Below are 115,343 nucleotides of genomic sequence, written 5' to 3' on the forward strand. Positions count from 1 at the left end.
GCAAAAGGAAGCAGGTATACGCATATACCTGCTTCCTTCCATTTATTTTCTCTGTGTCACAAGATAAAAAATTGGAAATCAGAAACCAAGACGCGCATGCAAATAAACTGTATCTCTTCTCATGAAGCATCTACAGCAACAAGATTTCATCATATGATTCATGTTCCACTTGCAGCTCGTTTTCATATCTTTTCTTTTTCTCCTTATCCATACTTAACCTATATGTTTAATATACTATTGTCTTGCCTATTTGTCAATCTTTTTTTATCAACCCCAAATTTGCATTGAAAAAACCACAAGAAAAGACTAACCTAATACAGATTAGTCTCAATACTTGATTATTATTTAAAAATCACATGTTATTATAATGAAACTGCCGTATCTTCGTCTACAGGCGCATCATACAAATTCACATCAAGTTCCGCTGTCATTCTTGCGGTTACAAGGCCAGCCAGCATGGCATCATTCACATTCAAAGCGGTCCGCCCCATGTCAATTAAAGGCTCCACTGATATTAACAGTCCGGCCAGGCCCACAGGTAAATTCATAGCGGATAAAACCATCAAAGCGGCAAATGTCGCACCCCCGCCGACACCGGCAATGCCAAAGGAGCTGATTGTAACGATAATAGACAGTTTTGCAATGAAACCAATACTCATAGGGTTAATACCGACAACAGGGGCGATCATTACAGCCAGCATCGCGGGATAAACGCCTGCGCAGCCATTCTGGCCGATTGTTGTTCCGAAAGATGCCGCAAAGTTAGCAATACCGTCAGGAATACCAAGCTTCTTTGTTTGTGTTTCAATCGTTAATGGCAGCGTTCCTGCACTGGATCTTGATGTAAATGCAATGGTAAGCGTTGGGAATGTCTTCTTGATATACGTTACAGGATTCAATTTCATCAGCAGGATAATCAAAAGATGTATGGCAAACATGACAATCAATGCGACATAGTTTGCAATGACAAACTTTGACAGGGCAATAATACCTGCTGTGTTCGTTGTTGCGATTGTCTTTGTCATAAGCGCCAGAATTCCATAGGGCGTCAATCTCAGTATAAGAGTTACCATCCGCATAACTACGGCATAGAGGGAATTAATGAGTTTCCGGAAAGTTTCCGCTTCTTCCGGCTTTTTCTTTTGTATTCCCAACGCGGATATGCCAAGAAACGCGGAAAAGATAACCACAGCTATGGTAGAGGTGGTTCTGCCGCCGGTCATATCCTGGAATGGATTTTGTGGGATAAAACTCAAAATCTGCTGCGGTATGGTCTGATCCTGTACGGTTGAAACTTTTCCTTCCAGATACTCGGCCCGGTCTGATTCTGCCTGGCCCACGGTTATTTCTTCCGCCGTCAGATGAAAGATATTTGCGGTTGCAATACCGACCAAAGCGGAAATGAACACAGTCAGCAGTAATGTCGCCAGCACATATGTACTGATTTTCCCCAAGCTTGTATGTGATTTCAGGTTAACCGTGGCCGATATAATGGAGACCATAATAAGAGGGATAACAATCATTTTCAAAAGATTCACATAGCCCGTACCGATAATGGATATCCAATCCAGCGAAGTTGCAAGTATTGGGCCGTCTGATGCAAAAACAAGCTGCAGTATACTGCCTGCTACAATTCCCATAAGCAGGGCAGAAAATACCCTCTTTGCAAATGATATGTGCTTCTTCTGCATATAGTAAAGAATACCGGCGAGCACAAGTATAACGGCTATTGTAACCAAAGTCCATAACAAATCCATAATACCCTCCTTAAGAACCACACATATTGTACGCTGCAATATCAGAAATTCATTTTTCCAAACACCTCCGGATTGTTAAAGTATATTCACAAAGAACAACCTTAATGATACTGTTTTTTGAAAGAGCTATTATTGCATATATGTAAACATTCATTTAATGTGAATCCGGGAAAGGAGGACCAATGAAACCATCCTTGATAAAGAATTCAGTTTTGCTTTCGTACACCTTCCGCCCGTCAAAGCGCTCCGGCTCTCTTAAAGTTACATCTTCATGATCCGGACAAACAGTTGGGCAATTTCCGGGTCATACCTTTGTCCGGAGCCCATTAATATGGCCTGAAGCGCCCTTTCTGTTCCCCTTTTCCGGTCCTTTTCCCGGTTTAAGATCCGCTCATATGCTTCTGCAACAGACAGGATCCGTGAAAAAAGCGGGATCTCCTCTCCCTTTAAGCCTTTGGGGTAGCCGGAACCATCCCAGCGTTCGTGATGGCCGTACACTCCGTTGGCAAGGTCTAAGGTCTCCTGGGACAGATTAAGGATACGGTATCCAATGGCCGGATGCTGCCTTATCATCTCATGTTCAACTTCGGTCAGTTGTTCCGGAGTTTTCTCCAGAATGGATTCGCTTAGAGTGATCTTACCGATATCATGGAGATATGCCCCGTCCCGCAGCTTTTTAATCTCTGTTTCAGGAAGCCCCATGGCAATTCCCATCTTCTCGCACAGCTTGCTGACTTCTTCCGAATGCTTTTTCTCCCACGGACTTTTCATATGAAGAGAGGTGATGATGCCGTTGATGGCATGAATTCCAAAGTTTATGGAAGAAGTGCTCTTTTCCTTATACATCTCGTTTTCTGCCGTTTCCAGTATCCGTTCGATCTTCTGCCATTGCATGGCCTTTGTGGCAGTTCCCACTGCAACGCTGCATGACACCATGTTTACCTTTTCTCCTGAAACCTGGTTTCTTATCCTTACAGCAATGGCCTCCGCCTCTTCCCTGGAAGTATTTGGCAGTAAAACCGTAAATTCATCCCCGCCTATCCGGGCGGCAACATCCCCTTCCTGACAGTTTCTTTTTAAGACCTCAGCCACCTTAATAATGAATTCATCCCCCGCCGTATGGCCAAAGGTGTCATTAATGAGTTTTAATCCGTTTAAGTCAAGAAAAATCAGGGAAACCGGATGATTCTGGAGCGTATCCACCTGCTTCATCTCCTGCTCAAAGCACCTTCGGTTTACCAAACCCGTAAGGGGATCATGATAGCTTAAAAGGCGGATCCTTTCCTCTCCCTTCTTCCGTTCGGTAATATCGGCAAAGGTTATGACGTATCCAACGTGCTTCCCATCCTTTAACTGGGGCAGAGCGCGGTACTCCGCCTCAAAGAAAGTACCGTCAGCCCGTTTCAGCACGCCGGTCATTTCCTCTTCCTCCTTTTCCCGGAAAAGATAATCGGTAAAAAACCGCCCCCCGTTTAAATCTGCCGTCTCTTTGTTCTCATGGCCGCCCAGGGCCGCCTGCATATCAATCCCCAGCAGCTCCTCAGGCTTTGAATATCCCAGAAGGCGAAGGCAGCTTTTGTTGCAGAATGTACACCTTCCCTTTAAGTCCGTACCAAATATGGCTTCCGCCGCAGTATCCAGGATCAGGTGAAGCTGGGACTGGTTCTCCTTTAATATTTCATTTGCCTTATTAAGCTCCTGGGTCCGCATTTCAACAATGCATTCCAGATGCTTGACCATATCAAGCAGATTATCCGCCAGCCGGTTAAATACGTTGGATATCCTTCCGATTTCGTCATTCCTTACGATCTCCACCCTTTGCTCTAAATTTCCTGCGGAAATGCCCTCTGCAACGGTCAGCAGTCCATTAATGGGTTTATAAAGCTTTCGGATGACCAGAAAAAAGATCCCTATGGAAAGAATGGCGGCAATGACAGCCAGCTCTGCCGAAATCTTTATATTCCGGTTCAGCTCCCCAGCCAAGAGGTTTTCCGGAATCACGGAAATAATGAGCCAGTCAAGGCCTGCCTTCCGGTACTCCTGTATGTCCGCATACCAGGTGTCTTCCCCTATTTTCAGCGAAAATTCTGCCTCATGGGATTTAAGATATTTCTCATAACTGCTTTTTATGGCGGAAAGAGAAAGGCCGTCAATGGTATTCCTTTTCAACGAACCGTCGTCAGCCATGTCATAATTATTTTCTCCCATGGAATTTGCAATCAAATACCGGGTACCTTCCTCTATGACAGACACATAGCCCTTGGAACCTGCCGCCTGGTTTTTCAGATAATCACCGATTTCGGAAAGGAGCATATGGGCACTTAAAACACCCTTAAGCCTTCCTTCCCCATCATACACCGGGGACGAAACAGATACTGCCAGGTCATCCACAATGAAATCTCTGTATACAGGGGAAAAGACAAGATCTCCTTCTTTTTCAGCCGCCTGATACCATTCCTGCATCCGGGGATCAAAGGCGCCTGCGCTCCCTATAAACACCCCTGCAGTAAGATCCTCATGGACAGAGTAACGCCAGCATTCTCCCTCTGTTTCATCATTGTTCTTTATGAGTTCAAAATCTCCCTCTTTATTTCTCAGGGCGCTATAATATTCCCCATCAACTGCTGCATAAGCAAAGCTGTAAAGCTCTGTCTCGTAAGTTTTTAAAATGCCAAGAAAAAAAGAGTTGCGGCTCTTTTCATCAAAAAAATCAATGGTTTTATTTTCAATCAGTTTTTTCCCTATTTCATCTGCCATAACTGGAACCTTGAAAAATGAATTCACATTTTCCATTACATCCTTGTTCATCTTTTCAGACATTCCGGCAGTTTCTCTGGTTATGGAAGATTGCCAATTGTTTAATACAAGTTTTTCAATACCCACCAGGGATAAAAGGAACAGACAGATAAAGGTGACTATTGTCACATTTTGAATCGACATACATTTTCGTGGTCTTCGTAATCTCATCTTCCTGATCGCTTCGGTTAAATATACCCTTTCCTGCATGGCTCATTCCTTTTATTACAGGCTGGCCCCGCATGAACTAAGTATAACTATTTCTTTTATAAAGTTCAACCTGAAATTAATTGCAAAAAAATAATCCAGATCCGCTGTAACGTATTACAACAGGATCTGGATTATTTCAAACGGTTAATTAATATGTAAATAACTGTACCCAGTACTGGGTTCCGGAACCGTTCTGAGTATTACCTACTCCAATATGTGTATAGCTTTTATTCATGATGTTTGCACGGTGGCCCGCACTGTTCATCCAGGCAGTTACCACTTCCTGAGGAGTTTTCTGTCCCCATGCAATGTTCTCTCCTGCACCGCGGTAGTTTACACTCTGCTCTTTTAAAGCAGAAGAAAATGAGCTGCCATCCGGGCGGACATGGTCAAACTTTGACTGGATCTCATTGGCTCTTACTGTTGCGGCCTTCTCTACAGCCGGATCAATGGTAAGAGGGGCAAGTCCTTCTTTTGCTCTCTCTGCATTTACAAGATCTACAACCTGCTGGGTATAAGTCTTATTGGTTGTATTGTCGGTGTTTCCAGTATTGCCAGTGTTTCCAGTATTGCCAGTGTTTCCAGTATTGCCGTTATTTCCAGTATTACCGGTATTACCGGTATTACCGGTATTGCCGGTATTTCCAGTATTGCAGTTATTTCCGCCATTGACGATCTTAGACCAGTCCACATTATTTCCGTCAACCCCGAACTGCTTCAATTTAGCCTTTAAATCCTCTAAATTACAGTTCCCGCTCACAGTCACAATGCTTCTTCCGCTGTTGCACTGACTGTAAGGTCTGCTCACCGCTGCATTGGCTGTCAATGGTATCATACTCGTTAAAGTAAGTGTAATCATTCCAAGTGCTGTTAGTTTTCTCAATTCATTTGCCTCCTTTGAAATTGTTACATTTATATTACGTTTCTGTTACAAACATATGATAACACTATTGTTTCCATTTTTCCAGTGGGAATAATTGGGAATGTTCTGGATGTAAAAGAAAGGGCGCGGAGGATATCCGATGCCCTTTCACTGAAACAGTTTTAATAAATCAACTCTTTATATAATATAATCGTCCGTATAACCGCTTTTGGGAACCAGATCAGCGATGGTTATCCCGTCAAAATAATCATTGATCAGCTTATTTAAGCCTTCCCACATGGGAAGCGTCTGGCAACGAGAAGCCCTTGCGCAGTCATTGGTCTCTCCTTCCAGACAGGAGACAGGAGCAAGAGGCCCTTCCGTAAGCCTTAATATAGTGCCAACCGTATAATCCTCCGGTTTCTTTGCCAGCTTATAACCTCCGCCTTTTCCCCTCAGGGAAATGAGCAGATTGCTCTTACTGAGAACCGAAACAATGGATTCTAAGTACTTTTCCGATATTTCCTGCCTTTTGGCAATATCCATAAGAGGAATGTATTCCCCATGGTTATGTTCCGCCAGGTCTATCATGAGTCTGACCGCATAGCGGCCTTTTGTTGAAATCTTCATAAAACACGGCCTCCAGATCCGTTATTATGTGTCCAGATCATAACCCTCAAGGAAATGGTGTGTTGTCCCTTTTTCCTTATAAGCGATTATGGTATTTAAGTTCACATTTTCCACGCTCTTAAAAATATTGCTTTCAATGTATGGGTTGGTTTCCTTTAACTGCCTGATCAGATTCTTTATCTCCACCCTCTTTGACCCTGTGCTGCCATCGGTCCTGCAGGTTGTACAGGTATCGGTAAACCGGCATGCACACTGGATGAAGTGAAGGCCGTTGTAATCCCTCCAGCCTTTAATGTCATCTTCCCTGATAAGATACATGGGACGGATGAGTTCCATGCCTTCAAAGTTGGTGCTGTGGAGCTTAGGCATCATGGTCTGTATCTGCGCACCGTACATCATCCCCATTAAAATCGTCTCAATGACATCATCGTAATGATGTCCCAGGGCGATCTTATTACATCCCAGCTCTTTTGCTTTATTGTACAAATATCCCCGCCTCATCCTGGCGCACAAATAGCATGGGGATTTTTCCACGTCATAGACTGCGTCAAAGATCTGAGTCTCAAATATTGTAATGGGAATATTTAAAAGCCTTGCATTGTTTTCAATCACCTGCCGGTTGGTTTCATTGTAGCCCGGGTCCATGACAAGAAAAACCAGTTCAAAAGAAAATTTATTGTGCCGTCTTAACTCCTGAAACAGCTTTGCCATGAGCATGGAATCCTTGCCTCCTGAAATGCAGACAGCGATCCTGTCGTTTTCCTTTACCAGCTCATACTCATTAATGGCCTTGGCAAACCTGCTGAACAGCTCTTTATGGAATTTCTTCCGGATGCTCTTTTCTATATTTTCCAGGCGGTCGTCACCCTTGTCCTCTTTTTCCATAGTACAAAGGAGCCATTCCCCATAGCCGCCCCGGAGATTATATGCCTCATATCCTTTTTCTGCCAGATGCCTTGCCGCCTCTTCACTGATAATTCCCTTTAAACAATACAGGATGACCTTCTTATCCTTAGAAAGGGTGCTGTCCCCGTTTAACAATGCATCTTTTTCAATATTTATGGCTCCCGGTATAAATCCATGGTTGTATGACGTCTGATCCCTGACGTCTACAAGCACATACTCCTCCGGGCGCATTTGCTTCATTTGTTCCAATGATAAATCCTGCTTACGGAAGATACCGCCATCAAGCATATGATCACCTCCTAATCCATCCATTTCCGTCATTCCTTCCGTGCCAGATCCTTGATTACTTCTCCGGCTATGATAAGTCCTGCCACCGAAGGAACAAAGGCCACACTTCCCGGAATATCTCTCCGTTCCGTACATTTATGCTTGGCTCCCGGCGGGCAGATGCAGTTTGTCCTGCAGCTAATGGACATGTCTTCCAAAGGCCTTGTAGGCTTTTCTGTGGAGTAGACCACTTTAAGCTTTTTTACGCCTCTTTTCTTTAACTCTCTCCGCATGACTTTTGCAAGAGGACACATGGTGGTCTTATAAATGTCCGCCACCTGGAATTTTGTAGGGTCCAGCTTATTGCCTGCGCCCATACAGCTAATGACCGGCACGCCTGCTTCTTTTGCACGCATGATCAGCTCCAGCTTTGCGGTTACGGTATCCACTGCATCCACTACATAATCATAATTCCTAAAATCAAAATCATCCGCGTTTTCCGGTAAATAGAAGCACTGATGGGTTTCCACCTGTGCGTCTGGATTGATCTCCAATATCCTGTCCTTCATTACTTCCACTTTATATTTGCCTACCGTTTTTCTGGTAGCTATGATCTGCCTGTTTAAATTGGTAAGACAAACCTTGTCATCATCAACAAGCACAAAGGAACGGACCCCGCTTCTCACCAAAGCCTCTACCACATATCCGCCCACACCGCCGATACCAAAAACAGCGACCTTTGCATCCAATAATTTTTCCATGGCATCTTCACCCAATAATAGCTGGGTTCTTGAAAACTGGTTCAACAACTGATTGTACCTCTTTCTTTATTTTTCTATCTATTTAGTAGGAATAAAAATACACTTCAAATTATTATACTTCGAAATGGTTATTTGGGCAATTGGTTTTTACATGCCCATGAAGAAAAGCCCCTGGGCAGGGGCCTTTCTTCCTTATTTTACCAGACGGTATAAACCGCTTTCTTTTGTATGTGTCTGCAACAGACGGGACGGCCTGTTTCCCCTCAGGCCGTCCCGTCACTGTTACCTTATCTTTTCGCGGATCCAGGTTTCGTACTTGTCCTGTACGCCTTGATCCTTTGCCTGTCTTTCAAAGGAATCTGTTTCCTCATCCACTGCCTTTAACTTATCCTCTGAAAGTGCACGGACTGCAAATGCATAAGCAGCCTCATCCTCTTTGTCAATGTGGCGCTTTAATAATGCGCCATAGCCCACCCCATTGGAGATAATATCCAGCTTCGGTTCTGTTCCCGGATGCTTCTCATATTCATCTATGGCCGTTTCCAGTTCGGAAAGATAAAGTCTTCCTAAGTCATGTTCCACAAGCATGCCGTTTCTTATGAGCTTTTCCGCAACAGGACCCATGTTTTCCATCATGATCCGGAACAGGATCTTTTCTTCCTTTCCGTGATGATGCTTGTCTGCATAATTCCTTGCAAAGTCAAGGCATTCCCGCAGCAGGGGCGCATCCACCGGCTTTCCCTCCAGGATATCAAAGCAGATGCTTCTTAAAAATCCGGTGAAAGCCAGAATGTTTTCATGCTCTTTCATTAAAATGTCTATTCCGTACATAAGCGTCTCCTTAATTCGTATACCTGATCCTCGATCTGATGGAATTCTATTCCGGTTTCATCAAACATCCCTTCTACCAGTGATTCTCTTAAGGTATAATAATGGTTCACATTTCCATGGATCATGGCCCAGTAAGCGCCATGGATATCCTGTGTCTGTCTCCATACCAGCCTGTCTTCTGTTTCCTGAACCAGCTCATTCACCCGGTCACAGGGCATGCCGTTTAGCAGGGTACTTTCCAGATATTCATAGGCTTTCCTGACCGTCACATCCTTATCCCCGGAATTTTTCTTTCCAAATTCCCGGACAGCGGTAAGGATCTCAGACAGCCGTTCCTGATCCGTCTCTAAAAGCTCCGTGACCACATAAGCCAGCCGGTTCTCTACCAGGCTCACTTTTTCCTGCAGCCAGCCATGGATATTGCCCGTGTCGATCATATCCTCTAAATTTCCCTTTTCAAGCTCTCCATACCTGCTGCCGGCCCTGGTTCTAAGCTCTTTGCTGTAACCTTTTTCCTCTGCAAGGTCCAGAATCCTGTCAACCATTGCATCCTGAAATTTTATTTTGTTATATAACCAAGTGTGGATCGGTCCTAAAAAAGCGCTCATCCTGTACCTCTTTTCTCTATTGATTCAGCTTGTCCAGAACTGTATCTGCATCAAGCCCGTGAACCATACATGCATCTTCTAAGGATTCCATCTGGGATGAAGGACATCCCAGACAGTGCATACCGCAGCCCATTAAAATCTCCGCTGCCTTTGGATTGCTTCTTAAAATTTCTCCAATATACATTTCTTTCGTTATCATATAATATTCCTCCTGATTTATTATTCGTTATTTATATTATCCAAGAATTTTCTTTAAATCCTCTTCCGGTGTGCTGATGGGTGATATTCCGTAGTTTTCAACAAGGAATGTTAATACATTCGGTGATAAGAATGCAGGCAAGGATGGTCCCAGGTAAATGTTCTTAATTCCAAGGTGAAGCAAGGTAAGAAGAATGCATACCGCCTTCTGCTCATACCAGGATAATACCATGGACAATGGGAGGTCATTGACCCCGCATCCAAAGGCTTCTGCCAGGGTAACCGCTACCTTAATGGCGCTGAATGCATCATTGCACTGTCCCATATCCATGATTCTTGGAAGCCCTCCGATGGTTCCAAGGTCAAGGTCGTTGAAACGGTACTTTCCGCAGGCAAGGGTCAGGATGATGGAATCCTTTGGAGTCTGCTTTACAAATTCGGTATAATAATTTCTTCCTGTCTTTGCGCCGTCACAGCCTCCTACAAGGAAGAAATGGCTGATGGCTCCCTGCTTTACTGCGTCAATGACCTGATCCGCCACTCCCAGCACGGTTCCATGGGAAAATCCTGTCATGACTTCTTTGCCGCCGTTAATTCCGGTCATTTCACGGTCTTCCTCATATCCCCCAAGCTCCAGGGCCTTTTCAATAACAGGAGTAAAATCTTTGTCATCTCCAATGTGGACCATTTCCGGATAGGAAACCACTTCCGTAGTGAATACCCGGTCTGCATAGCTTTTCTTCACAGGCATCAGGCAGTTTGTGGTAAAGAGGATTGGTGCGGGGAGATCATCAAACTCCTTTTGCTGGTTCTGCCATGCGGTTCCGAAATTCCCTTTTAAATGGGTATACTTCTTTAATTCCGGATAGCCGTGGGCAGGAAGCATCTCTCCGTGGGTATAGATATTGATCCCTTTATCCTTTGTCTGCTCAAGGAGCTGCTTTAAATCATATAAATCATGTCCGGTGATGACGATAAAGGGGCCTTTTTCAACCATAAGGGGCACGCTGGTGGGCTTTGGAGTTCCAAATGTGGTGGTATTTGCCTTATCCAGAAGTTCCATGCATTTTAAATTGATCTCTCCCACTTCAAGAACCACCGGAAGAAGCTGCTCCATGGACATGTCATAGCTGATGATGGACAGGGCTTTATAGAAGAAATCATTGACAGCCTCATCCTCATATCCAAGGACCATGGCATGATAGGCATAAGCCGCAACGCCTCTCAGTCCGAATAAAATCAGAGACTTTAAGGAACGGATATCTTCGTCTCCATCCCAGAGGTACTTCATACGGTAATCGGAAGTATTTCCGCAGACAGAGGTGCATTTGCTGCAATCCGGCACGATCCTTTCCTTTTCTTCCTGTACCCTTGCGATCATCTCTATTAATACTTCATCATTGAAATTTACATTTGTGATCGTTGTGAACAGGCCTTCCACAAGGAGTCTTGTAGTAGTCTCCAAACGGGGATTATTGCCGCAGGCCTTTGCCAGGCCAATAAGGGCTCCGGTCAGTTCATCCTGTAAATTTGCGGTGCTTGCGGACTTGCCGCATACTCCTGCGCTGCCTGTGCAGCCGCTGCAGCCTGCCGTCTGCTCGCACTGAAAGCAAAACATCTTGCTATCCATATCTTTATCCAACCTTTCTATTCTGCTGTTTTCATTCTTCCCGGTTAAAAGACCACCACAAGCACCATCTTAAACCGCTCTTCCCCATAAACCGCGTGAGGCTTTTTAGCCGGCATGATAAGAGTCTCTCCTGCATGTAACAGATAGTCCTTTCCATCTACCGTAAATTTTCCGGTTCCCTCCAATACGGTCACCATGGCATCTCCGTTGGATTCGTGGGTACTGATCTCTTCCCCTTTATCAAAGGCAAACACGGTAATGCTGAGAGCTTCATTCTGGGCAAGGGTCTTGCTGACGATCTGTCCTTCCTGTGCGTTAACCAGCTCAGATAACACTACGATTTCCTCGTGCTTTATATTTTTAATGAGTTTTTCTGACATTTGACTTCCTCCTTGTTTTTCTCTTGCTTTTATAAGCAGATTATAATATAATAATCCCATCATTTCTGTTGTAATTACAACAAAATAAAAATAATTTTAAAGGAGGCAGAAAATGGAAGAATATCTGTCCGTATTAAAAAAATCATATCTGTTTTACGGAGTCAGCTCAGAAGAGATAAGCGCCATGTTAAAATGCTTATCGGCGCGGCTTAAACATTATAAAAAAGAAGAATTTATAATAAGAAGCGGAGATTACATTCGTTCCGTTGGAATGATGCTTTCTGGAACCGCACTCATTATACAGGAAGATTTCTGGGGCAAGCGGACCATTATTTCTGAGGTCCTTCCCGGCACCATTTTTGCGGAAACCTATGCCTGCATCCCCTCTCTCCCCATTGAAATGAGCGTCATCTCCGATTCCGAGTGCGATGTGCTGTTTTTAGACTTTAACAAGATACTGAACGTGTGCACCTCAGCGTGCACCTTCCACACACGGCTGATACAGAATTTTTTATCCTCCATTGCCCGAAGGAATTTAACTCTCACAAAAAAGATGCAGCATATGTCCAAAAAGACCATCAGGGAAAAGCTCCTGTCCTACCTTTCCGCCGAATCCTTAAAAAGCAATTCCTCCACCTTTGACATTCCCTTTAACAGGCAGCAGTTGGCTGATTATCTGTCCATTGACCGCAGCGCCCTGTCCAATGAGATGAGCAAATTACAGGATGAAGGAATCCTGACCTATAAAAAGAACCTGTTCACGCTAAAAGAAGATTTCCACGAAGGGTGACCTGTTTTTGCATTTATAAAATGTTCCCATCCACGGAGATGGTAACTACCTCACATGGAATTTCTTTTCCGCTGTCCTCAAGGGCTCTCAATGCCGCATGTTCCAGACCGCCGCAGCAAGGCACCTCCATCCGGACCAGGGTAATGCTTTGAATCTGGTTATTTCTTATGATCTCCGTCAGCTTTTCGCTGTAATCCACCTGATCCAGTTTCGGGCAGCCTACAAGAACCACCTTTCCCTTAAGGAACTTCTGATGGAAATCTCCATAAGCGTAGGCACTGCAGTCCGCTGCGATCAATAAATCTGCCTGATCAAAGTAAGGCGCCTTCACAGGAACCAGCTTGATCTGCACCGGCCACTGCCTTAACTGGGACTCTATGGGAGCCACAGCCGTATTTTTCCTTTCGGCCATGGGCTGGATCACCATAGCCCGGCTTCCCGGGCATCCGCCAAAGGCTGGGTGTCCCTTTGCTTTTGCCTTTTTCATATTCTGCGCCACTGCCTCTTCGTCATAGGCGGCTGCCTCCCGCTCTACGAATGTGATGGCTCCCGTGGGACATGTGGGAAGGCAGTCCCCTAATCCATCGCAGTAGTCATCTTTAATAAGCTCCGCTTTTCCATTGACCATTCCGATTGCCCCCTCATGACATGCTGCTGCACAAAGACCACACCCATTGCATTTTTCTTTATCTATCTGAATAATTCTACGAACCATTCTTAATAACCTCCTCTTGTTTGCTTTCTGGAGTCATCATACTATGGGCATAAGATTCTGTCCGTTGGAATTACAACAAAATTTCAAAAAAGTGTTTACCTCTTTATTTTTCACACATACTACCCTTCATAGGAGGTATTCCATGTTTCCAGATAAAATTTTTTATGAGCCCGAATCCCTTGAATATGAGCTGGGCCGCTATTTGAAAGAAAAATACAGCGGTCTCCCATGGATTCCCATTACAAGCCACAACAAAATAGATGAACTTCGTACCCGCCCCAACAAAGATTTTTCCGCCATGAAGCGGCATCTTATTATAGGGATCCGTAAAACCCACAACTTTGTACCTAATCACAAGGTATCGGATTTTCTCGTTCCTTATACCTCATCCGGCTGCACTGCCATGTGCCATTACTGCTATCTGGTATGCAACTATAATAAATGCGCCTATTTAAGGCTGTTTGTAAACCGGGAGAAGATGCTGAAAAAAATTATGGATCACGGAGCCCGTTTTGAAAAGGATTATACCTACGAGATCGGAAGCAACAGTGATCTGGTTCTTGAAAATACCATAACCGGGAACCTGGCATGGACCATTGAGAACTTCAGCAAAAGCAAATATGGGTTTCTCACATTTCCAACGAAATTCAATAAAGTAGAGCCTCTTCTCGGCATCAATCACGGCGGCAGGGTCATCATGCGGATGAGTGTTAACCCCCAGTCCATTATCACCCGTTTTGAACCAGGCACCTCCGGCTTAAATGCCAGAATTTCCGCCTTAAACAGCATGTGTGACGCCGGATACCGGGTAGGACTTTTGATGGCTCCCATCATCATCACCGAAGACTGGAAAAATCTGTATTCTGAGCTGATCACCATCCTTTCAGACCGGCTTTCCCAAAAAGTGAAAAAGCAGGCTCCCATTGAAATCATCTTTATGACCTACAGCTACGTCCAGAACGCCATCAATACAGAGGCCTTCCCCCAGGCAGACCGCCTCTATGACAAAGAACTCATGACCGGCCGGGGAAAGGGAAAATACTGTTACCGGGAGGACATAAGAAAAGACGGGGAACTGTTTTTAAGGCAGCAGCTTGAAGAAAAGCTGAAAGAAATGACTGTTTTATATGTTGTATAGGAAAACGGCCAGAATGGTTGGAGCCGGCAGTTTCCCTGCCGGCTCCTTCTGCTGCCAATGATTCATAATTGCAGCCATTCTTTTAAAATAATAAGACTTTGCTATTATCTTTTGTCGTTCTATGTCGAAGATATAAACGTTATACAGGGGGCAGAAACATGACACAAACCAGTCTTTAAACAAGAAAGGAGGTTCTTCTCATTTACCATCGTATAGTTCTACTGCATGGCATGCAGTATATTTTTTATACAGGTACTGGTAAATCTTTCCAATTTCTGCGCCGGGGGAATATATTTTTACCCATCATTAATCAAAGGGAGTATAATACAATATGAAGAACATGAAAAAGCTGAAGTTCAACAATTTAAAACTTGCTGCAAAAACTTCCATTACTACGGGAATCATCCTGGCGGCAAGCCTGACATTGTTGATCACAATTTCTGCGGTACAGTCAAGCAAAGCGGTTTCAAAGGCAATCAACGGGGAATTCACCGGAATCTCCGCCCAGAACGGCCTTATGGTACAGGCCGTGATCAATGATGCTTCCGGAACTGCCCAAAATCTGCAGGATTACTTAAACCGTGCATATAACGACAGGGAAGCTGCCGGTGACTGGAAAAACACCGACCGAAAGAGCAAGGTATACAACGTTGAACTAAAGGAAGTTCATTATGCAATTGAAGACTATATCTTAAATTCCGCCTGGTCCACCGTGGGCAATAATCCTGATATCTGCGGGATCGGCGCATTTTTTGAGCCTGACAAGTTTGATCCTGCCGTCAAAGATTATTCCCTTTATGTGGACAAAGAGGATGCCAAGAACAAGACTGCTCAGTCCCTTGGCGCATACAGCGAGTATTCCTCACAGGATTATTACCGTATTGCAAAGGAAACAAAGGCTTCCTATATTACCGATCCTTATACTTACAACGGCATTATGATGAGTACCATTACCTTCCCCATTATAAAGGGAGACGAGGTGATCGGGGTCATTCTGGCAGATATTAATGTATCAAACTTTTCCAAGATAAAAACTTCGGATTCCAAATATCTCACCATGTATGTTGATATCTTTACGGAAGAAAATATGATCGCTTTTGACAGCCGGTCCGCCGACAACATCGGGAAACACTTAGAAGAAATGATTCCTGCTTCAGAGTATGGAAAAATCACAGCCTTACAGCAGGCAAAGACCGAATTCCATATTGATACCAAACGATCCGACGGAACCGTAGAATCCAGACATTATTACCCCATCACCTGCGGATCACAAACCTGGTGGGCCTCCAGTTGCCTGGAAAAGAAAGATCTCACCAAGGATGTGACGGCGATCATCGCATTAATGATCCTTCTTGCAGCCCTTGCCCTGATCTTTATTAATGTAGTTATCATGATTTTCTTAAAAAAGACCCTCCGTCCCATTGACGGCGTAGTTGCCGCTGCCACCAGCATCGCATCAGGTGATCTGGATATCCGGATGGAGATCAAGTCCAACGACGAAATCGGGATCCTGTCAAAAACCTTTATGGAAATGGCCGGAAACCTGGATTTTATCATACAGGATATCAGCCATGTTCTGGGAGAAATGAGCAAAGGCAACTTCAAGGTAACCACCGAAAACGAGGAGAAATACACCGGAGCATACCGGTTCATCCTGGATGCCATGGGGAATATCCGACTCACCTTAAACAATACGCTTTCAGAGATCGAACAGGCTTCCGGGCAGGTTTCCACCGGTGCCTCCCAGGTATCCGACGCTTCCCAGTCCCTCAGCCAGGGAGCCGCGGAGCAGGCCTCTTCCATTGAAGAGCTGTCCGCAGTCATTACCGAAGTTTCAGAACGGGTGAAGGAAAACGCATCCAATGCCCTGGAAGCCAATACCTTGTCCATGGAAGCCTGCGAAGGCATGCTGGCAGGGGATCAGAAGATGAAGGACATGATTCAGGCAATGAATGAGATCGCAAATACCTCCAGCGAAATAAGCAAGATCATCAAAACCATAGACGACATTGCTTTCCAGACCAATATTCTGGCGCTGAATGCGGCAGTAGAAGCCGCAAGAGCCGGTTCCGCCGGAAAGGGGTTTGCAGTGGTAGCCGACGAAGTCCGCAATCTGGCCGGCAAGTCAGCAGAGGCCGCCCAAAATACCACCTCCCTTATTGAAAACGCCATCTCAGCCATTGGAAAGGGAACAAAAATCGCAGGCGAAACAGCAGACGCCCTGCGGCTGGTCGTTGAGAAATCCAACATTTCTGCCGTCAGAGTGGCAGAAATTGCCGAAGCCTCTGCCGCTCAGTCCGATGCCCTGACCCAGATCACAACCGGCATTGACCAGATATCCGCCGTTGTACAAACCACCTCAGCAACATCGGAAGAAAGTGCAGCAACATCGGAAGAGCTGTCCGCCCAGGCGTTCCATTTAAAATCCCTGGTGGAAAGATTCCAGCTCATAGATCAAAAGCCTTCCATAAACAGCCAGTCACCGGCCCCATACCAGGCCCCTGTTAAGGAAGAAACTTATAGCAAGTATTAATATTTTCAGGAGTCTGATCTTCTGTCAAAAGGCCATAAAAGGCTGGGGGTGTTAAACGCCCCCAGCCTTTTCCTGTATTGCCATGCCTGTTTGAATAAAACGGAACATCCGAAGGGCTCCGCCGTAATATAAGTCTTCGGCATTTTCCAGTGCCTTATCCAGCTCCATGACTCCGTTGACCGTTGTCATCATGGAGCAGATCCCAAAGTCAAAGATCTTTTCCCCTCCTTCTCCCATAGCTCCCACCAGGGCAACCGCTGGAATGCCTTTTCTTTTGCACCTCATTCCAATGCCCTGCATCACCTTTCCAAAGCAGGACTGCCAGTCTGTCCGCCCCTCTCCTGTCACCACCAGGGACACATCTTCTAAGCGGGAATCAAAGTCGATCAAGTCCAGGACCGTTTCGATTCCGGATTTTAGCTCCGCCTGGAGAAACACCAGGAGGGCTGCCCCCAGACCTCCTGCCGCCCCGGAACCAGGCATTTTATCCGGATTGATCCCAAATTCTTCCAGGATCACATTCCGATAGTTCTCCATTCCTCTCTCCAGTTCATCAAGGACCTGAGGGGAGCCGCCCTTCTGCTTTCCAAAGGTATAGGTGGCTCCGTCTTTCCCGCATAAGGGGTTATTGACGTCACACATAGCGGTCAGCTTCACCTGGCCAATCCGGGGATGAAGGCCGGAAATATCCATATGGGCAACCCGCTCCAAATCCTTTCCCGTTCCTTCCAGCTCTTTTCCCTCTGAATCCAGGAATTTTACCCCTAATGCCCTCATACATCCCATTCCGCCGTCATTGGTGGCGGAACCGCCGATTGCAATGGAAATATCCGTAAATCCCCGGTCCAGAGCATCCTTTATCAGCTCCCCGGTCCCATAGGTTGTGGTGTTCCTTGGGTCCCTTAAATGTCTGGGAATCAAGGGAAGCCCCGATGCCGCCGCCATCTCAAGGACCGCCCGTTTCTCATCCAGCTTTCCATAATATGCGTTTACAGGCTCTAAAAGCGGCCCGCAGACGGTGACCGGGATCTTTTCTCCCTGAATGGCTGCAATCACCGCGTCCGTGGTTCCTTCTCCCCCGTCTGCCACAGGGATCCCGGTGCATTCCACCTTGCCAAACACTTCTGCTGCAGCCTTTTTAAGCAGTTCTATGGTCTGTTCACTGGATAGAGTCCCCTTAAACGAGTCGGATGCAAACAATAATTTCATATACAAAGTCCTCCTTTTGCCAGTGAATATTCATTCTCTTTTTTCATTAATGCAGGATCAAAGACAGGATAAAGATTTCCAGGATTCCTGCGATCCCTAAAATCAACGTTGCCATTGTCTGGGTTTTATACCCTTTTTCCGGAGTCATGGCTCCAAAGTTCGTTACCACCCAGAAATAAGAATCATTTGCATGGGAAACTGTCATAGCGCCTGCGCCGATAGCCATACAGGCCAGAGTCACCCTGACTGGGCTTTCCAGGCCCAGCATTGGAAGCAGAGGAGCCACAATGCCTGCGGTGGTTGTCAGAGCCACGGTAGAAGAACCCTGGGCGCTCTTTAAGATCGCCGCCAAAAAGAACGGGAAGAAAATTCCCATGGTGCTGAGTACGGAAGCGTGATCCTTAATATAATTCACCATATCCGTGGAAGAAATCACCTTGCCCAGCACGCCGCCGGCAGCCGTCACAAACAGAATCGGACCTACGGTCTTTAACGTATCATTGGTAATCTCATAAAATTCTTCCATCTTACCGGCTCCTTTTAACTGAAGGATACCGCACAAGGTTCCTACTGCCAGAGCTATGATGGGAGTTCCTAAAAATTTAATGACATCAACTCCAAAACCACCCATGCCGGCCATGGCTGCAATGGAAGAAAGAGCCATAAGAAGGATGGGAACAATAATGGGAGCCAGGGCGTTGACACCGCCTGGGAGTCTGCCGAATTCGGCTACAAGCTCGTCATAGGTTTTTGCAATCTCACCCATATCTGCTTCATCCTCAGACCGTACCTTTCCTCCAATGTATTTTGCATAGAAAAATCCGGCAATCAACGGAAAGATGGAACATAAGGCGCCCATTCCCATGACAAGAAGAAGATTTTCCCCAATGCCAAGGGTAGATGCCGCTGCAATGGGACCTGGCGTAGGAGGAATAAATACGTGGGAAATGTAGAGTCCTGAAGAAAGTCCCACTGTCATGGCTACGGATGATGCGGCGGTTCTGTTCACCAGGGCTTTCCGGATTGGATTTAAAATAACGAAACCGGAATCACAAAATACCGGAATGGATACCACCCAGCCCATCATCTCTATGGCAAGGACCGGATTGTTTTTTCCAACAAGCCGGATTACCATGTCGGCCAGCTTAAGGGCTGCGCCTGTTTTCTCCAATATGGTACCGATCAGCGCCCCAAGGATGATAACGATGCCGATGCTGGAGAATGTGCCGGAAAATCCGGCTCCGATTACGTTTGCAAGGCCGCTTACTTTGGTCCCGTCCTCCAAGGTCTTATCCACCAGGGGTATCCCTGCAATAAGCCCCAAAAGCAGAGAGATACTCATGATGGCAATAAACGGATGGATCTTAAACTTGGAAATTGCAATGATCATCAGGATAATTGCCAGTACAAAAACAAAAATCAGTGGTAAACCTGTCATAAAATGACCCCCTTTTTTAACATTTGCAACAGTTTCTGCTGTTTCATGGGTATCATATCACCATTAAACCAAGACTTCTACAGCCGTGAGTATCAATATGACCATTGATTTTTGTACTGTCGATACAAAACTAGTGTTCTTTTCTTAAAAAAGTATAAAAGGCTTCCAGAAAAAAACGGTCTGCCGAAGATTCCAGGGGATTGATGTTAAGGATATCCTTTATCTTATTATAACGGTACAGAAGCGTGTTCTTGTGTACAAAAAGCTCCTTTGACGCGGTCACCAGATTATAATTTGTCTTTATGAGAACTCCGGCAATTTCCATAAATGACTTTTTAAAATCACTGCCCAGCTCTTTTTCATAAACATTGAACATCCATTGCAGCTCATTCACCGGCACAATGGAGCGGACATAATTTCCCGTATAATCGTAAAAAAAGGCGGCGGAGCCAGTATCCACGTTTTCCTCCAGCCACTTGCAGTGGCGGTAGGCATTGTAGTACTGGGTGAAATTCTCCTGGAAAGAGCCGATGTAAAATTTACACCTTTTCTCCTGCTCCCGAAGCCATTTTAAAGCGGTGCTTAAATATTCCGCAATGATGTATTTGTAATCTGCGAATACCTTGCGCGCCTGTTCCGGCATGGTTTTAAATATAAGGATATGGCTGCTGTCCAGGATAATGCTGACATCCTCCGCCCCGTGTCTGGGGCTGCTTTTGATCATGTCCAGTAACGGCTCCGGCCTCATGTCCTCCAGCTTGCACAAAATAGGGATCCGGATGATGTTTTCCGAATAATTAAGCTGCTTTGCAACGCTCCGAAGCTCTCCCGGGTCCGGATATTCCACATGGATCAGAAGATGGGTAAAATGCTCCTTCCGGCTCCTCCTTCGCCTCAGTTCTTCCTGCTGCTTCTCGTATTTCAGCATGGCTTCAATGGCCATTTTGGTGATCAGGGCCACAGGCTTTATCTCTCCCGGATTTCCGGTGATCCCTACCACTCCCTCCCGCCTGCCGTCAATGTTTATGACCATGTTGATCCCAGGCTTTACGCCGGGGTAATCCTCTTCGTTGGAGGTGACCACAATGTCCTCGCTTCCGGTCACAATATAGTAGGCAACCTCATGAAACGATCCCACCCGTTTGGGATCCCTGCTGGCGATGATAACCCCCTGCTCATTCATAATGTTGATATTGTATTCCGTATATTGTGTGACCTGTTCAATGAATTTCTTTGCCAATTCCGTTTCTATCATCTGCGGCCTCCCAGAGCTTGTATTTTGTCTTACGAAATCACCGGATATTCCGGCATCTTAAAGGGAAGTCCCTTCCATTTCCATCTCTCCTGCACCATGACTTTTCTCATCATTTTAAGAAACAGCTTACCATACTTTGCTTTTTGCTTCAATAGCAGAGAAATCTGTCCTTTCTCTGGCGGACTCCATTCTTCATTGCCACGGTTTCAGGCGCTAAATATATATTTTACTTTTTTCATGATTTGTGGTAAATTATTTTTTATCAAAACGTTTTCAGGCTTTTCATTAACTATGGTTGAAAAAGGAGAATTTTATGCTGGAAGAAGATTTTATCATGCGTGTGATCCATGAAATGGTGGCAACTTTGCTGAAGTTGATTTTTCACATTGATTTAGGGAAAAATGAAGAACTGAATTTTAAGGATCAGGAGACGGCAGACGCATACCAGGAGCTTTTAGGTCTCATCCAGGATGGAAAGATCAATGAAGCGGAAAACAAATTGCTGGATGAGCTGGATTCCCAGGATATGGATCATTACAAAATGGCACTTATGTTTTATGAACATTTAAATCAAAAAAATTATAAGTTTCTTGAAGAACATGAGTTTTCCAAAGGCGAAATTATTGACGGATTAAAATACGTATCATCGATTTACGGCTATGAAGCCATGGCGGAAGCGCTTCTTGGAAGAGGCACTGATTAAAAGACCGCTGCTGCAGTAAAAAAAAGAAGGCATCTTCATATCTTAAGACACCTTCCTTTTTTCATTTATGGAACCATTACTTTGACATATGGGCGTTTAACTTATCAAGAAGTTCCTGCACCGGAACGCCGTGGACCATGCAGGCCTCTTCTAAGCTTTCCCCGGCAGAAGCCGGACAGCCCAGGCAATGCATTCCCATTTCAAAAAAGAAGGGAGCAGTGGTTTGGTCCGCTTGTAAGACCTCTCCGATTAACGTATCCTTTGTCACTGACATCATCATTTAAATTACCTCTTTTCTTTCCATATTTTTGTGTGGTGTAATTGATCCTTCTGAAAATAATCCGTTCCCTCCCTTTTGGAGAAATACATGTTCGATTCTGGGAAGGAAAATCCCCAGGGACTCTTTTAGTACATCCTCTACGGTTTCTACAGGTAGGATGGTAAGCTGGTTTTTCACCTCTTCCGGTACATCCTTTAAATCACTTACATTATCTTTTGGAATTAAAACCCTGGTGATTCCGGCCCTTTGGGCTCCCAACAGCTTTTCTTTTAAGCCACCAATGGGCAGTACAGCTCCCCGCAGGGTAATTTCTCCTGTCATTGCAAGCCTGGAATCCACCTTATTACCTGTAACCAGAGAAGCCAGGGCGGTGAATAATGCGATACCGGCCGACGGGCCATCCTTTGGAACCGCTCCTGAGGGAACATGGATATGAAGATCCCTTTCTTTAAAGTTAAAGGCGTTAAAAGGCAGTCTGGACTTTAACAGGCTTAAGGAAATTTTAGCAGATTCCTTCATCACATCTCCCAGCTTTCCGGTCAATGTGACCGCTCCGCTTCCCGGCATATCCGTCGCCTCTATGAAGAGTATCTCTCCTCCCACCGGAGTCCATGCAAGACCTGTGACAACTCCCGGAGGATTGTCGGGCTGTGCCTTGTCATGACGGGAAACCTGCCTGCCAAGGTACTCCTCCAGATCCTCTGCCTTGATATTAAAAGGCAGCTCTGCTTTTTTCGATACGATTTTTTCCGTTGTGATCCTGGCCAGGCCGGACAACTGCTTTTTCAGTCCCCGCACTCCGGCTTCCAGGGTATAGTCGCTGATGATCCTCTGGAGCACCTCATCTTCCAGCACCAACTGATCCGGATTTAGCCCATGTTCTTTTAAGACCGCCGGGATCAGATGATCCTTTCCAATGTGGAATTTTTCATCCAGGGTATAGCTGGATATGTGAATGACCTCCATACGGTCCAGCAGCGGGCCTGGGATGCTTTCCAGGGAATTGGCCGTTGCCACGAAAAATACATCGGACAGATCATAAGGAAGATCCATATAATGATCCGTAAAACTGTTGTTCTGTTCCGGATCAAGGACCTCCAAAAGCGCGCTGGCAGGGTCTCCGCTAAAGCCGCCGGACATAATCTTGTCCACTTCATCTAACACCATGACCGGGTTGGTCTTTCCTGCCTTCCGGATGCTTTGGATGATCCTTCCAGGCATAGCGCCCACGTAGGTCCTCCGGTGGCCTCTGATCTCCGATTCATCCCGGATGCCTCCCAGGCTTATCCTGATATATTTTCTGCCAAGGGCCTCTGCAATGCTTTTTCCAAGGCTTGTCTTACCGGTTCCCGGAGGCCCCACAAGGAGCAGGATGGAACCCTTTTTATCCTTGTTTAACTCCATGACCGCCAGGTGCTGGATGATCCTTTCCTTTACCTTTTTCAGTCCGTAATGCTGGTCATCCAGAATCCGTCTCGCCTCGTCAAGGTTGATATCCTTTGCTTCCTCCTTCTTCCAGGGAAGCTGGACCAGAAGATCCAGATAATTGCGTATTACGCTGTAATCCAGTTTATTAGGCCCCTGATCCTCCAGCTTTTTCAATTCTTCAAGAGCGGCTTCTTTTATCTCAGGCGGCATTCCTGCCTCTTCAATCTTGCTTAAATAATCCGGCTCCTTTTTCCCCTCATCCTCCTTGCCTTCATTCAGCTCTTCCTGAATGGCCTTTAACTGTTCCCTGAGCACGGATTCCCTGTAATACCGGTTGGCTTTTTCAGAGAATTTCTCAGAAATCTGCATCTGCAGTTCAATCATTTCCTTTTGCTTCAGCAAATAATCCAGGAAACGAAGACTTCTTTCTTTTAAGGACCGGATTTCCAGCAGTTCATATCTTTCCTCATTTGGAATCTGAAGAAATTGGGATAAATACACCATAATGGAATTTAAATCATTAAACTCATTGACGACCTTCTGGTACTGTTCTCCGCCTGAAAATTTGGTGCTTATTTCATTGGTAATATTTTTGATGTAGACGAGCATTTCTTCCCGGCTCTTTTCATTCAAATCCTCATGATCCGGACTGCGCTCGTATTGGGCATATAGAATGCCGTTTTCTGCCTGCAGTTCCTTGATATCGACCCGGTCCCTCAGCTTAACGGAAAGCATAACTCCTTTTTCCGTCTGATCCAGTTCCGTGACTTCAAAAATCACGCCTGTCCGGTAAAAATCCTCTTCCGTCTTAGGGTTTTTACCAGAATTCTGTTTCAGGGGCAAAGCTATTTTTACAGCTTCCTGGTTTTCCAGATACGTCATCTGCGCTTCGCCAAGAGCTTCCAAACGAACCGTGGTTACGACGTCCGGCAATAAAACTTTGTTGGATATTGGGAAAATGATTCCTATGTGATCATTATAATTATTTATCATAGTTTTATCCTTTCTGTGCGTAGTCCTAAAGTGAATGTTCATTTAATATAGTATCTTTTTTTGCGAGACTCCTTTGTAAAATAATTTCACAAAATAATCCCGCTAATAAAAACTTATTGCAGTATTGCATCCTGTATGATTTGAATCATCTCCTGAAGCAAATCCTCTTTCTGTGCTTCGTCTTTGCGATTATCTACAGCAATCGCCTTGACCGGCTGAAAGATGATGGCCAGCAGATTATCTTCCCTGTAATTCTTTATGAGGTTGCTCCTCTTCATCTCCGACATCAGGCTGTAAATATTACAGATGCCCTTTTTCCCGGAACAGTTGTTGGCTAATGAGGGGCAATTGGAAAACTGCTCCACAAAGCTGAAGATTTCCTGGTTCTCTAATATATAAGTATAGTAGCTTCGGATGAGCACCTCGATCTGCTGCCGTCCCTCCATATCCCGTTTTATGCTGTCTAATAAATAATCGTAAATTTCTTCCGAGTATTCCAGGTAGATATCGTGCAGCATATCTTCTTTGTTCTCAAAGTAGATATATACGGTTGCCGGCGAAACCCCTGCCATCTTTGCGATTTTAGAGACAGAAGTGCCGTGAAAGCCCTCCTGCAGGATCAGCTTGATTACTGCTTCTTTTATGCTTCTCACTTTTTCGTCGTCTTTTTTTCTCATGCCATCACCTCTATGCCTTTATAATAAATGATCGTTCACTTATTGTCAACTATTTTTTAAACCTGGTCTGTATTTTTTCTAAAATTCTTCTGACTGAACCCATACATGAATTTATAATAGCTTTTCCTTTAGAAAAGCCTTGGCCCCGGAATAAATGGCATTGCCAGGCACGATTCGGCTTGTTGCACCTGTTATTACCGCTGTTTTCCTGATCAATGGTCAGGAAAACAGCGGCCTGTTCAATCTCTTATTTATTCTCTGCTCCTATCATAACACTCCCCTTGTCATTGAAGCAGATTGGAAAACCAGCTTATGCAGCCACTTTCTTTAACTCTTTTAGATAAGCATTTAAAGCCTTCATGCCTCCAAGCTGATATTGCTTTATAAATTCAGTACCTATGATGGCGCCGTCAGCACCATTCTTCATGACTTCCTTTACATCCTCGGCAGATTTTATGCCAAAGCCTACGTAGGCCGGTATTTTTGAAACAGATTTCACTTTCTTCACAACCTCCACATATTCCTCAGGAAGCTTGTTAAAGGAACCTGTCTTTCCTTCTCCAGAAACAACATAGGCAAACAGTTCATTATGCTTCAAAGCCTTTGCTATGCCCTCACGGTCAAGAGACTGTCCCAAAACAGCGATCTGGTTGGGAAAGGATCCAGCTTGATATTCCCCATCAACACATAGAAAACCATCGTATAGATTCTTTGGCACATGGGAAAGGCAAAAATGTTCAACGCCTTCCTTATAAGTCATTAATACGACTTTAAAGGTAAAACGCTTACGGATCTCCTCCAGGGTATGTATCACTTCCCTTTTTGTTAAGCCTTTCTCCAAAACCTCCTTGTGGGTCTGCCGGATCACCCCTCCATCTATATAAGGATCGGAAACAGGGATACCGATTTCAACATAACCCGCCTTTTCCTTATCCAATAACTCCAGGATCTGAAAAAAGGTTTCCTTATCCGGATAATGCAGCGTAAGATAAAACACCAGATTCTTCATCAGACGCCTCCGAACAGCTTAAGGATCCATCCTAAGATGGGACCGTAGAAGGAATAATCCGTTTCGCTTAAAATACGCATAATCGGCGCATAGGTCCCAATCATGGGAAGCAGCAGGGCCTGTCCGAAAATAAGGATCAAGCCATTTACAAAAGAGCCGATGATGGCACCCCTGCGTCCGCCGTGGGCATTTCCGAAAATAGCTGTAACTGCTCCGGTGAAAAAGGTAGGGATCAGGGCCGGAAATACTACGACCGGATAATTGACAAGTCCCAGGATCATCATACCCATCAGCCCGGCGATCAGGCTGGTCAGAAAGCCCACGATCACAGAATTAGGATAATTAGGGAAAAGCAAAGGAATATCCAGTCCAGGTATTGAATTAGGTATGATCTTGTTGGCAAATCCGTGGAATGCGGAAATGATCTCGGAAAGCATCATTCTCACTCCTGTTATAATAACTGTGATCCACATACCAAAGGACAATCCTCTTAAAAAGCTGAATACAACGATATCCTGTCCGCCTGTTATATTTTCACGCACCCAGGCCGGGCCGGAAATAAGGCTTAAGATTAAAAAGAGAACCGTCATAACAATGGTAAGGGAAATGGTCATCTCCCTTAAGAAATTAAGCTTCTTGGGAACATTTAAGTTTTCAAGGTCATTTTCCTTATTTCCAAAGGTCTTTGCAAGGAGAGAGGAAACCAGGATTCCAATGGAACTGGAATGGGCAAGGGTAAAGCCCTCTCCTCCCTTTACCTCCTTCATAAATACCGCCACATAGGCGCAGGAAAAGGTCATATAAAGACCTAATAAAACGGAACCGGTGATCACCAACGGCACAAAAGCCAGGTTTGTTCCGAATTTTAACAGCGCCGCAATTAAACCGGCATAAAAGAAGGATACGTGAGCTGACAAATGTACATATTTAAAGCGCGTAAACCTTGCAAGCAAAAGGTTTACAAGAAAGCCCAGTGCAAAGATCAATGCCATTTCCGTACCGATCCCGGAAAGGCTTTCGCTTTGGGCTGCTCCGATATCCACGGAAACAGCCGGCATTTGGAATATCCTGGAAATCATTCCCTGCAAAGGCAGCAGAGACATACCAAGGGTCTGCCCTCCTACGTTGATCATGGTAAAGCCGATCATGGTCTTGATCACGCTGGGAAGGATCTGATCCCAGGTTTTCTTCTGGGCCGCCATACCGACGATCACAACAATTCCAATAATAAAAACAGCCTGGCTGAAAACATTATTAATCAAATACATTACTACTCCCATTTTTTCTCCCTTCTAAGGCTGCCCTCAGCCTTATCATTATCTCTTGTTTATGGCTTCAAGAAGCTGCTCTTTTAAATACTGCTTATCCATCATATTGTCGATGCGGATTATGTGAGCCTTGGAATCTCTTAAAACATCGGCAAAATCTGAGGTGGTGATCAGAATATCATAAAAATCCGGGCTTACAGAACCGATATCCGAAGCATCCACCGTTGCGTCAATCTTTTCAGCTTCAAGGATCTGTTGGGTAAATAAACGAAGCATCATGGAGCTTCCCACACCTGCACCGCACACTGTAACAATTTTTATCATAATGAATCCCCCTTTATAATTTGTAATATTTGCTCTGCAGAATCTGCATTTGTTATTTCTTCTACCTTTTTTGCATCCATTAAAATGTCCGCAAGCTCGGTAAGGGCTTTTAAATGAGATTGGTGGTCAATGGCACAAAGGCCTACCACGATCTTAACCGGGTCGTTTTTCGGATGTCCGAATACAACAGGTTCTTTTAATGTCACAACGCTGAGGCCGATATCCAGGGCGCCTTCCTCCGGTCTGGCATGGGGCATGGCGATTCCCGGTGAAATCACGATATAGGTCCCGTTTACTTCAACATTTTTAAGCATTGCCTGGATATAGGCCTCATCAGCCAACCCCTTATCCACAAGGAGCCTGCCGCTTTCCTTTACGGCTTCATCCCGGCTTGCTGCCTCAAATTTTGCTTTGATTAAATCTGCGGTCAGAATTTCTTTTAACATCGGTTGATAAATTCCTTTCTTTTGTTCCAAATTTTCTGTAATTCCTAAATATACACTCAATTCATTTTTTAAAGGTTCCAGCTTATGATTTTCGATCTCCACGTATTTGCCGATAATGTTCATCACCTCAGCCAAATGGATCCTGGCAGTGAGAAAGGACATCTGGCTCTGTATCTCCTTTATATCATAATCCGATAAATAAGGGCTTACCTTCAGTACCTTTGTGTCCTTCCACTGAAAGGGTACCGTGGAGATGATTAAGTCAGGAACATGCTCCATGAGCCACAGCGCAGCATTTCTCACGCTGAACGTTCCCAGGATGTTCACATGGAAAATGGCCTGGAGCCTGCTTTTTAATATCTCCGAGGTGCTGATGCCAGCATTGCATACAATGATGACGTTTGGCGTCCTGCGGATCTGTTTTTCATTTCTCTCTATTACAGAAGCAAAAAACAATGTGAAATAGGATATCTCATGTTCATTAAAGTGCACCTTGAGCTTTTCCTCCAGCACCTTAACGCCTTTTGCCACTGCTTTGTTAAGCTGGGAGAAATGTTCAAGAACATAGCTCAATAAAGGATTTTCCGCCCACTCTCCTGCCAGGGCCCGCTTATAGGCAGGGCGCAGATGATTCAGCAGTCCCTCGTAAAGCTTGGAATCTGTCCGAAAAGCTTCAAATGGATATTCCTTTGCAACGGCGTCAATAAACTGATTGGTTACCAGATTAAAGGGCAGCCATTTTTCAGACAATTGCTCCTCGGATTTGACCACAGAAGCTTCTGCCAGCTTATTGGCCAGATAAAAGCAGTCATCAAGGGATACCTCCCGGCCAAAGATTGCCTCGATCTCCCTGTGGCGCTCTACAAAAGCCTTTTCTTCTCTTGTCAAAATATCCTTGGAGCCCTGGGTAAAGGCTTTTCCTATGGAAATCCTTGCATAAGTGACATAAAAGGCAATCAGCATACGGTTAAAGGATACATCGCTCAGCTCTATATTAAGCTGCCTGGCTACATCGTCGAGAAAATTTTCACAAGAATACAGAATCTGCAAATTTCTTTTGCCCGTCCTATCTTCAAAAAACAGGAGATCTTCACTGATGGAAAGGATCAAAAGATTCCTGATGTTCCGTTCCTTTCCTGAAATCCCATACCCCTTAAAGGGCGTGGCCTCTACTGCGATGGAATGAAAGCTGAGCATTTCCTTAACTTCTTTTAAATCACCGATAAGGGTATTTCTTGAAATATCAAGCTCTTTTAGTAAGTCATCTACCGTAAACTGATCTCCCGATAAAAGGATGGACTCAATGATCCGCAAACGCCGGATTCTGGGATTCCATAAAACATAGTCCGAAGTGGAATGGATCAGGCTCTCAAATTCAATCACCAGAGGGGACTTATAAAACATCTTCCCCTTATCTGCATTGATTTCACTATAGCCGGAAGCCTCCAGCAATTCATTTAATTTTTTAATATCGCTGTAAATCGTCCTGGTGCTTACAGAAAACTGTTGTGCCAGCTCCGGGACAGTAAACTCCTGTTTGCTCTGGCAGACAAGACGGAAAATTTCAGGAAGTCGGTTATCCATGGTTTCCTCCTTTATGTGTTGAGTATAGCATTCCAATGAAACCGCCTGCAAATCCAATTTGCTTCACTTTTTTTGAATGGATGAGGATATGGCGGTTTACTGTACATTGGAAACTTCATATTGCCCGCTAATAGTTTTTTTGCTAATATGATATTACAATAAGAAATTTATTTTAACATCAAAATAATTTATGGATATCATGGAGGGCGGCTATGAGAATAGAGGAAATTACGTATGTATCTAAAAATGGCAAAAAAGTTGTTTTAAGAAGTTCTGAGATATCCGACTCCAATGCATTGCTTGAAAATCTGGTGAGATGCGCCAGGGAAACGGATTATTTAGGAAGATATCCTGAAGAAATCAACAGAACCATTGAGGAAGAAAACGCTTATATTTGCAAGCTGCTGGAAAATGAAAAAGGCTTTGATATTTCAGCCTTTGTAGATAATAAGCTGGTAGCTAATGGGACGATCTCCTGTATCAGGGAAAATATAAAAACAAGACACAGGGCCGGATATGGGATTTGCGTGTCAAAAGATTACTGGAATATGGGAATCGGTGATATGCTGACAAAATGCTGCCTTGATCATGCAAAAAAGTTGGGCTACGAACAGGTGGAACTTGAGGTCGTTGCTGATAATAAAAGAGCGGTCCATGTTTATGAACAAAATGGATTTAAGGTATGCGGGACCATTGAAAATGGGGATAAATTAAAGGATGGTACATCTCGGGATTTACTTATGATGATTTGTAAATTATAGGTTGACAGGTTGGAACACTAATATTTTGGTGGAGTAACTACTACTACTAACGAATTAAAATTTGTACCATTGGAAAAAATGCAGCCCTATCACTGGACAACTAGCTTATTCAAAAGAACAATTAGAACATTTCTCTGAATAGGATCATGCGCATTTTTCGCAGTACGCTTTTCTGCTGCACTGTAAATCTGCCAAATTAGTATTTGACGTACTTTGAAAACTTAATATTGATAGTTTAGAAGAATTTCTTGTATTATTAAATAAAGAAAATCGGATTTTACCGACGATGGAGGTTTTATATGAATCCTGAAATATATGAATTTGATGCAATGATTCACAAGGTTCCTGACATAGACGGCGCATATGTGGAAATCCCATTTGACGTAAGGGAGGAATTCAGCAAGGGGCGTGTACTTGTTCACGCTACGTTTGACGGCGAGCCGTATGACGGACAGGTGGTGCGAATGGGTACACCATGCCATATTATTGGATTGCGCAAAGATATCCGGGCGAAAATTGCGAAACAGCCGGGTGATATGGTTCATGTAACTTTGCAGGAGCGGGAGAAAAATTAAAAAGTCAAATTACAAGGGGTAATCCATTAAACTCCAATTTAATAATAATCAGGAACTACTTTTACAGATTGGAGGAGGATTGTGAAATTAAGATACGTAAAAGCCGAAAAGAAAGATGCAGATTTATTAGTAAATATTTATAACAAAGCATTCCATGGGGATTATGTGAAATATGGCGAGTGCCCTGCTTACGGCAAAACAAAAGAAGAAATGGCGGCATCCATTGAAAAATTTCTGAAACTGATTATTTTTTATGAAGACGCTCCCATTGGGGCGATTTCAGTTGATGACAGAGGAAATGGAATATATTATCTGGGCTGCCTATGTGTAATACCTGAATACCAGGGCAGGGGAATTGGTACACAGACATTTCATTATATGCTGGACCTTTATAATAATTGGAAAGAATTAACGCTGGTAACCCCTGCAGATAAAGCGGAAAATATAAAATTTTATACGGAAAAATGCGGTTTTATAATAGACCGCCTAGAAATGGATGGAAAGGTTCAAGTGGCGCACTTTTTATTAAAGAAGTGAATTTCAATCTTTTCCATGAAGTTTTTATACGAAAAACTTTGAAATTCACTTAAAAATCAGAAACTTTATATTGCATATATCTTCTATCACATTTTCGTAAATTTTAATTCAGGCAAGATAATTAAAACTTGAGTATACGAAACAATCACAGAAGGTGCTACTTTACTAAATCATTATATTCAGGGTGTTTTTCAAACCATTTTATTGCATAGGAGCATGTCAGAACGGCTTTTTTACCTTGGGAACGTAATTGTTTTGCGGCAGCTTCCATCAGTTGTCCTGCCACCCCCTGGCCTCTAAGGGAATCATCTACATAAGTATGGTTGATATTGACGGTATTCTGGTCAACTGCCGGAAAGGTGACCTCAGCAAGCAGATTGTCATCAGAATGATAAATTGCGATCTGATCTGGTTTGTAAGTAAAATTCATGAGTGTTACCTCCTTTTTCATAATAAAGAGATTATATCACCTGCAATATGTGACATCAAGGAGTGATTAAAAGATTGTTTTGCCCAGGGGGCCATAAAATTACAGACCATAGTGGAAATCAGGGTTTAATATATTGCTGCTGCTGGAAACTTCATATTGATAGTTGGTCGGATACGTAGTATTCTATTCATAAAGATAACTTGAACGTGTGAAGGGAGAATCTAATTGGATATCAATAACACAGATAAATTACCTGGACAATATATTTGGAAAGACACTGTCGGTCTGATTACAAAGTCGTTGGGAGAAGCCGCAGGAAGCAAAAAAATTTATGTAAACATTGATTATGTCCCACCAAAAACATACAGCACAAAATATCATAGTCATTCACAGCAGGAAGAATTTTTTATGATCCTTTCAGGAACGGGAACTTTACGCTTAAACGATGAGGAAAAAATCATCAGACAGGGGGATTTCATAGCAAAACCGGCTGGGCAAAAAATCGCCCACACATTCTATAATTCCAGTGACGAGATCCTAACCATTTTGGATGTAGGAACCAAGGAAAGTGAGGATACCTGCTATTATCCTGATGAGGATATGTATATGCAAAAGTCCAATGGATCAAGGCGGATTTTTAGCGGCACTGATTTAAATACTTCATGGTTTCCAGACCCGAATCCTAAAAAATAAGGTTAATTCCAATCAAACAAATGAAATAGGAACAGTAAAGCTACTAACTCCAAAATTAAGTTAGTAGTTTGTTTGTGCAATAATTTAATCAAGAAAACCGATATTTACTTTTTAATTCTAAGAGGCAGACATTTATGTCTTTACCTCTGATACTTTATCCATGAACAAGCATTCCGCATTCTTCACAATATAACCAAGTCGATTTATTACGAATTCTATCAGGTGTTTTAATCCTTCTGGCATTGGCATTATTGTATCCACATATAGGACATACAAATTTTGTTTCACCATACCAGCCTATTTTTTCTAATGCATTTAATCCAGATTCAATAAAAACGAAACACTCATCTTTTTTTGTTTGTTTTTCCATCGTAATCACTCCTTATATATCTTTTCAAATGTAGTATAACATATTCAGAAACAAAAATCAAACATATGTTCGATATCAGTCTGTATTTTCCAGTTGAAGCACTTAGAAAATGCAGTGATTTAACCTCATCAAGCAAGTCCCCCACTTCAATGCCGGAAAAGCATAAATGGTAGGTGGGGACTTACTTGTGTCAAACAAAGAAATTAGAAAAAGGATTTAGAACGTTTGAAAAAACTGTAAGCAAATTAGGCAAAATAACGTGTGACATAAAGGAGTATTGTCCAAATGCTATGCCTGTTACATTCCCTGCAAGTTTCCGGACCTGATAATTCAATGTATATATGGGATATGGCAATCGATGATTTAGATATGTAAAATATTTATTTACCAAACACAGAAGTAATTTGAATAATGAGAAAAATAATGTTGCAGAAATAATTCATAAACTAAATAACTAAATACCCTGAAGAAATGAGTTCCCGGAGCTTCGGACATAAAATAAACCTCCAAACTGATCAATTTTATGAACCGACCTCCAATTGTTAGATTTTTAGGTCTAACATTTGGGGATCGGTTCATTATTTTACATCAGCTTGGAGATTTACACAAACTTTAAGATCTCCTCTCCTGGAAGACAGCAAGTCTGGTTTTCCTTATGCAAACCTTCAAAGATTTTTCCCGTTTCCCTTAAATATCTGGTGGCACCGGACCTATAGTCCCTGCTAAAATGTCACATGATCACAACTGGCTGTAATTGATCAATTCCACCGAATATTTCTCCAGCATATCTTTTGTTTTGCTGCTAACAAGGAAATCCAGTTCTGCAAGGCGCTGCAGATTGTATGAAGAGGATTGGAGCAGATAAGAATCCACATATGCGGGATGGCTCATCAGTTCCACATATGGCCTGGAAGAGATATCGTCCATATGATCGTATACATAAGACAGCCCCGGTTCCCCGTGGTACGTGCGGAATTGTATAAAATCCACGTGGGGAAAGCCCGATATGTCGTGATTTCTCAGCGGCAGCCGGTATTTTTCAGCGAGTGTCCTGGCCGCGGCAGCCATAACAGGGTTGCTGTCTGTTGTGAATAAGTGGGAGTCCAGATGGGTCGGCTTTTTCCCCATTACCTCTACAAACATCTGGTATTGAGCCTCCAGCTCTGTCTGAATATCTTCCGGCAGATAAATATGAAAAGAAGATAGACTTCCCGGCTTAATAAAAGCTCCGTCTTCTCCGGTCAGGGTGGTTCCTTTGGTAAGAGGCTGCCCAAGGGCGATGTTTAAATGCAGGCCGACTCCCAGAAGGGGGCATTTTTCAGCCAGGGAGGCAGCGTGCCGGAAGCCTGGAGTATTGGTTAAAAGTGTTGTGGAGGTGAGCACTCCATGGAGATGAGCATCCATGATCCCGTAATTAACAGCCCGGCAATAGCCGAAGTCATCTGCATTTATAATCATTTTACACATAAATACGGTCCTTTCTGTCAGGCCAGCCTGGGCCAGTAGCCTTTGTTTTCTTCAATCAGGCGGTCCAGAATCTTTCTCGCTTTCTTGGCATCTGTAACAGTGCGGTTTAACGTCAGTGCCTGCAGTGCCTTTGTGTAGCTGCCTTCAAAATAGGCTTCGCAGGTCAGGCGTTCATAGGCGTACTGGTTTTCCAGTAACGCTTTATAAAAAACAGAGACAGGTCCGGTGTGGAATGGCTTCGGCCCGCGGCTGCCCAGCAGGCAGGTCACTTCCACAACTGCATCATCCGGAAGGTTCTCAATGATCCCTTCATTTTTAACCATAACAATATAGTATGCATTTTTATTTAAGTAGATGGCTTCCGCTATGGAAAGGATCATATCACCGTGAGCTTCGTTTTTTACTACATGGATTCCATCCAGACTGTTTTGACTGACTGCACGGCGGCATTGGGAAAACACCTGTTTTTCACGGCCATCCATGACTTCATTCGCTCTGGTATAATCCGGGTTTAGCTTGGAAGCCTTGTATTCGGGATAGATATAGTATTGGAGGTAGGTGGAAGGTATATATTCATCAAAATCATGAACCATATCCTGCACCAATGCATAAGTATCCAGCCAGGAAGGGTCTCGCTCGGCAGCATCGGCAGGCAGAAACCCCTTATCTTTTATCCGTTCCTTCAGTTGAGGAAGCAGATCCTGGCCGTCCTGATTGTAAAGATGGGTAAACCATCCGAAATGATTGAGCCCGAAATAGGTGGGTTCCAGGGATTCGGCGGGCACATCAAGCAGCTTGGAGAAAGAATGAATCAGGTTGATCGGCTGGTCACAGATATTGAGAATCCTTTTGTCATCAGGGAACTCACACTGGAGACCGTAGGCTACGATAGCGGCTGGATTGGTGTAATTTAAGATCCAGGCATTTTGACTGTGTTTACGCACATCCTTTACAATTTCTATCATGTCTTTTAAGGAACGAATCCCATAGGCAAATCCACCGGGGCCGCAGGTTTCCTGACCCAGCACTCCATATTCCATGGGGATCTTTTCATCCTTTTCCCGCATGTGATATCCGCCTGTACGGATCTGAACCATAACAAAATCCACGGAGTCATAGGCAGTGTCTTTGTTTGTTGTATAAATGACTTTTACTTTGGGAGCGTGCAGGCGAAACAGCAACTGCGCATATTCTCCGATAGGGGTCTGGCGTTCCGCATCAATATCATAAAGGACCAGTTCTGTGACCGGGAGTGTGTCCATGTGGCGGATAAATGCATTCAATATGCCAGGTGTCCAGGTGGAACCGCCTCCCACGATTGTGATTTTTAACTTATGTTTCATCTTTTTTAATCCTTTCCTGTATGCTGAGCATGATATAATGCTTTCACATCCCTTGCAATGCTTTCAACCTTCAAACCGTAGATAACCTGTATTTGATTGGCAGAAGGGCAGACAATGCCTGAAGCGCCGGTTGATTTTAAATTTTGCTCCTGGACCAGTGACTTATCCTTGATGGTAACGCGAAGTCTGGTAAAGCAGTTATTGATTTCACTGATGTTTTCTCTGCCGCCTAAATATTCCAGGATCTGTTCCGCCATCTTTGTTCCACTTCCGGAATTCACAAGTGCCGTTTTTTCGTCTTCTGTATCAGCCCCTTCATTTCTTCCGGGAGTGGAAATATTGAATTTTCGGATCAGGTAGGTAAATCCGTAGTAGTAGATAACCGCCATACCCATTCCAATCAGTACCACAAGGTACCATCTGCTCTGTGCTCCCCGGAAAATACCGAAAATCGTAAAGTCAATCAGTCCTGCCTGTACGCCCCCAACGCTGCACTGAAGCAAAGCGGCCGTCATGTAGCCGATTCCTGTCATGATTACATGGAATAAGAAGAGCACCGGTGAGATAAACATAAAGGAAAATTCCAGCGGCTCCGTAACACCTGTCAGGATTGAGGCGGTAACGCTTGCAGACAGCAGCGCCTTGACTCTTTTTTTGTTTTGATCATCAGCACACCGGTACATGGCGAAGGCTGCAGCCGGAAGGCCGAAGATGACGACCAGGGAGTGCCCCTGGCCCACATAGCGGGCGCCCATCTGGAATACTTCATTGGGAACCTGGCTGTTTGATGCAATGGCAGTATTGAAAATATTTAACGCGCCCATGACGGTCTGCCCATCTATGGTTGTTGTTCCGCCTACCGGTGTAAAGCGTACCACCTGGTTTAGAATATGATGAAGGCCGGTAGGGATCAAAAGCCTGTTGGCGGCACCGTATACAAATGGCCCGAATACTCCAATGGAGTTGATCCAGCTTCCGATCAGTCCGATGAAGGTGTTGAAGAACGGCCAGATGAAGTAAGATGCGATTCCTGCAAATGGAATGGTGATAATGGTAATCAGTGGGACAAAGCGTTTTCCGCCAAAGAAATTAACGGCGCTTGGAAGCGTGATGGTGTAGAACCGGTTATGTAAAGCGGTTACAAGAAGTCCTACCAGAATACCCCCGAATACATTCATGCGGAGTGTGAAATATCCCAGCATGGTCTCATACTTGGCATTTACAATGGTTGCGTCCACCTGGGACAATCCCTGTTCCATGAGCGTGCTGATGCTGGTGCTTTCAACGGTGATGCCCTTCAGTCCCAGAATGTAATTTAACGTGTAATGAAATACAAGGAAGCCCAGGACAGCGGAAAATGCCGCGGTCGGCTTTTCATCCTTTGCCATTCCCATAGCAATAGAGATACAGAAAAACAAAGGCAGGTTTCCGAATACCAGTCCGGCCAGCCTACGGATAAAACCAATAAAATTCTGGACGTATACAAGATTTACAAATGTTTCCCCTACAATTGCGCTGTTCTGCATTGCTGCTGCAAGTCCGCTGAATATACCGGCGACTGCAATGGTGGAAATGGGCAGAAGCAGCGATTTCCCGAATTTTTGCCAAAACTCTTTCATTTAAGACCCTCCGTCTCCTTAATATAATGATTTCAATACCGGCATGAAATTATAGCTTTATCATATAGGATTAATTTTGATTTACAAGTGTTTGGAAGTATATTATTATTTATATACGAAAAGTATAATAAAACACATAATGTGTATTATTTCACATCAAGAGAAAAGGGCTCCGGAGGATGAAAGATGAATTTTTTTGACCAGTTGTCAAACAGGGGAATAAAACTGAATCCTACAGAAGAAAGAATTGTCAATTATTTATTGGAACATTACGGTGTATTACAGGATTTAAAAATCGCCAAGGTGGCTGAAGAGTTATACCTGTCACCGAATTCTATTGTGAGGCTTTGTAAAAAACTGGGCTATCACGGGTTCAGTGAGCTGAAATATCAGATTATACATGACCGGAAGCAGTATGGAATAGATGCCGCTGAACAACAGACGTCTGTTATGGACAGCTTAAAGCAGACACTGGCCATCAATTCACGGCAGAACATTGAGAAAACGGCAAGATTGATCTATGACAGCCGCCAGGTGATTTTTTTTGCACTGGGCCTTTCCAGGATCGTGGCTTTGGATCTGGCAAAGAAGCTTGAGCATTTAAATAAGATCATTATTGTTCCTGATGACCGTGATAACTGCATCCTGTATGCCAATAACCTGGTACCGGGACAGATCGCTTTTTTCATCAGTTATTCCGGAAGTACCGATATCATATGTAAGCTCTCTTACATTGCCCAGACCAGAGGAGTTCCCATGGTGACGCTTACAGGAATGAGTCAGAACCCGATTTCCGGCAGCAGTGTGGTAAGTCTGTATGCCTATTTTAGGAAACTGAGCTACAGGGATGCCGATATTACATCAAGGATTGGTTTTTACCTGGTTACAGAACTGATTTTTGAAGAATATATGAAGCTTTTTCGTTTGGAACAGCAGTTAGAGGATGAAATTGATTTAGAGGACATGTAAGAAGTTGCCGGTCGTCAGAGCAGGAATACGATATTCATTAATGATACAGAGTAAGGGGGAAATAAATGGCTAAATTGTTTTTTAGATATGGCGCAATGGGGAGTTCTAAGACGGCAAACGCACTAATGACCAGATATAATTATATTGAAAAAGGAAAAAACGTTTTGCTTGTAAAACCTGATATAGAAACCAGGGATGGAAAAACGAAGATCAAGTCAAGAATCGGACTGGAAGCAGATTGTATTTTGTGGTCTGAATTCAAAAATTATGACGATAAGTTAATCAAAGAATTAGATGCGGTAATTGTAGACGAGGTGCAATTTCTTTCTGAAGATGATATTGATCAGCTTTCCAATATTGTTGATGAATACCACATTCCGGTTTTTTGCTATGGTCTTAGGATTGACTTTACCTCTCACCTTTTTCCAGGCTCAAAACGTTTGATGGAATTAGCAGATGAAATTGAGGAACTAAAAACAGTTTGCTGGTGCGGTAACAGTGCTAATATGAATGCAAGAATTGATGAAAATGGAAATATAGTCAGGAAAGGGCAGCAAGTGTCAATGGGTGCAAATGATAAATATATTTCATTGTGCCGTAAACACTATAAGGATGGCAAAATCAGACAATAAATTTATACGGAATGCTTATTATGAGCCGGGGTACAGACCCCGGCAAAAAAACAGCCGTAAAAGAACACAAGTTCGATTTTGGATAATAAACAAGCGGCAGAATTCCCTGCCAAGGCTCTTCTGCCGCTTTTCATTTAAAGATATTATAAATCAAATGTGCCAATAAGATGCAGGTTCGTCTTTCCGATGCAGAAACCCCGCAGCAGAAATCGTCAGCTATCTTAGTACGCCGTTTTCATCGGGAATAAATGTCTTGGCAGATGTTAACATACGGCCATCTTTTTGAAGATAGTATGTATTTCCCTCCAGTGTGAGAAAACCTGTTCTCATAATACCAGTTTCAGGATCCAGGTAATACCAGTCACCGTTATGATTTAGCCATCCCGTATATAACAAGCCATTGACATCATAAAAATACCATGAACTGTCTTTTTTTATCCAACCGGTTTGCATATCCGGTTTGCCGGAATTTGGGAATACCATGATCTTTGAAACAGTATTATCCTTCGACCAAACCAGGCAATTGCGTCCTTTTGACAGATCATGGACCGTAACAATGTTACGGGTTAAATATGGAAACAGTTTGCTTTGATCAGTTATACTGTATTGCTTTCCTGTATCAGAGGTGAGGATGCCGGTATTCCCGTCTGAGTTTACATTCATAGACGCTACAGTAATGTATTCCGGAACCTGGTAATCCGCCGGGATTTTACAAAGCACTGTAATGGCATTTGACATGGGCGGCAGGCTAAGGGTCATAACCGGACTAATGTCAGCATAGATAAATTCCCCTTCCTGTATCTGTTCTGCTGCTACAGGATCTCCGCTGACGGAATTTAAAATCTTTGACTCAGAGGAAAGGTTCAGGATGATTTCCTGGTCTGCACCGGCAGCATCTTTCCGTATCATTCGGAGTCCGTTTTGGGAAACCCAGGTCACTGTTCCGTAAATGCGTATGGAACTGGGCAGCGGAGATGGTTCCTCTGCTTGGGATATAACAGTACTCCCTGATAGGACGATTGCCAGGCAGCTAAGAGTGGTTAACAATAGTTTAAAAAATTTGTTCATGATTTGTCCTCCTGCTTTTAATAAAATAAGTATAACAGCAGAATCCAAATTTTGGCATTACAATATGTTTACAATTTACTTAATGAAAATTAGGATTTGATTGATTTAGGATTTGACGTACTGGCGAACATTGAAAACTTAATATTGATAGTTAGAAAGGTTTGTTGTATTATTTAATAAAGTATATCAGAATTTTGTTAAGCAGTTATAATTGCATACTTTTTATAATAGTGGAGGTTAACCATATGGAAAAATTTGATGAATCGCTGTATTTAGTTTGGATGTATGAAGATGGATATTTCCCCAATTTTTTAGTTGATAAGGTCAAGGCCCTTATAGTTGATGTTGTTAATTATTTGGAATCAGGAGAACATAGCCTTGACGACATTCAGTCAAGATTTGATAGCATGACAGAAGGTATAAATGTTTTAACAGATGAATTTGACGAAAATGATAGCGAATTTGAAACAGTAGCAAGAGACTCTGTAGGGCAAACTGTTGAGCATATTTTGAAGCATTTTAACATTGATATTGATGTGGAAACTGCTATAAGAAATCGGGACTGGTAAAACGAGGTTATAAGCATAAAGCTAAGTCAGCAAATACAAATTTAATAATGTAGATCAAAAACTACTAACTATCAGTATTTAGTTAGTAGTTTTTTCATGCAGTAATTTAGTCAGGAAAACGATTATTTTTATAACTGCAAGGTGTGTGGAGATTTCAAATGGTATCAGGGATATGAAGAAATATATTATAAAGACTTACAGATCTACGAGTGCTATTTTCACGAGGGAATCGTAAAGTAAAATAATGATCATAGCAGGGCTGTCTTCACAAACCATTAACAGTTTGTCCGGATAAGAGCAGCCCTTGATCATATCCCAACTGGCATTGCCTGATTTTTCGCCCGATTCATGGCAACTACTTTCCCCATGGCTCATATAATATTACTATCAACAACCGGAAAGGAAGTAAAACTATGCCCCCATTCCCACCTAATAATACGCCCCCGGGTGGCCCGATGCCTATGGGACCTCCGCCATCAAGGACTCCCCAAAAGCCTGCACAAATGCGCGCCGGAACTAAAATGGTCAGTCCTGGATCTATGAGAAATTGTATTGGACGATTTACTTATGTCTGGTTAAGCAACGGACAGGAGTTTTGGTTTTTCCCCGTCCAGATCTGGGCGAATACCGTGGCAGGTTTCCGATGGGATCGAAGATTTGGCTGGTCATATACCGGAATTTCACTAAACCGTATCGATATGTTTACCTGCACTTAATCATCAAAACGGAAAAAAGGAATCCCGGCAGCGGGGTTCTTCCCTTTCAGCATTTTCGTAAACGACTGTTTTCTTCACCTCAAAAAGCGATCCTTAACGGGTCGTCTTTTTGCATGTCATTTTCTTTTCCTCTTGGGATTTTCAGGGAACCACCCCTTCTCCACCCTATTGGCTTGTTCCGCAAGCTCTTTGATGCTCCATAAAAGAGAGAAGCCCAGGACTGCCAAAAGCGCCGATGGAATCCTTCCGGCAGAAACAAGGGATAAGCCGATGCACACCACTCCCCCCATCAGAAAAACCGGCCAGATCCTGCTGCTAAAATAATATTCCGCTTTAATAACAACCGGATGCAATAATCCAATGATGAGAAACGTTCCGATACCAATGAAGATTCCTTCATAATTCATATTTGTCACCAGCCAATTCATTTATAGTTGTTTCCGACTTATCCGCCTGCCGCGTTTTAATGACAAAAATAAAAACATAATTATGCAGAAGGAAAGCTCCTGCAAGAAGCAGACGTATGACCGTATTTTCAGTTAATATAAAAGAGATCGCCATCATAACCCCTGCGGCCGCCTGAATGGTAAACTTCTGCTTTCTTGTAAGTGACCGGTCGTACTCATAATGTTTTACGTATTTTTCATACAGGCTTGTGCCTCTGAACCAGCAATTAAGTTTCTCAGAACCTTTGGTGAAACAAAACAAAGCCAGCAGCAAAAACGGAGTGGTAGGCAGACCCGGCAGAACCGTTCCAATGGCCCCCAGGACCATGGCAGCAATTCCAATACAAATATATATGGCTTTTTTCAATAAATAAGACCTCCTGTTCATTCCTGTTGCTGTTTATCATCGCCCGGCTGTATATCATTTATAAAATAGTATTGGAGCTGCCATATGATTATTCGAGACATCCGGTGATCTTTTTATTAAGACACCTGGTCCATCCGTTCTTTTCCGCCACATAAAGGGCCTTCCGGATAATAGGGCGGCTGTTTTCCTCATCCAGCGTCCATTTATGAACCCATGTTTCCGGATCGCCAAAGCTCATACAGCCAAGACAGAGCCGAGATACGTCCAGGCCGGTGTTTCCAAGTTTTACATACTCCATATAAATTCCCTGCTTTCTTTATTATTTTAAACAAGTCTACTACTTAGAGTCAACCCTAAGTCAAGTACTTTGTTCTGTCTTTGTTGTAAAATTTAAAATTCCGCATATATTATAAAGATTAAATAAAAATCCTTAAGAGGCCATAAATGCGCATAAGCGATTTAGGTACAATCACACAACTGGGACGAATACTGAAAGTTGAAAACGCAATGGTTACAGAAGTTTCTATCCGCAGCAGAACTACCGGATATCTAAGCATTATCTACGCCAGGCCTGAAGTAAATGAAACTGTGACTGACTCTTTAAGGCTCAATGTAAGCTTTGATACTGACATTCTGAACTCCTTCGGCCAGCGTATGTGCTTATGTGACATCCAGGAAGGCATGTGGATAGACTCCATATTTTCGCCGATTATGGAAAGGCGCATTCCACCACAAGCTAACGCATATTTAATTGTTGTAAGAACATACAATCAACCACCACTGAACTCTACTACAGATCGAATCGCAAAAGTAGATATCAATGATTTTATTTTTTATACTGGAGACCCTGATGATGCAGATAGTCAGATAAAATTTAATATCGGCAGTACATCTACTATTCGCGATAAAAATGGCAACCCGGTTCCTTTTCGTTCGCTGCGCCCTGGTTTATTAGTAAACGTGACTCATTCCGATATTCAAACCGGAGATATCCCCCGTCAAGCGGAAGCATTCCATATCCAAACATTATAAATATTACTTAATATTGCCAGCAGGTCCCGGTGAGCCTGCTGGTTTTTTTGTTTTATCTTGATTTTTCAGCCTCATCTGCTCTGGCGGTGATCTGGCCGATTCCCCATAATCCAGGAAACAATCCGTTTCCCGCTGCCGGGATAATGCAGCAATAATTTCAATTCTGCCTCTCTTTTTTTTGAAATTTCTAATTTTTGATAACAGAGCTTTTTATAACACATATATTAGTATAAAATATAAAAGCGGTGACTAACTGCATGTCTAATTCTGAAAACTCAAATCATGATGCTGCTAAAATACCAACCTTCCCTGCTGACTATGGACCAAACCCTTTTGTTATTGATCTCAACAAAGCAGCAGAACAAAATGATAATTTCCGTTCGACTTTATGGACAGGAACTTATTTACAGGTCACTCTGATGAACATTCCTGTAGGTGAAATTATTGGTATGGAAGTCCACCCTAATCATGACCAGATTCTACGGATAGAAGACGGTTTAGGCTTGGTTCAGCTAGGTGCAGATAAATTTTCAATGTACGGACAATACCTGGCATTTACTAATTATGTTGTTTTTGTACCTGCCGGCACATGGCATAACATTATTAATATCGGTACTGGGCCACTTAAAATATCATCTTTCTATGCCCCTCCCAATTATGAATTGGGTACAGTTCAAAGGACAAGAATCCCTGATTCCACCATGGAAAACAGCCTTTAAATAAAACTTTTTTTCATACAGCCGGCAAGATTTTCCCGATCTTGCCGGCTCCTCCCTTTTATAGGGACTTTCCCTCTTTATACTCCTTTAAGTCTTCCCTTATTTGATTAACTTTCTTCCCCTTGGTTACAAAAAACTACCAGCACAATACTGGTAGTTTTTTGTTTTTAAATCACGGATAGATTCTCATTCAGCCTTCCTTTGGAACGCTTACCGTAAAGCAGCTTCCCTGCTCCTGCACGCTCTCCGCCGTCACAGTTCCCCCATGAGCGGCAACAATGGATCTGACAATGGCAAGACCGATACCGGCGCCTCCGGATTTTCGGTTCCGGGATTTGTCGGTCCTGTAAAAACGTTCAAAGATCAATGGAAGTTCCTTTTCCGGAATCCCTATTCCCGTATCCTTAACCTTAACGATCCCCCACCGGTCCGTTTCAGATACCTGGATCCCTATGGCTCCGCCCTCTAGTGTATATTTGACGGCATTGGAAAGCAGATTGGCAACGACCTGGCTGAATCTGTTTTTATCCGCCTCAGCAAAGACCGGTCCGCCTTCTATGGAAAGGGATAAGTTCTTTTTGCTGATTTCCCCCTTCATCGTATCTGACACCGTACAGACGATTTCCAGCAGATCAATCCGGGATTTATTTAAAATCAGGTTTTCACCCTCCATCTTTGCCAACTGCCCCAGGTCCTCAACCAGGGTCCCAAGACGCTTTACCTCCTCATGGCAGCTTTTCAGCCGTTCCGGCGTCGGATCCCACAAACCCTCTATCATGGCCTCCAAATGAGATCCCAGGGCAGTCAAAGGCGTCCTCAGCTCATGGGCCACATCCGCGGTCATCTGTTTACGAAGCTTTTCCTGGTCTCCGAGAGCATCAGAAAGATGATTGATTGCGTCTGCAAGGTCATCAAGCTCCCGTATCTTTGTTCCAGGCTCAAACCGGATGTTGTAATTGCCCTTTGATATTTGTTTGGCAATATAAGCAGTCTTTGTGACGGGGCGGGATATTCTCCGGGCAAGAAGGCACCCTACCACCACGGAACAGGCGCTGGACAGGATTCCAATGACCAGGAGCACCGTGTTCATGACGTTGATGAAATTAAAATCAGCCTCGTTCATGAAAAACGGGCCGTAATATTTAATAGAGACAGACCCCACTTTTTTTCCATTTTGATGGATCTCATAGGTGTGGTCTATAAAGCCGCCCACAGTGCCCCTCTCTTCCATCCTCGCTGAAATTTCATTCATGATCTGCCCGCAAAGGCTCACGTCATGGTTTTCCGCATCCCACACCATGTTTCCCCCTGCATCGTAGAGCTTCACAATATACCCGTCATACAGGGAATTCATACCGATGGCATGAACGTAGTCCAGCTTCCAGTTCCGTTTAAAACCATCGTACTGCCTGCTTAAATCATCGACGATATCTTCCCTGCGCTCCTGCCCCAACTGGGTGATGTATTTTTCAAATTCCCGGTTTATAAACCAGTTGGAAAGAAGGCCGATCAGCCCAATGGTAATCAGAAGCGTCAGCAAAATAGAAAGGGATAACTGTTTTCTTAAGCTCTTCACTCTCCATCCCCTCCGAATTTATATCCCAGCCCTGGGATGGTCCGCACATACACCGGATTCTTAGGGTCGTCCTCCACCTTTTTCCTTATATTCTTAATGTGACTGTCAATGGCCCTGTCATATCCGGCAAAACCTTTGTCCAAAGCCGCCTCGATCAGTTCTTCTCTGGTAAAGACCTTCCCCGGGTATTTGACGAGAACGGACAGGATTTTTAATTCGCTTGGTGTAAGAGTCAGGCTGACTCCCTTTTTATTGACCTCATTTTTCTCAAAATCCATCACCAGATCCCCGTTTCTCCAGGAATTCCTTTTGACAAGGGGCACCAGGTCACTTTCCGTCCGGCGGAGAACAGCCTCTACCCTGGCATACAGTTCTTTTAAGCCAAAGGGCTTTACCACATAATCATCTGCTCCAAGTCCCAGGCCTTCCACCACATCGCTTTCATCCACCTTGGCGGTCAGCATGATAATGGGGACCCTGGATTTTTTGCGGATGGCCATGCACACCTCTTCTCCGGAAATATCCGGCATCATAAGGTCCAGAATAATAAGAGAAATATTTTCCGAATCAAATATTTCCAGAGCCTTCCTGCCGTTTTCTGCAGGGAATGTGCGGAATCCCTTGCTTTCCAAAAGCAGGCAGACCACCTCCAGTATTTTAGGTTCGTCATCCACAACCAGTACATTTTTGCTGCACTTAAGCATCCTAGCACCTCTATCTGTTATATCATGAACCTGGGGTTCATGACCGGCATTCAACCTTTGCGCCGATGAGCAAGCTCATCTTCACTCTCTTGCGCTCATTATAAAATAAAACATGAAAGGCGGGAACCGCTCCACTTCGCGGTCCCCGTCCTCTCTACTTATTACTCAATAACATCATAGCCCTGGTCTTCAATTTCAGATTTGATGGTTTGGGCGGATGCCTGATCCGGGTCATGATCCACAGTTACTGTTTTTCCTTCCAGATCCACCGATACACCGGATATGCCGGATAAAGCACCTACCGCATTTGTGATTGCCTTAACGCAGTGTTCACATGCCATTCCATCTACCTTTATTACTGTTTTTGCCATTTGAGTTACCTCCGTATGATTTTTTATTTTAAATTAAAAGGTTTTAAAAACTTATAGACCTCCAAAGTCTTTCCCTTTTCCATTACAGAAACCGGCGCATATACCCAGCCTTCCACCTTCTCCGGATCAACACCGGCTTCAATGAGGGGTTCGGGATTCAATACAAAAACAATATCCTTATCCTGATCTTGATTTTTTACGGTATTTGTTTCCATATTTTTTGCCCATTCAAACATATTGCCGTCTCCCAGCTTTACCCCATAGTGGTCAAGGTCCATATGGTAGTTGATCGAATCACGGTGCTTATTTACGATCTGCTCATAGGCGGTGAGAGGAGTGATATCTCCCTTATAAACCGATTGATCGGTTCCCAGCTTAGTTCCTACCATCAGCATTCCTTCATAGGCTGCGTAATTTTCCGGCAGCTTTTCGGCATCAAGTCCTGCACTGACAAACGGGGCCGCATCAAGCTCCAGCATGACGTCATGAAGAGCGCTCCTGCTGTAATCCTCACTCCAGATGAAGCGTACGCTGCCATCGGGTGCACTTAAGGACCAGCCTGCATTGGTTTCATCAGCTTTCACATTGTCCGGAACCGTATTTAAAACCGCTTCAAAGGATGTAACGGACTCTTTTCCCACTACATCTAAGTTTCCTCCGGCTGTCTTTACAACCGCTGCCACAATCACCGCTACCAAAACAGCGGCTGTTCCCACTGCTGCAATTATTTTTCCATTCCTGTTCATATCCGGTCACCTCGTTCCTGTGGTTGGTTTAAATCGTTTCAGCCGCAATGCATTGGTCAGCACGGAAACAGAGCTTAAGCTCATGGCTGCCGCCGCAAAAATGGGGTTAAGAAGGGGCCCGTTAAAGAGCAGATGCAAAAGCCCTGCAGCGATGGGGATCCCGATCACATTATAACCGAACGCCCAGAAAAGGTTTTGCTTGATGTTGCGGATGGTCTGCTTGCTTAAGTTGATGGCTGTAGGCACATCCATTAAATCAGAACGCATGAGAACAATATCAGCGGATTCCATGGCTACGTCCGTACCGGAACCGATTGCAATGCCGATATCAGCCTGGGCCAGAGCAGGAGCATCATTGATTCCGTCACCTACCATGGCTACCTTGCGGCCTTCGGCCTGCAGTTTTCTCACCTCATCGGACTTATCCTGAGGAAGAACCTCGGACAGCACCCGGTCGATTCCTACTTCTTTTGCAATGGCCTCTGCGGTTCTCTTATTGTCTCCGGTGATCATGGCCACTTCAATGCCCATCTTATGGAGCTGTTCAATGGCCGCCCGGCTGGATTCCTTCACAACGTCTGCAACGGCTACAATACCGGCCAGGTTGCCGTTAATCGCCACATACATGGGCGTTTTTCCTTCTCCTGCCAACTGGTCCGACGCTTCTTCCATTCCTGTTAAGGAAATGTCCCGTTCAATCATCAGCTTCCGGTTTCCGGCAAGAATATCTTCCCCATTGATCTTCGCTTCAATTCCCCGTCCGGTTAGAGACTCAAAATATTCCGCTGCCAATATGGTAAGGCCTGCATCTTCCGCCCCGTGGACAATTGCCTGACCAAGGGGGTGCTCAGAGCCTTTTTCTGCAGAAGCCGTAAGCTGCAGTAACAGCTCCTTGGAAAGCCCTTCTGCGGTCAGAACATCGGTTACCGTTGGTTTCCCTTCGGTAATGGTGCCTGTTTTATCAAATACAATGGTGTTGATCTTATGAGCTGTCTCAAGTGCTTCTCCGCCCTTGATCAGAATGCCGTTTTCCGCACCTTTTCCTGTTCCCACCATGATGGCAGTGGGTGTTGCAAGACCCAGGGCACAGGGGCAGGCGATGACCAGAACTGAGATAAATATGGTAAGGGCAAACTTCAAATCTCCGGCGGTGCCGATATACCATGCAATACCGGAAAGCAGAGCGATCACACAAACTACAGGAACGAAATATCCGGAAACAATATCAGCCATCTGTGCGATGGGGGCTTTTGATCCCTGGGCATCTTCCACCAGCTTGATGATCTGAGCCAGGGCGGTATCGCTGCCGATCTTTTCCGCTCTGAACCGGATGGTTCCCGTGGTATTTAAAGATGCGGCATAAACCTGATCCCCATCCTTTTTATCCACCGGCATGCTTTCACCGGTGAGCATGGATTCATCAATGGCAGTGTGGCCGCCTAACACGGTTCCGTCTACCGGGATCTTTTCACCAGGCTTTACTAAAATCATATCACCGATTTCTACCTCGTCAATAGGAATTTCCTTTTCCACACCGTCTTCCACAATAATTGCCGTCTTGGGAGCAAGGCCCATGAGCTTTTTGATGGCTTCACTGGTTCTGCCCTTTGAAACAGCCTCCAGGGATTTTCCCAGCAGGATCAGGGTGATGATGACTCCCGCCGTTTCAAAATACAGGGAATCCACTGCAATGAAATGTCCTTCCGCAATCTGGAACATGTTATAGAGGCTGAAAAGAACAGCAGCCGTGGTTCCTACAGCGATCAGGGAATCCATGTTTGGACTTCTCTGAAACAGGGCTTTAAAACCAATGGTATAGAATTTATAACCAACACCAATGACCGGAGCCACCAGCAAAAGCTCTACCAGAGCATAAAGCAGGGGATACTCCATAGGGGCGATCCCTGCCGGGAAGGGCAGTTGGATGAACTTGATCATGGGTGCCATTGCAACGTAGAGGAGGGGCACGGAGAACACTGCGGACACGATGAACTTCGTCCAAAGAGTCTTGATCTCCCGCTGTTTGCGGGCACGGTCCTCATCTGCTGCATCTTCCTTATTCACTTCCAGAGCCTTGTAGCCCGCTTTTTCAATGGCTGCCCGTATGGCCGACATACGGATCTTTTGGGGATCGTAAGTAACCGTGGCTTTTTCCGTTGCAAAGTTAACCGATGCGCTTACCACGCCCTCCAGCCTTCCCACGGCTTTTTCCACACGCTGGGCGCAGGCAGCACAGGTCATGTCTCCGATGGGTATGGTCACATTGGCATTTTCGGACTTTTCCACTACCTCATACCCGATCTTTGCCACTGCTGCCTTTATGGCGGAAAGCTCAAGGGCGCTGCTGTCATATTCCACAAACAGCTTTTCACTTGCCAGATTTACAGTAGCCTGACTGATACCGGAAAGCTTTCGTACTGTTTTTTCAATTCTCTGTGCACAGGCTGCACAGGTCATGCCTCTTATATTTAAAATTTGACTTTCCATTCTGATTCACCTCACTATTTTTTTACTGCCTCGTCCTTAAGGCGTCCCCTTCGGCGTCGGCAATCATCACTGCTATACTAATTTTTTCCATGGCCTCCAAAAATATGCTATCCTGTTATCTTGAATTTTTCGAGGACCCATGTTATTATTATGGCAGTAATTGTGAAATTTGCAAGTATGCACTTTTTTGTTATATAGTACCCAAAATGATACTAAAGGAGGAAGTCTTAATGAATTGCGACCATGCAAATAATAATTGCCCGGTAGATACCACATTAGATATGATCGGGGGAAAGTACAAGGCCCTCATCTTATGGCATTTGATCAACAATACCCTTCGGTTTGGGGAGCTTCGAAAGCTCATCCCCCAGGCTACGCCTAAAATGCTCACCCAGCAGTTGCGGGAACTGGAGGCAGATCATCTGATCATCCGCACCGTGTATCCGGTAGTGCCGCCAAAAGTGGAGTATGCCCTGTCTGATCTGGGAACCAGCATCCGTCCTATTCTGGAAGCCATGTATAACTGGGGAGCAGATTACTTAAGCCAAAATGGCCTTACAGTAAGCTGCTCCATGAAATTTCCCACTTAAGTTTTTTAATAAGAAGCCTTCCAGTTGGCAAATATCTCCTTGGATTCCTTGAGGAAATCATAAGAGATCGTGATGGACTCGTCTGTCACGGTCTTATCTTTGTCAAAAACAGGCCAGGGATTGCAGCCCCCTGCCTCCACTTCTACCCGGTTCATAGGAAAGCGGTTCCCGCAGTTCTGGCATACAAGAACATCTCCTTCCTGCTTATAGTATCCTCTTCCTGAATCATAACATACCTGGCAGGTATTAAATGCCGTCCGGACCGTGCCATCCGGAGCCTTGACCGCAAGGACCTCCATCTGGGTGCCGTCTACATCAACAGGATAAAATTTAGCTGTACTTGAGATATCTTTTACAGGAATCACAAGCGATTCTCCTGGCCCTGCCTTTTGACCGCTTTCTGCCGCTGCCTGGGCCGTTTCTGTTTTCTCCGCCTTTTCCTTTGGAGCGCAGGCGGTTAAGGCTGCGGCAGCTATCACAAGCACCGTCAGCCTTATTAAAAGCGGACTGGGTTTCCTTCGGTTTTTCCTGTCGTTTTTGATCTGAAATTTCTGTAACATGAAAATGTACCTCCTGAATTTGAACTTTATTAATCCTTTTTCTGTCTGTCTCTCATAAAAAACATTGCTATGATAATACCAAAAACCGGAAGGATACAGTGCCAATGGCTCAATAATAAACTCATAAATCAGTTCTCCTTTCCTCTTTCTTGCCCATCATCTCAGAATACAGAGGTATCATTAAAAGGGGTCTCTTCACTTAAACAGATAGATCTCTGTTTATCCGCAGCAGGAACCGCCTGCTCCCTGGAAGGTATCTTCTGGCCAGATAAGGGTCTTAAAGCTGCTTATTTCTTTCTTAATTCCGTCCATATCTAAGTTATTTAAATCATCCACCACCTTGATATACCCATAAAAGGCATTGTCCCCGGTGGAAAAATCAAAGCTTCCTGCCGGTGTAAAATACAGGTTGTTTTCTCCCTTTTTAAGAGGAAGCTGGGTTGTAAAATCGGGAATAAGAAGCTCCGTCCCATAGGTGGAATCAGAAGTATTGTCAATGATATTCCATTCCACATCAACCCCGGATTTTACCACTGCAGCCGCTGGCTTAAAGCCGTCATCCGTAAGCTCCATGGTGATCCTTTGAATGCTGTTTCCGTACTCGTCGGTGGCATCTTCCCCAACCGCGATCTCATCTGTTGGAATCGTATAACCGGCGGCTGCCGGCTCTTCCGGCGCATATTGTTTTAATACGCCCTGCTCTTCAGAGTCTGTGCTGTTCTTTGCATCTCCTTCTTCCGTCACGTAGATGGTCCCACGGATCATTCCCATCCAGCAGCTATAAGAGATCTTTCCTGTTTTTTCAGGAGTGAATTCAATGACGTTTTCTCCGGTTTTAAAAGAATATTCAATGCCAAGATCCCGGATGATCATCCGGTTGTTGCAGCCGTTTATGCTTCCTTTGGGCGCATCAATGGTCCATTTTACCGGAATCCCCTTCTGAACATTGATGTTAGGATATTTTCCGGGAGAAAGGGTGCTGTTTATGATCTGCACTCCGTCTTCTATTTTTGTATCAGCCTTTTTCTCCTGCTCTCCGGCAGCATAGGCGCTGTTTCCTCCCTTGGAAAACAAGACCGGCGCCTGGAATCCCGATAAGTTTAACCCCTGGGAAAACATGGACATACCCAGAACCGCCACCAGCACTGCTCCCACTGTCATGACCTTGCTTGAAAACTTCTTTCCAAGGGCTGAGGAAAGGGCGCCAAGCCCAAACATAAGAGGTACGGTACCCAGGCTGAACAGAAGCATGGACAGAGCGCCGGAAAAGGGATTTCCCGTAGACAATGCATAGATCTGCATGGCCTGTAAAGGACCGCAGGGCATGAGGCCGTTTAAAAGACCTACGATCAGAGGGCTGCTGTTTTTCGATTTTTCCTTGTCAATTTTTCTTGCAAAGATTTTGGGCATCCTTGGATTCAGCCTGCGAAGCCATGGGAAAATCCCCAGCATATTAATACCCATGATGACCATAAACACTCCCGCAGCCAGCTTTAAAACTCCCTGAAGGGTATTGGAGAAGGTAACCACAGAGCCCAAGGCTCCCACCAGGAAGCCTACCACAGTGTAAGAGATCACCCGTCCCAGGTTATAAAGAAAGGTTGGTCTAAATGTAGAAAAACGGCTCTTTTGGGAAACCGCTTCTCCGCTGTGGGGAATGCATTGGGACAAATTGATGCCGCCGCACATTGCCACACAATGAACGGAAGTAACAAGGCCGATGACAAACAGCATTCCATAGCCCATCTTTTCATCTGCCAACTGGCTGGGGACAAGCAGATTTAAAAGTCCCAACTGCTGGATCAGCATATACAGGGAAACAATGATAAGCAGGATCCCTATGGCCCGGCTGGTATCCGGTCCATTTTGTTCATGCTCCGTCAATACCTGATAATCCAGACCTTCAATGATCCCTACAATGCTTTTATACGAAATAATATCCGTATCAAAAGTAATGACAGCAGTTCCGGCGCTGTAGCTCACCTCCGCTTTTTCGATTCCAGCCGTATTGCGCAATTTTTTTTCAATTTTATTTTGACAGCTTATGCAGGTCATCCCGCCGATTCGTATCTTTTTGGTTCTTACAGCAGATCCCATCGTCTGTCCTCCTTTTTTATTTCTGAAGTCAAGAATAGCAGGACGATTTGTAGAAGTTGTGTAGATGAGAATTTTTTTCAGGCAAAATCCTTTTAAAATTTTTATGCACTGTTTCGCCAGGGAATAAGACGGCGAAAAAAGACTGTTTAAAATTCACCGAAAGGCCTGATCCGGCATGTAACGTAAGCCCCAGCAAAACAGGCTGAACCACAGGCTGATACGAAAAAACACGCGTATACCGTTCTTTCAAATGATATACACGTGTTACTTATGTATTTAAAATCACTCTGCCTGGGAAAGGCGGTAAATCACTTCTCCCTTGAGCGCTCCAATAAAGCCCATGGAAACGTCCAGCTCATACTTGTCCTTCCAAAGTGTTTTCATCCTGCCTTTTTATAAGAATATACCGGCTCCATGAAGCCGGTATACCTTTTATCCCTGGTTTTCAAATTTCACCAGGGAAACCATGAGTTCTTCGCATATCTGCCGGACATTTTTTTGATCCGTTTCTATGATGATATCCGCGGCCTTTTCATAAAAATCCTTACGTTTTGCCATAAGCTCCTTTATGAATTCCACATTCATATTTCCATTTAAGATCGGACGCCCGCCATCATCTTTTACCCGTTCCAATATGGTCTCAGGGCTGGCAGTCAAAAGCACGATGAGGCTTCCCTTTTTGAGATTTTTTACATTTTCCTCACGCATCACAGCACCGCCGCCGCAGGAAATAATGGTCTGGCGGCAGCTTTGCAGGCTGAGGATCGCACTGCTTTCGCAGTTCCTGAAGTATTCCTCTCCGTACTGTGCAAAGATATCCTTGATAGGCATCTTCTGGTCTTCCACGATCATGGCATCCACATCCACCTCGTTCATGGCCAGCATATCCTTCAAATATTTGGATACCGTGCTCTTTCCTGTTCCCATAAACCCGATCAAAGCAATGTTATGATCAAACAGGCTTTTGCTTTGTACACATTTGCTTTCCTCATGGATCTGTTTAAAGATCCTTAATAATTCAGTGCAGTAAGAATGATCTCCTATGGCTGCAAGCAGATTTTCATGCTGGATATCTTCCTCTTCCGGCTGAAAGATGGGCAGCCCCTGTTCCTTTTTGTATTCCATGATCTCCGCCGCGCAGCCAAGGCGCTGTATCAGAAGCTTTAAAATCTCCGTATCACAGCGGTCCAAATCTTTTCTCACTTCATTCAGCTCTCTCATATCGTCTCTCCATAATTATCCTATCGTTCCTTATATTTTTTACATTATACATAACATGGAGGCAAGCTGTAAAGCAATTCTTTCCGTTTCTTTTCATCGTTCCCGCCCATGCCCTTTGGGCATACAGGTACACCGGCGGGTGTTTCATCATCTCAAATGGGAACCGGTAAAATTAAAATCTTCCTTTAAAAGCCGGAACCTGCTCACTTCCTGCTGAAGCATCTGTGCCTGGGCAGCCAGTTCTTCGCTGGAAGAAGAGCTTTCTTCTGCGGTTGCAGCGTTATTTTGGACAACTGCAGACACCTGGGATAAGCCCTGGTTGATCTGCTCTATTGCCTGCACCTGATAGAAAGAAGATTCTTCTATCTCCTTGATCGCCTTTTCCACAAGCACCGCCTTTTCTGCGACTTTCTGAAGTACCTTTGCTGTTTCATCTGCCAGCCGTTCACCCTCTGCAACGCTTGTAACCGAATGTGAGATTAAATCGGAGGTCTGCTTGGCTGCTTCCGCAGATTTTCCTGCAAGGTTTCTGACCTCATCTGCGACCACTGCAAACCCTTTGCCGGCTTCTCCCGCACGGGCGGATTCAACAGCCGCATTGAGGGCAAGAATGTTTGTCTGGAAGGCAATGTCTTCAATCACCTTTGTAATGCTTGATATCTTATCAGAAGCTGACCCGATTTCTTTCATCGCTTTGTTAAGCTTCCGCATGTATTCGTTGCTCTCATTCACTCCTGCCCCGGCCTGCCCAACATACTCCGCAGCCCTTTGGACATTTTTCGCATTTTGCTCCGTCTGTCCTGCTACGCTGCCGACGGAAGCATTCAGTTCCTCAATGGTAGCCGCCTGCTCGGCTGTGCCGGAGGCCAGAGCCTGTGCCGCAGAGGAAACCTGTTCTGCTCCCCCATTGACCTGCTCCGAGGAAGAGCTTATCAATAAAAGGGTCTGGTTTAAATCCCTTCTGATCTTCTGCAGTGCAAGCCCAAGGATATCCTGGTCAGAGCGAAGAGGCACTTCCCTGGTAAAATCGCCGTTGCTGATCCTGTCTGCAGCATCTACCTGTTTTCCAATGCTTTCAATCATTTTAGTGAAAGAATTGGCAAGCTGACCGGTTTCATCCTTTGAATCAATATCATGAAACTCCACATCCACATGGCCTAATGCAATCCGGTTGGCAGCATCCACCACCTGTCCGATTGGCTGGCTGATCATCTTTGAAATTTTTGTCCCTAAAAATATGGCCATACCGGCTCCAAACACAATAAAAAGAACCAGAACAACAGTCAGCCACAATGCAGTCGCATTATTAACTTCATTTGTGTCCCCGGCTTCAGCCATCCGATTGTCTATGAGCAGATTGAAATTATCAAACATTTTCTGGATATTGCTTGTTTCCTGAAAAAGCGCATCCCATGCAGCAGTTTCATCACCGGCTTTTGCCACTTCCAGACACTTCTCCACCGCCGGCTTAAAAGAATTGTTAAACAGGGAAACCGTTTCATCCAGCAGGGTAAGAGAATCAGGATTGGTGATGGTCTTACGGTAGGTCGCCGTACTGGTGAGAAACTTCTCTGATTCAAGATCAAAGCTTTGCTTTAACTCATCAAGCATTTGAACGTCTCCCGCATAGATTACCATGGCTCTGGAATCCACCCGGAACTGATACAGGCTTCCAACAGCCTTTATCAGTTCCTTCATGGGAGCCGTCTGCTCTTTGTACAAATAAGTGTCCATTTGGCTGATCCTGGCCAGTCCGGCGATCCCTGCGCCTCCCACCAGCAGCATAATAAGCGTCAGGCTTAAAAAACCCGTCAACAATTTCCGTGAAATACTGAAATCTTTAAAGCTTTTCATTTTACTTCCTCCCAGTTCTCTTTTGTATTATTAAAAATCGGACAATCTGCTTCCCCATCCTGGAGTGCGGCTCTATCCTTATTAGATATAAAACACTCTTTAAACCAGCCAAGCCAGAAACACAATCTGTAAAAGGCTAAACTATATGTCTTTTTTTTCACAATAATACCGTACAATTTTGACCTCCCCGGCAATACCTTCTTAAATTTCAGGGCCTAATAATCCCATTTACGATAATGTATTGATCCTGAATTAAAAAAGTGCATGGTGAATGCTGTATGTACCGTGGAAGCCAAAACATAGTCGCAGTATATTTGGTACTGCGTCTTAAGGGGGTTTAAGGTGATATTTATGGGACTTTTCAATTCCATGACGGAGAATCAGACGGCTATTAATTCCTGATCCAATCATTTGATGCAATAGAATCTTCCCCTTTGGGATTATGGTTTCTTCTTAAGAAAACTTCAGATACAGCATATTTTTTTATTGATCCAAAGGAAAGAGAAGATACATTGCCCCGTCAAATGACGATGAGATTGACGGCTCATATATAAACTTTTAGAAAAACACCTGCAATCTAGTACGAAAATTCATATAAAAACTCTTTTTTAATGGTGCAATTATTCGTTTACTTGATATTTGACAAATAATATTTTTCTGTTGTATAATGAATATTGTCGAAATATACATATAATTGTAAACGCAGTACCAAATATACTGCGCCTTTTTATCTAATTTGGTATACAAACGAAACAAATTTTTCACGTCTCATTTCCAGGTTTTAGTATATTTTTATGTATTCCAGAAAAATGATTCCCAGGCCCAGCCAGAGGATGAATTCAAAAACCGGCCAGGGCTTAAAGGCCTCTGGCCGGACATTTTTTTACATTTGTGTTTTTTATTCTGAAATCAATCTTTTTTCTCCGGTGATCTCCTGTATTGGTTTTATATCCTGAGTCACCTCCAGCACCCCAAGATACTCTCCTTCCTGACTCCTCACCGCATAATAGCGGATAAAAATATATTTTCCAGCCATATGAATCCAAAAATCTTCCTGATCTTTTCTTCCGGCTTTAAAATCTTCCACAATCTGTTCCACAATGTGGACACTTGCCGGGGGATGGCAGTTGGAAACATTTCTGCCGATAATGGCTTTTGTTCTTGGGAATGCCCGATCTTTTCCTTCGGAAAAATATTTCACCACATCATCCTTATTTACAAAGGTGATGTCAAAGGGAAGCGCATTCAACATGGCTGTCAGCTCTTCCACCTGAAATTCTCCTGAAGGAAGCTTTATAAGACCTGGCTCCTCTGCCTTTTTCTCTTCCTCCCCGCTCTCCTTTTCCTTGTCTTTTGCGGCAGGATTCCACTGGGGCACATGATCGATCATAAAACCTATTTCCTTGCTTTCATCGGCAATTGTCTTCCATTCTTCCTGAGTAAGCTGCTCTAAAAGCATGGGAACCATGATGTTTTCTTCTTTAAAAATCATTTCCGTGATCTTTTCCAGCAATTTTTCAATTTTCTGCACCAGGGCTTCGTTAAGCTTCGGGTCCTTATGAAGGATTTCCACTGTTTCCTTTACTTGGTCCCTGATCTCATCGTCCACTCCCCACATAACCTTGGGAGGGGCGGTGATTCCATATTTCTCCATATAGGGAAACAGCAGATTTTCCTTTTTCCCGTAATGAACGGATAAGTCCCTTAACCGGCTTACGCCTTGTTTGAGCCTTGAAAGCTCCTCCTTGCCCTCCATCTTTTCCAGGGACAGATACGGGCGGATTTCATTTTCAATGATATGAGCAATTTTCTCATTCTCTCTCACCAATATGTTTAAGGGATGTCCGGGAATTAAGGTGGGATCAGACGGCTGGTGGATCTCCTCAATGGAACCTTTAAAAACTGCGGCGTGCACATCACAAAGCTTCTGCACTTCCTCCACCGGAAGGCCCTCCGAGATCAGGGCAGTCTCAGCCGCAGAAATTTCAGAGGCAGATACGCCGTGAAAAGCCTCTTCAAACAGCTTCTTTACTTCTTCCACCGATTTTCCTTCATGGAGTTTTTTAATAATTTCTTTTATTGCGTTTTGTCTCATTTCACGATTGTTAATATATTCACTCATATAATTCCTCCTCAGACAGCAAAGCCTTTTGTACAAAAACACCTCCCTCTGTTCGATCATTTGATCATTTCCACAGAAGGAGGCGCCTTTATTGACTATTCTACTGTTATTACCGAAACAGGACAGCCCTCCTGCGCTTCTACCGCTGTCTGTTCCGCAGACTCGGGAACTTCATCAACATATGCTTCTGCAGGCCCGTCATCGCCCATTCGGAATACCTCCGGACAGACTGATGCACATAATCCGCATTCAATGCAGCCTTCTCTATCTACCGTTGCTTTCATATCAACAACTCCTTTCCCAAAGATATCTTTATTGTTGGTAATTTTTTTACAAATTATCCATTTACAAAGATATGTTTTATTTTTTTCAGAATATCATTGCCATGGCTTCTTGTCTGTTGTAGTTACAACATTTTCCATTTTTAATGGAAAAATCTGTAAAATGCTTGGCAGACTCGGATAATTGTGTGGAAATAAAGGAAGAAATGTGGTACATTTTTTCATAACAATTAATGCTGATTCCAAGGGAATTCATATTTGATGAAGGAGAAGAAATTGATGAACATATGGAATGAAATGTATAACAGGGCTAAACAGGTTCAAAATTCAAGAACAATTTCACCGTTTATTGAAGCAGGCGGAGTTGCCGCCGCTATATTAACAGCAAATAACAATATTTTTGTCGGGGTTTGTATTGATACAAGTTCTTCCCTTGGGATGTGCGCTGAACGCAATGCTATTGCAAATATGATAACCAATGGGGAAAGTAAAATAACTAAAGTCCTTGCAATTATGCCTGACGGAAAAGTCGGACCACCCTGCGGAGCTTGCAGAGAATTTATGATGCAGCTTGGTAAGGACAGCAAAGACATTGATGTGCTGATGGATAATGATACTTTAGAAACAGTGAAGCTTGGCGATTTATGCCCCAATTGGTGGACTGACAGCCGTTTTAACCAAACCTGACGGAGTATGATAAGGATATACCGGGAAATTGAAGGAATACAAGGACTATGGGATATTCACAAAATGACAGAAAATATATGTTGAGAAATAAACTTTAGCCAAGTTAATGTGACTAATAATTAAAATTGGGGGAGTGAAAAATGTGGAATAAAATGTTGGTCGAAAACTATTTTCAGGCATGGATAGAAAAAGATGCAGAAATACTTAAAACGGTCTTTTCAAATGATATTATATACAGCGAATGTTATGGCCCGGAATACCATGGAATCCAACAGATTTTAAAATGGTTTGCTGACTGGAACAAAGTGGGAACCGTTTTAGAGTGGAGGATTAAGGAGTTTGTTTCCGAAGGAAATACAACTGTTGTGGAATGGTATTTTAAATGCAATTATAACAATGCAGTAGATGGATTTGATGGAGTTTCTATTATTGATTTTGATGATAATAAAATGATTAAAGCATTGAAAGAATTTAAATCAAAAGCAGAACATTACTTTCCCTATGAAAAATAAGGGCATTACGCAGGGGATGCTGCAAAACCAACTCTCGTCAGCAATGCAGCATCCCCTTTTTATTATGCCGGTATCCGTTTATTATGCGTTCATGAATAATTCGATATCATCTTCTACTGTGCCGATTCCAGCGATTCCAAAGGTATCAACAAGAACCTTGGCAACGTTTGGAGATAAGAATCCAGGTAATGTCGGTCCTAAGTGAATGTTCTTCACTCCTAAGTAAAGCAGGGCAAGAAGTACGATAACTGCCTTCTGCTCATACCATGCGATGTTATAAGCGATAGGAAGCTTATTAATATCATCAAGACCAAATACTTCCTTTAATTTCAGCGCGATCACTGCCAGGGAATAGGAGTCATTACACTGTCCCGCATCCAGAACTCTTGGAATTCCGCCGATGTCGCCCAGCTCCAGCTTGTTGTATCTGTATTTTGCACAGCCTGCCGTAAGAATGATGGTATCTTTTGGAAGCTGTTTTGCAAACTCTGTATAGTACTCTCTGGATTTCATCCTTCCGTCGCAGCCGGCCATAACAAAGAACTTCTTAATGGCTCCTGACTTTACGGCATCAACCACTTTATCCGCAAGTGCCAGTACCTGATTATGGGCAAAACCGCCTACAATGCTGCCTGTCTCAATCTCATCAGGAGAAGGAAGATTCTTTGCCATCTCAATGATCGCCGAAAAATCCTTCTTTCCGTTTTCATCCGCAGGAATGTTTGGACATCCTGGGAAGCCAGCAGCACCTGTTGTAAAGATTCTGCCTGCAACTTCAGGAGTTTTTGGAGGAACAATACAGTTTGTGGTAAAGAGAATCGGACCGTGGAAGGACTCAAACTCGCCAACCTGCATCCACCAGGAGTTTCCGTAGTTACCAACAAAGTTGTCATATTTCTTAAATGCCGGATAATAATGGGCAGGAAGCATTTCTCCATGGGTATAAACATCCACTCCTGTTCCCTTTGTCTGCTCTAAAAGCTGTTCCATATCTGTTAAATCATGGCCGGAAATAAGAATGGCGGGATTCTTTCTGACGCCGATATTAACGGAAGTGATTTCCGGATTGCCATAGCGGGATGTATTGGCCTCATCGAGAAGAGCCATTCCCTTTACTCCGTATTCACCTGTCTTTAAAGTCAAAGCAACCAGATCATCGGCTGTAAGGCTGTCGTCAAGAGTTGCCGCCAGTCCTTCGTACATAAAGGAATAAAGGGACACATCCTCTTTCCCAATGTTGTAGGCATGCTCTGTGTAAGCAGCCAGTCCCTTAATTCCGTAGATGATCAGTTCTCTTAAAGAACGGACATCTTCATTTTCCGTAGCAAGAACCCCAACCCGGGAAGCCTTGGAAAGCATGGATTCTCTGGAATCCACGGTAAATACCGCGGCATCCTGGTTTCCGTCGTAGCCCGTATCTTTTGCAAGCCGGTCTCTTAATCCAAGAACCTTTACGATCTGCTTTTCAATTGCATCTGCATCAAAGTTTGCGTTTGTGATCGTAATAAAGAGACTTGTAAGTACCTCATGATTGATAGTGTTGATCTCTGAAACATCGGTTTTTGTCTTTACAACAATTTCAGAAATACCCTTTACCGCATAAATGAGCAGATCCTGAAGCTTTGCGACCTCCTCATTCTTTCCACAGACACCCTTGATGGTACAACCTGTGTTTTTCGCTGTCTCCTGACACTGATAGCAAAACATGCTCATATTCCATTACCTCCTAATTGTAAGTTTTCTATGCACAGCACTATTTTTTCGTGCTCTTGCTTTCTTTATAGAGGATACCATTACCGGAGAATCCTGTCTGTTGTTATTACAACGAACTTTAATATTTTTATTTTTTTCACTGAAAACCTTATAAACTTGTTTGAAGGCACCAGCCTCAATGGTCTTCCAAGGCAATAATACAGCAATAATACATTGGAACATGTAGTAGCAGTATGGATATTGTGGTGATAGAATAAATTCATGAGAAACCGTACTTAATTAGTATAAGGATATGGGGTGCAAAAAACATGATATTTTCAGACCCTGATTGTAATCATATTTTTTTCAGAAGTTTTCTTAAACAATGAACTCAATAAGTATTCTCTATATCATGGGTGAAGTCATGCAGCCGCTGCTGACCCATGGTATACGCCTTTGGGGACACCATGGATCTGCCATGAATGGTGTCAATAAAAAACGGCTATATCAGCATTTTGTCTCACCAAAATGCTGATATAGCCAGTCATGCCATGAATCATAACTTTTCTGCGGCAATTCCTTTAAGGGGTCTCATCATTGTTCCATGCAAACCTTTATAAATTTTCCCATAATCAGAATATAACTAAAAACGAAAACAACACCTGCGGCCATAAGAGGCCACTTTTTCTTTTTCTCCGGGATCATCAACCCAACCATAATCCCTACTGCACACAGGCATATCTTTAATAATGCAAAGTCCTTTACACTACATTTCTGGACAAATACGTCGGCACACTCACACATCCCTTTCATCCACACTGTCTCCTTTCATGATTTTTCTTCCCTGGTTCTTTTCAGTCACGTCCTGTTTGTCTGATCCACAGTTAGTATACGCTTTTGGAAAAATATTATTATATTCAGTGAAAAAATCCCAGTCCAAATTTTGACGCCATGGCTTTATCTAAGGGATGTATAAACGCAAAATCCAATAAAAACCTTGTGGTATTTCAATTCTATAAGCGAAAACACCGTCCAAGGCCCATAACATTTGTTTGGAATCCTTCACCGGAAAATTCTCATAATAATTTTATCTCAAATCTATTGACAGATCATTATCAACCTGCTATTATGTTCATTAATTTACAAAATATTCTATTTTTGAACAAAGGAGTGTGCTATGCAGGCAATTATCTTGGCCGCCGGAATGGGACGGCGTTTAAAAAAGCTGACTGAAAACCAGCCAAAATGCATGATTTCCGTAAATGGAATCCCTATGATCGAACGTATGCTGAAACAGTTGGATCATTGCCACTTGAACCGAATCATCATTGTAACCGGCCATAAGGGCGAAGAGCTGGAATCCTTTGTATCCTCTCTCCCTCTCTCCACTCCGCTCATGTACATTGACAATCCCGTGTACAAAACAACGAACAATATTTACTCCCTTTATCTTGCAAAGGACCAGCTTCTTTTGGATGATACCATTTTGCTGGAATCAGACTTAATTTTTGAACAGGAGGTGCTGACCCAGATCATAAGCGATCCTTATCCCAATCTGGCTCTTGTGGCCCATTTTGAAAGCTGGATGGACGGGACGGTGGTGCTGCTGGATGAACAGGATAATATTATGAAATTCCTCACACGGAAGGATTTCCGTTTCGAGGATATTCATTCCTACTACAAAACTGTCAACATCTATAAGTTCAGCCGGAATTTTTCCTCAACCCACTATGTTCCGTTCCTGGAAGCCTACAGCAAAGCCTTGGGAAACAATGAATACTATGAACAGGTATTAAAGGTCATTTCACTTTTGGATGACCACGATTTAAAAGCCACCAGGCTGGAAAACGGCTTCTGGTATGAAATCGACGATGAGCAGGATCTGGATATTGCGGAATCCATTTTTACAGATTCCCAAAGCAGGCTGTCCCGGTTATCAAAGCGCTTTGGCGGCTACTGGCGGTATCCCGGCCTTCTGGATTTCTGTTACCTGGTCAATCCCTATTTTCCAAACAGCCGTTTCATGGGAGAGATCAAGGCCAGCTTTGAAATCCTTACCACCAGCTATCCCTCCGGCCTTGATGTAAATAACCTGCTGGCCGCAAAATCCCTGGGTCTGGATAAAAACCAGATTCTCACCGGAAACGGAGCAGCAGAATTAATCAAGCCTTTGATCAGCAGCTTTAAAAATGCCGTCGGGGTTCTGCGGCCTTCCTTTGAAGAATATGGAATCTGTTCCCAAAATGCGGTTTATTTTTCCCTTACAACTCCGGATTATACATATACCGCCCAGGATATCATGGACTTTTACAAGGATAAGGAATTGGATGCCCTGGTTCTTGTAAACCCGGATAATCCCACAGGAAATTATATTCCAAAGCAGGATGTCCTTTCTCTTGCCCAATACTGCAAGACAAGGAGCATTACTTTGATCCTGGATGAATCCTTTATTGACTTCTCCTCCGCGGAGGAATCTCCGTCGCTTATGTGTCAGGAAATATTGGATGAGTATAAAAACCTGGTCCTTATTAAAAGCATTTCAAAGTCATACGGAGTTCCCGGACTGCGGCTGGGACTTCTCACCTGCAGTGATCCGGAAATTATAAGCCGGGTCCGGAAGGAACTGCCCATTTGGAACATCAACTCTCTGGCAGAGTATTTTCTTCAGATCTTTGAAAAATACCAATCAGATTACCAGGAGGCCTTGGAGCATTTTAAAAGGACCAGAGAAAAATTATACCGGTCCCTCCATTCCATCCGGCAATTGAAGCTTTACCCTTCTCAGGCCAACTTCATCATGTGTGAAATCATTGACGGCTGTTCCGCTTCCCAGATTGCAGAGTTGCTGTTAAACCGCTACAACATTCTGGTAAAGGACCTATCCCATAAGCCGGGAATGGAAGGCAGGGAGTTTATCCGCATTGCAGTCAGAACAGAGGCAGACAACGAACGTCTGGCGGATGCGCTGAAACATATATTACGTTAGTCAAATACCCCTCAGTAAGCTGTGGGCATGAAAATTGAAGGCGCGGCATGCTGCGGGGTATTTGCCCCCGCGGGAAGCTGCCAAGGTCAAGGGAGCTTGACTTTGGCCCGTTGCCTTCGGGAGAATAAAAGGAGGCAATCATTATGAATTCACAGGAAGCATCAAAGGAAACATGGAAACAGATCTGGACCCGGAAAGGCCAGGCCGACAGCTCCGTTACGGACCTGCTGGCATATGACGGCTATGAAGCCACAAAGGTGGATATGGAAGAGGTGGCCCGCCAGATAAACAGACGGCTGGATATAAAGAAAAATGACAAGGTCCTTGAAGTAGGCTGCGGCGCAGGTGCCCTGGCCCAATATCTGGACTGTGATTACGTAGGCATTGACTATTCCCCCACCTTGGTTCAAAAGCATATAGAGTTTCTCCACCATTCGGTCCTGGCCGGAGAAGCCGCAGATCTGCCATTTAAGGATAAATCCTTTGACAAAGTGATCTGCTACGGCGTTTACCTTTATTTTGATAATAAGGAGTATGCAGAAAAGGCAACAAAGGAACTTCTGCGGGTTGCAAAAAAAGGAGTGCTGATCGGAGAAATCCCCATGCATTCCCACCGGGATGAGCACCTGTTGTTTTCTAAGGAAGAATTTCAAGGCTGGGATATCAGCGATGGCTTTTATGACCCTTACAGAAAGGACCGGTTCAATGCAGTTTATATCTTCTCTTGATGAATATCTTATGGCTGTTTAGAGTGATAATCATGGATTGAGACTGATCCGGATCAGGTACTTAAATTTATAAAAGCCCGCTGATGAAGGCAAAAACAGAAAGGCTATGGCCGCCAGGCGGATAGCCTTTTTTGTTTCTATTCTTCACCAAATGCCGCCGGACATGGGCTGTTTCAGGCAAAAAGGAGCAATTCCATCAGGTATAGTTCTTTTTTATTGTCATATTCTCATATTCCTTTGGAGTATAACCCGTAATCTTTTTAAATACGGCACTGAAATAGTACTGGGTATCAAAACCAAGCATATCTGAAATTTCATACATCATATATTGATACGATCCAATCATTTCCTTTGCCTTTTCAATTTTAACCTCAGTTACATAGTCCGAAAAATTTTTTCCCATATGTTTTTTAAATGTGCTGCTTAAATGCCCCTGGCTGATATTCAGCAGGGAAGACATTTGGTTTAAGGTTATTTTTTCCCGGTAATGTTCCCGGATGTATTCCAGAACCAGTTCAATATACTTATCCTTCCTGCTTTCCTTACAGGCCTCCAGCACTTTTGCCACCTGATCACGGAACTCTTCCAGCCAGCCAGTCACGGCGCTTAAGTCAGACAGGCGGTTTAGCTGTCCTGCCACATCTAAAATATAGGGGAAGTTCTGCTCTTCTCTCTCTTCCAGCAGGAATGTAATAAAATAATAAAGGTTGCTGCATGCATTTACCGCCTGTGAACGGGATGGCTTACACTGGGTAAACAGTTGAATGATCTGGTTCATAATATTGGAAAAACCGTCCCGGTCATTGTGGCGGATAATGCCCGTTAATTCCTTTTTTAAAAAATTAATATTAAAGCTGCTGCTGTGACTGAGATTTTCTCTGCAGCTTTCCGAATAGAAAACAATCCGGCCGGAACTGTCAAAATACGTATCATTCATCGCACTCATGGCCTGGTAAAGAAGGTTCTGGATCTCATCTGCTTCCCTTACCGGCCGGCTGACGGCTATGGACACAGGAATCTCAAAAAAATCCTTCATTGCCTTACGCAGCCTGATACTCATTGCCTCAACCTGTTGTTTATAATCATTCATCCCCTCCAGCGAAAGAACAAGAATAAAACCATTTTGTTCCTTCCTCAGAAGACAGCTTCTGTCAAAGAAACCCTTTACCATTTCGAGAATGATATTTTCTGCAAATTTCATGGCTTTTTTCTGATCCGCCCTGGTAAATTTTTCGGCAGCCTCCTCAAATCCGTAATTAAAATGAACCAGCATCAAAAGAAGCACCGGATAACGTTCCCGGATCATCCCAGCCAGATCTTCATCGGGCTGCGTATCCCTGTCGCAAATCAAAATATGCCTGAAGTAATTCTGAATGCGCTGGTCTGCGGTTATCTCTCCGTCTTCCATGGCCTGTATCTTACGGTGGCTTAGATTGCATCGGTCTTTGGCTCTTTCCAGGGCTGCAATCAGTGCCTTTTCATCAAGCTCCAGTTTTACAAGATAATCAACCGCACCCAGGCGCAGGGCTTCTTTAATTAAAGAAAATTCCTCCAGGTTTGTTAAGAGGATAAAGACTGCCGTATATCCATTTTCTATAGATGCCTTCATAAAACTGATTCCATCCATAACAGGCATTTTAATATCGGATATCACAATATCCGGCTGAAGCGTCTCCATAAGCCCAAGAGCCTGCCGGCCGTTGGAGGCCTTCCTCACTATTTTACATTGATGTTCTTCCCAGTTGAGAAGGGAAGTGACCCCTGCCAGAATCAGCGGTTCGTCATCTACGATCATGATGCGATACATAAGTCATTCTCCTTTTGCCTTTGTTTAATACTTCAACGGAAGTTTTACGATCACCTGCATACAAGGCCTGCCTTGGTTTCCCCTCAGCTTTTCCCAATGATTTAAGGGCCTAAGTATCTTCTCTTCTGGTATTCCGGTTTCATTTCCACTATGGTAATAAACAGACATTTCTTATAAGAAAATGCGTATATCTCAATCGTTCCGCTCTTTCCTCCCGGCCTGCTGCCGCTGAAAACAGCATTTTTCACCTGGGGCTGCAAGGCTGATTCCCATCCCTGCATCCTCCAGGATGATGGGTTCGTCACCCCCTTTTCCAATAATTTTCATCATTTCACAGCGTAACCGTACTCTTCCATACACTGTTTTATGTATTCCTCATAGGCTTTTTCCAGCCACATATTCCTTAAAAGCGTCACCGATTCTTCATATCCTGCTCTTCCGTAGTCATGCTTATCCAGCACCTGTAAGATTCCCTGGGAGGCTCCATAGTTCAATACGCCACTGCTTTGTCCCGGCTCCATAAACCGGGTCTGCTCTGCCAGCCATGCCATTTCCTGGTTATCTCTTGGAAAATCAGACGTATCATATTCCACTTCCTCATATTCGATCCTTGCCTCCGGCCATTCATTGATCCCATGAATAATATCCCCCGGCTCTTTTCCTTCGGCCAATTCCTTCTCCACAAAGCTCCAGACCTTTTTCAGTTCTTCCGGATACTCTCCTGCCTTCATGCCGTAATACATATAGATTCCGATCCGGGCTCTGCAGCCGTTGTCAAACAGGGAGGGGTCTGCGCCGGCGTAAAGCTCCTTTAACTGCTCCTGGGATGGTTTCAGCCTCTCTTCCATAAGCCTTCCCTTCAGTTCGTCTCTGACTTCCATCTGGGTCCTGGAGATGTATTCCATCAGCCCATACTGGCCGGGTCCGTAAGAAATGCCTTCCAAAGACTGCCGCTTTTTATTCTCTTTTTCCAGGGACCTTTTTATGTCTTTCAGGGTGATATCCCCAGAGATCCCATACTGGGAGGCCATCACCCGTTCCACCGTATCCCTTGCCAGACGGTCCATGGCCATCTGTCTTAATACTTCCTTTGGAGTTTCTCCATGGACCTGGGTCTCCCAGAATCCGTCTTCATTTGGGTCCAACTGATACTTATTGTAAAAATCAGACGCAACCTGGGCCCGGCAGTCATTTTCATAAAGCGCCAGATGGTCCTGGGTAATGGTGCTGCTTCCAATTTTCATCACTTCATAGGAAGGCCTTTTCAGCCACAAGATCCCTGCCGCAAACAAAACCAGGACTAAAGCCGTTCCCATTATCACCTTCCATCTGGCTGCTTTCTGTTTCATCATTTCCTCCTGATGCTTACAATTTTTTTCTATATTTTACCATTTCCTGTGTCAAACGTCTCTCCATTTCATGAATTTCTTCCATTTCCCCATCCGGATCCTGGAGAACCCGTTTTCCTTCGTCAATCATCTGTTTCAGACTTATTTCATCCACATTGGTGTAGTCCTCCGGATTGATATTGGAAGCCAGATCAATGATGTAGCTTAAATTCTTTTTTATTACCTTTTCCGGTGTATAATCGGATTCCCACACAAGCGACGGCTTCCTGGCGCCCTCTTTGACCGTTCTGGAGGAATGGATGCCTACATAGTTGTTTTTGGCTGCCGTTGGTATGCTGATCTCAAAGGAGATTTCAGTTTCCCCGTTCTTTATGGCTCTGCGGACGGGGTCTGTCACATCCAGCTTCTGAATCAGGCTCTCTCCTGCCATGGTTTTTGTAAAGGAAGTTACCGGGTTTGTGCCCACCCGGGACGGGAAGCTGTTAAAGGTTACCGTCATACCTTCCCAGCCATTTTCCACCTGATAAATATCCGCACTGGTAAAGTCCGCACTTGGGGTGTCCGTAAGCTCAAAGGTCAGATAAACTGCCTGAGAAGTTTCCGGCACCTGGTCCAGGCTGAACTTCATAAGGGACTTTCTGGTGTAATTCTGAGCACCTGCATCATATTTTACAATCAGGCTGCCAGAACCGCTGAAATTTTTATCCCCATCAGATCCGCCCTGTACATAAACATCATCCATTGTCAGGGCGGATTCGTCGCCGACCTGCACCTGGACCCGCGGGGTGAACCCTGCCGTATTATAAAGTCCCTGAGGCAATACAAGCTGTCCGGTTAAATCATAGGTCCCCAATACGTCTTTCTGATAATTCCCTCTCTCCCATAGGATTTCCAGCTTATGGGTTCCACCGGCATTATCATAGACTTCCACTGTTTCAGGAAGGGGTAAATCTGCAAACTTTGTTCCAGGATCAGCCTTGATCCTGCTGAATTCTTCAGAAAGGCCGATGATTTCACATCTTTCAGGCTCCAGCACTTTTAAGGTGATTTTGCTGGTCCGGCCTGTCGTCCCTTGGGTTCTCACCGCCAGCTTGATAAACGGTGTTTTCTGAAGCACTTCCACATTGGCATCGGATTCTTTTACATCTCCTCCTGTGTAGGGAAGAGAGATCTCAATGGTTCCATTATTCTCCTGGGTCGGATCCGATACCCCCAGGCTCACCTCATCCCCGTTTATCTGCATTGTTATTGATGCGGCTTTATTTGATGTGATCCCTGCCGCAGTTACGGTCTTGTTGTTCCAGAAATTCACTGCGGTTATTCCCAGGTTCTTTTCTCTTACCGCATGGGCATCTTCGCTGCACTCCAGGACTTCAATGTCAGGGGCTTCACCGTACTGTGCCGTTTCCTCCGCCGTTTTTCCCGGAAGAATCACATAGGAGTACTCTTCATTAGACGGCTTTTTCCCGTGCTCCAGCCAGAAGGTGGCAAACTGGTTGGTTTCCTCTCCCTCAGTGGTTCCCTGGGCATTCCAATTGCCGGTCCTCGTTTCTTTCAATGCCATAACATCTGCTTTTCCTGGAAAATAGTAGCCTATATCCGAGCCTGACGTATTTCCTTCCAGATGGATCCAGGATGCACCGGTTATTTTCGTTCCTTTTGCTGCCCCTTCCTCCCCATCGTTTCTTATATCCTTTTCTTCTCCATTGATCAGCACCTGATTGCTTCCATCTTTATGAAGCTTCCGGTTGTCAATAATGGTCTCCACGTAATTACCGGTGGTGGAAGTGATCCCGCTTCCTACTGCTGCGATCTCATCGTCAAACATGAACCAGGACTTTTTGGCATCTGTGCCTGATCTGGTGCTGCCGCTGCTGCCCAGGGTCTTATAATGCATTCCTGCCCCGCCGTAATCCCCCAGGCTGGAACCGCCCACCCAACTGTAAATATTTTTTGTACGGTCACCGGCACCGTTAGGACGTGTGACGTATTCTGTGGTGGTTCCTGCCAGACGCTTTGGATCTACAGTTGCCCAGTAGCCTTCCCCGTACTGGTCCCTGTCACCGTTGTACAGGTAGGTCATGCCATCGGAAATATTCCAGGTGCGCTTCCCTTCATCGTTGATCAATTCATGCCCATAGGTACGGCTGGAATGCATGGATAAGGCGAATCCGAATTCCGGCATAATATGTACCAGTTTATCCATTCCTGCAAACAGCTTATGAAGCACATACTCACTTCTTGGTTCAATGGAAGCATCGTTCATGATCTCACTGGCTTTCATTAAGGAAGCTATATGAGTGCTGCGGCTGTAATAATAATCCTCATCCAGGCTGATGAAGTATTTCATCATGCGGTTGAAGCGGTCCTGCTGCTCTGTTGGCATGGCATCTCCCATCAGCATCATGGCATCCATGATTCCCGCACCTCTGTCCTTGTCATTTGAGGTTTTTCTTGTAATGTCTCTTCCTGACACCATATCCATGCACAGGCCGTCATAAATAAACGGCTCGATCCCTTCAAATACCATATCAAAGATCAACTGCTCTGCGTGGTCCTCGTAGGTCAGTTCAAAATCAGTGCCGGAAAATACGGAGAACAGAATGCTCAGCTTTTCATATAGCTGGGAACCGTATCCGCCCATATAAGCCAGGGCCTGATGCTGGATAAAGGATCCGTCCTCATAGAATCCATCTCCTGTAGTCACATATTCAAACACGGTTTTATATGCCTTTTTCACATGATCCAGTTTCTCCCTGTTATCAGTCAAAAGGCCGGTTTGGACCACTGCCATGCCCTTGTCGATCAGATTTGCCCCTGTCATGGCCGGAGAACCAGGATAACCGGAGGGACGGTCGCATACGGCCGTAAAACGGTTGACTGCTGCTCCATAACGGCTGATCTGTTCAGGAGTCAGGTCCTCATAAAGAATCAGGGCGGTATCCAGAAATGCTATGGGGCCTCCGATTTCCCAGTGCCACCAGTTTCCAAACACCGGTGTTTTTTCATCACTACTGCTATAGTGATGTTCATTCATAAAATCCAGGGCCAGAATCACTTCCTTTTTCACTTCCTCATTCTGGTACAGTTGGCATCCCTTTGTTGCCCATGCGATCCCAATGTCCTTTAACCGGTAAAAGGTCTGAGCCACATTGCCGGAATGGACCTTGGCCTCTGCGCCGGTCCCTTTGATATAGCTCATATCAAGATCGCTCCATAGATTGGTTCTGGAGGCATCGTTTCCCTTGATCATGGTGCTCCAGTATTCTCCGGCTTTTTCATCCATACCCTTGATATAGGTACGGACAGCCTCATTGCCGGTGTCCAGTTCTCCGCCCAGCAGCTTGCCCAGCCACTTATCCCTTAATTCCTGAAACTGGGGATCAACGGGTTTTATTATCTGGGTTGTGCGAGTGACAAGCCTTGGCCCTTCCTTTCCTTCTGCTCTTGTGGAATAAAAATCAATCATATTGTCATTGGCCGCCACAGGACAACTGATTTCAAAGGAAATTGCTGTTTTCCCTTCATTCAGCGCATTTCTCACGCTTTCACTCACATTTGCAGTCACGATTCCACCGGATATATTGTCCTTTGAAATCATTCCGTCTGCCTTGTCTCTTATTCTTACCGGCCTTGTATTCCATGTCACCGTACCGGAATTCCAGCCGCTTTCCACTTCATAAATTTCCGCAGAAACAAAATCCTTGGCAGGATTGGTGTTGCTGATTCCTCCGGTCAGCGCAAGCACCATGTCAGCCTCTTTGGTTGCACGTTCCACTCCGGATAAATCAAAGGTCATAACCGTTCTTCTGGTATAATTCTGCTGGCCGTCGGAGAATTTGACCCTTAGCTTGGAACCATCGTAATTGCTGTACTGGCTGCTGGTTTTGCTGGCATCACTCCCTCCCTGAAGGTAAACGTTCTCAGTGGGAACAGTGGCTTTTTCTATAGGTTCAAGCTTTTCCATGGCTGCGGAAAGTCCAGACCCAAGCTCATTGATCCTGTCTCTCACCTCTCCGGTAAACAGGCTGACTTCAGGAGGGCCAACATTTTCGTAGGTCAATTTACTCTGGTCGTATACCTTCTGAAAAATCCCTTTCCCTTCTTCCATAAGGCCCAGCACTTTCCCATAGGACTCCGGGGTATAAGCGCCTGGATCTAAGCTTTTTGCCTTTTTATACACAGAAGGAAGACCGGGAAGAGCCACCGTGATATCGTACTCCGGCATCCAGGCAGAGGTTTTAAAGTTTCTTGCCTTAAATACCACACTGTCTTCATAAATCTTTACATGGTAGCCTATTCCCGCTTCCTTTTCTCCGTTTTCCGACTCATTATAGGAGGGAACATCAATTAAGGTGCCGTATTCCCGGTCAATGGCTTCCGCCACCCCAAATCCGTTGTGAATGTGGCCGGACATGTAAATCACCTGAGGAAACTTTGAAAATATCTCTTTTACTTTGGAATCCTGGTTCCCGAAATCCAGGAGAATATTGCTTCTCCAGTGGGTATCCTTTAATGCATTGTGTCCCATGACAAAAATCGGCTTATCCGGGCTTGCATTTTCAGCCAGAGTTTCTTCCAGCCAGTTTAATTGTTCCTGGGAAAGGTACATGGCATCCTTTAAGCCGTTTTCCGTATTGAGTACAATAAAATGATACCCGCCCAGCCATTTGTCAAAATAAAGGGATTGGCCGTTGTTGGGCATGTATCTTTTGTTTTTTCCCAGATAAAGCGCTTTTGCAGCAGGCCAGTAAGCACTGATGACGGTTTCATCCTTGTTCCAGTCTGCGGAATTGTATCCCCTCACATCATGATTTCCCAGGGTCATGATCACCTTATCGTCAGAAACCGGAGAATACTGGTCCATAATGGAATAGATCCCGTTATACTGGGCTTCTGTGCCGTTCTGCGTCAGATCACCTAAATTCAGCATTCCCAGGGAGTCCGGATCAATGGCTTTTATATCCTTTAATCCTGCGATGAAGTTTGCCCCATTGGTATCTGACAGGCTATCAGACTTAATATGGACATCGGAAACCACCTGGAAGCTGCATAGCGGCTCACTGCCTTCCAGAAATTGATTGAACTTTTCTTTCAGGCTGCTGACGGCGGCCATGGCGGCTGCGGCTGTCATACCCTCTAACCCCTTCTTTACATGTTCAACTTCCTCCCCCATGGCATTGATCTGGTCCAGAGGATACTGGGAACCAGGCTTTATGGAAGCCAGCCGGGCTTCCATCTGTTCCACGGCGGCCATGGCTCCTTCCGCTTCATAAATGGTTTTTACAACAGAGGCGTCGATGGCTTTCTTATACACCCGCAGCTCATCAATGATACAGCCGCTCATGCCATAGCATCCTCTGCCGTCTCCCCCCAATATAAAGTCCAGTCCAGTATCCACTGATTTTCCTTTATGCCCTGTCATAGAGGCGGACGAATATTTCTCTCCATCCAGATAAACCGTCATATCACCATCCCTGTCAAAGCTGCCTGCCACATGATGCCATTTGTCATCATTGGCAGGAATTCCCTTTAATTCCACCCGGCTGTTTCCTGTTCCTGAAAAATTCATTCTCATATCCACGTTGCTGGCATTATTAAAATTACCAAAGGCCCAGCCAGTATTGCTGCCGCTTAAATAATTTTTATTAGAAAGAATGGTTCCGTTATTCTGTCCGTGATTTTCTGTCTTCATCCAAAAGGACAGGGAAAAATCCTCCGTTCCAAATGTTAAGTCTGCGGTCTGTCCATAGCTGATATACTGGTCGGCTTTTGTATTATCCTGCCCTGCCTTGCTTCCGTTATCCATGGAAACGCCGTTGCCCCGGATTCCCTTTACAAAGGCCGGCTGGCCGTTAATTGTCCCATCATTTCCTCTTCCTGTCTGGTCCTTTGCCTTGTTCCCGGATATACTGCTTTCATCAAAGGAAGAATGCATGACCAGCCCGTCATTTAAAACTGTTTCCAGAGCGTTTTCATCCATATCTGCCCCAAGGCCTCCGGCCAAAGGAGCCGCGTAAATTAAATTTCCCATCAGATTTCCCATTAGCATAGAACAAGTCAGCACTGCACCGCATATTTTTTTCCATTTCACCTTCATAAGACCGCTTCCCCCAAATGGTCCCTGAAAGAGGGAAATCCCTCTTTCAGGATAAATTGATCACTGGACCCAGGCTCCGTTTTCATCTACCTGATACCCATCCGCCGTTGTGGTGTTGGTACAAAGGGCTCCCATTGGCCTGCTTCCGCTTTCTCCCGTCTGGTGGCCCCATTTTCCGTCTTCCGTTTTCTGCCATCCGGTTTCTCCCTGAGTAACAGGGTTAAAGTAATACCAGATACCATTAATAAGGATCCAGCCGGTTCTCATGGCCCCGGATTCATCAAGGTAATACCAGTATCCGTCTGATTCTTCTTTTACCCAGCCTGATTCCATGAAACCTTCCGGGCTGAGCCGATACCATACGCCCTGATCCACGATCCATCCGGTCTCCATCATGCCGTCTCCATTAAACCGGTACCATTTCCCGTTGATTTTTGCCCATTCATTGGATGCGTAGGTTTTGTCGGCCTTTAAAAATCTCCACGCCGTTCCATTGGCCTTCTGCCATTGCCCCCTTAAATCGGATCCTGTCCTTTGGGAAGAGGTGCCTCCTCCGGAACTGCCCGAACTGCCGGAACCGCCTTCCTGAGGAGCTTCTTTTATAACCCTTATCTGGAATGCGTCCGTAAATACCTTAACCGCGTTATTGACCGCTGTCCGGTAAGTGATGACCACATCCTTTACGCCCGGTACAGAAGTGCTTACATCGGATATTTCATAGCCGCTTATGCTCTTTATGGAGCCGTCACTGTATACGGCAGCCACCATCAGACCGGAATGGCTGATCCGTTCTCCTGTTATGTACTCTGTTTTTTCCGGCAGTGAGGTGATCTTGATTCCTGTGACGATCCTGTTTTCTGTTCCTGTATTTCCGCTGAATTCCAGTCCGTCAATGGCCTCTTTCAAATAATCGTATGCCTGGTCCACCCGGTCCTGATCGCCCTTTGTGAGAGTCTTATCCTTTAATACAGATCTGGCGTCTGAAAGGGCATCCTGTAACACCTCATAGGACTCCTGGGTATAATCCTTCTTGTTCTTAGATTCCCCTATGAGCACCAGATCCCTAAGGGCGGAAAGTTCAGGCTTTAAATTCTCTTCTGAATCCAGATTCCAGATAGCCTCCATCAAATTGGTATATGCCTTATGTACCTCTGATTCAGTTGCCTTTGTATTGATCAGCACGGAAGCTGCCTGGTTAAAGGCCTTTAAGAAACGGCTTTTTGCCCCGTCAGTCAGCCGGTCCAATACCCCCTGGTTGACTAAGTCCGCTGCTTCCGTATAGAGAACCAGAAGGGCATTCTTGTCTTCCGGCTCAATAATGCTTACGGTTACCGTGGCAAACTTCTGATCTGGATTTTCAATGGTATCATGGCCGGTGAGATTGAGATATCCAATGCAGGTATAGGAAAATACTTTTCCCGGGTCATAGGCATTATCCGGGAACCAGTATTCAATAGGTACTTCCGCTTCTTTCCCATTATCCAGCAAAGCAGTTGCCGTACCTGGAAGTCCCAGTTCCTCCCAGGGCGTACCCACCAGTTGGATGATCGGGGAAATATCCCTGATTGAGACGACTTTACGCAGCCCTTCCATAACGTATACGGTACACCTGATGGGAAGCTTTACCCCATCTGCCTTTCCATACACCACAAAGCTTCCCTCGCTCTGGCAGTTTTCGGGAGCAATGGCGTTCCATTCCACGGTCACGTTCCTTTGATCCCCGTTGGAGTAATTGACTGATACTGTTTCCGGCAGAACCGGTATCTTTCCAGCCGGTGTTGATATTGAAACAGCTTCTACCTGGGTTTCATAAACATTGCTTAATACCAAGGTGGGAGCCATTTTTCCGATGGCTTCCTTAGAAGCAAAATCAATGCCGCCGTTATCGCCGTTTGCATACTCCCCAAAATAATCCGTTGTCATAAGGAATGAGAACTTTGTCTGTCCCTTTTTCCCGTAGGCGCTTTTCACCCAGTCGGTCACATCCAGTTCCACGATATTGTTGTTGAGATCCCGGATATTGGCGTATACTATTTTTTTATCATTGATCACCAGGTTACTGTGGGAAATATTCGGTGAGGAATTCCATGTCACCGTTCCTTCCTCCCAGTTGTCATCTACCTCATAAACCTTGAGATAGAAATGGTTGTTAATGGTTTTATAATCTGTCTCTGAAACCGGTCTTGTCATCTGCAGCTTTATGGTAATCCTGGAGGCTGTTTTAAGCATTTGCTCATCCTCTCTTAAGTCAAAGCTGATCAGCCCTCTTCTTGTGTAGGAAGGGGAATTATTGGCTGTTTTGATCTTAATGACATTGGGATCAGAGCTTCCATATGCCTTGTTTCCATCGCTTTGCTGGGTATAGGCATCCTTTGAAGATACTGTTTCCTTTACACTTGTTCCATCCCCCAGTTCCCCCAGAACGGTCACCTTTGCCCTGCATTTCTCCTTAAGGCCTGAAACGGTTCCTTCCACCGTAATCTCTCCCTCATGGGAATACTGTTCCAGGGTAAGTGTTTCCCATGTCACTCCAAGCTCCAGGGTCAGGCCTCCGGCAAATTCCGCAGTAACCTTTTCAGGAAGTGACGGGTAAATTCCTGCAAAGGTGGAAACTTGAACCGGTTCAAAGCTTTCCGGCGCATCGGCTACGATTATGGTAGCCACCACCTGATTGGATAATCCGGGCAGGACTCCGCTAAGTTGGATCACACCCGCCTGCATACAGTCTTCCTTTGTCAGTTCATCCCACGTAACCGGATAACGGTAGGATTCCCCATCCAGAACGATTTTTAAGGTTGCAGGCAGCTTCGGCACAACTCCGGGAGTGGTGACGATATGTACCTCTTCCACATCTTCTGCCAGCTCATCCTCATTGGAATATTCCAACGCGCCTATGTCCACACGCCCTGCAACGGTATTGCCCATAATATCCTCGGTGGGCATGCCTTCGATTCTCTGGCCAGCGCGGATACAAGGGGACGTTTCCGTCAACTGATAAGGCTCTGCCAGCTTCTGGATCCTGTCTTTGGTGAAATCAGAATCCATAAGGTCTTCCAGCTCATCTACAGGATACTGATATTGGGAATAATCCTTTCCGGCCTTATAGTCCACCAGCATGGGATCCTTGAATATATTTCCTTTGGCCTGAAGGCTCTCCTTATTTAAAACAGAGCCTGCAACGGTGTTGGCAATGGTATCCGGATAAAAGCAGTTGTTTTCTATTACGCTGTCATCATGGATGGTAGATCCCTGCTCCAAAACCGCAAAATCAATGGTTGCTCCGTCCTTGGCCAGAACGATGTTGTTTTTGAAATCCACATAACAGGTTCTTTTGCTCTTTCCACCAAACAGAGAGGTCTTATTATCTTCTCCAAAAACAACTATGGTATTGTTATAAATCTTACCTACGCTGGGTCCGGCAGAAGTCGTATTGTCATAATGGAAGGTCTGCTGCTGCAGCTTGCTTCCTCCCGGATAGGTGCCTGCACCGTCATTGATGCTTAAGTTATAGCGGAAAATGGTATTCTTCTGGCTTGCCATAAACAGCATGGCCCCGCCGCCGCAGTCATGGCTTAAATTGTACTGGAAAATATTGTCCACATTCATCATATCGGAGTCAAAGGCCTCTCCGTCATCGTACCCGTACCGGTTGCCGTAAACTTCATTGTACTGTACGGTAACATTATCGGCAAACATGGTCCAGCACTGGGCATAGTTTACTGCTCCCCGGTCATAGCCGCAGGAAGAATTCACCATATTCCCCTCAATCAGCCCGCCTTTTGTTTCCGTTAAAACGATGCCGTCACCCACAACATCCTCCAGATAATTGTTGCGGATAGTCACATTGGAATAGTTTTTAAGGAATTCATTTTTTCCCCAGCCGGAATCGGAAATATCCGTATTGCATTTATTCCGGATTCCTTCAATGGCCACGTTTTTCACATAATTTCCTTCAATAAGCACGTCCTCAAAGGCTGCACGCCCCATGGCCTTGGGAGTCAGATTGCCGCTGTCATCAATTGTGACCCGGTTTCCGTCTTTGTCCAGGTAATGTCCCATGACGATGATTCCGCCGGAAGTTTTCCCCCCTTTAAAGTTGGAGTTGACATCGTGCACATAGCAGTTCTTCACGGTAATATGTTTATATATCTTTTTCTGGTTGGAGGAATAGATCAGGATTCCGGCACGTTCACTGGTACCGCTGTCCATGGCTTCCCCCATTTTATCCGTATTTTCCAGATTGGTCACTTCCAGATTGTATATTTCCCAGTATTCTTCATTATAGATGGTTACTGCACCGGTAATGGAAGGACCTGAGGTACCGTTGCCGTTAATCACAGGCCGGCTGCCCTCTCCATACACGTCAATGGTGATGGGTGCGCCTTCCCGTCCGCTGCCCTTTGGATTCAGCGCCTGGTTCCAGATACCGTCCGCTTTCAGCAGTATCTTGTCTCCAGGCAGAAAAGTTTTGGAATTGACCCTGTCAAAGGTCTTCCATGCAGTCTCTTCTGTTTTTCCGTCTCCGCTGTCATTGCCGTTTTTGGCATCCACGTAATACACAGTCCCCTCTTCCTGCAGATCCTGTGTCTTCCATGCATTGGATGCGGTGGCAAAACTGGCGTTGGACCTTGTTGCCGTGTTTTCATCCATGGTTCCATAGCTGTCTGGCGGCATTTCCAGGACATCAGCAAATCCGATCATATTTACAGGCAAAATGCCCATCATCATTACTGCTGCCATCATGCCAGCCGCTTTTCTTTTGAAAAGCCTGCTGCTTTTTAGCATAAGAAAAGATCCCCCTTACTTTTTATTACGCCTTTATCGGTTCCTTTTGAAAATAGCGGTATTTCACAAAAAACAACGGAACAAAGGCGTTTGTTTATATAAAAAGTATAGCATTTATGGACCTGGGTAAAAATAAATCATCTTAAGGTTTTTGGCAATATCTTCATCTTTTCCCAATTCTTTTATTACAGAATAATACGATTTTTACAATTTCATCATCTTTCTTTTTTTAAGAGCCGGCAGCTCTTGGGAAACGGTTTGTATTGCAGTAATAAACACTGGCCAGGCTCTTTTTGTAAATACAGCCGCTTCCTCTTTACATGACGTTATAAGAACTGGAAAGGATTTTCTGATTGGAACAAAAAAACAGCATTATTTTCAAATGTTCTTAGAAAATAAGCTGCTGTATTTTATAATGCGTTTTTATCATTCGTATTCGTCTCTATTTATAGCCCGTTGCTTTCATGAAGTTCCCCCACAAATGAACTGAAATAAAAACTATTTTCCCGAGGCAACCATATGGCCTTTCTTCCAACTGCATAGTTGTCCTCTTTTAATAATAAAGAAGGGTTTTTCATATCCATGCCACCGGCATAATACTAAAAGCCCTTCTTAAAAAGCTGGTTCTGTACTGGTCATTTATAAGGTTTTTCATGGAACGCCAAATTTCCTGCAATGCCTGGAATAATGTCTGATTACATTATAGCACAAAAAAACCAATAAACAATCCCCTCCCCAACTTCAGACAGCCATCCAGGAAAGGCCCAAAGAACCGCTGCCGGTCCTTGGAACCTTTCTGGGTACCTCTTTCTATTCTGCCGCCATTTGAGCCATATCCATGATCTCCTCATAAAGGGCTGTAGCCGCATCTTCCTGGTATCCATACATCAGAAGCACATCAAGGACATAAGGGGAAAAGGATATCCCCAGCATTTCCCTGGCAAATTCCATGCCTGCAATCTCCCCTAAGCACACCAGCCCGGACTTATTGGAAAAGGGGCGCTTCCAAAGCTCTACTTTTTCCGTCCTTGTATAAATGGAATCCGCCTTGCGGTACTCTACCCCGTGAAAGATTTCATGGGCAAGGAGAAGGCTTTTGACATCCAAATTCTCCAGAAGTTTGCCAAGGGAATGGTCTTCAATCAGCCGTTGGGCCCTTTCCACTCCATCCATGAAGATGGTCACTTCATCCGGCTCCACATACTGGGCAAAGATCACATGGCCGCCTCCTGAGGGCGTATCCGGGGTAAATACCTTAAGTCCCATGTTTCGGGCTATTAAGTCCGGGTCTCCCGTTTTATGTTCCTCTTTTAAAAGAGCGGCCTCTTTCCTTCCGCACCGCCCGGCTTCCAGGATGTAATGGAGTTTTTGCTCCCGGTCAAATTTCCCCTCCAAAGGCTCTCTGGACCATGCGTACAAGCCAAACTCCATCTCAGACAGCTTTACCAGCTTTTCCAGCATGGGGCGGAGAGGGAGGATTTTTCCCGGTTCCTCCAGCCCAAAATCAGGTACCTGCTGTTTTCCAAGGAATCCCTGAACCAGCCTTTTTGCATCTTCCCTGTTCATGAACATCACCCTCCTTTCCCATTCCTGTCTTATGATCTGTCTCCATTGTTTCCTATAATTGATTTTTTGCGCCGACAATGATGATGTCATCCCCTGTATCGATCATCTGCATCTCCACCTCCATCAGCATAAGGATCTGCTCCAGCTCCCCGGTTCCGTTAAAGTCCATGACACGGGCGCCTGCGCAGAGATAGTAATCAGGCCGCAGGATGGCATCAGCTTTAAATAAGGCCAGTTCCTCCCACATCTTAGACACAATGCTCCGGTAGGAGGCCACTTTGGCAAGGACAACATTTCCATCGGTTCTCTGAACCTTGATAAAGCCTTTTTTATCCAAAATGCGAAGAGGCTGTTTTCCTTTTGACTCCATGTTGTATACGTAGAAATTCGGTGTCTGGCCCACAAGAGTGATGTCGGCCGGCTTGGCCCGCATATCCTCTGCTGCCAGGGCTCTTGCCTCTTCTTCCCTGCACTCCTTTAACAAATCGGTGGTCTTGACCTCTGTAGAACCTAACGCAATGGCCGTCAGCTTGGAGGTTTGTGGATCAATCTCAATATGCACTTCTACCGTGTCAGGAGACGCGCCGCTTTCCACCGCCTTATCAATGGCCTCTCTCTTAATGCTTTTAATATCTTCCGGCGTTGGATTGGGAACCACACGCTCTACCACGTCCCGCACCATGGCAAGGGCTACGCCAATGGATGAGATCACCTCTGCATTCTCAGGCACACTGTATTTGATGTTCATCTTTTCCGCACAGAATCCGATGAGGGAGGTGGCTCCTCCGCCTACGCCCACCAGGGATATCTGATCATGCTCCAAACGGTATTTTTCAGCCAGTTCCGTGATAATGGGCTGAATCTTCTCATAAGCCCTTGTCAGGATCTGCTTTGCCACCTCTTCCACCGTCACTCCCAGATAATCCGCAACCGGCTTCATGGCTTTTCTGGCCGCATTGACATTTCCGTAGGAGAAATCCTTTGGAGTCACCAGACCCAGAACATTGGCCGCACAGCTATTTGTGAGAGTGATCCTCTTTCCGCTTGCAAGGCGGATGGCTACGTAATCATCAGGATCCCCTTCCTTTGGGGAGAAAAATTCCAGCTTGGGATCAACAATTTCTGCTTCATCGGTATATACCGCATAATCCATTCCTGCAATATGGGCGGAACGAGGACCCACATCATGAACGCCGTTTTTATTTGCCCGGATCATGCTTCCTCCGGCCACACCCAGGACCCGTACGTCCAGAGAACTGATATAAGTCCTGTGCCCTCCTACAATGGAATAATCAATGGCCGGACGCCCGTTTTTGATGACTCCCATGTTGGTGGTTGTTCCCCCCACCTCAAAATAGACCCCATTGGAAGCCCTTAAGTACATGAGGGAGCCCATGACACTGGCTGCCGGACCGGACAGCATGGTTAAGACCGGGCGTTTCTTCATCTCATTGATTTCCATGACGCCGCCGTCTCCACGCATGATCATAAGCGGTACCTCTACGCCTGCTCCCCGGACGCTTTTTTCCGTGGAGTTTGCGGTATTTAACATTTTAGGTAAAATACTTGCGTTGATGGCTGCTGTCCTGGTCCTTCTGGTAAGACCATACAGCTTGGTGATGTCGGAAGCCAGGGTGGTTTCCATTCCCATCTCATCATGGGCGATTTCAAAGACAAACTGCTCTCCCCCAATGTCATCCACACCGTATGTGTCGGAAGCCACCAGTACCTGGACCCCTTCTGCCTTTAACTCCTCCACCGCCTGTTTTACCGTATTTTCATCCACAGCCATGTCCGTGATATAGCGGTTCTTGATGGCAATGCTTCTTCCTGAGCCTAAGTCAATGTCCTTTAACCTGGTCTGGCATTTAGATAAAAAGCCTTCCATACCCTTTGGCCCCATTCCGATCACTCCTACCGTTGCAACATCCCCTTCGATCAGGGCATTGGTAGCCTGGGTCGTACTGTGGGCCACAAAGATTACATCCTCAGGAGCAATGTCATTTTCCCTTAAACAATTCTGAAATGCTGCTACAACCCCTGCCGCTACGCCGCTGCCGTCATCATGAGTTGTCTTAACGGAGGATTTTCCTATAATTTCATGCGTTGCATTGTCTATGGCAACTGCTTTTGTATGGGTACCTCCTACATCGATCCCCATTCTTACCAATCTTTTTCCCATGTGTTTTCTCCCTCCGTTAACCGAACATAATAAATGTAATGATCTGCAGGATAATGCAGATGATCCAGCCGCAGACAATGCTTATCTTTAAGAAATCCTTTGTGGAAACCTTGGCATAGCTGATCCCCCACACGATCCAGGACTGTGTGATACAGCAGGAAACGTTCATGACTGTTGTGGAAGCGATCATAAGGGGAGCCAGGAATGTTGTGGAAAAGCCGATTCCTTTTAAGATCCCCAGAGTCGCAGCCCCGCAGCCATACAGGGTAAACGGTCCACGAAACAGCCCAAGAGGCGCAAGCACGCAGAAAATAATGGTGATGAACAATGTGCTGCTTGGAATGATATTTCCCAACAGTGCATTAAAGTATGGAATGCACAACTCCGCAGCCTTGTTAAACATGGGCACCATCAGCAAAAAGCCTACCAAAGGAGCCGTATCCACAACACCGTCAAAGAAATCCTTATTAAAGGTACGGCATGCAGTCTTAAAATCCTTAAGCTTTCCGCATACGAACAAGGCGTAAAAACCGCCGATCAAAAAGCCCATGATAATGGGAACCTTAAATGCGATCAGTAAAAAAACAGGGATAAACGGCGTCAGCAGGGATCTGCCCGGGGCAAAATCAATGTTCTGCCTCATAGGCCTTCTGGCTGCCCATGGATGGACGGTTTTCTTCTTTCTCATGAAGAACAGAACCAGGCAGATGGTGAAAACAAGCTGGACCGTCAGGGCAATCCCGCCCCACCGCACATACTGGTCATAGGGGTAAACCGTCTTTCCCTCTGCATCCAGGAAAAATGCCGTATACTGTCCGAACAATACTGGATTTAAGAACATCCCCGCCCCAATGCTCAGCATAAAGGAAACCACGGAAAGCACCTTGGGAATGCCAAGGGACATGAGGATGGGAAGGACGATAACACCGATGGCAACCACAGCACCGGCTCCAAACAGGGAGGAGAAGATGGCAGTGGTCACGATGCATAACAGGATGCAGGTTACCGCCGGCTTATCGCCTCCAAGCTCTGTTGTTTTCCGGATCAGGGTGGAGGCAATTCCCGTTTCCAAAAGGACACGCCCGAACCATGCGCCAAATACTACGTTGACAAGAACATTGCCCCAGCCTTCAGGGCCGCTTTGAAATACCTTGGCAAACGCCTGGATCCAGGTGATCTGGATTCTGTCCGCATTGGCCGCTATGAACTCCGGATTTGTTGCAAATGTATTGCCAAGCATCGGAAGTATTGTCCAGAGAATTGCCATGACCAGCATTCCCATCATTAAGTTCCCGCCCCTTGCGGCATAAAATGCCAGGCCAAAGAATGAAACCAAAATCAGAATTCCTATGATATATTCCATTGATTTACCTCTCCCTCTTTACACTTTTTTCTCATACTGTGAACGGTTCCTTACCTCTCCAGGGAATTTAAGGTTTCCCACACTTCCTCAATCACCGGGATCCCGTTTTTTAAATTGTCTTCTCTTGTCCTTAATTCCAGCTCACCCGGATAAAACACTTCCCCGCCTTCTGCAGCCGGTTCAGAGGACTTAATGTCCCTTAAGATCTCCTCCACGATGGAATCTGTCTCTTCCACGGTATTGAATTTTCCCGGATCAATGGCGATCATCACCTGGGACAGACCCACTTCAGCCCCAAAGGTGCCGATCTTTTTCACAGAGTTTCCATTGGTCAGTACCGTTGCAATTAAGTCAAGAGCAATGGATATCCCGCTTCCCTTCCAGTAGCCCATGGGAAGGACTCTCCAGGTTTTCTCAATCTCAGCCGGATCCGTGGTAATGTTTCCGCTCGTATCATAGCCGCCGGGAACCGGAAGTTTCTGTCCCTTTAATCTCGCTTCTTCAATCTTTCCATAGGAAAACTGGGATACGGCACAGTCAATAACCGCATGCTTTCCATTGCTTCTGGGAATTGCCATGATGATGGGGTTATTTCCGATCTTTCTGTCCTTTCCGCCCCATGCAGGCATGTTGGGCATGGTATTGGACCAGCAGATTCCAATACAGCCTGCGTCAGCCGCCTGCCAGCCATAACTTCCGCCACGCATCCAATGGTTATTATTGCCCAGGGCCACAACGCCGACTCCATGCTCCTTTGCCAGTTCGCATGCCCGGTCCATGGCAAGCTTAGCGTTTAAGGGGCCAAATCCCCGATGCCCATTCCAGCGTTCTATGGTCCCCATAGAAGATTCACAGGCAGCAATGGCTGTTACATCGATCTCCCCCTTGTCTAAGTAACTGACCACTTTTGGAAAACGGTTTACGCCGTGGGAGTAAACACCATCCAGACTGTTATTGGCGAATACAGTGGCTGCTCCCTCTGCATGTTCTGCAGAAAATCCCCTGCTCTCTAAAATCCTTTGAAACTTTTTTAATAAATCCTCATATTGCACTCTCATAATCTTCATTCTCCTTTTCCTTCCCGCAGGCTGGATTACTTATTTTCCTCTTTCTCATTTTGAGAAAGCGCTTTCTTGTGTTTTATTATAGCATTCTTAGTTTATATGTCAATATAAACCTGATTAATCTTTTAAAATTAGTATGTTTTATACATTATTTCGCATTTATTTTTGTGTAATAGTTATATAATTTTCAACATTCAAAAAAGCGTTTTCCTGTTTTGTCAAAAAAAAACGGCACTTATTTCCAAATATTCTCAGAAATAAGCTGCCGCATATGAGAAAGCGTTTTTATTGTTCCCGTTTGTCCTGTCTAACATTCCACCTCTGTCATGTGGTTTTCCGCACAATCAGCTCCGGCTGGATCGCCAGGCTGGAAGCTGAGATCTTTCCTTCCAAAACCTCCTGTAAAAGCTGGGCACATAACCCGCCCAGCAATTCCGGTTTATTATCAACGGTCGTAAGCTCCGGCTCACAGATCAGGGAATCCGGGGAATTGTTGTATCCGGTGATCACCACCTGATCCGGAATGGAATAGCCCCGTTTTCTTAACCCCTTCATCATGCCAATGGCAGTAATGTCTTCCCCGCATACCACACCGGTAAAGCCGATACTTAAGGAGCATAGCGCCTCCGCCGCTTTCATTCCGCCTTCCAGACCGTATTTGCTGGGTATTACCCTCTTTTCCGCCTCCGGGATGTCATGAAGCTTCATGGCCTCCAAAAATCCTTGACGCTTCGCCCACCCGCTGTCAGTTTCCATGTCATAGATGTAAACCAGCTCCCGGTGTCCTCTTTCATACAGATAGTCCACTGCAGTCCTGATTCCCTTTGTGTCATCCACCAGGACGGAGTAAAAATTAGGCAGATTCACCTTGCCGTTGGCTACTACCACCGGAATGTCCTTTATTTGGGAGGTAATGTCTGGATAGTTGATCAGTTCATTGAAAACGGAGCCAATGAGCACCAGCCCGTCAACCTGCTTTTCCGACAGAATTTCCATGTATCTTTCACATTCTTCTATGGCGCCCCCGGTATTGCACACCGTCACGTTATACCCTCTGTTGCTGAATTCCTGCTCGATCACGTAAATCATGCGGGCATAGTGGGTCACTCTCACATCCACGGTCAGGATGGCAATGCTCTTCATTGTCTTTGAAACCAGCCCTCTTGCAATGGCGCTGGGCTTATAGTCATATTTCTTAAGTACCTCTTCCACCCGCTTGCGCATCTGTGGATTCACATTTCCCTTATTGTTCAAAACACGGGAAACCGTAGAGATGGAGGTTTTCGCTTCTGCCGCAATATCATAAATATTCATCAATCATCACCCCTGAAAGCCCTTTCTTAACCATATTTTATCTGATTTCTCCGGGTTTGTCACGAATTTTTATTATTTTCACAGGAATCTTCCTTAATGTGACGTCCTCGATTCCGTGACCGGCTATACCGAATGACAAAAAGAACTAAGCCCAGAGGTCATTTCCGCGCCCCGGACTTAGCCCGCAATTTATTATTTAATTAACAGCAAACAATCAGCCTGTAAGACCGTATCATTGATGATTACTACACGGAAAGTAAAACCCAAAACTCATTAACTGAAAAACAGTTCCTTTACTTCCTCTACAGGCATTTCCAGCCCTGTATAAAGCTTAAAGGCCTCAGCTCCCTGCCAAACAAGCATTCCCTGTCCGTCAATGCATGTGCAGCCGGCAGCTTTTGCCTCTCTTAACATCTTTGTTTCCTTTGGATTGTAAACCGCATCAACCACGACTAAGCCCGGGCGGAACATGGCAACATCCTTTACAACGCTTTCATTGTCCATTGGCTTCATGCCCACAATGGTTGCATTGGCGAAAATATCACTGGAAGCGATCTCTTCCCTCATCGTTTCCATATCCCCGATATCATATACATTTACAATGCAATCCGGCTTTTCCTGCCTGATCTTTTCTGCAGTTTGAAGAGTTCTCTCAAAGAACCCATCCTTTATGTTAAAGATGGAAATTTCCCTGGCTCCCTCCAGTGCGCACTGCACCTGAATGGCAGCAGCAGCTCCGCCTCCGCCGCAGACGATGATTTTCTTACCTGCGATTTCCACACCGTGATCCCGCAGATTATCCACAAAGCCCTGGCCATCGGTAATATGCCCGATCAGCCTTCCATCCTCATTTACTATAGTATTGACCGCACCGATGATACGGGCGGCGGGTGACAGCTCATCCATGTATTTCACAGCTTCATTTTTACATGGCATGGTCACGTTGCAGCCCCTCATGCGGAATGTTTTTATGGCTTCCATTGCTTTTGAGACTTCTTCCACCTTAATGTCAAAAGCAAGATATGCGTAATCCAGCCCCAGCTTCTCAAAACAGTAATTATACATGGCCGGCGAACCTGAGTGTCCTACCGGTGAGCCGATGAGACCTAACAAACCTGTTTTTCCTGAAATTCTTTTTTCCATCTTTTTTCTCCTTTCCACCCTATTACCCATCTTTTCAGGGCATAAAGGTATGCCTGTAAGGCACTTTCGTCAGATATTCCTGCATTACCGCTAAGATACACTTCTTTCGCCGGCTTGTCAACATTTTCTCATGACAGACCGAAAGACGGTATCCCTTTTCTCCTGTCAATGGCCTTTCATCAGAAGATGGCTTTTATTAAAAACCATATAACAGGCACCAATAAAGATGGAAGCATGTTTAAAGCCTTGCAGTCCTTGATTTTTAATATGGAAAGGCCGGAACTTAAGATCAAAAAACCGCCCACAAGAGAAATCTCGGTTAATAGCTGGGGAGTTAGAAAAGCGGAAAGGCTGCCGGAAAAAAGATAGATACTTCCCTGCCATAAAAATAATACCACTGCAGATAAGGCGATCCCGATTCCATAGGTGGAGGCCAGGACCATGGACGTAACAAAGTCCAGAGTTGCATTTGTAAACAGATAGGTATTGTTTCCATAAAGAGCGCTTTCCATGGGGCCCAGAATGGAAAGCGTGCCGATGCAAAACAACAGGATAGCCGTTGAAAGCCCCTGGCCCAAATCCCCTTTTGAAAAACGGGCCACAACCCGGTCAAACTTTTCCACCAGATTCAGCCGGGCGCCCACAAGGCTTCCTGCTGCAAGGCTGATGATAAACAGAACAGGAAAGCTGCTCTTTGGCATATTCTGTACCACTGCATTGATGCCCAGGCCACAGGCGGAAAGTCCCATGGCATTATACAATGCATCCTGGTATTTGTCTTCAATTCCTTTTTTCACACAAGTTCCTATCATACTGCCGGTCAGAATCGCAGCGGTATTTACAATGGTCCCTATCACGGTTGTCCTTCCTCCCTGAAACGAAAAGCCTTCCATAAATTTCATGCTTTTCCTATGAGAACCAGTATACCAGATTCCTTCCATTTTGCAAGACATTGCAGAAAACCTGTTTCTGTTCCTTTACCGGCTTATGCCACCTCTCTTACATAAAGAATGCCAGGCAGATGCCCGATTTCTTCGATGATCTTTATGTGGTTTACCTTATGACGGAAATTGACCTCAAAGGTCAGCGTACCAAATTCCCCGTTTATGGTCTTCAGCTTACCGAACTCCAAGTCAAAAACTTCATAACAGGAGCGGTCCGCATACAGGGACAGATTCTGCATGGAAAATTCCTCGTTATATTCCAGATATATTTCCATGGTTTTCGCATGAGTCTTTATGTAAAGATCGATTTTCTTTAAATACATCAGAGAAAAAATAATAAAAACACTTCCCAAGACGGCTCCGGCATAAAAACCGATTCCAACAGCCAGCCCCACCGCTGCAGTAGCCCAGATGCCGGCCGCAGTGGTCAGGCCCCTGATCTCGTTTTTAGCTGTGGTGATAATGGTTCCGGCTCCTAAAAATCCGATCCCGCTTACCACCTGGGAGGCCATTCGTGTAGGATCCACATTGGTATAGATTGTTGCAATATATTGATTGGTAATCATAATCAGGGCTGAGCCGCATCCCACCAGAAGATAGGTCATAAAGCCTGCCGGACGGTTCCTCAGCCCTCGTTCCATTCCTATTGCCCCGCATAATATAATGGACAAGAAAAGCCGGAATGCAATGGAGGCTGTGTTTACCTGTGATAACATATGATGAATCAATCACCTCTCCTGTTTTTATGTAATAAGATACATGAGTTCCTGAATCAATTTTCTATTGTCTGGCTGGCAATTTCCTTCACAAATTACATTGTGTCTGTATTCCCCGCACCTGGTACACCGGTGGATGAGCTGAAATCCCTTTTTCGTATGGTACCGGATCCCAATTGGTTCCATAAGTCCCCTGCAGGTATTTTTTCTGTCTCCCGGGATTTCACCATCTACGTGAAGGGAAAACAGGCAAAAGGGGCAGTGGTTTCTGTAGCTGCCGTTTGGTATGGGCAGTACCTCTCTTTTACAGTACTGACAGATAAATGCCGAGTTCAGCTTTCTCTTACGCATGAAAAATCACCTCCGTTTCCTAAAAAACGGAGGCGGTTTTCTTATGAGCCTAGCACAACGAGCCGCATATTAAATCCTATGCAGCCTCCGTTTTTCTATATTCTCATTTCTCTTAATCCTCTCATATTCCATACGCATCACTCCTTATCTTTCCCATCTTTCTACTGGCTCACAGGCTTTATCCTGTTAATAAGGCAGAAATACTGGTAAAATTCCTCTGCTTCTTTCCGTCGCCCCTCATCAAGGATGGTCTTCTGCATATCCTGCAGAATCTTTTCCATGATTGTATTGGAAAAATATTTCAGTTCTACATTTCCCCATTTGGAAATCTCCATTCCCTCAGAGAAATAATCCCAGTAGAGCAGCATTTCCTTGTCTTCCAGGCGGATCCTGTATTTTTCATGACTTTGGATCATGCCATCCCTGCAGGCCGAGCTTTCAAAATTGTCCTGGAGCATAAAGGCCCCTATGATGCGGCGCCTCTTTTCTGCTACCCCCTTGGGGCATTCCGTAAGGAGACAGGCTGAATTCAGTTTAAGCCTGACCGGAAGTTTGGGTTTTCCTTTGGAACCGCCACTCTGATAAGAACCTGCGTAGACTGCCCAGGAGGAGAAAACACGTTCCCTGTCATTTTCCACAAATCCAAAAACCGCCTGGGAATCAGGACGGATCTTCAAATTTTGTATTTCCTCCATACGTTCCTGCTCGCTGATCTCCTCCGCCCGCTTGCATTCTTCCTCCAGCATGATGGTTTTCAGCATATCATCCATTTCTGTCTGCACGTTCTTATCCTTTAGGGTCAAGTACTTCTTAAAAGAATTGGGATATAAAAACTTTTTTTCTCCCTGATGGAACAGTATGGTAATATACTTTTCCTCCAGTTCCTTGACTTTGCCCTCACCGAATTTCATGTGGTTGACTTCCATTCCTTCCAAATGCATATTAATTCTCCTTTCAAAAAAAAGAAGGGCTTTTCATATCCATGCCACCGGCATAATACTAAAAGCCCTTCTTATAAAGACGGTTCTTTACTGGTCACTTATATGGTTTTTTCTCGGAACGCCAATTCCCTGCAACGCCTGGATTTAACGTCTGCATTTAATGCCTAATTATATTATAACACAAAAAAAATAATAAGCAAGACCCCTCTTTCCCATCTTTACACAGATATCCGGGGAATTTCTTAAAAAATGCCGGCTTTTATCATCGGTCTGACCGGTATTTGACTGCCAGGCCCTTTAAGAAATTTCTGGCATACCGGTCCTGACACTCCTTATAGTTTCGCTGCCCCTCTCTTCGCAAAACCGCACTTAATTCACCGTTGGACAAATTGATTCCAGCAGATTCAAAAATAGCAAGCATGTCATCGCCGGTAAGGGACAGGGCGATTTTGATTTTTTTAAGCAGGACATTATTAACTGATCTGTGATTCTTCACCATGAACAGAGGTTTTTCCGGCTCTCCCGGCTTTGGTTCCTGTTTTCCTCTTTTAAAAATAATGTAGCCGTTTAAAAAGGACTCCAGCATAAAGTCATCACATATGTCCCTGTTTTTATTTTCAATAACTTTTTGCTCCCCGGAAACGTTTAAAGTGATTTGGGGCTTTGACAGAAGCCTCTGGACCCCTTCTTTTGTAACCGTGACTCCCCCCAGCTTAAATATTTCAACCATGTCAGAGTCCTTCATATCCATGGCATACCTCAATCTAATTAATATATCGTTGTTATCCACACTGTTCCTCCTTAAGGAATAAACTTTTACATAAAAACTGCAATAAAAAAATTATACTCATTTGTGAAGGAAATAGCAATGTTTCTCATGGGATGTTTTAAAAAATATGGTATACTGTAAACACAAACTGCTTTTTAAGGGGGTGATATTCATGGAAAAGGAAAAAGTGATTAAAAGCATTAAAATTGCCGCTGCCGCAGTACTGGCAATTACCATTGCAGCCGAACTTGGTTTAAAATATTCCGCTACGGCCGGCATCATCACGGTACTGAGCATCCAGAACACCAAAAGGGAAACCATGAAAAGCGCCAGAAACCGGACTCTGGCTTTTATATGCGCCTTAATACTTGCCGCAGTCTCCTTCCGCCTTTTAGGCTTCACTCTCATTGCTTTTGCAGGATACCTTCTATTATTTGCCCTGCTTTGCCTGTATGCGGACTGGGGAGAAGCCATAGCCATGGATTCCGTATTGATCACTCATTTTCTGACGGAACAGTCCATGTCTTTGTCTCTCATAGGAAATGAGATCGCCTTGTTCCTAATAGGCACTACCGTAGGAGTCCTGGTCAACATGCATCTTCGAAAAAAAGAAAAAGTATTTCAAAAGCTGGCTGATGACGTAGATTCTCAGATAAAGGGGATCTTAAACCGCATGTCTCACTGGCTCATGGAGGAGGATAAAAGCGGATATGGCCCGGATTGTCTCATACAGCTTAAGGAAAGCCTGGATCAGGCAAGAATGTGCGCCCTTAATAATTACAACAACGCCCTTTGGAAAAAGGATTCCTATGAATTGGATTATGTCCAGATGCGCCAGCAGCAAAGCATGGTGCTCCAGGAAATTTACGAAAACATCAAAAGCATCACCTGCCTGCCCAGGCAGGCAAAGCAGGTGGCACTGCTTCTGGAAGGAATCCAGCAGGGGTATCACAGAAATAACACTGCAGAAGGACTTTTAAAGGATTTAGACCTTTTGTTCCAGGATTTAAAAAGCCATGAACTTCCCTCTGTCCGGGAAGAATTTGAAGCCAGGGCCATCCTGTTTTATATCTTAAAGCAGATAAAAAAACTGCTGGTGATAAAAAGAGAATTTATTCTGACACATCATAAATAAAACCAGGAGGCCAGCGGAAATCTTTTCTTCCGTCAGCCTCCTGATTATCTTATTTCACCGCCTGTATCACACCAGGCACCTCCCATGCACCGTCACTTCCAACTGCATATCCATCGGGAGTCAGCGTGTTCACGGCCATGGCGCCGTTCCATGCCAGATAATACCACTTTTCTTTACAGAGAATCCATTTGCCTGCTGCCATGCTTCCGTCTTCATTTAAGTAATACCAGATTCCCTTATCCTGGATCCAGCCGGTCTTCATATAACCCAGTTGATCAAAATAATACCACAGTCCGTTAATTCTTGCCCAGGACGCCTGAATATATCCGCCGGCCTTTTTCTCATACCACCAGCCGGTATGATCTTTCTTCCATTCTCCCTGAACCGTAAATCCCGGTCCTCTGCCGGCATCTCCATCCTCCCTGTCGTCTCTGCCTGGTACAGGTGGATTCACCTCATCCTTTGTGTTGGCCGCCACGAACATGGAAAGCTCCCATATGTCAAAGCTCATTCTGTTCCCGCTTACAACCGGATGGATCACATGGATTTCTCCGTCATGGCAATGGTAAATAACAAGATTTTCTTTTCCAAGGCCCTCTGGGATATCCATGGTGATCCTGATGGGAAGTCTGGGCTGCATTTCTCCATCTGCACCGGAGAGGACAATGTCCATTGCTGCATATTTCTTTGCCTTATCCACAATCTCATCAGGCACCTCTTCCTCTGCCCTGCGTATCCGCAGCCGTATGGTCTGAGCTCCTTCCGACTCTAAATCAGCATTGAGCCCCAGGCCGTAGGCACGGACATTTTTAAAGAAGCTATCCGCCTGTAAGGAAGTCGTAATGTGATCAAATTGTTTCAGAAGTTTCTCTTCCAGAACCTTCAGCAGTTTTAACGTCTTATCACTTAATTTTCCCCTTTCTTCTATGTTTTCCATTGTTTCCGCTGCACTGTTCAATGCCTCGGTGAAGGCCGTTTTTTTCTCTGCCTCTGTTAAGTAGTCTCCATAGAGGAGCTTATCCTCCAGCTTTCTCTCCAACGCCTCTAAATTCCCCTCCGTGACTGCGGTTTCACATCCCCATAAAATCTATGCTTTGCTTTCTCTGTCTCCATAAAGTGTATTAATTTTCAGGTTATTTCAGACAATTTCACATAATCCCATTCGTTCCTCTCATGATCCAAATCCCAGACACAAAAAAATGCCCTCCTTGCAGCAAATAGTTTTATTCCTATTTACCACAAAGGGAGCATATCATCCTATGCTGTTTAACAATCATCATGCAAAACCAAAATATCTCATAATACCTAAAAAAATACCATACGCGAATCCATATTGGTCATCACGCAGCTTTTCAGCATCCGACAGATTGCTTAAGTATCCCAATTCCACAAGGTTAGCCGGCATATTGGCATTTCTTAATACGTACAGAGACGGATTTTCCCTGATCCCGTTATTTGCCGTTCCTGTCACCTGGTTTACGCCGTCCATGATCTGCTCTGCCAGCCATTGTGCCTGGGTATAATATTGGTAAATATATACCTCCGTACCATTGATGGCAGGGTTCGGATTCACATTGCAATGTATGCTGATAAAATAGTCGGCCGGCCAGCCATTGGCCAGGGCAACTCTCTGTGCCAGGCTGGTAGTATTATTGGTTCCCAATACAGTAGTTGGTTCCGGCCTGGATACGCGTGCTTCAAACCTTGGATCGCTGTTTAACAGGTTTTGCAGATAAATTCCCACCTGATAATTGATTTCCGATTCACTTAAACCGTTAGCCTCTGCCCCACTGTTAAAAAATCCGCTGGGATTATGACCTTGATCAATAAATATTTTAATAGCCATATGAGCATTTCCTTTCATACTTACTATAATAAATATATGACCTAATCCTGCAAATGCCACATTCTATCAGGTTTTTTGGTTGTTTTTACATAAAACATGATTTACCTTAACAGATCCTGGGCAAGCCCTCGCCGTATAATACATCAATGGTCCGGCTTCCCTGGAGCCTGGTTTTCATTGTCACACCTCTGCCTTCCAGAACGGTTCCGATGATTCCGGCGTTTTTCCCATACTTGCTTTTTTGGACTGCCTGCAAAGCCCTTTGTGCCTGGTTTTCAGGAACAATGGCTATCATTTTCCCTTCGTTTGCCATGTAAAGGGGATCCAGGCCCAGAATATCGCAGAAGCCTCTCACCTGGGTGCTGACCGGAAGAGCTTCTTCCCATATCTCCACCCTGCAGGAGGACTGGTCCGCAGCCTCATTAAGAACCGTAGCAAGCCCGCCCCTGGTAACATCTCTCATACAGTGAACCTGGATATTTTCATCAAGAAGATTTTTTACGATGGAATGAAGAGGAGCACAATCACTTGCGATCTGATTTTCGATCCCCATCCGGCGGGAAAGAATGGCCGCATGGTGTTCTCCCAGGTTGCCGGAAAGAATAACGGCATCTTTTGGCCTGCACTTTGAAATGCTGATGCCTTCCTTCCGGATCTCTCCTATGCCTGAGGTATTGATATAGATTCCGCCGTTTCCCTCCACCACCTTCGTATCACCGGCCACGATCCTTACTCCGGCTTCTTTAGATGCCATGGCCATGGAAGAGGCTATCTGCTCAATGATCTCAAGCTCTGCACCCTCTTCTATAATGAAGCCTGCGGTGAGAAATCTGGGGACAGCACCCATCATGGAAAGGTCGTTTACGGTCCCGCATATGGCAAGCTTACCGATATCTCCTCCTTTAAAAAACAGGGGAGTGACCACAAAGGAATCCGTTGTGTAAGCAATCTTCCCTTTGATATTCAACACTGCGGAATCTTCCAGTTTATTTAGGGTCTTATTATTAAAATGCTTTAAAAACACTTCATTGATGAGATTGCCGGTTTGCTTTCCTCCGCTGCCGTAGGACATATCAATTTTCATGGTTTCTCCTCTCCTTCCATTCTCTTTCTTTCATTTTTGCATACTGATGAATCAATGGGATATGCTCACATATTCAGTTGACGCCCGGTGAAGCAGGGCACGCTGTTCACAAACTCAAGGTTGAGAGAGGTTTTTCTTTCAACCTTAGGATCATGAATTCTGATACCAGATGCCGCAGGTTCCTTCCTGGGATACCATACAGGGACCGATGGCATGAAGCGGGGTGCAGGCTGTTTTAAACAGGGGACAATCCGGCGGATTGATCTGCCCAAGTATCACCGACTTACACTTGCAGCCCGCCGGCATATGCTCTTCCATCTCTTCTTTCTTGCTTCCTGCATCGTAGGCTTTGTATTCTTCCTTAAGCTTTAAAGCGGAATTTTCTATGGTCCCGATTCCTCTCCAATAACCATCTGCTGATTCAAAATACTGCTTAATAAGTGCAGCCGCCTTCTGATTTCCTTCCTCTGTCACAGCGCTGGCATATAGGTTTTTCACCTCAAAGCTCTGCTTCCTGATCTGGGTCATGATCTCGTATACGGCGGCAAGGATATGCTCTCCTTCAAATCCTGCAATTACAAAGGGCTTTCTGTATCTGGAAGCCAGTTCCCGGTATACGCCGCTTCCCGTGATCACGCTGACATGTCCGGGGCTTAAAAACCCGTCAATGGCTTTCTCCTTTTCGCAGAGAAAGGAAAGGGCCGGTACAATGGTTTTTACGGAGGTTAAAAGCTTCAGATTTTCAATTTTCTTCTGTCGGATTTCCTCAAGCAGCAAAGCATAAACAGGAGCCGTGGTTTCAAACCCCACCGCTGCAAAAACATATTGGATTCCTTTGTTTTTTTCTGCTTCCCCAACGGCCATAAGAGGCGAATACAGGATCTTCACCCGCCCTCCGGCCGCCTTTGCTTCTGTCAGGCTCATTTTGCTTCCCTTGACCTTCATCATATCTCCGAAGGTGAGCACGCAATGATTTTCCTTCAGGGAATATTCCGTCAGTTCATCAATATAGGAGGAAGAGGTGACGCAGACCGGACAGCCTGGTCCTGATATCAACTGGATCCTGGGTGAGATCATGGTCCGGATGCCGTTTTTAAAGATGCTGGACGTATGGGTTCCGCATACCTCCATGATCTTTACCGGTCTTCCGTCATAATTTTTCAGTTCACGTATCACCTGGTTGATCATGTTTTTATAGCTCCTCCTGAAGCTGGGAAAATATGGAGAGAATTTCTTTGGCCATATCCTCCTTTAAGACCTCGATGACGCAGCCGGCATGTATGAGAACATAATCTCCCACTTTCGCATCCACCAGCCTTATATTGGCATCAGTAATATTGTCCATAATGTTGATTTTTGCGTAATCACCCCTTATCTGAATCACTTTTCCCGGCACTGCAACACACATGGCATCCCATCCTTTCCAAATCCCTGATCCCGGATTTTAAATATTCATTTCCCACATAAGTCTGGCCCAGACTCACTCCCCCGTCATTGGGGGGAACAGCCGAATTCAAATAAACTTGAAACCCCTTTTCCCTTAAAAGCCTGGTGGTATGTCTGGTCAGCAGGGCATTTTGAAAAACGCCGCCGCTTAAGGCTACGGTATTGCTTAAGTATCTGCTCCCCAGCTTCCCGCAGACAGAGGCCACTGCCTCTGCCAGGGCAAGGTGAAAACCAAGGGCCAAAGAGCCTGTCTCCGCCCTGTTCCTCATGGTGCAGAGGGCTTCAAAGACTGGCCCGGGGTCTAATTCCAAGACACCGTCCTTTTCCTTTATTCCAAAGGAAAGCCTGACAGGATTTACCCGGTTTCTTTCCCCAAGCACTGCCTCTTTTTCCAGCAATATGGCGCATTCTCCCTCATACCGGTTTTCATGCCCGATATTTAAGACAGAGGCTGCCCCATCAAACAACCGCCCCACGCTGGAAGTCAAAACCCTGTTGACATTATGCTCCAGGGCGGCTTTTATCACATCCAGCCTTTCATCCTGAACGTAAGCTTCAAGACCTGCGTGAAGCAGACAGCAGGTTGCCGTCTTCCTGGCATCCCCCATGGACTTATCTCCTCCCAGAATGGGAAACATGCTTAGGTGGGCCGCCCGTATGAATTCCCTTCCTTCACAGACAAGGAATTCTCCGCCCCATATATTCCCGTCCGTCCCATAGCCGGTCCCGTCAAAGGCAACTCCGATTACAGGCCCCTTTAAATCATGCTCCGCCATGACCGACGCAACATGGGCATGGTGGTGCTGCACCTTAAGGACAGGGAGGCCAAGAGCTTCTGCAAAATGCGCCGAGTGGTAGTTGGGATGAAGGTCACAGACCGCCAGCCCTGGGGTTATTCTAAACAGCCTGGTCAGGTCTTCATAGGATCTTTGAAATTCCTCCATAACCGCCTCTTCTTCCAGATCCCCGAAATACTGGGATACCACTGCATTCCCCTTCTGACAAAGGCAAAATGCCGCCTTTAGATCCCCTCCTGCTGCAAAGATCCCGGCCTTTGTCCGGTCTCTTCCTTCTCCCCTGCTTCCCCCTCCTTTGGAAAGGAAAACCGGATAAGGGACATAGCCTCTGCTTCTTCGGATCAATTGGGGCCGGCCTTCTATGATTTTTGCAACGGAATCATCCACGGAACGGAGGATTCTTCTTTTATTGTATAATACACCATCCAGATCAGGTGGGGAGAGAGCCAGCATAGGTTCATCCTCCCGAATAATAGGCTGTCCGGAACGATTGGCACTTGTCATGATCAGAGGTCCCAGCCGTTCCGTCAGCATATGCTGGAGAGGCGTGTAAGGCAGGAAAGCCCCGCAATATATACTTCCATTGCCAACAGAGGGCGCCATGGGATCCTGTTTCATGTTAAGCAGTACAATGGGCCTTGCCTTTGATTCCAGCAGCTTCTTTTCTTCCTCAGAGACCAGGCAGAACCTGCTTATTTCCGGGATCCCGGGAAACATGACTGCAAAGGGCTTTTCCTCCCGCCCCTTTAATTTACGAAGCCGTTTTACCGTATCCTCCCGAAAAGGGGAACAGGCCAGATGATAGCCTCCGATTCCTTTTACTGCAACGATCCCTCCCTTTGACAGCACGGTCAGAGCCTGTTCAAACGCCTCCTTTTCCCGCAGTTCCCCAGGATCATTTTCCCTATGGTGATAGATGAGGTAAGGGCCGCAATCATTGCAGGAAATGGTCTGGGCATGAAAACGCCTGCCAACAGGCCAGGTGTATTCTTCCAGACAGGCACTGCATAAGGGGAAATCCCCCATGGTTGTCCGGTTTCTGTCATAGGGCAGATCCTCGATGATGGTATATCTGGGTCCGCAGGATACGCAGCTAATGAATGGATTCTCATATCTTCTGTCTGATGCATTGGAAAGCTCTTTCATGCATTCCGGGCACACCGGCAGGTCCGGTGGGATCACTGATATTTCTCCCCCGGATTCACTTCCTATGATGATAAAATCTTCAAGGTCCATGAAAGGGATCTCTTCCTCTTCCATCTTTATGATTTCATGGCCGCCCTTCCTGTCTTCTTTAAGGTCAGCCAGGAACCTGCCGATCACATCTCTTTCAGACTGGGCCACGATCTCTACATAACCGCCTACGTTGCGGACCAGACCTTTTATTCCGTATTGTTTTGCAGCACGATAAACAAGGGGTCGGAATCCAACCCCCTGGACAATGCCGTAAACCCTTATTTGTTCTGTAATGACCTTGTTTTTTCCATGATCCATTCTACTACCTTTTCATAGCCTTCTTCCGTCTTACCGGATACCTTGATAACCGGGGCTGTTTGATTCAAAGCCCGGACTCCTTTCATAAAAAAGTCCTGATCAAAATCAATATATGGTAAAAGATCACATTTATTCAACAAAATCAGATCCGCCTTTTCAAAGGCCAGAGGATATATGATATGTTTTCATACCCCACCGCATAAATACAAATCAGGCTCCCCACCAGTCCAACAACCAATACCATGATCGCCGTCAGCTTATCAAAAATCATGGCATGTTCTACTTCAATTTTATTTTTTACCGTAAATTCAAAGCAGACCATTGCTGCCGCCTGTACAAACGATAAAACCGAAACAACATATTTTTTATACCGGATGCCCACAGAAATCACATAGACCGCTATTCCTGCCTCTGCAATTCCCATAATTGCATCAATGGCCTTTTCCCAATGAAAGGAAAAAACAATTCCGCTTTTAAAATATAAACCTGCGGCTGCTAAAGTCAGAACTGCCGTACCTGCTGCACCTGCCCTGACGATCCTGTTTCTTGCCCCATCATCTTTCACCATCAGAATCCCTAAGGCCGCAGCCAATGGAAATAAAATCAATACCGTAATCGCACCCATACATTTATCACCCGGCTTTTGTTTTGTGTACAATTTACACAATTTTAATACCAGGAAGGAAAATATGAAAATTCAACTCAAAGGAAAGAGAGAACTCCGCCTTAAGCAGGGATAAAACGGAAAAATACAGGGTTGACCCATGTTCTTTTGCAAAAATATATACAACTTTTCAACAAAAACAAAGGAAAAATACACAATATCTTAACGCACCTCCGGTTTCCCTCCAGGAAATAGAGATGTGAAGAAACCGTTAAATTAATGGAAAGGGCGAGTTACAAAATAAAACAGGGTCCAGAAACGTTATTTTATTTTAAAACAAGCTTTTTGTGGTAGAATAGAATAAAGAGAACATACAAAAAAGGAGGACCCATATGGAACAGAAACTCCCAACCACCATTGCTGAGTACATCGCAGGCCAAAGCCCGGAAATACAGCCCCTTCTGGGAAAGCTCTACCAGACCATAAAAGAAGCCGCACCGGAAGCAGGGGAAAAGATCAGTTGGGGAATGGCCACATTTGTCTATCACGGTAATCTGGTACATTTCTCAGCAGAGAAAAAACATATCGGATTTCATCCGGCGCCCACCGGGATCAATGCCTTTAAAGAAGATTTAAAGGAATACCGCTGTTCAAAGGGCACGGTACAGTTCCCCTATGACAAGCCCCTCCCCCTTGATCTCATAGGAAAAATGGTCCGCTTCCGGACAGCCGAACAGGAAGCCCTTTTCCAAGAGAAAAAAGCGGGAAAAACAAAGGAAAAAACATTGAGGCCACGGTATCCAATGCCTGACGATGTGATGGCAGAGCTTCAGAAAGAAGGGCTGACTGAGGCCTACGATGCCCGCCCACCTTATCAGAGAAATGATTATGTGGGATGGATCACAAGGGCCAGGCGCCCGGAAACCCGCAGGAAGCGCATGGACCAGATGCTGGACGAACTGCGTTCCGGCGATGCCTACATGGGCATGGCTTATTCCTCCAAAAAAAGCACAAAGGCCGGACCTTTTTAACCGGCCTTTTTTGTTTCCCAAACCATTTCTTAATAATTCTTAATTCCCCTGGATTTCATTGTTATTCTATTTATAAATGATATAATTCATCATATTTCTATATTAATGAATCAAAGGCATATGGCTGCATATCCAGTTGACACCCGATAAAGCGGGGCACACTGTTTACAAACAGGAATTGAAGGATTTTTTTCTTTCAACCTTAAAATAATAGAAAAGGAGGCTGCCCACCCATGAACACAGCACAGCAGATACTGGTAGTGGATGACGATGCGGACATCCGGGAGGTTCTCCGCATTCAGTTGGAGAGCAAAGGCTATTCCGTATGGGAATCCGCAAACGGAAAGGATGCGGTGGCAGCCGTCACGGAAAATCCTGATATTGATCTTATTATTTTAGACATCATGATGCCCGGCTTATCGGGAATCGATGCCTGTACCCAGATCCGGAAGATATCTTCTGCCCCTGTATTGTTTTTAACGGCAAAATCAAAAGAAAGCGATAAAACCGCGGCCTATGAAAACGGCGGCGATGATTACCTGGTAAAGCCATTTTCACAGGCAGAGCTTCTGATGAAGGTCCGCTCTCTTTTAAGAAGATATGTTGTCTATAAAGGGAAGGCGGCGCCTGTTTCGGATCTTTCAAAAATCCGTATTCAGGATATTCTTATTGATACTGCAGGCCGTTTTGTTTACCGGGAAAATCAAAAAATCGAGCTTACGGATACAGAGTACCAGGTTTTGATGTATCTGGTCAGGAACAGGGGAAAAGCCAAGGATGCACAGGCAATCTACGAGGGTGTATGGAATGATAAGTTCTTCCCTTCTTCCACCAATACGGTCATGGTACACATCTTAAAGCTCCGGAAAAAACTGGAACTGGATTTTAATAATCCAGCCATCATACGAACCGTTTGGGGAAAGGGCTATCAGATCGATGAAGCATAAATGGATCTCATCTTTACGGTATAAGCAGATATTTGTATTGATCATTGGGGCAGTGGTCAGCTTTGGAATGTACTTTGCCGCACAGGTCTTTGGCGATTATCTCGTATCCAGAAACCATATGAATGAAGATGCCGCATGGAAGCGGCTGACCAATTATCAAAACTCTTTTGAAAATTATATCAATAAGTACCATGTATCCGTGAAAAACGTAAGATCCATCTCCAAATGGGTGAAGAACCATAAATACGTTTACGTGACCATTTTTAACGGCAATGAAATCATCTACGAATTCGGTTTCTGGAATGATGCCTACGCTTCCTATGAAACCTCCGGCTCCATTGGCGAAAGCAGCAAACAGGCCATAAGGGATATTCATTTCAGCGACGGCACCTATTCCGTATCCATCATTGATTCATCGGAAATAAAGTGGTATAACCTGGTATCCTATGTTTCATGGGGAGTATTTTTCCTGTTTCTGTTTGTGATCCTGATTTTCTATAACCACCGGATCATCGCACGGATCATACTTTTGTCAAAAGAGGTTTCCCTGATTGAAAAAGGGGATCTGGAACAGCCGATTTTTTACAAAGGGAATGACGAGATTGCCCTGCTGGCAAAAAATGCGGATAACATGAGAAATTCCATTATCACAAAATATAAGAGCGAAAAGGAGGCCTGGGAGGCAAACAGCGAGCTGATCACTTCCATGTCCCATGATATCCGGACGCCCCTTACTTCCCTCATCGGCTACCTGGAAATACTGGATTCAAAAAGCTATCATTCGGAAGAACAGTTTGACAAATACATCAAAAGCTGTAAAGAAAAATCCATTCAGTTAAAAGACTTATCCGACCGGCTCTTCCAGTATTTTCTTGTATTCGGCAAAGAACGGATATTAATGCGGATGGAGACATTTGATGGAAAGATCCTGCTCCAGCAGCTTTTTATGGAATACGTGTTTGACCTTGGCAACCTGGGATTTGATGTAAAGACAGAATTTGCAGAGCAATCCTGCAACATAACCGCTGATATCCAATATCTGAGACGGTTGTTCGATAACCTGTTTTCCAATGTAAGAAAATATGCCGGAGGAGATGGGCCGGTCATTGTCAAAAGCCGGACGGACGGCAATAACCTGATCATCACGATCTCCAATGAAATCCGCAGGGACAGCATGATTTTGGAAAGCACTAACATTGGACTTAAAACCTGTCAGAAAATAACAGAGCAAATGAACGGCACCTTTGAGATACAAAAAACAGGGACAAATTTCACCGTCAATGTAACGTTTCCAATGGAACCAGTCAGAGAGGAGTAAAAATCTATGAGAAACGTATTGGAGTATCTGGAACACTCCGCAAGCATTTTTCCGGAGAAAATTGCTGCACAAGATCAGGAAAAAAGCTGCTCTTACAAAGAACTGTTATTAAATGCCAAACGGCTGGGCAGCTTTCTTTCCGAATTTGAATCACCAGGAAGCCCTGTTGTAGTCTTTATGGATAAAAGTGTAGAAGCATTGACAGCATTCATGGGAATCCTATATGCCGGCTGCTTCTATGTTCTCATCAGCCCTGGACAGCCGGCCCACCGCATCCGGCAGATCATGGAGGTCCTTAAGGCAGATTCCGTCATCACCCTGGGAGAACCCAAGGTCCTGCCGGAAGACATGGGATTTACCGGGAATCTCTTTGATTACCATGAAATGCTCAAAAGCGAACCAAGGGAAGAAGCCTTAAAATTCATCCGTGAACAGTCCCTGGACATAGATCCTTTGTACTGCAACTTTACCTCCGGCTCAACAGGCGTTCCAAAGGGTGTATTGGTCAGCCACCGGTCGGTCATTGATTTTATGGAATATTTTCCTTCCATGTTTGGCATAGGGTCAGAAGACATTATCGGGAACCAGGCCCCCTTTGACTTTGATGTATCTGTTAAGGATATTTACTCCACTCTAAAAACCGGGGCGACCATGGTCATCATCCCAAAGAGATTATTCTCCATTCCCACAGAACTGCTGGATTTCCTGTGGGAACGCAAGGTGACCACCCTGATCTGGGCAGTCTCCGCCCTGTGCCTTATCACCCAGTTAAAAGGGTTCACTTATAAAGTTCCTTCCAGGGTCAATAAGGTCTTATTCAGCGGTGAGGCTATGCCGGTAAAACATTTAGCCATCTGGCAGAAATACCTTCCCGATGCAAGTTATGTGAACTTATACGGCCCTACGGAAATCACCTGCAACTGCACCTACTACCCGGTGGACCGGGTATTTGAAGCTCATGAAACCGTGCCCATAGGAAGAGCGTTTCCCAATGAAAAGGTCTTCCTTCTGGACCAGAATGACAGGCTTGTTACGGAAACGGGTCAGATTGGAGAGCTTTGCGTATCCGGGACAGCTCTTGCCCTTGGGTATTATAACAATCCGGAGCAGACAAAACGGGTATTTGTACAGAATCCCCTTAACACCCGCTGCTTAGAAACCATTTACCGCACCGGGGATCTGGCCTTTTATCATGAAAGCGGGGACCTTTGCTTTGCCGGACGCAAGGATTTTCAGATCAAGCACATGGGGCACCGCATTGAACTGGAAGAAATCGAAGCTGCCTTAAACACCTATCCCCTCATTGAACGGGCATGCTGTGTCTTTGATGAGGAAAAAAACCGGATCACGGCATTTTATGTGGGAAATATGGAGGGAAGGGAACTTTCAATCCGGATGAGGGAATCCCTGCCGGTTTATATGATCCCCTCTGTGTTCTGCCCTCTCCCCCTATTACCGGTCACCCCAAACGGAAAAATGGACCGGAAAAAGCTATTAGAAATGGGGAAAGGAAAACAGCCATGAACGAAATGAAATTTGAATATGCCATTCAAAAGTACCAAACTCCCTTCTACATTTTTGATACGGATATCCTGGCCCTGCAGATCCAGAAAATCAGGGATGCCCTGGGACCGGAAGTGGAATTATGCTATGCAATGAAGGCCAATCCCTTTATCATCAAGGAATTGGAAGGACTGGTGGATTCCTTTGAAGTCTGTTCCCCCGGGGAATTTTCCATCTGTGAAAGGGCCGGGATAAACATGGGGAAAGTCGTCATGTCCGGCGTACATAAGAAGCCTGAGGATGTGGAATATGCCCTGAAGCAGTACGGAGACAAGATCATTTATACCGCTGAATCTCTCTCCCACTGGCAGATCCTTGCCGACTGTACCAAACGCCTGCAGCTACCGGTCCGGGTCCTCCTCCGTCTGACCTGCGGAAACCAGTTCGGCATGGATGAAAGCCTGATCCGGCAGATCATTGCAGGCGGTACCCATGAATTTATCACAATTGAGGGGATCCAGTACTTTTCCGGTACCCAAAAGAAATCATTAACAAAGTTGGAAAAGGAGCTTCACATGCTGGACCAGTTCTGCCGGGAATTAAACCAGGAATATTGCTTTGCCGTTAAAAGGCTGGAGTATGGTCCCGGACTTCCCATCTGCTATTTTGAGGAGGAGAAAAATGAAGAGGATCAGATGCTAAATGGCCTTGCTGAGCTCATCAAAAAGCTTACTTTCGGCGGCAGACTGGCATTGGAAATGGGAAGGTTCATGGCTGCCCCCTGCGGTTCCTATGTGACCGGGGTGGTGGATCAGAAGACAAACAAAGGAGATGCCTACTGTATTGTTGACGGCGGTATCCACCAGCTAAACTATTACGGTCAAATGCTCGCCATGAAAAAACCGCCCATCCTTCATTTTAATCACCGGGAGGGAGAGAGAACGGAATGGACGGTCTGCGGCTCTCTTTGCACGGTGAATGATGTGCTTGTCAAGCAATATCCCTTCCAAAACCTTCAGACGGGAGACCAGCTTATTTTCCAGAAGACCGGCGCTTATTCCGCAACAGAAGGCATGTCTTTATTTTTAAGCCGGGACCTGCCGCAGATCCTTCTCTATTCTGCAAAAGAAAATTTCCGTATTGCAAGACCTCACTTTCAAACGAATGTTTTAAACTATTTTAAACCTAAGGAGACAAAACCATGGAACAATTATTAGAAATCTTAAACGATATCAACCCAGGCATTGATTATGAAACAGAAACAAGGCTCATTGACGGAGGACTCCTGGACTCATTTTCTATTCTCTCCCTCATTCCGGAACTTGAGGATGCATTTGGCATCGAGATCACTCCCATAGACATGGTACCTGCTAATTTTAACTCTGCAAATGCAATTTGGGATATGATCCATCGGTTAAAAGAGGAATAAAAGATGGCCTACAATTCACTCCTGTACCTTTTTATCTTTTTGCCGGCTGTATTGCTGGCCTACCAGCTTGCTCCCCAGAGCAGCCGGTATAAAGTACTGTTGTCTGCCAGCTATGTTTTCTTCCTTTCCTTTAGCGGAAGACTTCTGGTATACCTGCTTTTTTCTACCCTCTCCATTCACCACATGGGTCTATGGCTTGCTTCCTGTAAAAAAGACTATATATGGGCAGGATGCACCCCTGAGACTAAAAAGGCAAAAAAGGCAGCCTATGAGGCCAAACGCCGCAGGATCTTATGGCTTGGGATGGGATTGCAGCTTAGCATTTTATTGATTTTAAAATACTCCGGTTTCTTTTTTGAGAACATCAACCTGGTATTAAAAGCAATATCCTTCCCAAGGCTTCTGCCTTCCATGAAGTTTGCCCTGCCCATTGGCATCTCCTTTTACACCCTGCAGGCGATCTCATACCTGATAGATGTTTATTATGACAAAATAGAGGCTGACCACAATTTAGGCAGGCTGGCCTTATACCTCTCCTTTTTTCCAGCCCTTTTGGAAGGCCCTATCTGCCGCTACTCTCAGACCGCCGAAGCCCTCTGCCAGGGAAAGCCCCTGGAATACAAGAATGTTACCTATGGACTTCAGCGGATGATGTGGGGATTATTCAAAAAGCTTGTTATTGCAGACCGTCTTAATCTGCTTGTGGAAACAATCTTTGACACCCCCAATCATTACGGCGGGATCATCGTTTTTGCGGGAGCTGTTTTATATACCTTTCAGCTATACGCGGATTTTTCAGGCTGTATTGACATGACCATCGGAACCGGGGAAATGTTTGGGGTAACCATTCCCGAAAACTTCCGTCAGCCCTTTTTCGCTAAAACCGCATCGGAATTCTGGAGACGCTGGCATATTACCCTTGGCGCCTGGTTAAAGGATTATATTTTTTATCCCATATCCTTAACCAAATTCGTCAAGAATCTGGGAAAACATTCCCGGGCTAAATGGGGAAAGCATTTGGGGCAGGTCATTTCCTCTTCCATTGCCCTGTTCGGCGTGTGGATTTTAAACGGTCTGTGGCACGGAACCGGCTGGAACTATATTTTCTTTGGAATGTACTATTATGTCCTCATATTATTGGGGAATTTACTGGAGCCGGCGGTCCAAAGAATTACCAATGCCTTAAGGATCCGCCGGACCGGCACCTTGTACAGGAGCTTTCAGACCATAAAGCTGCTTTTGATCGTATTTACAGGAGAACTTTTCTTCCGGGCAAACAACCTGACTGCCGGCATGAATATGTTCCGGTCTATTTTCACCGGCTTTCACTGGTCTGCGCTTACAGACGGTTCCCTCCTTAAGCTGGGACTGTCTCTGCCGGATTTCATTGCAATATTCTTTGGTTTTATTGCTGTATACGCAGTGGGTGCAATCCATGAACAAGGGATTTCCATCCGCGAAAGAATTTCCCGTTTGAATATATTGGCCCGCTGGAGCTTACTTTACGCCGCAATCCTCATTGTCATTGTTTTGGGGGCTTACGGCGACGGATACTTACCTGCAAAACTTATTTATGCCGGATTTTAAGAGGGGATGAGATGAAGATCAAAAACAGGATAAAATCAATTTCATTTTTAACCGGACTTTTTATTTTATTGTACATTGCCTCCTACCTGCTTCTTCCTTACAATAACATGGGGGATAACCTATATAAAAAGGCAAACGGCATCCTAAAGGAACCAAAAGACACCATAGACTATGTGGCAATCGGGGACAGCGAATGCAGCGCCAGCATTTCCCCCATGGAGATCTGGAATGCTTACGGCTACTCAGGATATAACTGCGGCGTCCCAAGCCAGCAATTGCAGGATACTTACTATTTGCTGGAACGGCTGCTTAAAAACCAGCATCCAAAAGTTGTTTTTCTGGAAACCAATGCATTTTACCGGGATTTCAAATATATCAACACCCTTGAAACTTCCATAGAAGAAGCTGTCAAAAAAATATTTCCCATCTACAAATACCACGACAACTGGAAACATTTTCATTTTTATATGTTAAAAAGCATAGGCCGTAAGGTAATCCAGGATCCAGTCACTGTTTATAAAGGATATCAATACAGCGCAATCGTAAAGCCCTACAAAAGCGGGCCTTATGTCACGGAAACAGACGATGTCTATGTGATCGATGAGCAGCCCTTATTATACTTGAATAAAATCACGAGCCTTTGCAGGGAAAAGGACATCCAACTGATCCTGTACAGCGCTCCGTCGCCAAAGTGCTGGTCCTATTCCAAGCACAACGCAGCCGCAGCCTTTGCCAATGAAAACCATCTGACTTACATTGACTTAAATCTGGATATTGATACCCTGGATATTGACTGGGCAAAGGATTCCAGGGATGACGGAGATCACTTAAACTACTTTGGAGCGGAAAAGGTGTCAGCCTACATAGGAAACTATTTATCAGAACACACGGACCTGGCCGACCGCCGGAAAGATAATGGGTTTGAGGGCTGGAACAGAGAACTGAAAAATTATCTCAAACTGATGGAACTGAATTAGGACTTAATGAGCATTGGGCGGCAGTCAAACAGGCTGGCCCAATGCTTTTTTAAGGATCTTAAGCCATGGACGGCTTTGGAGCCGTTATTTTTGTATGTAGCCGGACATGAAATCCGCCAGCTTATTACATGCAGTCTTTAGCTGGCTTAGCTCAGGAAGGTAAACCACCCGGAAATGATCCGGTTTTTCCCAGTGGAACCCGCCCCCATGAGTCAGCAGGATCTTCTTATCCTTTAAAAAGTCCAGGACAAATTTTTCATCGTCAGAAATGTTGAATTTATCGGTATCGATTTTAGGGAACATGTAAAAGGCTGCTTTTGGTTTTACTACGGAGATCCCCGGAATGGCATTTAAGGCATCATAGGTGTATTCTCTCTGCTCGTATATTCTCCCGCCGGGAACCAGCAGTTTTTTCGTTTCTTCTTCCATATCCAGGGCGGCCTGGATCACTGACTGGGCCGGGACATTGGAGCAGAGCCTCATGGAGGATAACAGGTTAATCCCTTCCACATAGCCCTTTGCAAAGGATTTATCCCCGCAAAGGCTCATCCAGCCGCATCGGTATCCTGCGATCAGATGGGATTTGGAAAGGCCGTTGTATGTAATGGTCAAAAGATCCGGGGCCAGGGAGGCGATGGACACATGCTCCAGACCGTCTAAAACAAGCCTGTCATATATTTCATCAGCAAAGATGATCAGCCCATGTTTCCGGCAGATTTCCACGATTTCCTCCAGGAGTTCCCTGGGATACAAGGTGCCCGTGGGATTGTTGGGATTGATGATGACGATCCCTTTTGTCCTGCTGGTGATTTTACTTTTTATATCGTTAATATCCGGATACCAATCTGCCTCTTCGTCGCACATATAATGAACAGCAGTCCCTCCTGAAAGGGTCACTGAAGCCGTCCATAAAGGATAGTCCGGGGAGGGAACCAGGATCTCATCCCCGCAGTTTAACAGCCCCTGCATGGATAAGGTGATCAGCTCACTTACGCCGTTACCCGTGTATACATCATCCACCGTAACCTGATCAATCCCTTTTTTCTTACAGTATGCAACAATGGCTCTTCTGGCCGAAAGCAGCCCCTTGGAATCGGAATAGCCCTCCGTATTGGACAGGTTCTCATTCATCAGCTTAAGCAGCTCCTCCGGCGCACGGAAACCAAAGGGGGCAGGATTCCCTATATTTAATTTTAGTATATCAATTCCCTGGTCAATCATCCGGCATGCTTCATCCATGACCGGACCTCTGATGTCATAGCACACATGATCCAGCTTACTGGATTTTTCAAAATTCCTCATAAATATTCTCCTTTTTCTATGTAATTTAATAGGGGAAGGTAATAAAAAAACGCCCTAAACGTCGAAACGTTTAGGGCGAATATACAATCCGTGTTACCACCTAAATTCAGAGAAATCTCTGCACTCTCTACGATACCAGCATATCGTGTCCCTGTAACGTGGGAATACGTTGAAGCCTACTAAACCATCTCCCTGGGATCAAAACGGAGACCGTTATTCGGTCCAAAGCTCCGAGACTGCTTCGATATACTAAAATGAAGATTCGCACCAGCCATCTTCTCTCTGAAATTCATTGTATATGTACTATTTCTCTTCATTGCCTTTTCACTATTTCCGCAATGATATCACAGGAAAGAGGAATTGTCAATTGCTAAAAATATTTTAACAGTCTCACAGATTGCCCCTTCCTCACATCTCCTCATCCGCCGGAAATACGATTCCTCCCTTACGCCTTGCAACCGTCTGGATCTCACTCACCAGCAGGGTATGGTCCAGAAACTGATAGCAGGTTTCTAAATCATTGCTGCAGATCATGTCCTGAAATGCCAGGAATTCATCTAACATACGGTGATCACTTTTATTTTCATTTATTAAAGATTTTGTATTATCATTCATAATGATTTCAAAGCTGTTGCAGATGCTGGCAGGCGTATCCTGATGGATGACCCCCTTATCTCCCTGGATGTTGTTTGCAATGGGCGCCTTACAGTCCTTTGCTCCAACACAGGTACATTTAAAGGTACCGTAATCCAATAGTAATATCCCGGAGGTGTCAATTCCTCTTTCCACATTGGGGAAATATTCTACTTTTAAGGGCCTGCCGAATAATCCTGCCACATAATGGATGTTGTAGATATTAATGTCCATAAGGGCGCCGCCGGAGCACTGAGGATCAAAGGCCGGCAAAATACGGCCCTCTTTAAAGCTGTCGTATCTTCTGGAATATTGGGAATAGTTGCACTGCACGATCCTTATGTTTCCCAGGGAGGGCAGCAGTTCCTTTATCTTTTTAAAATTGGGCAGATGCAGGGTTGTAACCGCTTCAAATAAAAACAGCTTCTTTTCCCTGGCCAGCCCGCTTAATACCAGGGCCTCCTTATAGGTTGTGGTAAAGGGCTTTTCAACGATCACATGCTTTCCTGCCTCCAGTGCTTCTTTCCCAAACTGGAAGTGAAGATGGTTTGGCAGAGCCACATAAATTATATCCACACCGCTGTTTAAAAACTCCTGATAATCCGTAAAAGTATGCTTTATGCTGTATTTTTCCGCAAGCTCCTTACCGGCAGCTTCACTTCTTTTCGTACAGCAAACAGCGGTTACCTCTACGTTATCTAAATAATGAACCATCGGCAGAAATTCCTGCACGATCATTCCTGATCCTACAATACCAAGCTTCATACTTATCACCTCTTCAGTACAATTCAATGTTTCAGTTCCATAAGGGGAGAGCCTTACCTTTCTCCCCTTTTACCTTGCCATCCCCAACATGGCACCGGACAAATAAGGGATCAGCCAGATCAGCCATACAATGATGCTGAATTTGTGAAAATCAGCTCTGGTTTCTTTGTCATCCCTTACTACAACAATAGTAGCCCACACTGCATGAAATACCATGAGCAGAATGGCCAGCAGCCCCGTTATCCCATGAAAATTCAGCCGGAAGCCACTTGCAGAAAGTTTGCCCATGAATGCGGTTCCAATGGTATCAAAGACCAGTCCTGACCAGAAAATTACCAAATGCCACTTTTTAAGCTGTCCCTGGATCCGTTCACTCCATACTCCGATGGTATAAAAAACAAGTGCCAACGTAATGGATATCATTGCATAAATGAGCATAAGACTCCTCCTTTTAAACCACCTTCCTCAATTCTCCTGTTACAGAATCTATCACCAGTCCGTATACCATGATCTCCTCCGGGACAAAGGGATGATTGCGTATCAGCTCTACGGATTTTTTAATGGACAAATCCAGATCCATAAACCCTCCCAACCATGAATCAAAGTCAATCCCATAGTATTTTACCATATCAATATCCCTTTGGGTGATCCCCCGCTGTTTCATTTTTTCTATGATTTTCTTGCTGTCAGTATATCTGGCCCCGCAATCGGTATGACCGATCACAAGGATCTCCTTGACATCCAGTTCATAAATCCCGATCAGCAGGCTTCTCATTGCACTTCCAAAGGGATGGGAAATCATTCCCCCTGCATTTTTGATGATTTTTGCATCGCCGTTTTTAATCCCCAGGGCTGACGGCAACAATTCCGTTAATCTTGTGTCCATACAGGATACGATGGCGACCTTTTTATCTGGATACTTATTGGTAATATATTTTACATATCCTTGGTGCTCAACAAATTCTTTATTATATTGCAGTATTTCATCAATCATCATTCATTCTTCTTCCGCATTTTTATTCCGTCCCCCGTTAAAACAGTTTCAGGTAATTCCCATATCCTTCCTTCACCATCTTTTCCTTGGGAATAAATCTTAAAGAAGCGCTGTTAATGCAATAGCGCAGTCCTCCCCGGTCTATGGGACCATCTTCAAATACATGGCCCAGATGAGCATCTCCCAGGCTGCTCCTTACTTCCGTGCGGATCCTTCCATAGCTCCGGTCCTCCAAGTTATTAACAGACTCCGGATCAATGGGCTTTGAAAAGCTGGGCCATCCACAGCCTGACTCAAATTTATCCGTTGACATAAAGAGCGGTTCCCCTGTTGTAATATCCACATAAATCCCCTCTTCAAATTTATCAAAATACTCATTTTGAAAGGGCGGCTCCGTTACGCTGTTCTGAGTCACTTCAAACTGGAGGTCTGTCAGGCCTTCTTTTAATTCATCTATTGTCTTTTTTCCGTATTTCCTGCTTTTGTCCTCTGCCTTCTTTGCTTTTTCAAATTTATCAGCACCAATATGGCAGTATCCGCCCGGGTTCTTATCCAGGTATTTCTGATGGTATTCTTCTGCCCTGTAAAAGCAGGAAAGAGGCTCTGCTTCAATGGCTATTTTTTCTTCATATTTTTTCTGAAGCTGGTTTATTGACTCCCGGATCACCGCTTCATCCCCGTCATGGGTGAAATAGATTCCGGTACGGTACTGGGACCCCACATCTCCTCCCTGGCGGTTCACGCTCACAGGATTGACCACGTCATAATATAGCTGCAGAATATAGGGCAGCCCTATAACGCTGTCGTCATATTCCACCTTCACTGCTTCCGCATGTCCCGTATTATGGCTGCAAACTTCCTCATAGGTTGGATTCTCGGTATTGCCATTGGCATATCCCACCTCCGTAAACAGGATGCCTGGGATATTCTCCAAGTACTTTTCTGTTCCCCAAAAGCAGCCCCCTGCCAGATAAATTTCTTTTTTCATAGGAATCACCTTTCTTAAAAATAGAATAATAAAGAGAAATCACCTGATATGATATTCCTCCATCAAATTCAGAGCTGACTTTACGATCTGCGCCGTCATACCCCATATGATCCAGTCTTCATATTTGTAAAATAAGACGTCATAGGTTCCTTTTACCCAAGGGTATTTTACCCCTCCCGGAATCCATTCATACGGAAAGTCTTCCGGCGGCTCTGAAATCAGCTTGCTCACAAATCTCTCCGGCTCCTGGCTGTAAAGGAAATCCAAGGGCACTTTTATGATCGCTTCCACCTCATCCCTGCTGAACGTATCCTGATACTCCTTAATGACGCCGATAAAAGGATGGATCATCAGGTTAAACGGCGATAAGTAAATATCTCCCGGCCCCATTACTTCAATCTGCTGTGACAGCACGTTTAATTCTTCCACGGTTTCACGCACCGCACATTCCTCCAGGGATTCCCCTGGTTCAAGCTTTCCTCCGGGAAAACAGACTTCTCCAGGCTGGCGCTTCAGTTGATTGGATCTTTTTTCAAACAGCAGATAAGTGACCCCCGAAATTCGGATCAGGGGAATCAGAACCGCATACTTCCTGAATTTTTCTTCTCCGATAATTCCAGGATGACGGTTGGAAAATTGTTCCTTTTTCAGAATAATGGCCTCCTTCCCCTGGGGATCCGTCCCATATGGACCTTTCCCCAAAATTATGGGATAAATGCTATATAAATTTTACATCAATTTTTACATAATAACAATCATTATTCCTGCTTCTGTGATATATAATCCTTCCTTTCTCCAACCCTTCCATCTTCTTTTCAGAATTTCAGCGCAGGAAAGATAAGGCTTGCCTGCAGGCATGGATCAAAAGTATGTGCCCAAGCTGCCTGCAATAAAACAGCCAATTTAATGGGCCAATTCAATGGCTCCTGATTTTTAAGGACTTCCAGCAATTGTTGTGATATAATCTTTTTTAAGCTATAAAAAAAGAAAAAGCACATCTGACAAATATTGAATAAAACTAAGAGGAAAAGGAGGAATCAACATGAAACAAAATCCTTACGACAACTATATATTTTTTGAAAAATACAGCAACATGGACCGTTCTACCAAAGGCCTTGAGGGTGCAGGCGAATGGAAAACACTTGAAGCAATGCTTCCTGAATTTAAAGACAAGCGGGTATTGGATTTAGGCTGTGGATTTGGCTGGCATTGCCAGTATGCCATAGAACATGGCGCCAAGGCTGTCACAGGTGTGGATATTTCCGGAAAAATGCTCTCAACAGCAAAAGAAAAGACAAGCAGGCAGATCTCCTATCTCCAGATGCCCATAGAAGATATTTCTTTCAGCGAAAATTCCTTTGATGCAGTCATCAGCTCTCTTGCCTTCCACTATCTGGAATCTTTTGATCAGATCCTTGAAAAGGTATCCCTCTGCCTTGTACAGGGAGGAGATTTTGTTTTCTCTGTGGAGCATCCGGTTTTTACTGCTTACGGAAGCCAGGAATGGTATTACGATGAAACGGGAGAGATTCTTCACTTCCCGGTGGATAATTACTTTTTTGAGGGACAAAGACAGGCCAATTTCCTGGGAGAAAGTGTCACGAAATATCACAAAACACTTACAACCTATTTAAATGGCCTGATTCAGAGTGGCTTTGAATTGACCGGAATTGTGGAGCCTCAGCCCTCAGAGCACCTGCTTCAAACCGTCAAAGCCATGGAAGACGAGCTTCGCAGGCCCATGATGCTGATCATTTCAGCCAGGAAAAAATAATCGGCAAAGGAGTCTGTGCGCAGGCTCCTTTAAGGAGCCTGTTCGCTCCCTTCTATACAAAACCGCCAAAGATAGTCCCTGGCTTCCTCTGCATAATCGATTCCCACTCGTTTTGTTGCTGTGATGGGAAAGCTTTCGCCTG

At 44.8% G+C, this 115,343-nt stretch carries 103 protein-coding genes, 1 pseudogene and 1 other annotated feature (1 of these 105 running past the window's edge); of the genes and pseudogenes, 29 read left to right on the top strand and 75 right to left on the bottom strand.

Annotated elements, in window-relative coordinates; translation table 11 throughout:
- Positions 1-362: 362 nt before the first annotated feature.
- The 11 genes from ACYVD3_RS18365 to ACYVD3_RS18415 all read right to left on the bottom strand — a co-directional run bounded on the left by ACYVD3_RS18365 (position 363) and on the right by ACYVD3_RS18415 (position 11,836).
- Positions 363-1,757, bottom strand: a complete 1,395-nt coding sequence (locus ACYVD3_RS18365) for an L-cystine transporter (protein WP_460643938.1) — start codon at positions 1,755-1,757, stop codon at positions 363-365.
- 261 nt (positions 1,758-2,018) lie between these two features.
- Positions 2,019-4,724: an HD domain-containing phosphohydrolase gene (locus ACYVD3_RS18370; RefSeq protein ID WP_460643939.1), complete on the bottom strand. Its 2,706-nt coding sequence runs from the start codon at positions 4,722-4,724 to the stop codon at positions 2,019-2,021.
- A gap of 187 nt (positions 4,725-4,911) precedes the next feature.
- On the bottom strand, positions 4,912-5,646 hold the full coding sequence (locus tag ACYVD3_RS18375; protein ID WP_460643940.1) for a CAP domain-containing protein: 735 nt from the start codon (positions 5,644-5,646) through the stop codon (positions 4,912-4,914).
- Positions 5,647-5,823: 177 nt separating this feature from the next.
- Entirely contained in the window at positions 5,824-6,255 is a 432-nt protein-coding gene (locus ACYVD3_RS18380) for an RrF2 family transcriptional regulator (protein ID WP_460643941.1), read from the bottom strand.
- A 24-nt stretch (positions 6,256-6,279) separates the two neighbouring features.
- Entirely contained in the window at positions 6,280-7,449 is a 1,170-nt protein-coding gene (locus tag ACYVD3_RS18385; RefSeq protein ID WP_460643942.1) for a rhodanese-like domain-containing protein, read from the bottom strand.
- A 29-nt stretch (positions 7,450-7,478) separates the two neighbouring features.
- Positions 7,479-8,237, bottom strand: coding sequence for a tRNA threonylcarbamoyladenosine dehydratase (locus tag ACYVD3_RS18390; protein WP_460643943.1), 759 nt, complete (start codon positions 8,235-8,237; stop codon positions 7,479-7,481).
- 234 nt (positions 8,238-8,471) lie between these two features.
- Positions 8,472-9,020 (bottom strand): hemerythrin domain-containing protein, encoded by a 549-nt coding sequence (locus ACYVD3_RS18395; RefSeq protein ID WP_460643944.1) that lies wholly within the window; start codon positions 9,018-9,020, stop codon positions 8,472-8,474.
- Positions 9,008-9,628, bottom strand: coding sequence for a hypothetical protein (locus ACYVD3_RS18400; RefSeq protein WP_460643945.1), 621 nt, complete (start codon positions 9,626-9,628; stop codon positions 9,008-9,010). Before ACYVD3_RS18400 ends, ACYVD3_RS18395 begins: the two co-directional genes overlap by 13 nt.
- Before the next feature lie 16 nt (positions 9,629-9,644).
- Positions 9,645-9,827 (bottom strand): DUF1858 domain-containing protein, encoded by a 183-nt coding sequence (locus ACYVD3_RS18405; RefSeq protein ID WP_025233757.1) that lies wholly within the window; start codon positions 9,825-9,827, stop codon positions 9,645-9,647.
- 36 nt (positions 9,828-9,863) lie between these two features.
- Positions 9,864-11,456 (bottom strand): hydroxylamine reductase, encoded by a 1,593-nt coding sequence (gene hcp / locus ACYVD3_RS18410; protein WP_460643946.1) that lies wholly within the window; start codon positions 11,454-11,456, stop codon positions 9,864-9,866.
- Positions 11,457-11,500: 44 nt separating this feature from the next.
- Entirely contained in the window at positions 11,501-11,836 is a 336-nt protein-coding gene (locus ACYVD3_RS18415; RefSeq protein ID WP_460643947.1) for a cupin domain-containing protein, read from the bottom strand.
- Positions 11,837-11,948: 112 nt separating this feature from the next.
- On the opposite strand from ACYVD3_RS18415, the gene ACYVD3_RS18420 reads away from it, so the two are divergent.
- Positions 11,949-12,626, top strand: a complete 678-nt coding sequence (locus ACYVD3_RS18420) for a Crp/Fnr family transcriptional regulator (RefSeq protein ID WP_460643948.1) — start codon at positions 11,949-11,951, stop codon at positions 12,624-12,626.
- A 13-nt stretch (positions 12,627-12,639) separates the two neighbouring features.
- On the opposite strand, the gene ACYVD3_RS18425 is transcribed toward ACYVD3_RS18420, so the two are convergent.
- Entirely contained in the window at positions 12,640-13,341 is a 702-nt protein-coding gene (locus tag ACYVD3_RS18425; protein ID WP_460643949.1) for an ATP-binding protein, read from the bottom strand.
- A gap of 142 nt (positions 13,342-13,483) precedes the next feature.
- On the opposite strand from ACYVD3_RS18425, the gene ACYVD3_RS18430 reads away from it, so the two are divergent.
- Both ACYVD3_RS18430 and ACYVD3_RS18435 read left to right on the top strand, forming a co-directional pair.
- A complete protein-coding gene (locus ACYVD3_RS18430; RefSeq protein ID WP_460643950.1) occupies positions 13,484-14,479 on the top strand; it encodes an SPL family radical SAM protein in 996 nt (331 codons plus the stop codon).
- Between the two features lie 331 nt (positions 14,480-14,810).
- Positions 14,811-17,012, top strand: coding sequence for a methyl-accepting chemotaxis protein (locus tag ACYVD3_RS18435; RefSeq protein ID WP_460643951.1), 2,202 nt, complete (start codon positions 14,811-14,813; stop codon positions 17,010-17,012).
- Positions 17,013-17,063: 51 nt separating this feature from the next.
- Here ACYVD3_RS18435 and ACYVD3_RS18440 read toward each other — a convergent pair whose 3' ends face one another.
- The 3 genes from ACYVD3_RS18440 to ACYVD3_RS18450 form a co-directional block, all read right to left on the bottom strand.
- Complete coding sequence (locus ACYVD3_RS18440; protein WP_460643952.1) at positions 17,064-18,221, bottom strand: glycerate kinase family protein; 1,158 nt, start codon at positions 18,219-18,221, stop codon at positions 17,064-17,066.
- A gap of 46 nt (positions 18,222-18,267) precedes the next feature.
- Positions 18,268-19,659, bottom strand: coding sequence for a GntP family permease (locus ACYVD3_RS18445; RefSeq protein ID WP_460643953.1), 1,392 nt, complete (start codon positions 19,657-19,659; stop codon positions 18,268-18,270).
- 130 nt (positions 19,660-19,789) lie between these two features.
- Positions 19,790-20,914, bottom strand: coding sequence for a CdaR family transcriptional regulator (locus ACYVD3_RS18450; RefSeq protein ID WP_460643954.1), 1,125 nt, complete (start codon positions 20,912-20,914; stop codon positions 19,790-19,792).
- Between the two features lie 313 nt (positions 20,915-21,227).
- On the opposite strand from ACYVD3_RS18450, the gene ACYVD3_RS18455 reads away from it, so the two are divergent.
- The gene (locus tag ACYVD3_RS18455; RefSeq protein ID WP_460643955.1) at positions 21,228-21,617 is read left to right on the top strand and encodes a DUF6483 family protein; all 390 of its coding nucleotides are present in this window, start codon (positions 21,228-21,230) and stop codon (positions 21,615-21,617) included.
- Positions 21,618-21,693: 76 nt separating this feature from the next.
- On the opposite strand, the gene ACYVD3_RS18460 is transcribed toward ACYVD3_RS18455, so the two are convergent.
- The 7 genes from ACYVD3_RS18460 to ACYVD3_RS18490 form a co-directional block, all read right to left on the bottom strand.
- Positions 21,694-21,891 (bottom strand): DUF1858 domain-containing protein, encoded by a 198-nt coding sequence (locus tag ACYVD3_RS18460; protein ID WP_460644175.1) that lies wholly within the window; start codon positions 21,889-21,891, stop codon positions 21,694-21,696.
- 6 nt (positions 21,892-21,897) lie between these two features.
- Positions 21,898-24,318, bottom strand: coding sequence for an endopeptidase La (lon, locus tag ACYVD3_RS18465; RefSeq protein ID WP_460643956.1), 2,421 nt, complete (start codon positions 24,316-24,318; stop codon positions 21,898-21,900).
- Positions 24,319-24,431: 113 nt separating this feature from the next.
- A complete protein-coding gene (locus ACYVD3_RS18470) occupies positions 24,432-24,995 on the bottom strand; it encodes a TetR/AcrR family transcriptional regulator (protein WP_460643957.1) in 564 nt (187 codons plus the stop codon).
- A gap of 310 nt (positions 24,996-25,305) precedes the next feature.
- The gene (gene trpA, locus ACYVD3_RS18475) at positions 25,306-26,004 is read right to left on the bottom strand and encodes a tryptophan synthase subunit alpha (RefSeq protein WP_460643958.1); all 699 of its coding nucleotides are present in this window, start codon (positions 26,002-26,004) and stop codon (positions 25,306-25,308) included.
- Positions 26,004-27,284 (bottom strand): PTS ascorbate transporter subunit IIC, encoded by a 1,281-nt coding sequence (locus tag ACYVD3_RS18480; protein WP_460643959.1) that lies wholly within the window; start codon positions 27,282-27,284, stop codon positions 26,004-26,006. Before ACYVD3_RS18480 ends, trpA begins: the two co-directional genes overlap by 1 nt.
- A gap of 36 nt (positions 27,285-27,320) precedes the next feature.
- On the bottom strand, positions 27,321-27,596 hold the full coding sequence (locus tag ACYVD3_RS18485) for a PTS sugar transporter subunit IIB (protein WP_460643960.1): 276 nt from the start codon (positions 27,594-27,596) through the stop codon (positions 27,321-27,323).
- Entirely contained in the window at positions 27,593-29,626 is a 2,034-nt protein-coding gene (locus tag ACYVD3_RS18490) for a BglG family transcription antiterminator (protein WP_460643961.1), read from the bottom strand. The genes ACYVD3_RS18485 and ACYVD3_RS18490 overlap by 4 nt, the downstream gene beginning before the upstream one ends.
- Before the next feature lie 212 nt (positions 29,627-29,838).
- Between ACYVD3_RS18490 and ACYVD3_RS18495 the strand changes: the two genes are divergently transcribed.
- The 3 genes from ACYVD3_RS18495 to ACYVD3_RS18505 all read left to right on the top strand — a co-directional run bounded on the left by ACYVD3_RS18495 (position 29,839) and on the right by ACYVD3_RS18505 (position 31,499).
- Positions 29,839-30,387 (top strand): GNAT family N-acetyltransferase, encoded by a 549-nt coding sequence (locus ACYVD3_RS18495; RefSeq protein WP_460643962.1) that lies wholly within the window; start codon positions 29,839-29,841, stop codon positions 30,385-30,387.
- Positions 30,388-30,686: 299 nt separating this feature from the next.
- Positions 30,687-30,962: a DUF1905 domain-containing protein gene (locus tag ACYVD3_RS18500; RefSeq protein WP_460643963.1), complete on the top strand. Its 276-nt coding sequence runs from the start codon at positions 30,687-30,689 to the stop codon at positions 30,960-30,962.
- An 81-nt stretch (positions 30,963-31,043) separates the two neighbouring features.
- Entirely contained in the window at positions 31,044-31,499 is a 456-nt protein-coding gene (locus ACYVD3_RS18505) for a GNAT family N-acetyltransferase (RefSeq protein ID WP_460643964.1), read from the top strand.
- 157 nt (positions 31,500-31,656) lie between these two features.
- Here ACYVD3_RS18505 and ACYVD3_RS18510 read toward each other — a convergent pair whose 3' ends face one another.
- Positions 31,657-31,929 (bottom strand): GNAT family N-acetyltransferase, encoded by a 273-nt coding sequence (locus ACYVD3_RS18510; RefSeq protein WP_460643965.1) that lies wholly within the window; start codon positions 31,927-31,929, stop codon positions 31,657-31,659.
- Positions 31,930-32,229: 300 nt separating this feature from the next.
- Between ACYVD3_RS18510 and ACYVD3_RS18515 the strand changes: the two genes are divergently transcribed.
- The gene (locus tag ACYVD3_RS18515) at positions 32,230-32,622 is read left to right on the top strand and encodes a cupin domain-containing protein (protein ID WP_460644176.1); all 393 of its coding nucleotides are present in this window, start codon (positions 32,230-32,232) and stop codon (positions 32,620-32,622) included.
- A gap of 154 nt (positions 32,623-32,776) precedes the next feature.
- Here the strand turns inward: ACYVD3_RS18515 and ACYVD3_RS18520 are convergent, their stop codons facing one another.
- The 4 genes from ACYVD3_RS18520 to ACYVD3_RS18535 form a co-directional block, all read right to left on the bottom strand.
- Positions 32,777-32,992, bottom strand: a complete 216-nt coding sequence (locus tag ACYVD3_RS18520; RefSeq protein WP_460643966.1) for a hypothetical protein — start codon at positions 32,990-32,992, stop codon at positions 32,777-32,779.
- Between the two features lie 738 nt (positions 32,993-33,730).
- Positions 33,731-34,459 carry a ChbG/HpnK family deacetylase gene (locus tag ACYVD3_RS18525; RefSeq protein ID WP_460643967.1) on the bottom strand — a complete coding sequence of 243 codons (729 nt, stop codon included), beginning with the start codon at positions 34,457-34,459 and terminating at the stop codon, positions 33,731-33,733.
- A 17-nt stretch (positions 34,460-34,476) separates the two neighbouring features.
- Positions 34,477-35,802: a family 4 glycosyl hydrolase gene (locus tag ACYVD3_RS18530; RefSeq protein WP_460643968.1), complete on the bottom strand. Its 1,326-nt coding sequence runs from the start codon at positions 35,800-35,802 to the stop codon at positions 34,477-34,479.
- A gap of 5 nt (positions 35,803-35,807) precedes the next feature.
- A complete protein-coding gene (locus tag ACYVD3_RS18535) occupies positions 35,808-37,421 on the bottom strand; it encodes a PTS transporter subunit EIIC (RefSeq protein WP_460643969.1) in 1,614 nt (537 codons plus the stop codon).
- Between the two features lie 186 nt (positions 37,422-37,607).
- On the opposite strand from ACYVD3_RS18535, the gene ACYVD3_RS18540 reads away from it, so the two are divergent.
- Together ACYVD3_RS18540 and ACYVD3_RS18545 are read left to right on the top strand one after the other, a co-directional pair.
- Entirely contained in the window at positions 37,608-38,390 is a 783-nt protein-coding gene (locus ACYVD3_RS18540; RefSeq protein WP_460643970.1) for a MurR/RpiR family transcriptional regulator, read from the top strand.
- A gap of 65 nt (positions 38,391-38,455) precedes the next feature.
- The gene (locus ACYVD3_RS18545) at positions 38,456-39,022 is read left to right on the top strand and encodes a thymidine kinase (protein WP_460643971.1); all 567 of its coding nucleotides are present in this window, start codon (positions 38,456-38,458) and stop codon (positions 39,020-39,022) included.
- 216 nt (positions 39,023-39,238) lie between these two features.
- Here ACYVD3_RS18545 and ACYVD3_RS18550 read toward each other — a convergent pair whose 3' ends face one another.
- A complete protein-coding gene (locus tag ACYVD3_RS18550; RefSeq protein WP_460643972.1) occupies positions 39,239-40,090 on the bottom strand; it encodes an N-acetylmuramoyl-L-alanine amidase family protein in 852 nt (283 codons plus the stop codon).
- Positions 40,091-40,335: 245 nt separating this feature from the next.
- Here ACYVD3_RS18550 and ACYVD3_RS18555 point away from each other — a divergent pair, with 245 nt between their 5' ends.
- Positions 40,336-40,659: a DUF5713 family protein gene (locus ACYVD3_RS18555; RefSeq protein ID WP_460643973.1), complete on the top strand. Its 324-nt coding sequence runs from the start codon at positions 40,336-40,338 to the stop codon at positions 40,657-40,659.
- Positions 40,660-40,782: 123 nt separating this feature from the next.
- Positions 40,783-40,899: pseudogene (locus ACYVD3_RS18560) on the top strand (DUF5680 domain-containing protein); the annotation flags it as partial.
- A gap of 592 nt (positions 40,900-41,491) precedes the next feature.
- Here the strand turns inward: ACYVD3_RS18560 and ACYVD3_RS18565 are convergent.
- The 3 genes from ACYVD3_RS18565 to ACYVD3_RS18575 form a co-directional block, all read right to left on the bottom strand.
- Positions 41,492-41,782 (bottom strand): DUF4491 family protein, encoded by a 291-nt coding sequence (locus ACYVD3_RS18565; RefSeq protein ID WP_460643974.1) that lies wholly within the window; start codon positions 41,780-41,782, stop codon positions 41,492-41,494.
- A complete protein-coding gene (locus ACYVD3_RS18570; RefSeq protein WP_460643975.1) occupies positions 41,772-42,188 on the bottom strand; it encodes a YbaN family protein in 417 nt (138 codons plus the stop codon). The genes ACYVD3_RS18565 and ACYVD3_RS18570 overlap by 11 nt, the downstream gene beginning before the upstream one ends.
- Before the next feature lie 88 nt (positions 42,189-42,276).
- Positions 42,277-42,486, bottom strand: a complete 210-nt coding sequence (locus ACYVD3_RS18575) for a hypothetical protein (RefSeq protein WP_460643976.1) — start codon at positions 42,484-42,486, stop codon at positions 42,277-42,279.
- Positions 42,487-42,632: 146 nt separating this feature from the next.
- Here ACYVD3_RS18575 and ACYVD3_RS18580 point away from each other — a divergent pair, with 146 nt between their 5' ends.
- Both ACYVD3_RS18580 and ACYVD3_RS18585 read left to right on the top strand, forming a co-directional pair.
- Complete coding sequence (locus tag ACYVD3_RS18580; protein WP_460643977.1) at positions 42,633-43,220, top strand: hypothetical protein; 588 nt, start codon at positions 42,633-42,635, stop codon at positions 43,218-43,220.
- 257 nt (positions 43,221-43,477) lie between these two features.
- Positions 43,478-43,939, top strand: a complete 462-nt coding sequence (locus ACYVD3_RS18585) for a cupin domain-containing protein (protein ID WP_460643978.1) — start codon at positions 43,478-43,480, stop codon at positions 43,937-43,939.
- A 190-nt stretch (positions 43,940-44,129) separates the two neighbouring features.
- Here the strand turns inward: ACYVD3_RS18585 and ACYVD3_RS18590 are convergent, their stop codons facing one another.
- From ACYVD3_RS18590 to ACYVD3_RS18610, 5 genes are all read right to left on the bottom strand, one after another.
- Positions 44,130-45,515 carry a HAMP domain-containing sensor histidine kinase gene (locus ACYVD3_RS18590; protein ID WP_460643979.1) on the bottom strand — a complete coding sequence of 462 codons (1,386 nt, stop codon included), beginning with the start codon at positions 45,513-45,515 and terminating at the stop codon, positions 44,130-44,132.
- Positions 45,512-46,219, bottom strand: a complete 708-nt coding sequence (locus ACYVD3_RS18595; protein ID WP_460643980.1) for a response regulator — start codon at positions 46,217-46,219, stop codon at positions 45,512-45,514. The genes ACYVD3_RS18590 and ACYVD3_RS18595 overlap by 4 nt, the downstream gene beginning before the upstream one ends.
- Before the next feature lie 161 nt (positions 46,220-46,380).
- Positions 46,381-46,590 (bottom strand): copper ion binding protein, encoded by a 210-nt coding sequence (locus tag ACYVD3_RS18600; RefSeq protein ID WP_460643981.1) that lies wholly within the window; start codon positions 46,588-46,590, stop codon positions 46,381-46,383.
- A gap of 23 nt (positions 46,591-46,613) precedes the next feature.
- On the bottom strand, positions 46,614-47,336 hold the full coding sequence (locus tag ACYVD3_RS18605) for a hypothetical protein (protein WP_460643982.1): 723 nt from the start codon (positions 47,334-47,336) through the stop codon (positions 46,614-46,616).
- Positions 47,337-47,342: 6 nt separating this feature from the next.
- Positions 47,343-49,823, bottom strand: coding sequence for a heavy metal translocating P-type ATPase (locus tag ACYVD3_RS18610; RefSeq protein ID WP_460643983.1), 2,481 nt, complete (start codon positions 49,821-49,823; stop codon positions 47,343-47,345).
- 230 nt (positions 49,824-50,053) lie between these two features.
- Here ACYVD3_RS18610 and ACYVD3_RS18615 point away from each other — a divergent pair, with 230 nt between their 5' ends.
- The gene (locus ACYVD3_RS18615; RefSeq protein WP_460643984.1) at positions 50,054-50,413 is read left to right on the top strand and encodes a winged helix-turn-helix transcriptional regulator; all 360 of its coding nucleotides are present in this window, start codon (positions 50,054-50,056) and stop codon (positions 50,411-50,413) included.
- Between the two features lie 5 nt (positions 50,414-50,418).
- Here the strand turns inward: ACYVD3_RS18615 and ACYVD3_RS18620 are convergent, their stop codons facing one another.
- The 7 genes from ACYVD3_RS18620 to ACYVD3_RS18650 all read right to left on the bottom strand — a co-directional run bounded on the left by ACYVD3_RS18620 (position 50,419) and on the right by ACYVD3_RS18650 (position 58,551).
- Positions 50,419-50,973, bottom strand: a complete 555-nt coding sequence (locus tag ACYVD3_RS18620) for a DUF2318 domain-containing protein (RefSeq protein WP_460643985.1) — start codon at positions 50,971-50,973, stop codon at positions 50,419-50,421.
- A gap of 219 nt (positions 50,974-51,192) precedes the next feature.
- Positions 51,193-53,070 carry an urease accessory protein UreH domain-containing protein gene (locus ACYVD3_RS18625; protein ID WP_460643986.1) on the bottom strand — a complete coding sequence of 626 codons (1,878 nt, stop codon included), beginning with the start codon at positions 53,068-53,070 and terminating at the stop codon, positions 51,193-51,195.
- 432 nt (positions 53,071-53,502) lie between these two features.
- A complete protein-coding gene (locus ACYVD3_RS18630) occupies positions 53,503-54,291 on the bottom strand; it encodes a shikimate kinase (protein ID WP_460643987.1) in 789 nt (262 codons plus the stop codon).
- Between the two features lie 147 nt (positions 54,292-54,438).
- A complete protein-coding gene (locus tag ACYVD3_RS18635) occupies positions 54,439-56,145 on the bottom strand; it encodes a methyl-accepting chemotaxis protein (RefSeq protein ID WP_460643988.1) in 1,707 nt (568 codons plus the stop codon).
- Positions 56,142-56,321, bottom strand: a complete 180-nt coding sequence (locus ACYVD3_RS18640) for a hypothetical protein (protein WP_460643989.1) — start codon at positions 56,319-56,321, stop codon at positions 56,142-56,144. Before ACYVD3_RS18640 ends, ACYVD3_RS18635 begins: the two co-directional genes overlap by 4 nt.
- A 722-nt stretch (positions 56,322-57,043) precedes the next feature.
- Complete coding sequence (locus tag ACYVD3_RS18645; RefSeq protein WP_460643990.1) at positions 57,044-58,267, bottom strand: DUF438 domain-containing protein; 1,224 nt, start codon at positions 58,265-58,267, stop codon at positions 57,044-57,046.
- Positions 58,268-58,362: 95 nt separating this feature from the next.
- On the bottom strand, positions 58,363-58,551 hold the full coding sequence (locus tag ACYVD3_RS18650; RefSeq protein ID WP_038279497.1) for a ferredoxin: 189 nt from the start codon (positions 58,549-58,551) through the stop codon (positions 58,363-58,365).
- 276 nt (positions 58,552-58,827) lie between these two features.
- On the opposite strand from ACYVD3_RS18650, the gene ACYVD3_RS18655 reads away from it, so the two are divergent.
- Positions 58,828-59,235, top strand: coding sequence for a cytidine deaminase family protein (locus ACYVD3_RS18655; RefSeq protein ID WP_460643991.1), 408 nt, complete (start codon positions 58,828-58,830; stop codon positions 59,233-59,235).
- Between the two features lie 140 nt (positions 59,236-59,375).
- Positions 59,376-59,747: a nuclear transport factor 2 family protein gene (locus tag ACYVD3_RS18660; RefSeq protein ID WP_460643992.1), complete on the top strand. Its 372-nt coding sequence runs from the start codon at positions 59,376-59,378 to the stop codon at positions 59,745-59,747.
- An 81-nt stretch (positions 59,748-59,828) separates the two neighbouring features.
- Here ACYVD3_RS18660 and hcp (ACYVD3_RS18665) read toward each other — a convergent pair whose 3' ends face one another.
- Positions 59,829-61,460 (bottom strand): hydroxylamine reductase, encoded by a 1,632-nt coding sequence (gene hcp, locus ACYVD3_RS18665; RefSeq protein WP_460643993.1) that lies wholly within the window; start codon positions 61,458-61,460, stop codon positions 59,829-59,831.
- 573 nt (positions 61,461-62,033) lie between these two features.
- On the bottom strand, positions 62,034-62,252 hold the full coding sequence (locus tag ACYVD3_RS18670; RefSeq protein WP_460643994.1) for a permease of phosphate ABC transporter: 219 nt from the start codon (positions 62,250-62,252) through the stop codon (positions 62,034-62,036).
- 364 nt (positions 62,253-62,616) lie between these two features.
- Here ACYVD3_RS18670 and ACYVD3_RS18675 point away from each other — a divergent pair, with 364 nt between their 5' ends.
- Positions 62,617-64,425 (top strand): aminotransferase class I/II-fold pyridoxal phosphate-dependent enzyme, encoded by a 1,809-nt coding sequence (locus tag ACYVD3_RS18675; protein WP_460643995.1) that lies wholly within the window; start codon positions 62,617-62,619, stop codon positions 64,423-64,425.
- A 143-nt stretch (positions 64,426-64,568) separates the two neighbouring features.
- On the top strand, positions 64,569-65,153 hold the full coding sequence (locus ACYVD3_RS18680) for a class I SAM-dependent methyltransferase (protein WP_460643996.1): 585 nt from the start codon (positions 64,569-64,571) through the stop codon (positions 65,151-65,153).
- Between the two features lie 196 nt (positions 65,154-65,349).
- On the opposite strand, the gene ACYVD3_RS18685 is transcribed toward ACYVD3_RS18680, so the two are convergent.
- From ACYVD3_RS18685 to ACYVD3_RS18760, 16 genes are all read right to left on the bottom strand, one after another.
- Entirely contained in the window at positions 65,350-66,960 is a 1,611-nt protein-coding gene (locus ACYVD3_RS18685; protein ID WP_460643997.1) for a response regulator, read from the bottom strand.
- A gap of 101 nt (positions 66,961-67,061) precedes the next feature.
- Positions 67,062-67,241, bottom strand: coding sequence for a hypothetical protein (locus tag ACYVD3_RS18690; protein WP_460643998.1), 180 nt, complete (start codon positions 67,239-67,241; stop codon positions 67,062-67,064).
- 45 nt (positions 67,242-67,286) lie between these two features.
- Complete coding sequence (locus ACYVD3_RS18695; protein WP_460643999.1) at positions 67,287-68,312, bottom strand: hypothetical protein; 1,026 nt, start codon at positions 68,310-68,312, stop codon at positions 67,287-67,289.
- Positions 68,313-68,325: 13 nt separating this feature from the next.
- Entirely contained in the window at positions 68,326-74,409 is a 6,084-nt protein-coding gene (locus ACYVD3_RS18700) for a polysaccharide lyase family 8 super-sandwich domain-containing protein (protein WP_460644000.1), read from the bottom strand.
- Between the two features lie 60 nt (positions 74,410-74,469).
- Entirely contained in the window at positions 74,470-79,194 is a 4,725-nt protein-coding gene (locus ACYVD3_RS18705; RefSeq protein ID WP_460644001.1) for an Ig-like domain-containing protein, read from the bottom strand.
- Between the two features lie 810 nt (positions 79,195-80,004).
- The gene (locus ACYVD3_RS18710; RefSeq protein ID WP_460644002.1) at positions 80,005-80,760 is read right to left on the bottom strand and encodes a hypothetical protein; all 756 of its coding nucleotides are present in this window, start codon (positions 80,758-80,760) and stop codon (positions 80,005-80,007) included.
- Between the two features lie 52 nt (positions 80,761-80,812).
- Positions 80,813-82,942: a hydantoinase/oxoprolinase family protein gene (locus ACYVD3_RS18715; protein ID WP_460644003.1), complete on the bottom strand. Its 2,130-nt coding sequence runs from the start codon at positions 82,940-82,942 to the stop codon at positions 80,813-80,815.
- 16 nt (positions 82,943-82,958) lie between these two features.
- Entirely contained in the window at positions 82,959-84,305 is a 1,347-nt protein-coding gene (locus tag ACYVD3_RS18720; RefSeq protein ID WP_460644004.1) for a citrate transporter, read from the bottom strand.
- Between the two features lie 50 nt (positions 84,306-84,355).
- Positions 84,356-85,363 carry a 3-dehydro-L-gulonate 2-dehydrogenase gene (yiaK, locus tag ACYVD3_RS18725; RefSeq protein ID WP_460644005.1) on the bottom strand — a complete coding sequence of 336 codons (1,008 nt, stop codon included), beginning with the start codon at positions 85,361-85,363 and terminating at the stop codon, positions 84,356-84,358.
- Between the two features lie 330 nt (positions 85,364-85,693).
- Positions 85,694-86,683 (bottom strand): LacI family DNA-binding transcriptional regulator, encoded by a 990-nt coding sequence (locus tag ACYVD3_RS18730; RefSeq protein ID WP_460644006.1) that lies wholly within the window; start codon positions 86,681-86,683, stop codon positions 85,694-85,696.
- Positions 86,684-86,956: 273 nt separating this feature from the next.
- On the bottom strand, positions 86,957-87,826 hold the full coding sequence (gene aroE / locus ACYVD3_RS18735) for a shikimate dehydrogenase (RefSeq protein ID WP_460644007.1): 870 nt from the start codon (positions 87,824-87,826) through the stop codon (positions 86,957-86,959).
- Positions 87,827-88,005: 179 nt separating this feature from the next.
- Positions 88,006-88,728, bottom strand: coding sequence for a DUF554 domain-containing protein (locus ACYVD3_RS18740; protein WP_460644008.1), 723 nt, complete (start codon positions 88,726-88,728; stop codon positions 88,006-88,008).
- Between the two features lie 83 nt (positions 88,729-88,811).
- Complete coding sequence (locus ACYVD3_RS18745) at positions 88,812-89,498, bottom strand: MgtC/SapB family protein (protein WP_460644009.1); 687 nt, start codon at positions 89,496-89,498, stop codon at positions 88,812-88,814.
- 15 nt (positions 89,499-89,513) lie between these two features.
- Positions 89,514-89,837 (bottom strand): RNHCP domain-containing protein, encoded by a 324-nt coding sequence (locus ACYVD3_RS18750; RefSeq protein ID WP_460644010.1) that lies wholly within the window; start codon positions 89,835-89,837, stop codon positions 89,514-89,516.
- A gap of 161 nt (positions 89,838-89,998) precedes the next feature.
- Positions 89,999-90,778 carry a hypothetical protein gene (locus tag ACYVD3_RS18755; RefSeq protein WP_460644011.1) on the bottom strand — a complete coding sequence of 260 codons (780 nt, stop codon included), beginning with the start codon at positions 90,776-90,778 and terminating at the stop codon, positions 89,999-90,001.
- A gap of 262 nt (positions 90,779-91,040) precedes the next feature.
- The gene (locus tag ACYVD3_RS18760; protein ID WP_460644012.1) at positions 91,041-91,568 is read right to left on the bottom strand and encodes a YehS family protein; all 528 of its coding nucleotides are present in this window, start codon (positions 91,566-91,568) and stop codon (positions 91,041-91,043) included.
- A gap of 151 nt (positions 91,569-91,719) precedes the next feature.
- Between ACYVD3_RS18760 and ACYVD3_RS18765 the strand changes: the two genes are divergently transcribed.
- Complete coding sequence (locus ACYVD3_RS18765; RefSeq protein WP_460644013.1) at positions 91,720-92,682, top strand: aromatic acid exporter family protein; 963 nt, start codon at positions 91,720-91,722, stop codon at positions 92,680-92,682.
- A gap of 49 nt (positions 92,683-92,731) precedes the next feature.
- Here the strand turns inward: ACYVD3_RS18765 and ACYVD3_RS18770 are convergent, their stop codons facing one another.
- The 7 genes from ACYVD3_RS18770 to ACYVD3_RS18800 form a co-directional block, all read right to left on the bottom strand.
- Positions 92,732-93,721: a hypothetical protein gene (locus ACYVD3_RS18770; protein WP_460644014.1), complete on the bottom strand. Its 990-nt coding sequence runs from the start codon at positions 93,719-93,721 to the stop codon at positions 92,732-92,734.
- Between the two features lie 237 nt (positions 93,722-93,958).
- Positions 93,959-94,528 carry an N-acetylmuramoyl-L-alanine amidase family protein gene (locus ACYVD3_RS18775; protein WP_460644015.1) on the bottom strand — a complete coding sequence of 190 codons (570 nt, stop codon included), beginning with the start codon at positions 94,526-94,528 and terminating at the stop codon, positions 93,959-93,961.
- Positions 94,529-94,634: 106 nt separating this feature from the next.
- Entirely contained in the window at positions 94,635-95,612 is a 978-nt protein-coding gene (gene hypE / locus ACYVD3_RS18780) for a hydrogenase expression/formation protein HypE (protein ID WP_460644016.1), read from the bottom strand.
- Positions 95,613-95,762: 150 nt separating this feature from the next.
- Positions 95,763-96,800: a hydrogenase formation protein HypD gene (gene hypD / locus ACYVD3_RS18785; protein WP_460644017.1), complete on the bottom strand. Its 1,038-nt coding sequence runs from the start codon at positions 96,798-96,800 to the stop codon at positions 95,763-95,765.
- A gap of 4 nt (positions 96,801-96,804) precedes the next feature.
- Positions 96,805-97,020, bottom strand: a complete 216-nt coding sequence (locus ACYVD3_RS18790) for a HypC/HybG/HupF family hydrogenase formation chaperone (protein ID WP_460644018.1) — start codon at positions 97,018-97,020, stop codon at positions 96,805-96,807.
- The gene (gene hypF, locus ACYVD3_RS18795) at positions 96,977-99,349 is read right to left on the bottom strand and encodes a carbamoyltransferase HypF (protein WP_460644019.1); all 2,373 of its coding nucleotides are present in this window, start codon (positions 99,347-99,349) and stop codon (positions 96,977-96,979) included. The genes ACYVD3_RS18790 and hypF overlap by 44 nt, the downstream gene beginning before the upstream one ends.
- A 142-nt stretch (positions 99,350-99,491) precedes the next feature.
- Positions 99,492-99,974, bottom strand: a complete 483-nt coding sequence (locus tag ACYVD3_RS18800) for a hypothetical protein (protein ID WP_460644020.1) — start codon at positions 99,972-99,974, stop codon at positions 99,492-99,494.
- A gap of 371 nt (positions 99,975-100,345) precedes the next feature.
- Between ACYVD3_RS18800 and ACYVD3_RS18805 the strand changes: the two genes are divergently transcribed.
- From ACYVD3_RS18805 to ACYVD3_RS18840, 8 genes are all read left to right on the top strand, one after another.
- Entirely contained in the window at positions 100,346-100,984 is a 639-nt protein-coding gene (locus ACYVD3_RS18805; RefSeq protein ID WP_460644021.1) for a DUF1801 domain-containing protein, read from the top strand.
- Positions 100,985-101,217: 233 nt separating this feature from the next.
- A complete protein-coding gene (locus ACYVD3_RS18810; protein WP_460644022.1) occupies positions 101,218-101,931 on the top strand; it encodes a response regulator transcription factor in 714 nt (237 codons plus the stop codon).
- A complete protein-coding gene (locus ACYVD3_RS18815; RefSeq protein ID WP_460644023.1) occupies positions 101,921-103,249 on the top strand; it encodes a HAMP domain-containing sensor histidine kinase in 1,329 nt (442 codons plus the stop codon). Before ACYVD3_RS18810 ends, ACYVD3_RS18815 begins: the two co-directional genes overlap by 11 nt.
- A 6-nt stretch (positions 103,250-103,255) precedes the next feature.
- Positions 103,256-104,773 (top strand): amino acid adenylation domain-containing protein, encoded by a 1,518-nt coding sequence (locus ACYVD3_RS18820; protein ID WP_460644024.1) that lies wholly within the window; start codon positions 103,256-103,258, stop codon positions 104,771-104,773.
- Positions 104,770-105,969 (top strand): diaminopimelate decarboxylase family protein, encoded by a 1,200-nt coding sequence (locus ACYVD3_RS18825; protein ID WP_460644025.1) that lies wholly within the window; start codon positions 104,770-104,772, stop codon positions 105,967-105,969. Before ACYVD3_RS18820 ends, ACYVD3_RS18825 begins: the two co-directional genes overlap by 4 nt.
- Positions 105,954-106,181 carry an acyl carrier protein gene (locus ACYVD3_RS18830; protein WP_460644026.1) on the top strand — a complete coding sequence of 76 codons (228 nt, stop codon included), beginning with the start codon at positions 105,954-105,956 and terminating at the stop codon, positions 106,179-106,181. The genes ACYVD3_RS18825 and ACYVD3_RS18830 overlap by 16 nt, the downstream gene beginning before the upstream one ends.
- A 3-nt stretch (positions 106,182-106,184) precedes the next feature.
- Positions 106,185-107,768: an MBOAT family O-acyltransferase gene (locus tag ACYVD3_RS18835; protein ID WP_460644027.1), complete on the top strand. Its 1,584-nt coding sequence runs from the start codon at positions 106,185-106,187 to the stop codon at positions 107,766-107,768.
- Positions 107,769-107,779: 11 nt separating this feature from the next.
- The gene (locus tag ACYVD3_RS18840; protein WP_460644028.1) at positions 107,780-108,745 is read left to right on the top strand and encodes a hypothetical protein; all 966 of its coding nucleotides are present in this window, start codon (positions 107,780-107,782) and stop codon (positions 108,743-108,745) included.
- Positions 108,746-108,829: 84 nt separating this feature from the next.
- On the opposite strand, the gene ACYVD3_RS18845 is transcribed toward ACYVD3_RS18840, so the two are convergent.
- From ACYVD3_RS18845 to ACYVD3_RS18870, 6 genes are all read right to left on the bottom strand, one after another.
- The gene (locus ACYVD3_RS18845; RefSeq protein WP_460644029.1) at positions 108,830-110,047 is read right to left on the bottom strand and encodes a pyridoxal phosphate-dependent aminotransferase; all 1,218 of its coding nucleotides are present in this window, start codon (positions 110,045-110,047) and stop codon (positions 108,830-108,832) included.
- 68 nt (positions 110,048-110,115) lie between these two features.
- Positions 110,116-110,373 (bottom strand) — a binding site (T-box leader).
- A gap of 82 nt (positions 110,374-110,455) precedes the next feature.
- Positions 110,456-111,445 carry a Gfo/Idh/MocA family oxidoreductase gene (locus tag ACYVD3_RS18850; protein WP_460644030.1) on the bottom strand — a complete coding sequence of 330 codons (990 nt, stop codon included), beginning with the start codon at positions 111,443-111,445 and terminating at the stop codon, positions 110,456-110,458.
- Positions 111,446-111,514: 69 nt separating this feature from the next.
- Positions 111,515-111,883, bottom strand: a complete 369-nt coding sequence (locus tag ACYVD3_RS18855) for an HsmA family protein (RefSeq protein WP_460644031.1) — start codon at positions 111,881-111,883, stop codon at positions 111,515-111,517.
- Between the two features lie 13 nt (positions 111,884-111,896).
- A complete protein-coding gene (locus tag ACYVD3_RS18860; protein ID WP_460644177.1) occupies positions 111,897-112,439 on the bottom strand; it encodes a beta-class carbonic anhydrase in 543 nt (180 codons plus the stop codon).
- Between the two features lie 37 nt (positions 112,440-112,476).
- Positions 112,477-113,427, bottom strand: coding sequence for a peptide-methionine (R)-S-oxide reductase MsrB (gene msrB, locus ACYVD3_RS18865; protein ID WP_460644032.1), 951 nt, complete (start codon positions 113,425-113,427; stop codon positions 112,477-112,479).
- A gap of 39 nt (positions 113,428-113,466) precedes the next feature.
- Complete coding sequence (locus ACYVD3_RS18870) at positions 113,467-114,129, bottom strand: NUDIX hydrolase (RefSeq protein WP_460644033.1); 663 nt, start codon at positions 114,127-114,129, stop codon at positions 113,467-113,469.
- Between the two features lie 340 nt (positions 114,130-114,469).
- On the opposite strand from ACYVD3_RS18870, the gene ACYVD3_RS18875 reads away from it, so the two are divergent.
- On the top strand, positions 114,470-115,201 hold the full coding sequence (locus ACYVD3_RS18875) for a class I SAM-dependent methyltransferase (RefSeq protein ID WP_460644034.1): 732 nt from the start codon (positions 114,470-114,472) through the stop codon (positions 115,199-115,201).
- A 29-nt stretch (positions 115,202-115,230) separates the two neighbouring features.
- On the opposite strand, the gene ACYVD3_RS18880 is transcribed toward ACYVD3_RS18875, so the two are convergent.
- Positions 115,231-115,343: the end of a DNA-3-methyladenine glycosylase gene (locus tag ACYVD3_RS18880; RefSeq protein ID WP_460644035.1), read on the bottom strand. Its footprint extends 493 nt past the window's final position; 113 of the gene's 606 nt are visible here — the last part of the coding sequence; the start codon falls outside the window, past its right edge — the gene reads right to left on this strand; the stop codon is at positions 115,231-115,233.

The organism is Lacrimispora brassicae, from assembly GCF_054772055.1.

Bases quoted from the DNA above. Each gene is read 5' to 3' on its own strand.
- ACYVD3_RS18550 (WP_460643972.1), bottom strand. From the start codon at position 40,090: ATGAACAAATTTTTTAAACTATTGTTAACCACTCTTAGCTGCCTGGCA.
- ACYVD3_RS18675 (WP_460643995.1), top strand. From the start codon at position 62,617: ATGCAGGCAATTATCTTGGCCGCCGGAATGGGACGGCGTTTAAAAAAG.
- ACYVD3_RS18480 (WP_460643959.1), bottom strand. From the start codon at position 27,284: ATGGGAGTAGTAATGTATTTGATTAATAATGTTTTCAGCCAGGCTGTT.
- ACYVD3_RS18720 (WP_460644004.1), bottom strand. From the start codon at position 84,305: ATGGAATATATCATAGGAATTCTGATTTTGGTTTCATTCTTTGGCCTG.
- ACYVD3_RS18840 (WP_460644028.1), top strand. From the start codon at position 107,780: ATGAAGATCAAAAACAGGATAAAATCAATTTCATTTTTAACCGGACTT.
- ACYVD3_RS18860 (WP_460644177.1), bottom strand. From the start codon at position 112,439: ATGATTGATGAAATACTGCAATATAATAAAGAATTTGTTGAGCACCAA.
- ACYVD3_RS18765 (WP_460644013.1), top strand. From the start codon at position 91,720: ATGGAAAAGGAAAAAGTGATTAAAAGCATTAAAATTGCCGCTGCCGCA.
- ACYVD3_RS18580 (WP_460643977.1), top strand. From the start codon at position 42,633: ATGCGCATAAGCGATTTAGGTACAATCACACAACTGGGACGAATACTG.
- hypF (WP_460644019.1), bottom strand. From the start codon at position 99,349: ATGGATCATGGAAAAAACAAGGTCATTACAGAACAAATAAGGGTTTAC.
- ACYVD3_RS18425 (WP_460643949.1), bottom strand. From the start codon at position 13,341: ATGGTTCGTAGAATTATTCAGATAGATAAAGAAAAATGCAATGGGTGT.
- ACYVD3_RS18635 (WP_460643988.1), bottom strand. From the start codon at position 56,145: ATGAAAAGCTTTAAAGATTTCAGTATTTCACGGAAATTGTTGACGGGT.
- ACYVD3_RS18565 (WP_460643974.1), bottom strand. From the start codon at position 41,782: ATGAATTATGAAGGAATCTTCATTGGTATCGGAACGTTTCTCATCATT.
- ACYVD3_RS18685 (WP_460643997.1), bottom strand. From the start codon at position 66,960: ATGTATCGCATCATGATCGTAGATGACGAACCGCTGATTCTGGCAGGG.
- ACYVD3_RS18525 (WP_460643967.1), bottom strand. From the start codon at position 34,459: ATGTGTAAAATGATTATAAATGCAGATGACTTCGGCTATTGCCGGGCT.
- ACYVD3_RS18825 (WP_460644025.1), top strand. From the start codon at position 104,770: ATGAACGAAATGAAATTTGAATATGCCATTCAAAAGTACCAAACTCCC.
- ACYVD3_RS18595 (WP_460643980.1), bottom strand. From the start codon at position 46,219: ATGCTTAAGTGCAGCAAAAATGTACTGGTTGTGGATGACGAACCTAAA.
- ACYVD3_RS18370 (WP_460643939.1), bottom strand. From the start codon at position 4,724: ATGAGATTACGAAGACCACGAAAATGTATGTCGATTCAAAATGTGACA.
- hypE (WP_460644016.1), bottom strand. From the start codon at position 95,612: ATGAAAATTGATATGTCCTACGGCAGCGGAGGAAAGCAAACCGGCAAT.
- ACYVD3_RS18815 (WP_460644023.1), top strand. From the start codon at position 101,921: ATGAAGCATAAATGGATCTCATCTTTACGGTATAAGCAGATATTTGTA.
- ACYVD3_RS18740 (WP_460644008.1), bottom strand. From the start codon at position 88,728: ATGAAATTTATGGAAGGCTTTTCGTTTCAGGGAGGAAGGACAACCGTG.
- ACYVD3_RS18450 (WP_460643954.1), bottom strand. From the start codon at position 20,914: ATGATAGAAACGGAATTGGCAAAGAAATTCATTGAACAGGTCACACAA.
- ACYVD3_RS18620 (WP_460643985.1), bottom strand. From the start codon at position 50,973: ATGTTACAGAAATTTCAGATCAAAAACGACAGGAAAAACCGAAGGAAA.
- ACYVD3_RS18680 (WP_460643996.1), top strand. From the start codon at position 64,569: ATGAATTCACAGGAAGCATCAAAGGAAACATGGAAACAGATCTGGACC.
- ACYVD3_RS18385 (WP_460643942.1), bottom strand. From the start codon at position 7,449: ATGCTTGATGGCGGTATCTTCCGTAAGCAGGATTTATCATTGGAACAA.
- ACYVD3_RS18500 (WP_460643963.1), top strand. From the start codon at position 30,687: ATGAATCCTGAAATATATGAATTTGATGCAATGATTCACAAGGTTCCT.
- yiaK (WP_460644005.1), bottom strand. From the start codon at position 85,363: ATGAGAGTGCAATATGAGGATTTATTAAAAAAGTTTCAAAGGATTTTA.
- ACYVD3_RS18380 (WP_460643941.1), bottom strand. From the start codon at position 6,255: ATGAAGATTTCAACAAAAGGCCGCTATGCGGTCAGACTCATGATAGAC.
- ACYVD3_RS18835 (WP_460644027.1), top strand. From the start codon at position 106,185: ATGGCCTACAATTCACTCCTGTACCTTTTTATCTTTTTGCCGGCTGTA.
- ACYVD3_RS18400 (WP_460643945.1), bottom strand. From the start codon at position 9,628: ATGAGCGCTTTTTTAGGACCGATCCACACTTGGTTATATAACAAAATA.
- msrB (WP_460644032.1), bottom strand. From the start codon at position 113,427: ATGAAAAAAGAAATTTATCTGGCAGGGGGCTGCTTTTGGGGAACAGAA.
- ACYVD3_RS18495 (WP_460643962.1), top strand. From the start codon at position 29,839: ATGAGAATAGAGGAAATTACGTATGTATCTAAAAATGGCAAAAAAGTT.
- ACYVD3_RS18545 (WP_460643971.1), top strand. From the start codon at position 38,456: ATGGCTAAATTGTTTTTTAGATATGGCGCAATGGGGAGTTCTAAGACG.
- ACYVD3_RS18470 (WP_460643957.1), bottom strand. From the start codon at position 24,995: ATGAGAAAAAAAGACGACGAAAAAGTGAGAAGCATAAAAGAAGCAGTA.
- ACYVD3_RS18445 (WP_460643953.1), bottom strand. From the start codon at position 19,659: ATGACAGGTTTACCACTGATTTTTGTTTTTGTACTGGCAATTATCCTG.
- ACYVD3_RS18415 (WP_460643947.1), bottom strand. From the start codon at position 11,836: ATGTCAGAAAAACTCATTAAAAATATAAAGCACGAGGAAATCGTAGTG.
- ACYVD3_RS18655 (WP_460643991.1), top strand. From the start codon at position 58,828: ATGAACATATGGAATGAAATGTATAACAGGGCTAAACAGGTTCAAAAT.
- hypD (WP_460644017.1), bottom strand. From the start codon at position 96,800: ATGATCAACCAGGTGATACGTGAACTGAAAAATTATGACGGAAGACCG.
- aroE (WP_460644007.1), bottom strand. From the start codon at position 87,826: ATGGAAAAAAGAATTTCAGGAAAAACAGGTTTGTTAGGTCTCATCGGC.
- ACYVD3_RS18650 (WP_038279497.1), bottom strand. From the start codon at position 58,551: ATGAAAGCAACGGTAGATAGAGAAGGCTGCATTGAATGCGGATTATGT.
- ACYVD3_RS18555 (WP_460643973.1), top strand. From the start codon at position 40,336: ATGGAAAAATTTGATGAATCGCTGTATTTAGTTTGGATGTATGAAGAT.
- ACYVD3_RS18365 (WP_460643938.1), bottom strand. From the start codon at position 1,757: ATGGATTTGTTATGGACTTTGGTTACAATAGCCGTTATACTTGTGCTC.
- ACYVD3_RS18705 (WP_460644001.1), bottom strand. From the start codon at position 79,194: ATGCTAAAAAGCAGCAGGCTTTTCAAAAGAAAAGCGGCTGGCATGATG.
- ACYVD3_RS18645 (WP_460643990.1), bottom strand. From the start codon at position 58,267: ATGAGTGAATATATTAACAATCGTGAAATGAGACAAAACGCAATAAAA.
- ACYVD3_RS18775 (WP_460644015.1), bottom strand. From the start codon at position 94,528: ATGGCTATTAAAATATTTATTGATCAAGGTCATAATCCCAGCGGATTT.
- ACYVD3_RS18715 (WP_460644003.1), bottom strand. From the start codon at position 82,942: ATGGGAAAAAGATTGGTAAGAATGGGGATCGATGTAGGAGGTACCCAT.
- ACYVD3_RS18625 (WP_460643986.1), bottom strand. From the start codon at position 53,070: ATGGGATCTGCTGTAAGAACCAAAAAGATACGAATCGGCGGGATGACC.
- ACYVD3_RS18800 (WP_460644020.1), bottom strand. From the start codon at position 99,974: ATGGGTGCGATTACGGTATTGATTTTATTTCCATTGGCTGCGGCCTTA.
- ACYVD3_RS18460 (WP_460644175.1), bottom strand. From the start codon at position 21,891: ATGTCAGTGACAAAGGATACGTTAATCGGAGAGGTCTTACAAGCGGAC.
- ACYVD3_RS18575 (WP_460643976.1), bottom strand. From the start codon at position 42,486: ATGGAGTATGTAAAACTTGGAAACACCGGCCTGGACGTATCTCGGCTC.
- ACYVD3_RS18755 (WP_460644011.1), bottom strand. From the start codon at position 90,778: ATGCATTTGGAAGGAATGGAAGTCAACCACATGAAATTCGGTGAGGGC.
- ACYVD3_RS18850 (WP_460644030.1), bottom strand. From the start codon at position 111,445: ATGAAGCTTGGTATTGTAGGATCAGGAATGATCGTGCAGGAATTTCTG.
- hcp (WP_460643946.1), bottom strand. From the start codon at position 11,456: ATGGATAGCAAGATGTTTTGCTTTCAGTGCGAGCAGACGGCAGGCTGC.
- ACYVD3_RS18750 (WP_460644010.1), bottom strand. From the start codon at position 89,837: ATGCGTAAGAGAAAGCTGAACTCGGCATTTATCTGTCAGTACTGTAAA.
- ACYVD3_RS18695 (WP_460643999.1), bottom strand. From the start codon at position 68,312: ATGATGAAACAGAAAGCAGCCAGATGGAAGGTGATAATGGGAACGGCT.
- ACYVD3_RS18845 (WP_460644029.1), bottom strand. From the start codon at position 110,047: ATGAGGAATTTTGAAAAATCCAGTAAGCTGGATCATGTGTGCTATGAC.
- hcp (WP_460643993.1), bottom strand. From the start codon at position 61,460: ATGAGCATGTTTTGCTATCAGTGTCAGGAGACAGCGAAAAACACAGGT.
- ACYVD3_RS18490 (WP_460643961.1), bottom strand. From the start codon at position 29,626: ATGGATAACCGACTTCCTGAAATTTTCCGTCTTGTCTGCCAGAGCAAA.
- ACYVD3_RS18730 (WP_460644006.1), bottom strand. From the start codon at position 86,683: ATGAATATTTATGATATTGCGGCAGAAGCGAAAACCTCCATCTCTACG.
- ACYVD3_RS18395 (WP_460643944.1), bottom strand. From the start codon at position 9,020: ATGTACGGAATAGACATTTTAATGAAAGAGCATGAAAACATTCTGGCT.
- ACYVD3_RS18700 (WP_460644000.1), bottom strand. From the start codon at position 74,409: ATGAAGGTGAAATGGAAAAAAATATGCGGTGCAGTGCTGACTTGTTCT.
- ACYVD3_RS18820 (WP_460644024.1), top strand. From the start codon at position 103,256: ATGAGAAACGTATTGGAGTATCTGGAACACTCCGCAAGCATTTTTCCG.
- ACYVD3_RS18520 (WP_460643966.1), bottom strand. From the start codon at position 32,992: ATGGAAAAACAAACAAAAAAAGATGAGTGTTTCGTTTTTATTGAATCT.
- ACYVD3_RS18530 (WP_460643968.1), bottom strand. From the start codon at position 35,802: ATGAAACATAAGTTAAAAATCACAATCGTGGGAGGCGGTTCCACCTGG.
- ACYVD3_RS18420 (WP_460643948.1), top strand. From the start codon at position 11,949: ATGGAAGAATATCTGTCCGTATTAAAAAAATCATATCTGTTTTACGGA.
- ACYVD3_RS18455 (WP_460643955.1), top strand. From the start codon at position 21,228: ATGCTGGAAGAAGATTTTATCATGCGTGTGATCCATGAAATGGTGGCA.
- ACYVD3_RS18830 (WP_460644026.1), top strand. From the start codon at position 105,954: ATGGAACAATTATTAGAAATCTTAAACGATATCAACCCAGGCATTGAT.
- ACYVD3_RS18630 (WP_460643987.1), bottom strand. From the start codon at position 54,291: ATGAGAGAGCTGAATGAAGTGAGAAAAGATTTGGACCGCTGTGATACG.
- ACYVD3_RS18790 (WP_460644018.1), bottom strand. From the start codon at position 97,020: ATGTGTGTTGCAGTGCCGGGAAAAGTGATTCAGATAAGGGGTGATTAC.
- ACYVD3_RS18805 (WP_460644021.1), top strand. From the start codon at position 100,346: ATGGAACAGAAACTCCCAACCACCATTGCTGAGTACATCGCAGGCCAA.
- ACYVD3_RS18660 (WP_460643992.1), top strand. From the start codon at position 59,376: ATGTGGAATAAAATGTTGGTCGAAAACTATTTTCAGGCATGGATAGAA.
- ACYVD3_RS18405 (WP_025233757.1), bottom strand. From the start codon at position 9,827: ATGATAACGAAAGAAATGTATATTGGAGAAATTTTAAGAAGCAATCCA.
- ACYVD3_RS18430 (WP_460643950.1), top strand. From the start codon at position 13,484: ATGTTTCCAGATAAAATTTTTTATGAGCCCGAATCCCTTGAATATGAG.
- ACYVD3_RS18440 (WP_460643952.1), bottom strand. From the start codon at position 18,221: ATGAAATTATTGTTTGCATCCGACTCGTTTAAGGGGACTCTATCCAGT.
- trpA (WP_460643958.1), bottom strand. From the start codon at position 26,004: ATGAAGAATCTGGTGTTTTATCTTACGCTGCATTATCCGGATAAGGAA.
- ACYVD3_RS18615 (WP_460643984.1), top strand. From the start codon at position 50,054: ATGAATTGCGACCATGCAAATAATAATTGCCCGGTAGATACCACATTA.
- ACYVD3_RS18585 (WP_460643978.1), top strand. From the start codon at position 43,478: ATGTCTAATTCTGAAAACTCAAATCATGATGCTGCTAAAATACCAACC.
- lon (WP_460643956.1), bottom strand. From the start codon at position 24,318: ATGATAAATAATTATAATGATCACATAGGAATCATTTTCCCAATATCC.
- ACYVD3_RS18510 (WP_460643965.1), bottom strand. From the start codon at position 31,929: ATGAATTTTACTTACAAACCAGATCAGATCGCAATTTATCATTCTGAT.
- ACYVD3_RS18855 (WP_460644031.1), bottom strand. From the start codon at position 111,883: ATGCTCATTTATGCAATGATATCCATTACGTTGGCACTTGTTTTTTAT.
- ACYVD3_RS18670 (WP_460643994.1), bottom strand. From the start codon at position 62,252: ATGAAAGGGATGTGTGAGTGTGCCGACGTATTTGTCCAGAAATGTAGT.
- ACYVD3_RS18810 (WP_460644022.1), top strand. From the start codon at position 101,218: ATGAACACAGCACAGCAGATACTGGTAGTGGATGACGATGCGGACATC.
- ACYVD3_RS18485 (WP_460643960.1), bottom strand. From the start codon at position 27,596: ATGATAAAAATTGTTACAGTGTGCGGTGCAGGTGTGGGAAGCTCCATG.
- ACYVD3_RS18610 (WP_460643983.1), bottom strand. From the start codon at position 49,823: ATGGAAAGTCAAATTTTAAATATAAGAGGCATGACCTGTGCAGCCTGT.
- ACYVD3_RS18605 (WP_460643982.1), bottom strand. From the start codon at position 47,336: ATGAACAGGAATGGAAAAATAATTGCAGCAGTGGGAACAGCCGCTGTT.
- ACYVD3_RS18690 (WP_460643998.1), bottom strand. From the start codon at position 67,241: ATGCAGGGATGGGAATCAGCCTTGCAGCCCCAGGTGAAAAATGCTGTT.
- ACYVD3_RS18535 (WP_460643969.1), bottom strand. From the start codon at position 37,421: ATGAAAGAGTTTTGGCAAAAATTCGGGAAATCGCTGCTTCTGCCCATT.
- ACYVD3_RS18435 (WP_460643951.1), top strand. From the start codon at position 14,811: ATGAAGAACATGAAAAAGCTGAAGTTCAACAATTTAAAACTTGCTGCA.
- ACYVD3_RS18710 (WP_460644002.1), bottom strand. From the start codon at position 80,760: ATGAACAGGGAAGATGCAAAAAGGCTGGTTCAGGGATTCCTTGGAAAA.
- ACYVD3_RS18875 (WP_460644034.1), top strand. From the start codon at position 114,470: ATGAAACAAAATCCTTACGACAACTATATATTTTTTGAAAAATACAGC.
- ACYVD3_RS18540 (WP_460643970.1), top strand. From the start codon at position 37,608: ATGAATTTTTTTGACCAGTTGTCAAACAGGGGAATAAAACTGAATCCT.
- ACYVD3_RS18600 (WP_460643981.1), bottom strand. From the start codon at position 46,590: ATGGCAAAAACAGTAATAAAGGTAGATGGAATGGCATGTGAACACTGC.